Here is a 110,030-nt window from a genome sequence, read left to right as displayed (position 1 = left end):
CGCCAGTTTAACTTATAGTATTAACAATAAAAGATGAGCAATCCTGTGATTCAATATTGATCTTTATACTAAAATAGTTATTACCACCATCTCTCACCATTATCTCCCGTTGTTTCCAATCACCTGATGTAAATGAGTTTATCAAACAATTCATAAAAATAATCTTTTCACCTTTAGGGTTATAGTGCCCAAAATATTGTCTGTAGTATTTGGAAGGGTGTTGAATCCTCCTTTGTTCTATCTCCATACCATCGCTCCCTATTCTTTTAACTTCTAAACAATGTCGAAAGATGCGTTCCGCGTTGAAGATTTCTTCAATAGTAGGCGTAAAGCCCGTTGAATCCCAACTCCTGGATTCATTAGCTGTGTATTTGAAAATCACGCCCGAGAAGTTCTTTGTCTCTAGAAAAACATGACCACTACCGTTTACTTCAGTGGCAGTATATTTCTGGCCATCAATTTTACTTGTAGGATGAGTATCACAACTGGTTAAAATTAAGGTCAGGAATAACATTGGTAATAGGAACCTACAGGTTGCGAAATTGATCATCAATTTGATTTTTATTGGATTCAAGAATCCAGGAGTTATACTTAGTATAAGGGGGCCTTAAAGTTTCAATATGACTTGACACCACATCTAAACCCCTGTCATCATACATATGGAAAATCAGCTGTTTATCATGATTAATAAAGAAAACTTCCTTACTTCCCAAAAAGCCACACTTATCCAGACCGGGTTCCCTTGAAAAGTCCTTATTGGCAATTGCTGTTAAGATGTTTTGATGATTAATTAAATTTCTCGTAACCTTTACTTGCGCAATATTTCTGATGTCTAATTTATCCAATGGTTCGTAGAGTCCTTTAACTTTTGAATAAGAAACATCTTCTTTTACCAAACCCCTGATCTGTTTAAAACAATAATTAGAAAATCTAATTTTGCGTTTCTTCCATTTATAGTCAATCAAGTAAAATGTAACCGTGTCATGCTGATCAAAAGTTTCTTCGAACAATTGTGTTGCCCGGTAAACCACCTCTTCGAAATATTCATCTGTGCCTGTTTCTCCTTGTTGTAAATTAAAACGCAAGCCATATGCTGCGTTGAAGAATAAATTAGCACGTAATTTTAGACCCCAAAAATAGACATTCAGAAATTCATAGGTTTCCTGTTTGAGTGACCCGATCACCATATCATTATATTCGTTACTGTGAATATATGATTTTCTAAGCTCCTTTCTTTATAAACACCTATTATGGTTTTAAAACAAAAAAAATCATGTTGAAATATGGGTACCCTATTCGGCTAATCCACATTCCAACATGATTTAATAAGCTTCTTTTTGTTAACTTATCTCTAAGCTAACAAAAAAGACAGCGCAATTTTAAACGGTTACATCTTTCTCAACTTCTTCGTCTTTAGTCACAACTTCCTTGTCTTTGAAGATCAGGGAAACAACGACAGACAGAATTAACACACCTGCTACTATCCCTAATGATACTGGAGACGATATATGAAACCAAGGTGATATAAGCATTTTGAAACCAATAAAAGTCAAAATGATGGCTAAACCATATGACAGTTTACTGAACATATGAATGAAATTCGCCAGTAAGAAATAAAGAGATCTCAATCCTAATATGGCGAAAATATTCGACGTATATAAAATGAACGGATCATTTGAAATCGCGAATATCGCAGGGATAGAATCTACGGCAAATAAAACATCTGTAAACTCAATTACGGCAACCACAACCAATAAAGGAGTAGCCATTTTTACGCCGTTTTTAACCGTAAAAAATTTGTCGCCGTCATAGTTATCACTTACTTTATAGAACTTTTTAACCAATTTAGCTCCCGCAGAATTACTGTAATCTTCATCACTGTCATCATTTCCAGGACCCCAGGATTTAATACCCGCATAGATCAGGAATATTCCAAATATGGCAAGCACAGCGTTAATTTCTACCAACTGACCGAAAATATTCATTTCTGGTAAAAAGGTAAGATTGATAATACCTACACCTGCAAAAATGAAAATTGCACGGAAAACAAGGGCGCCTAGAATTCCCCAGAACAATACTTTGTGGTGTAAATGTTTTGGAACTTTGAAATAACCAAAGACCAGGATAAACACAAATAAATTATCAACTGATAGTGCTTTTTCTATCCAGTAGGCTGCCTGGTATTGAGTGAATTTCTCGACAGCCACATCATGACCCCCTGCATCAGAATTAAATACCCAATACACAACGCCTGAAAATACCATTGACAATGAAATCCATACAATAGACCAGATGGTGGCCTCCTTGGAAGTAACTTCATGGCTCTTTTTGTTAAATACTCCCAGATCGAGTAATAACATGATAACGACTACGATTGCAAATCCCCACACTAATCCGGGATGTAAATCTAAAATACTTGTCTCCATTCTTATTATATTATTTGTTTTTATTTATTTATTTAATTTATTTATTTGCCATTGTAATTACGACCACCCTTCCGCCATCTTCCCTTGAAAGGAGGAGCTTTTTTCCATCCGTCAACTCGACCATTGTCCCAATGGGAATTTCCTTGTCATCGGTTAAATCTTTCAAAGATGTTAGTTTCTGATTCACCAGCACCCATTTATTTTGATGGAAAGTGAAATAACCCACAGGTACTTTCTCGGCTGCGCTCAGTTTTTCATTCCTGGTCACATTCCGGTTCACATGCCATTGAAACAGATACTGATCTTTATAAACCATCAGTCTGTGATTTTCCGGCTTCCAAACCGATTCTTTAAATTGATAGTAAAGGTCTAAAACCGGTAATGTTCCTTGATGAGCGGTGCCACAAAAAGGACATTTCGGTGTATTTGTATTATCGAAAACATACCATTTTTGATCACAGGCTGGATTGAAGCATTTCTGCATCAAATCAGTTGTTTTCAATAAAGCAATTTCCCATTCTTCTGCTGTAGGTCTTTGCATCGGATGATGCAGCCCGTCAATAAACACTTTATCAAAAAGTGCTTTCAGGTAGGGTCCGGTGATCGTATAGGGTAATTTGGTGATATCTGCCCATGGAAGATCCCATTTCGATACTTGATTAAGCTTCGGCCTGTTTGCTGCATCTGTTGGATGTTCTATAAACATGGCTTTTTCACCCATGGATAATAAATCATCCGTCTCCGTATCTAAGTCATGTACCTTACCACCTTTTAGGGGATGTCTATGCAATAAGAACATATAAATCAGCACCGGTAAAGCATGTAAGTCAGTCAACCTGCTTGGCAATTTCCTATTGGGATCGGTCTTACTCAAATGCTTTGTAGAAAGCACTTCAGGAGCAATGAACTCTGCAGTACCGATCACTTCAGCCTGAAACAATCCGGGTACAACCAAGCCATCCAAATCGATGATACAGGCCGATTTTTCAACAGGATCAACTAAAACATTGTTATAAGATAAATCTGAATGGGCTAGCCCCATTGCATGCATTTTTTTAACGCCACGTGTTAAATTAACACAGATTTGGAAATAACTTAACCAGTCGCTTATTTCAGAGCTGGCAAGACTTAACGGAAACTTTTTATTTCTAAATTTAGCACCGGCAAACCATTTACCATTTTTCTCTTTTCCTTTAATGAGGTCACTGCTTTCATAACCTTTCTTAAAGAAGAATTTACCATTGTATATAGGTACAATAACGCCAGTTAATCCATTATGTTCAACAACATCGGTGGGCCAACGATAAACCTCATTTAAGTAATAATCTCCCCCCTCCTTTGTTTGAATCTGAGGTAAATAATAATTGGTGATTTTTTGTAGTCTTTCCTTTTGATTAAAATCTAATCTATCTCTAAAAATCGCCACAACGTATTTTCTATCCGGACTAAAGAACACATCTTTTACGCCGCCACGCATCGGTTCGCCATTATCAATAAACTGATATGATTTTGAAGTATCGTTAATAGATCTTACTGTGATTGTCTTCATCATTTAATAAATTATGGCCAGCGTTCGGTCATCATGATTTCCTGGATTCCAAAAGTCCATCCACCTGGAAAGTTGATCAGCAACTTCAGCATTGCTGTGGCTTAAATCAACACCCACACCATCATCGTTTTTACCTTTTAAATCCTCAATAAATTCTTTCCAGTTTGCTATTTTCTCTAAGTTAGCTTCGACAACAAATTTTGCATCATAAATACCATCTGTCATTAACATGAGATAAGAAAAGTCATCGATCAGCTTAAAACCAAAACGTGTTGAGAACTTATCACTCTGAAATATTTCCGGCATCGTAATGAAACGAGTACCACCACCAAACTCGCCAACATCCAGCCAATTCATTAATTTAATCGATGCTAAATCTTTGCTCACTAATCCGATTGGACAGTCACCTACGCCAAAAGTTAGAATAGCATATCCGAATTCGTACTTTTTAACCAGTGCAAAGATTAATGTGGAATGAAAGTCTTTTAATGGTTTTTCTGCTTTCGTAGCAAAGGCAGCTAATTGTTTATGCACATGATATGCTGCTTTCGACAAATTATCATAGACAAAACGGCTAATCTTTTTCGAAGAATTCTCGTCTGTTTGCTGATGATGGCTTAATAAGACCTCATCAAAATCTTTTAAATGCGCTTCAGTGAAGTTTTCTTCAAAATAAGACACCACTAAATCACAAGCCAGTTGAGAACCTTTTCTGGATAGGGCTGCTGAACCCGCGCCATCAGAAACTGCCAAAACACTCCAGCCGGTCCTTTCTAAATTTTTAAAAGCAAAGTCGTCATCCCTGAATGAGCCAACATTAGCATGACTTCTTCCTCTCTTAGAGGAGATGACAATTTTTTTATCAATAAAATCGCTTACAGCATTTGTGTTGTCTTTTTTCCAATAAGGATCATTTACATCACTATCTATGTTTTTCCATAATGACTTTGGATCTGGATTGATGATGATGACTATTTCTTTTTCATTCAAAATAGAATCCTCCGTTTCTCCGTCAATGCGAAACAATAACTTGATTTTTATATCACCACTTATTTTGGGATTTCCTGTAATAAGTTCCTCGCTGCTATCATATACTAAACCAGAATCTTCCAAATCCTTGATTTCAGAATATATAATATCATCCCAGCCGAATTTTATAAAATCAACCTTGGCCCGATATTCTTTATTTACGGTGCCATTCGGTAAGTAGACCGCTTGCGTGATAATATCTTCAATTCGTGTTTTTAACTTCCAATTAGCCATAAGCTTTTTTTGATTTTCAAGAATAATCTGTACCGAATTGATATTAGCCTCGTTTGAAATAAAAGCATCAAGAGCCGATCGTTTATTGGTCGGAACGTCGAGTTTATATTTAGCTAATAAAGCCTCAATGTAGTTTTTTGTCTCTTCTGTCATTACCCCTGGGTTCTGTTGACATCAATACCACCATCTCCACTCGCATAAGTTCCTTCATTACCACACCATGGACATTTACTCACCTTTTCTTCACCTATGCAATGTATTTTGGCACAACCGCACACCGCAAAGGCGATTGGATTTCCACAACAAGGACAAGGAGGTGCACCCATCAATTCTTGTGTATTTACACTATTGTTAAATTTAGATTGATCAGCTAGTTCGAAATAGGATTGATCGACCTGGTAGGCACCAACGAGTCTATAGCTCTTGGTGGTTAATTCCATTCCTTTAATTGAAGCCGGATCGATTGACTTCCGGTATTTCATTAAATACGGCCGCTTTGTATTTTGACATTTACCATTCAGCACCACATAGTTATCATCAACCATTTGCCGTACTGGCGTTGGTTTGCTGAGGTCAATCTTCGACAATGTTTCGCCGGTGATCCTGGCCAATTCAAAACCTGATGAATTTTTTTCTACACTGATACTGCTCGTTTTGATAGAATCTGTTACCCACTTAAAAAACTCCTTGTAAGATTGGGCATTGGTATTCTTAAAACTCAATACGTTATCTGTCAGGTCTTTTAAAACATTGATATCTGTATCATCACCAAAAGAAACAGCGATTAAATTAGCCGCCTTTTGCCAGTTTTGCTTCCATTCACTAATTGACTTTTTACAATCGTCGGTCGGCACCCCATCGGTAAATAAAAACACGATAGGCTTCCAGTCGCCCTTTACCTCATAGGTAGTTTTAACAATATTTGCTTTCAACTCGGCCATCAAATGCCCAAGTCCTTTACTCAAAGATGTTCCGCTACCAATAGGAAATTTAGGGGGATAAAAAGAGACGATCTCCTGCAATGGGACCAATGTTTTAGCCTGACCAGCAAACACAAGAACAGACACAAATACGGTCTCTAACGCGTGCGGATCAGTTTTTAAAGCTTCTACAATTGTCGCTAAACCTTCTTCAACCTGCTGAATAGGTTCGCCTACCATCGATTCTGAAACGTCAATTAAAAAATAAATGGGAAGTCTTCTCATTTAAAAAGAGTTTACAAGCAATAGAAAAATGACCAATAATATCAATTGACTCATATCCACGTAAATACCAGTTCCAACTTGAAAAGGCTGCATACGTTTCTTTAAGAACCCGAAAATCGGGGAGAAAATTTTATTAGACAGTTCGAAAACCTTTTTGTATTTCGGGCTTAATTTATCCTGATAAGGAAGTAATTTTGAATATAAAAACAAGCCTATAATTAAAAAGCTGACGAGAATCGGGATTATCTTGATCATAAAACTACGGTAATTTCACTTGGTGGTGGTGGTAGGGTCAAACTTTCGCCAGTTCCCTGGCTTTTATTTCCTTGTTCAATGGTGTCTGACACCCATTTAAAAAACTGTTTCAAAGTAGAACTATCCGCTGAGTCTAAATGAACAACATTATCTGTTAATTCTTTAAGAATGGCATCATCAGCCATCCGCCCGGCAGCACAGCCAACTATGGCACCAAAATTCAGCGCTTGAATTTCGGGTATTTTACTTCTGTACAACTGGATATCAGAGGGCTTTCCATCGGTAAAAACGAAAAGCAAGGGCTTCCAGTCTCCTTTTTGTGTTGATGAACCTTTTATAATATCGTTCTTTACTTTTTCAATGACGAAATCTAAACCGGCACCTGTATTTGTAGGGCCACTTTGAGGACAAGTAATTTCGGGCAGTTGAAAACTCACTAATTCCGTTAACGGAACGATCTCTTTAACTGCCCGATCATACGTGATGATACTGATCCATAGAGAATCCAATGCTTGCGGATCAGAACGAAGGGTATTGATCATTCCACTTAAAGCATTGTTCAAGGCTTGAATTGGTTCTCCAAACATTGACCCAGAGGTGTCTAATAAAAAATATACTGGTAATCTTCTCATATGATTTCTTATCTCAATAGCATTTACTTGATTTTGATGTGTACATCGATATATTATACAACTATATTAAGTTCTGAAGGCGGCGGCGGCAATTCATTTAAGCCGGTAATTTCTTTACCTGAATCTTCCACTTTTGTAGAGCTTACACCAATTGATGCAGTTACCCACTGAAAGAACTTACCGATACTTGCACTATCTGCAGTATCTAAACTCACCACATTGTCAGTGATCTGTTTTAGTATATTTGTATCAGCTCCACTACCCGCAGCACAAGCAACTGTAAAAGCCACTTTTCTTTTTTTGAATTCCACTAAGCCGCTTTGCCAGTCATCGGTTGGAATACCGTCAGTCATGATAAACACCAATGGCTTCCAGTCTCCCTTTTGTTCTGTAGTCGTTTTTGCAACTTCAGAATCGATTTTACTGCTCACTAATTTCAACGCATCACCTAAAGCAGTTACACCAGTAGCTCTTATGTCAACCATTTGAAACGAGGCCAGATCAGTCAAAGGAATTATTTGTTCCGCTTTACTATCAAATGTAATTACACTTAAAAAAGCGGTTTCAATAGCCTGTGGATTTTGACGCAAGGAACTTATCATTATTTGAACGCCGTTTTTCACGGCTTCAATTGGCTCTCCCGACATGGAGCCAGAAGTATCTAACAATAAATATACTGGTAATCTTCTCATGCTATAAGTACTTGTTTGTTACAGTTTTGATCGTTTCTTCCAATTTTTTATCTGTTGTCGGCTCTCCAACAGCGCTAAATTTCCATTCTCCATTTCTCTTGTAGAACACGCCCATTACCATGGAAACATGACCTTTAAAGTTAGATCCATTTGCGATATCAAAAGTTGCGAACACTTCATTTACCTGTTTAGCATTTCCTTCATAGATACGGATCGATGCGAACGGGATTGTACCGAAATCATGACCCTGGAAACTATTCAGCACAAACGCCACATGGTGAACCGAAGGATTTAATCTTGAAAAATCAACGGTGATCACTTCATTATCTAATCCATCATCGCCACCCATGTCACCGGTTCTGTCATCGCCACTGTGCTTAATAGAGCCATCCTTTGAAGTCAGACTTCCGAAATAGATCACATCTATGGCATTTTTCTTTTCGTCGTAAAGTGCACAGGAGGCATCTAAATCAACGGCTTCTTTTTTAGAGCTGCCTAACCAGTTTTTTTTCTCAATTGCACCCCAGTTAATTCCAACACAAATGTTTTGGAGCTTACTGCCATTACTTTTTTCAAGATTTATACGTTGTCCTTTTTGAAGATTTATTGCCATGTTTTTTCTTATTGATATTTGTTTAAATAATCCTGTAAGCCACCTTTCATGCCCATGCCTACAGCTTCAAATTTCCATTGTCCTTCTCTGTTGTATAACCTGCCAAATTCTATGGCTGTTTCTATAGAAAAGTCCTCATCTAATTCATATTTTACCAGTTCAGTTCCATTGGTGTCATCGATAATTCTCACAAAAGAATTTCTTATCTGGCCAAAATTCTGTCCACGACTCTCAGCCTGGTCAATGGTAACCACAATACAAAGTTCTTTTACAGATGGGGCAATTTTTGTCAGATCGATTTTAATTTGCTCATCATCACCGTCTCCGTCACCCGTTAAATTATCACCTGTATGTTCTACTGCTTCATCTGGTGATTTAAGGTTATTATAGAATACAAGATGACTATCTGACACCAATTTTTTATTCTCACCTAAAATGAAAACCGAAGCATCTAAATCAAACTGTGTTCCTGTAGAACTACTGTTTGTATCCCATCCTAAGCCAATCGTAAATTTAGGAGCGTTGATATTTTCACGCTGACCTTTCTGTAAATTAATTGCCATAATTAAGCTGTTTTAATTGTGTTTATATTGTTTTGATAGTCTGTAATTTGGTGGTAATTGTTACTTATCGCCAGATGGAATAGATCAATGCGTTTTTCAGCTGAAATATTCTCTAGCAGATAGTGAAATTGTTCCTCGTTAAAACTGAGGATATACTTTACGATTCGGGTGTTAAATTGGAAACTTTCCCTGTTGATGATTTTCGCGATATCGGTGACATCTTTAATTGCGTAATAATTGTAGAAATTTTCCACCTTAGGGTGAATTGATTTATTGATTAATTCAGCATAATAGATGAACACAAAATCTCCCTTAACCTGGTACTGATCCAGTATCTTGTTTACGGTATGTTCATGACTGCCCGTAATCTTTATATCATCTACAAAAATGCACAGTTTGCCATCGATAAAATTTCTGTCAATGTAGTACGTATCATTTGATATCAATTGTACTCTTTCTTCAAAATCAAGGTTACCATAATCAGTTACATAAGTTTGATTGCGGTAAATTTTAGATTCAGCACATGCCTTTTTGTTGTTATGGAACAAAAAGTTGTTCAATTTCATTTTAAAAAAATGGCACAGGAAATTTGAAGCGGTAGGTATTGATAAATAGGGACTTGGCAAAATAATGATATCCTGTCCGGATAATATTAAATCTTTATATTGCTCAATAAATCCGTCGAATAATTGTGTTGCAAATTTTTCAGCGTAAAATTTATCCCCGAATTTAAACCAGCTATACTCTTCTTTTTTAAAAGGGCTAACCTGTTCCTCTACTATTTTATGTAAGCTATAACTTCTATTCAACTTTAAATATTTAAAAGAATTGCATTAAAACCATAGGATTTGGCTCCATTATAATCGGCTATAATGTTGTCCCCTACGTGTACTACTTCTTTTTGTTCTAAATTTCTATCAATATTAATTTGATCCTCAACCAATTTAAAGATCTTAAAATTTGGTTTAGAAAACCCAACTTCATCTGAATAAATCTGGAAGTCAAAATGGTTTTCGAATCCGTAGTCAGTGATCAGTTTTCTCAACGTCTTTCCTTTGATAAATCCTGTATTACTTAGTATGTTCATCGTTTTATTCTCCGACTTTACTTCTTCGAATAGCCGATGAATATTAGGATACATCAAATGGGGTTTGTAGGCAAAAAACAATGATTCTGTTTCCTGATAAAATTTGTCTAACTGAGCAATGGTAACTTCCGAGATATCAACATTTAATTTATTTAAAATGAGGTAATAGATTTCGTAAGTATTGACATTAAGCCCGGTTTTCTCATTCATTTTATTACACAAAACATCATAATATCTGATCACCTGCGTAACGTCTTCAATGGAAGCATTTAATTGAAAAAAATCTTTAAACAATAAATTTCTTCTGTTTTTGAATTCTGGATTAGATTTTATTAATGTTAACCATAAATCAAAAGAGATATGGGTATATGGTTTATGATTTATCTTCAAGCTTATTATTTTAAAATTTAAACAAAATTACTTTCTTCCACCTCCTTCATTAGATGCAATTTACTTTCAATTTTTGTTAGCTGCTCAATATAAGTATTTTCAATTACGCTGAAGTTTCGTTGTTCTTTAATACCCTTTTAAACAGCCCAAAGAAATTAAATTTTACATTTATTTGTTAAAACTAGCCGTTAACCAGATTTAACAAAAATGTGGTAGGATGTGATTTATTTTCAACATTAATAAAATCTATAATGATTTTGGGTGAAATCCAAAGATAGGACCTTGACTCATTTACAGTTAGGATCGTAACACGATTGTAACAGAAAATAGCGGATCAAGGATATTTAGTGACTTTATATTGATAAAGCGAGGAGGTGGGGCAGTTCCACTACGATCATATATCCGAAGTTTCCCAGAACAGAAGTTGCACCCCATCCCTTTTGTATACTTTATTAACTATTAAGTTAAATCAGGGTCTGATATTTATTCACGATGATGGTGGGTGGTGGGGGGAGAAGGATTCGAACCTTCGAAGTCTTGCGACAACAGAGTTACAGTCTGTCCCATTTGGCCACTCTGGTATCCCCCCAATGCTATTGAAATTTAAAAGCCTTCCAAATTTCTCTGAAAGGCCTTTTTACGGAGTGGAGAATAGCGGAGTCGAACCGCTGACCTCTTGCCTGCCAGGCAAGCGCTCTAGCCAGCTGAGCTAATCCCCCGTAGTGGGGCAAAAGTAATTAAAAGATTTACTCCTGCAAATTTTATATGAAAATAGATAGCTATACTAACAAACGATAAAGTTAAACCAAGGTATTAAACTTCGATGTAATATGTTCTTTAGCCTCTTTTTGGAAACCTTCAGGTGTTTTCCCGGTTTGTTTTTTGAAGAAACGACTAAAATAAGGCCGGTCTGAAAAGCCTAAATTATAAGCAATCTCCTTAATAGTCAATTCACTGTGAATTATGCTCCGCTTTGCTTCTAATATAATCCGGTCATGGATGATTTGCATACCGGTTTTGTCTAGTTTTTCCTTTAATATTTGATTCAACCGCTTCGAACTTATACCCAGCTTTCCTGCATAGAAATCAGTATTCCTGATTTGCTGGTAGTTACTTTCCAGCAGCATAAGAAATTCATAAACTCTTTTCTGATGAATATCATGCACGGTAAACTGTTGCTCTTTTACCTGAATAAGTTTAAGCAGGAAGACTTTCAACAAAGCTTTAACGATGATAATTCCATTATTCTCACGACAGTATTCTTTTTCTAATAAGGCATAAATCCCCGCCAAATCTGCAGCTTCTTCTTCGCTCAAACGCAGACAGGAAAATTCTCCCTGAACATTAAAGATTTTGAACAGGTCCAATAGAAACTCTTTATCGTTATCTTCAAGAATCGCTCTTTTAAAAGAGATCAACTCGCCATTTTTACCAGCCTTATTTAATTGGTGCACACGATAAGGAGGGATTAAATAAATCCAGTCTCCTTTACGCTCGAAGTCTGTATCCTTTAACGCATGTAATGGATTTTCATCCTTTAACCAAACAACTTCGAAAAAATCCTTTCTTCCCGGATCATTCAAATAACTCGGAGGACAGTTTCCAAGGTTGCGAATATATATAAGTGACTTTTCCAGTACAGGCTCGGCGATGGCGTTTGACATATAGCAAAGTTAAATACAATTAATTAATGGTGTTGGACGATCAGCTGTTAATGGAGGACTATTCGGAAAAGACATCCTGAATATGGCTTTATTATGATTTTGGAATGATTCAATTAGCTGATTGTTCCATACAATAGGCTAATTGTCTAACTGCATTTTCCCCTACAAGCCATAGGTTTGCAGCAGTTCAAAATCCATTATCATTTATGCACATTATAAAAGAAGACATTAAGGCAAAAGATATTAGAGGAAACCTGGAGCTCATCCTGTTGGAAAACACCTGGTTGTTAAAACAGTTAAAGTTAGCACAGATTGATGCATTCATCAGCGAGATCAAAACGGCAAATGCTATTTTTATAATTGCAGCAGGGCGATCAGGATTCTCCATGCAATCTGCCGCTATGCGTTTAATGCATTTGGGTTTTACGGTATATTTTGTAGGCGAAACGACGACCCCGGCTATTAAGGCAGGCGATTTATTAATTGCCGCATCAGGATCTGGAACAACCAGCACTATTATTAGCGCAGCCGAAAAAGCCATCGCAGTTGGTGCAAAAGTTGTGGCCCTTTCCACACAGGAACAATCGCCCCTGGCAAAAATAGCCAGTCTGCTGGTTCATGTGGCTGCAGCAGAAAAACAAGATCATAACAGTACGCGATCCGCACAATATGCAGGAAGTTTATTCGAACAGTTCCTGTTGTTGCTTACAGATGCGATTTTTCAAACATTATGGCAATCAAAAAATGAATCCGCAGAAGAGATGTGGGAACGCCACGCAAATCTCGAATAACTTTTCTCACAATAAGAATATATATATAAAAATTATGGCAAAATTACAAGTAGCAATAGATTTACTGACAACTGAAGAAGCATTGGCCTTAGCGGCGAAAGTTGCACCCTATGTTGATATTATTGAATTAGGCACACCTTTGATTAAAAACATGGGATCAGCGGTGATCACAGCGATGAAAAATGCACACCCTGATAAATTGGTATTTGCGGATCTTAAAACGGCTGATGCCGGAGAATTGGAAGCTGACATCGCTTTTAAAGCAGGTGCAGATTTAGTGACCGTAATGGGTGCTGCAGGTGACGCCACCATTATTGGTGCAGTAAAAGCAGCCAAAGCTCATGGTAAAGGGATTGTGGTTGATACCATTGGCTATCCTGATCGTGTTAAGCGCGCGCAGGAAGTTACAAAACTGGGCGTTTCCTTCGTAGAATTACACGCTGGTTTAGATGAGCAGTGGACAACTGAATATTCCATTCAAGTATTAATTGATGAAGCTGCCAGAGTTGGTGTTCCTGTCTCTATAGCCGGCGGTGTTAATATTGACAATGTTACTGCAGTGGTTAAGGCTGGTGTACAGGTTGTGGTTGCTGGTGCAGCAATTTATGGCGCAGCAGATCCTGCTTTAGCAGCGAAAGCATTACGTGAAGCAATTGATGCAGCAGCATAAATTGTTAATCGTTTCGACTAATTAAATAATCCGCCTTGTCAAATGATAAGGCGGATTATTTTTTTAACAGGCTATTGTTCAGGTAGCATTACCGTGCTTCGCCGATAAACAAGGTTCAGCATAGTCGATTGTACCCTTCTCACTTAACTCAATTAACTTTGCTCGTATTGGACCATAATCTAAATCAAACGGCACATTCATCACAAAGTAACCTTCCTTGAACTTTTCGGTTTCGCATCCCAAATCTTGAAAGGTTTCTCTTATATCGTTGGTTAATGATATTTTATCAAGTATAGCAACCTGAATTGTAGAATTCCCCGAGTACGATATGGTTTCCTTGTAAGTCAGCATTTCTTCCTGATCGTTGTAAACGGCTGAAATGAGATCTCCTGACGCCAAATCCGGAGCATAAAACGGTATGTTATTTAGCTCATAAGTTCCTGCATTCTGATCAATTACCTCAGCCCACATAGTTTCAACGGTCTGCTCTTCTGATCCAATACTGTAAAAGCTAAAATGAATCTTCACATAGTTTTCGTTAGTTTCCATCAAATCTGTCATTCATGTGGGTGATAATCTAATTAAAGTGTATTGTTATCGATCGAATTTACGGTTTAGTAAGACATTTGCCAAAACTTAGACTTAAGGTATGGCTACAAATTTTCATCACAACCGTTTTGCAACTTAGCCATCAAAACACTTCCCTTAAACAGCGTAAGTATTTACCCAGTTAACCCACATCCGGGGAATTCATACCCCAGTTAATTTTTCCAACAATGTTCATAGAGTCTACATAAAGGGTTTTCATAACCAGGTACCAATATTGCATAATGATTAATTAAATTAACCATAACCATGAGAAAATTATCCATTATTGCAGTAGTATTTGTTACAGGCTTAACTGCAAACACAGCATCAGCACAACTATCAGGAGCAACCACGCTGAATGTAACATTAGCTGCCACACAAAGCATCACAGTAAATAATCCGACAGTAGCCTTAAACTTCGGTTCTTCGGCAAATTATCTAAGTGGTGTAAACGCTGAGCAAGCGGATCATCTTACGTTTGCTTCTACTTCTGGATTTACCATCAGCGCTTCGGCATCAGGAGACTTGACTGGTGGAACTGGAGGCGCTATTCCTATTAGCACTGTAAAGATCACCCCTACACCCGGCTCACTAGATGAGTCACTTGGAGGAACAGCAACCGCAATTGATTTATCAACTGCAGTCGTTCCAATTTATACTTCTGGCACAAAAACAACAGGTGGAACTACACAGGCTAGCCTCGATGTGGATTATAGAGCATCAGGAGGAACAAACTACCTAAACAGAACAGGAACATTTAATTCCACAATTACTTACACCATAGCTCCCTTATAAACAACTATTTACAGCATAGATGCCAGCACAAGATCATCTTATTATCAAATGATCTTGTGCTGCTATTATTTAAACACCCCCCTAATAACAGCAAATGAAGGCCACCCTCCTTTCCTTCGTCTTTTCTTTGACCTTCTTTACTTACACTTTCCTTACTCACACTACGGTTTTCGCACAAGCAGGCATCACTGCCAGCCCGGCGAAGTTATATTACCAGCTGCCACCGGGCACAGCAGGCACAGAGAAAATCACCGTCATAAACCCCAACTCCATGAACCTCGAAGTTGGCGTTTCTATGGGCGACTGGGAGTATGATGAAAAAGGAGAAAACCGGCTCTTAGATCCTGGCACTTTAAAAACTTCCTGTGCAGCATGGATTAAAATTCTGCCTGGTTCTTTTTTCACCTTAGTCCCCAACGAGCGTAAAGAACTGTTGGTGGATCTTGCCATTCCCGAAAATGCAGACACCAGTATTCCGGTGCGTACAGCGATGATCTATTTAACCCAGCTCAATCCTGGCGACATGAAAACCCAAAATGGCGCTTCTTTGAAGGTGAGTGTCCGGATGGGAATAAAAGTGTACCACAGCTTGTCACAAAGTAACGAGCGCGATGTGGAGGTGATCAATTTCACCGATAAAAAGGAAATACAAAAAGACAGTAAAACTGGCAAAAGTACCGAACTCAGCTTATTGGAAATCAATATGGAGAATACCGGTAAAATATGGCTTGAAGGAAAAGTGAACTGGGAATTGCTTAACCAGGGTACAGGGAAAAAAACGAAACTTCCGGACCTTAGTTTCCTTTCCCTCCCAGGTGATAAACGGATCATGCAGCAGGTGCTTCCCTTTGATCTCAAAAAGGGGAAATATTTTGCTACTGCCATGATTAACTATGGCGACAAGGAAGAACTCAAAATTGTTGAACTCGAATTTGCACATTAAGTACTGAAATGAACCAAGATTACTGAAAATGAACCAAAAGGATAAGTTGTCCAACAGCATAAAAACTAGAGCACTGCTCCTGTTTTTGATCATTACAGGTTTTGCAACGCAGGTAAAGAGCCAGATCATTATGAGCTCTTATTTTGGCAAGGAAGCTGCTGTGGACAATTATGAGGAGGCCCAAGCTGGAGTGACCACCAACAGCTACCTTACGGTTCAATATAATATGATTGCCGGTGCAAATTATGCACCCGGCTGGACGGTAAAAGTTAGGGCAAATGGCAACTTTACCAATGGCACCCACTCCATCCCATCACAATATGTGTCTTTAAAATTCAGGGACTCCAAACAGGGCCTTCCCGGAGTAACGGGAACGGAAGTGCCATTAACTACTACGGACGCAAATTTGATTACGACCACTCAACCTTTAAATACGCCGCCCACATATTACATGGCACAAGACTATGACCTTATGATCCAGGGTGGCAATCATTTAATGTTGCCACAAACCGGTATCTACAGCTCCACGGTAACCCTTTCGTTTTATACGAATGCCGGCCAGCTTATCGCTACAACCATTGTTCCTATTTCGTTTTCGGTAAATTTCAGCACTGGATGCTCGGGAATGGTAATCACGGCATCGAGCAATATCAATTACAATTTCGACACCTATGCTAAATTGTTATCAGGAGGCACGGCTACCAACGCTTTAAATGTACAATATAACCCCAACGGCGCCAATTGCACTGGCTGGACCCTTAAAATAAGAGCCAATGGAAATTTCACCAATGGCAGCAGCGCGATCTCCCCCGAGCACGTAGCAATCAGGTTTAACAATGTTAGTCAGGGCAAACCTACGGCAGCAGCTATTGGGGTAACCAATAACCTGGTGCCACTGAGTGCTAGCGATGTCATCCTGATCAACCCTTCCAACGCGGCATTCAATAACTACACTTCCCATGCGTTTGACATGGTGATTCAAGGTGGAAATTACCTGCTGCTTGGAAATAGTGGCACCTACTCCTGTCCCGTCACTTTATCTTTATATAACCAGGCCGGACAATTGGTGTCTTCAAGTAACACGAAATTATCCTTTCAAATTACTTTTGCCAACAACAGCAATTACACAATTTCCCTATTGAATCCGGATGTATCCATGCTTTACCAAACGCCAGCAGATTATCTCACTGGAAAAACGGTCACCAAAATTAAAGGACTCAAGGTGGTAGGCACCAAGGCTTACCAGGTGATCGTAAAAACACTCCATCCTCATTTGATTTCGGGCAGCAGTACGATACCAGTGGAGGTGGTGAGGCTAGAAAACACACCGCCTGCCGGCAAAAGCGGCATTACTTCTTTCCCCATTAATTTAAGTAGTACAGATCAGCTCATCATTAAAAATATGATGAGCGATAATACTTACCGAACCATAGAATACGACCTGAAGTATTCTATTTCAGGCAGCAACACCACCATTTCATCTGCTGCATCCGGATCATATACCACTCAGGTCATCTTTGTGGTTTTACCTTTATAGCAATGTGGTACAGGGTAATGCTTTTCATCGGCCTCTTTCACTGTTCTAGTCCGGAAAACTGTTTCAGTCAGGAGAAGGCAAATGCTCAGGCATTAAACCCGAAGTCCATCACCTTGTCCTTGTCGGAAAACGAGTTGCTGTTAGAGGACAGAACCATCCAAACATTGACCTTGAAAATAGTTAATACGGGCGATCAGGTTTTTAAGGGTATGCTGAATATTTCAAACACGGAGTTTATTGAACTGCTCTCCCGCAGCGAATACCCGATGGAACTAAAGGCAGGCGAAAGTAAATTTATCCCCATCAGGTTGTTACCGGGAAAGAATATGGCGGTGGCAGAACCATATCACCTTCGGGCGACTTTAAATAAAGGAACGGAAGTTTATGCTACTACGGTTTGTGAGATCAAAATGACTGCTAAAAAAAGTGTGGCGTTAATTTCGATGACCTCCAGCCTTATTTTAAGTGCCATAGGTGATTCTATCAAAATCCCTGTGAAAATCGCCAATACTGGCAACACAGCTCAACAGATCAACCTCGTTTGTCAGCTTCCCCAGGACATGCAGAACCGGGGGTTTCATACTACTTTAAAATTCAGCATCAAGCCTTATACCGACACCCTGATTTACATCAACAAAAGCGTTACCCGGGAGATGTTAAGGATGGATTCCTTCACCATTAATTTATTTGGCATCTATGAAAACGGCGATATCTTCGGCCAAAATTATATCCAGGTACAAACCTTAAAAAACCGGCGTATTAATGATAGCAACCTGCCCGACTACCATTACCAGGATAACCTGGAGAATAGTTTTACCATGATGACGCAAAACATAGGTCATGATTATGCTTCTTATCAATTGTATGGGGGAGGATCGGTAGAAACGCCTTATGGCAGATTGGGCATTAATGCGGATGCAACGCTGTGGAAAAACGCCGCCACACCTTATTTAAGAAATAGCTATGTGAGCTACGAAGGTTACCATATGGGATTTACCGCGGGGAATATGAGTAGAAATCTGGAAGCTAATGTGAATGGCAGGGGTTTCAGTGCATTTTATGTCGATACAGCAACCAAGCATAATTATGAAATTGGGATGGTCGACCGCTCTTCGAATCTCATAGATCCTTTTAACTTTTTTGGCAGCTCTGGTAAAGCCATGTGGGCAAGATTTAAGCGCCATCAAAAAAAGCTGGTTTATATGAGCACCTTTTTGTATGAAGCTGACGCTTACACAAGGGCAAATAACCTAATTTCTGCAAATGAGTTCAGCCTCTTGAATAGGAAGAACATCAGGATCTTCGCTGAACTGAATGCGGGACATACCAGGGATCAGAAAGATGCTACAAACCAGAAAATAGGCTACCTGGGTACATTCAATACCGATGGTAAACTCGGCCGTTTCACTTTCAACAGCAACAACACCTTCAGCTCTTCTTATTATCCTGGCTTACGCAGGGGTTTGCTTACTTTCAATGAACGGATAAATTATACCAGTGGAATATTTGGCCTTTGGGGCAGCTACAACTATTTTAAAAATAAACCGGAATACCTAAGCAGCCTCAATTTCTCTAATGAATTTGGGACCACCCGCGCAGAAATAGGGGCTTCAACGGCTTTTAATAAATTATTTGTCTCCCTTTCACCCTTGTATCATGCGGAAAACAGTAGTTATTCCTTTTTCCAAAACGGCAGGCAGGAAGGATCTTTGCGCTCCTTACGCATTTCTTCCAATTTAAACTATGCCAATTCCCTCGCTAATCTGTATTTGTTTTTTAATGTGGAGAGCGGTGCATCTTCCAGTTCTTTTACCGGTGGCTATCAAAAACAACTGAAAGTAAGCGGGAATTTAAAATGGGGAATGTTCAGAATCAACGGTAGTTACCAGGATGGATTGTTTTACGTATCTGAAGCCTTCAACAACCAATTGACCCATCAAAAGAAGAACAAAGTCACCAACTTGTCCGCCACCCTGACCAGGCGTTTCTTTAACAATAAAGCCGAAATTGAAGCAGGGGCTTCTTACCTTGATCATAGTAATACCGGCAATAGCCTGATGCTTACCGGAAGTGCAGCGTACCAGTTAAACAAGCGGACGAAATTTTTCAGTTCACTTTTCAGAACTGAATATAAATACATGAATTACAGCTTTAACAATTTACAGCTAGGGTTGACAAGAGATTTTTCCGCAGCGAAACTTGGTTCTAAAAACAAGACCTTAACCGTAGCCATTTATAAAGACAATAACCAAAACGGGATCTATGACGAAGGTGATCTTCCTGCGACAGATCAAATTGTATATATAGATCATGTTGCTTTTTTAACAACGAAGGAAGGTAAGATCACCTATAAAAACCTGCAGCCGGGAAATTATAGCATCAGCATGTCCGGTAACCATAACTGGTATGCCCCCGCTCAGTCAGTGGTCATGACTCAGGCAGATTTAAAGCTGGAAATTCCATTGAGGAAGATTGGTATGATAGCGGGTAAAATTGAGTATAGTTTTAACCAATACAGCTATGATGTGGCTAAAGTGAAAATGGGTTTAAAAGTGATGGCGACTGATGAACATGGAAAAACAACTATCACCAAAACCAATGAGCTTGGTGGATTTTCATTTTACCTACCTGATGGTCAATACACCATCACCATGGAAGACCTTCCTCAACAAGTGGTCTGCACGAATACAAACACGAAAGTATGGGTGACAAATAAAATAGTTCAACCACTAGTGATGACATTAAAAATTAAGGAACGAAGAACGGAAGTCAAGAAATTTATTTCACCGAATTTAAATCGTTAATAAGGTTTTTAAGAAAGAATCCCTCATCTTTATCCTTTCAAACCTCATTATATTGCTTATCAACGACATACTTTTTTACTTTAGCCTATTCCTTCTCTTAGTTACCATCATACCAATGATCAGGCATGATTTCTGGATTTTCCGGGTTTTCGAATACCCGAGGCTTCAAAAACTGGTCTTGACTTCAATTACAGTACTATTCACACTGATCTATTACCCCGAAAACCGCTCCGGACAGATTATCCTGGTTTTGCTTGTCGTTAACCTGGTTTATCTATTGTACCTCGTGCTTCCCTTTACCAGGTTAGCGAATAAACAAATTATTAAAAGCCGATATCCGGCTGGAAAAGATAATGTAAAACTCCTTGTAGCCAATGTTTATCAGGATAACAGGAGAAGTGCTGATTACCATGCTTTAATCCAGTCCTGTGATCCTGACCTTATTTTAATGGTAGAGACTAATCAATGGTGGGCAGAACAAATGTCGTCACTTTCGGGGCGCTATCCACACCAGGTTAAAGTTCCTTTGGAAAACACCTATGGAATGATGTTGTTTTCGAAGTTCGAACTTATAGGTGCTGAGGTTAATTATTTGATAAAAGCAGATATTCCATCGATCGCCGTAAAAGTGAAGCTGCTGTCCGGACAGCTTGTCAAACTTTATTGCCTGCACCCTGAACCGCCAGTACCACAGGAAAATCCACGGTCAACAGAAAGGGATAAAGAAATCTTGCTGGTTGCAAAAAAAGCGAAAGCCAGTAAGATCCCCGTTTTAGTGGCTGGTGATTTGAATGATGTAGCCTGGAGTTACACCACAGCGCTGTTTATGAAAATAAGTGGCCTCTTGGATCCGAGAAAAGGCCGGGGATTTTTCAATAGTTTTCATGCAAAGTATTTCTTTCTGCGCTTTCCACTAGATCATATCTTCTGTTCCTCTGATTTCACGCTAACCAGCCTGAAGCGAATGAAGAATTGTGGCTCTGATCATTTCCCCATTTGGGTAGAATTCCAATATGACCCACCAGCAGCTGGGGTGAATGAGGAGGAAGTAGCCACCGAAGAGGACAAGGAGTTAGCAGAAGAAAAAATCGCAAAAACGTAACAATCGATAAGGCAATAGCATGAATATTTTAGAAGGACTTTTATATAGCATATTGTGGGCATCCGCAGCAGTGGCTACAAAATTCGCCATGAATTCCGTAGATCCCTTTTTACTAACCTGCTTACGTTTTTTGTTGGTAGGCATCATCCTCATGGCTTTCACCTATATATTCAGCAAGAATAACCGCCTCCCTACTAAGCAAGAATTAAAACAACTGGTGGTCCTCGGTTTACTAAACGTCACTGTATACATGGCGGGTTACATCATTGCCATTAAGACGGTTTCTGCAGGTTTGATCAGCCTTTTTACGGCAACGCATCCACTTATTCTCATTTTACTTTCCGCCCTCATCCTCAAGCGCCACATCACAAAAAATGAATACATCGGTATTGCGATAGCCTTAACCGGTTTAATCCTGGCAGCCATCCCCAATCTTCAAAAGGGCAACGACGCCAGTTTAATCGGCCTCCTTGCTTTAATTGCCGGCTTCATTGCCTTATCGCTGGGAAGTATCTATTTCTCTAAAAAGAAACTGGCCCTTAGCCGGATGACCATCAATACCTGGCAGATTGCTTTCGGGGGAATCTTCTTTATACCCATTGTTTTTCTAAATGAGCCCAATAATTTCATTATTCCCGACCTTAATTTCTTCCTTTCCTTTATGTGGCTTGTTATAGCAGTAACCATAATAGCTTATGCATTATGGTTGAAATTGCTGCAGGACGACCCGGTTAGAGCAGGTTTATGGTTGTTTTTGACACCTGCCCTGGGTTATTTCATGGCTGTTGTTATTTTGAATGAGCCGCTTACCCCATACGGCATATTTGGAGCCTTATTGGTCGCCACAGGCTTAATCTATTCAAGGAAAAAGGCAAGAAAAAGTGCAATGTAAGGTAGCCTCCGTTCCTGTTATTTTACCAGTAAATTCGGATAATCAGTAATAATACCATCCACTTTCATTGCTTTCAGGCTTTCAATATCTTCCTTGGTATTTGCTGTCCAGGGAATGATCTTGATTTGCTCGTCATGGCATTTCTGAACCAGTTCTGGTGTAACTAATTTATAATGTGGACTATAGATAAAAGGCTTATAGCCTAATGAAGCGATGTTCTGCTCAAAAGTTTCCTTATTGCTCACCAAGTAGGATGTTCTTACCTGTGGATACTTTTCGTGGATCAACTGAATGGTCCTGATATCAAAAGACTGTATCACAACATAAGGCATAATCTTCTTTTCCTCAAGTACATTCATTAATAACTTAACAAATTCTGCTGGTTCAGGGTTATGGATATTATCGTCTTTAGCGCTCGATTTGGTTTCAATATTATAGAAAACCTGTTTTTTATGATTTACCTTGATATAGTTTTGTACAGAATCAATTAAATCTGCCAGCCTTGGAATATATGTATTCACCTTTTTTTGATCGGGATAAGCTGCATAGAACTTTGAACCCACATCAAATTTACGCAGTTCCTCATAGGTCATTTTGTAAATCACATAGTTCTTCTGTTCCTCTTTTGTAAACTCAGTACCAGCAGGCGTCTTTACAAAATTAGCGTTCAGGTAAGCATCATGTGACACAATCACTTCCTTATCTCCAGTGATGTGTGTATCCATTTCGAGTGTGGTCACCCCCCGATCGATGGCATCGTACATGGCAATAATGGTATTTTCCGGCATCAAACCCCGCCCGCCACGGTGAGCTTCTGTACTGAAATCCGGGAAGGATGGACTGTCAACAGTGATTCCTTGTTGACTTTTGCAGGAAAATAAACTCATTAAGGCGATTCCACCAGCTAAACACATGATTGTCTTCATTAAACAAAAATACAATCTATCCCATTAAATTGCCGTCATTAACACTTTGTTAATGCAACTTTAACATTACCTTTCTTGAGGCTATCCTTTGTTCCAGACCTCGGCATATTCTTCAGGGTGCCTTTTAAATTGCCCATGAACATAAGTGCAACGGGGAATAACCTTCATGCCGTTTTCCCTGGAGAAATCTACCATGGCATCAAGAAGCTTTTTGGCAAAGCCCTTCCCCTCTGCCTTGGGCGATACTTCTGTATGGTAAACGGTCAGGTTATCACCTGAAATGCTGATCACCATTTCTCCCAGTTGCTCCTCCCCGTCTAAAATGTAAAACGCACCCTGTCCCTCTTCGTTCATTTTCAACTTTACCATATTCCTCTTTATTAATATACTGGTTAAAGGTTTACCGCCTGCTGTTTATTGCCGACAGTTTATTGCTTATCAGAGAGATGATCATGAAAGATTATTGTGTACTGGTGATTTTTGTAAAATAAGCCGCACCATCCTGCGCAAAATCTTTCAACAAGTACTGCTGCACCAAAAGATTAAATTCTGCCAGCTGTGCAGTAGCCCAGGATTCACTTTTATGTAACTCCTGCACCATCAATGCTGCTACCGGCGGGGCAAGTTTTGCAGCAGCTGCTGCATTTAAAAATAAAACCCTGCTCCTGCGGGCCAGAACATCCTCTATTGTTCTTGCCATTTCATTTCTGATCATCCATGCCACTTCAGCTTTCACCATTTGAAAATCAGGATGCAGTGCCCCGGCCAGCTCGGGCTCGTTTTTCATCAGTTTTCTGATCTGGGAAGCATCAGCCCCGTAATTAGCAAAATGGCCGGTATCTCCAGCCCCTTCTGCACCATGGATCTTCACTTGCGCTGTGATACATTTAGCACTGAACTGCTGCCCTAAAGCAATAGCCTTGTCAATCGTATCTTCTGCCATCTTTCTATAGGTGGTCCATTTCCCTCCCGTGATGGTGATTAATCCGGAATCACTGACGATCAGCTTATGGCTTCTTGAAATTTCTTTGGTGCTATGTGTATGTTTACCGGGTGCAGCTAAAGGACGAAGACCGGCAAAGGCGGACAAAATATCTGCGTGTACCGGTTTTTTGACCAGGTATTTCCCCGCAGTGTTTAAAATAAAATCAATCTCTTCAGCAAGCGGCCGAGGTTCCAGGGTAGAGGTATCAAGGGGGGTGTCTGTAGTGCCTACTAATACTTTACCATGCCAAGGCACAGCAAACAATACCCTGCCATCAGCTGTTTTGGGAATCATTAATGCCACATTGCCCCGGAGAAATAATTTGTCCAGCACAATATGCGCTCCCTGGCTGGGCCTCACCAAAGTTTTGCCGCCGGGCTTGTCCATTTTTAAGATCGCATCAACAAATACCCCGGTAGCGTTAACAATTGTTTTCGCATAAAGCTGATAAGTTAAACCCGTTTCCAGGTCTTTAGCCGTTACACCGGTCACTGCCCCCTGACTGTTTTTGCTGAGCGCATTCACCTGCATGTAATTGATCAGTACACCACTATATTGAGCAGCAGTTTGTGCAAGATTGATAGCCAGTCTTGAATCATCAAACTGTCCGTCGCTATAACTTATACCTCCGATCAGGTTGTCTGCAGACAAGCCAGGGATAGCTTTTAGAACCTGCTGGATAGTTAAAAAGGAAGATTTTTTGAAACCACTGTTGCCTGCCAGCAAGTCGTAAAACTTAAGGCCGAACTGGTACTTAAATTTCGAAAGCCAATTATAACATGGGATAATAAATTGTTGATCATGCACCAGGTGTGGTGCATTTTTCAATAATAAACCACGTTCATGTAAAGCTTCATAAACCAGGGAAACATCTCCCTGTGCCAGGTACCGTACCCCACCATGCACCAATTTAGTACTCCTGCTGGATGTTCCCTTGGCAAAATCATGCTGCTCCAGCAGCAAAGTGCGATAGCCCCTGCTGGCTGCATCAAGGGCAGTACCAAGTCCGGTTGCGCCGCCACCAATAATGATGACGTCCCAATTTTTCTGCAGGTCAATTTGTTTAATGAATGTGGCTCTGTTGAATTCCATCACCTTTTGAGATATAACTAGTTTCAATTGTTTTTTGAATATGAAACTCATAAACTAAACTAACGATAATATATGTAATCTTTGACAGGTTTTAATTAATAATTTTTAACAAGTTTTACTTCCCCGAGCAGCAAAAACACTCCGCTTTTTTTGTCAATTGTTTAAGCACAAATGATGATCGATATTGCAAAATGATACCAGAGAGTGGCGTTTTCGCACAAAAAGGGATGTACTAAACAGCACATCCCTTTTTATTATTTATGATCAACAGATATTATATCATCCGAAGTTATTTATCCCACCAGACTTTTGTCATCACATCATCTCCGCCAATACGGTCGGCGGCTATCCGATAATTTTCCGGGTTAAAACGGCTAACATCAGTATGGTACATAAAACGGCTAGGCATGATGCCATTATGCAACATGTGAGGTGTAGTCGGCAATTTCGGGAAACCTGTACGACGGTATTCAAACCATTGCTGGTAATCATTGAAGAACAAGCCCAGGTACTTCTGATTCATAATTTGCTCTAATGTACCATTGAAGGCCGCTTTTTCGTTCTCAAAATAATTAACAGGCATTTCGCCGTTTTTCCAGTGTGTAATGGCTGCAGTAACGGCCTTTTCATAAGCTGTTTTTGCTGCTACCTGGTTGCCGGCCTGTAGAGCTACTTCCGCTTTAATAAATTCCACTTCTGCATAACTCATGATAATTTGGTGGATTTGTGTACCCACAGCATCAGGAAACATTAAATCACCATTAGGCGTACTCGGCGTAAAATCAAATTGTGAAGCATCTCCTGAATGGCCAGAAGTTATTCCTTTGAAACCGATATCGACAGGTTTCTTATCTACAATTCGGGTTGCCTTGGTCATGAACAATGCTCTTCTTGGATCTTCCAGGCCATTCAACATATCTACAAAAAATCCGCCCATAGCCTCCGCATTCACATAATCCTGACGGCGGCTCCAGGCATAGTCATAAGGTGCAACACCTGTGATTTTTACGATGGCTGCCTCTTCATTACTATTAAATACAGGGTATTTTCCTGGATCTGCAATCATTGCTTGTAAACGCGCATAGCTATTAAATTCAGGTCTATTGGAAGCTCTTAATAACATCCGCATCAACAAAGAATTATTAAACTTACGCCAATTCTCTTTTTTATTGTTGTAGAGAAAATCGTTACCGTTCATTGAGCCTTCACCAACATAAATGGTATTGGCCTCTTCCAATTGCTGAATTAGTGATGTATAAATTTCTTCCTGTGTATCAAATTTTGGCTGTTTTAGACCCTCTTCCGCTTTCAAAGCCTCTGAAAAAGGTACATCTCCAAAACTATCCGTTAGGATACCACCAATGTAAGCCTTTAAAGTAATAGCAACGGCCTTATAGACCGGCAGGTTATATTCAACTGCTGCAGCTTCCATTTCACGCACATTGCGCAGGTATTCGTAAGTGGTGTTCCAGGTACCATTACCTGCAGATTCTGATACATCATAGCGGTGTACCCCTAAAGCCACACTTGGATTAGGCAAACCCACTTGCATCAGCTGCCAGGTAAAATCATAACTTCTCACAGTAAAGTAATCGCTCATTCCATAAATGGTAGGGGTTACTAAACTACCCGGCGTTACTTTTTCACTTAAATTAGGGTTGGTATTCAATTCTTCAAAATCCTTGGTACATGATGACAGTACCACAAGGTTGATCAATGTAAAAACCGCTATTATCCTCTTCTTCATTTTTATGTTATTATGGCTGTTATAGCCCGTCTTCAAAATTTATTATAATTACAATTGTAATCTAAGGTTTAACCCAAAAGTTCTGGTGCTTGGCATCTGGCCCATTTCAACACCTGGCATGATACTGCCACCATTGAAAGCAGCAGTTTCCGGATCAAAAGCAGGGAAATCGGAGATCATGGCTAAATCTCTTCCGTAAACAGCTATACTTGCACCTGAAATTTTTAGCTTATCAATAAAGGTTTTTGGCAAACGGTACTCAAAACGCACTTCTCTTAATTTTAAATAAGAAGCATCAAAGCTGTTGGTTTCTACGTTAGCACGACGATAGTAGTCTGAATACCAAGTATTGACAGGAACCCTTTTTGTGTTTGGAGTAAAGGAACCATCTGTATTTTGCACTACACCCTCACCAATAACGCCACCTTCTTCTCTGCCTTTAAGGGTATGTTTTAATTTCCCTTGCTCGCTCATTTTATGGTGTGTTTGAGAATAAACAATACCACCATACTGTCCGTCAATTAACGCACTCAGCGTAAAGTTTTTATAACGGAACTCATTGTGGAAACCACCCTTCCAGTCTGCATGTGCATTACCGATTTTAACTTTTTCTTTCGGACGAACCGCTAAACCTGTTTTCCCATCAAACAATACCTGGCCGGCATCATTCCTTACTAAACCAAAACCCCAAAGATCTCCAGTTGAACCACCTTCTGTTCCGATAACAGAAACTGCACCGGCACCGCTGGAAGCAAGGATCTGTTGATACCCTTCAATATCTTCACTCAGTTCTAAAATGGTATTCTGGTTTTTCGACCAGGTTACCGTAGATGTCCAGTTGAAGTTTTCAGACACCACTGGTTTTGCACTCAACATCACCTCAACACCACGATTTCTGATGGTACCGCCATTGATCCATGCATTGCTGAATCCTGTAGTGATGTCTAGAGGCACATACAAAACCTGGTTTCTGGTTTTAGTGGAGTAAACATTAACATCTGCGTTGATACGGTTATTGAACAAGGAGAAGTTAACGCCACTTTCCCATGAGTCTGTCTTTTCAGGTTTAAGTGCAGCATTGTGCAATACACTTGGTGCTTCGGCAGAACCCGGGAAAAGTGAAGTTCCAAAATATTTACGGGTTTGGTAAGGATCTGTATCTGAACCAACTTGCGCCCATGACAACCTCAATTTTGCAAAAGAAATTACTTCAGGCAATTTAAACAGGTCACTCAATATATAACTGGTACTTACCGAAGGATAGAAATAAGAGTTATTTCCTGTTGGTAAGGTTGAAGCCCAATCATTACGACCGGTAATGTCAAGGAAAATTTTGTTATCCCATCCAAAATTCAGGAAACCATAAACACTGTTGACTTCCTTTTGCGTCAGGTCATTTTCTGCAACTGCAGTAGTTAATGCATTAGAGAGTTTATAAATACCCGGCGACAATAAACCCCTGGCAACCGAATTGTTAACTTTAACATTTCTTCTCATCAAATTCCCACCCAGGGAAGCTCTGAAATCAAGTTTAGGCACTAATTTATCGTTGAAATTCAACATCGCATCGGTGTTGGATTCAAAAAAACTTACATCTTGTTGTTTGTAATAACCAAGCGGGAAATTAGAAGTATCAAAGCTACGGCGTTGTTCTATGCGGTCCTGGCGACTGCTGATTCCTGAACGGAACATGATGTCCCACTTTTTATTGAAAGTATATACCCCTTGCATGTTTCCATCAATATTATTGCTATTGATGCTGTTGGTCATTTCATGAGCCATTAAAAACGGATTTTCAATGTATGAACTGAAAGGGTGGATTTGCTTTAACTGCTCCTGCCCTTTTTTCCAGATGGGTTCATACCACGCTAAATCAACGTTTGGATTTTGAAAAATCATGAAATAGGCCGTACTCTGGTTATTATAACCCGTACCTGGCAAGTTATCACTGGTTTTATTGGTGAAACTGAATTTTCCGTTAAGTTTCAATTTTTCAGACAATTGAAGGTTGGTGTTCAAGGAAGCGACTATCCTTTCAAAACCTGTATTGGGCATAATCCATTCATTTTTGGTATGCGATAAAGAGCCCCTAGCAGTAAATGTTTCGTTACCACCACCCAAAGACAAGCTATTTTGATAGGTACGGCCGGTACGCCAAAAATCTTTAATGTTATTTTTGTAAGGCACCCATGGCGTTCTGGTAAGACCTTGTGCTTCTGTTGCCGGATCATATTGGAAATAACTCTGCCCATCAAATTTTGGTCCGAAGGCACTTGAAGTACTTCCTGTATTCGGTCCATCCTCAGATGCGCCATAAGAATAATAGAGTTCGCCTGCTGCATTTTTGTTTAACGCACCCTGCCCATATTCATACTGGTAATCTGGCCAGCGTAAAATATCATTGAAGCTGGTATTAGAGTTAAAACTAACACCCAGTCCGTTTTTTCTTGCTTTACCTGATTTTGTGGTAATGATCAAGGCTCCATTATTTGCGCGGCTACCATAAAGTGCTGCAGCTGCGGCACCTTTTAAAACCGTTACCGACTCAATATCATCGGGATTGATATCTGACACACCATTACCAAAATCGATAGGCACATCATTATCCCCACCGTTTGAAACTGCTCCATAAGCATCACTCACGCCTGAAGTCACTGAACCCGAAGCCATCGGCGTACCGTCAATAACAATCAAGGCATCATTGCCATTTGGCTTTAACGAACGGTCGCCACGCAGGTTAATGCGGGTACTGTTAAAGGGACCTGAACTACCTTGTGTAAGGGTCATCCCCGGAACTTTTCCTTTTAAAGCATCCGACCAGTTGTTGGAGGGTGCATCTGAAATGCTTTTTCCTTCTACTGTGGTGATGCCATATCCTAAAGATTTCTCTTCGCGTTTTATTCCTAAGGCAGTTACGACTACCTCATTCAGTTGATTGCTTGAAGCGGTTAGCTGTACAGCCAGGGTTGCCTGGTTAGTATTTACTAACTTTTTTGAAGGATCATAGCCGATCATATTAAAGGAAAGCGTAGTTCCTTTAGCTACTTTTACGGTGAATAAACCATCGTTATCGGTTGCACCGAGTACCTTGCGGTTCTGGTCGCTAATGGTAACGCCAGGCATAGGTAAACCGTCCTGACCATCTTTAACGACACCTGTAACCGTAATAAATTCTTGTTGCTGGTAAACACCTGTAAGTTTGGCCGGAGCAGCATAGAGTAGCTGTGGACTATGTGTGTAGATTGCCAGAACTGAAAAAGCAAGGTAACCGACTGCTTTTTTCATCTGTTTTTGTTTAGTAAAACTTTTCTTCATTATGCTTATGCTAACCTGTTTTCGAAACGTTATACCGTTTCATTTAACTGGCACAAATATCCACCACGAACTGTTAAGCCAATGTTAAGGAACCGTTAATAAACAAAAACACAATATTTGGTTAACAATTAAACTGTAAAGAAAAAAACACATAATTGATTAGCGGAGAAGAACAGCCATTAAGAGATGCTATAAACAGGAATCGCCCGGATAATTGTAAAATCCGGGCGATTAAAGATAAGACGCGATTTAATATAAAGCAATATTTAAACCGTAAACATGGCTTTGCTAGGAAGCCAGTTAATTCTACGTTAAGTTTAATTTAATATCACATGAATATTCTTTACAAACAGCGCTAATGTTAAGAAACTGTGTTTACAGATTTGCCAAATTTCGTTTCTCCCGTTTCCAGGTAAAAGCGGTAAATACAATTGATAAAATACAGGCAGCCAGGATCACTTCAAAGCCACCGTCCCAACCCCAGACATCAACCACATAACCGATAGCAATATTGGCAAACAAAGCGCCGCCCATATAACCAAATAAACCTGTTAAACCCGCAGCAGTTCCTGCGGCTTTTTTAGGCACTAAGTCCAAAGCCTGCACACCGATTAACATCACTGGTCCGTAGATTAAAAATCCAATAGATATCAAAGCCAGGTTATCAATCCAGATATTTCCCGGCGGATTTTTCCAGTAAACGAACACAGCAATAGTCACCAGTACCATATAAATTATGGTTGCAGGTGCTCTTCTGCCTTTAAATACTTTATCACTCAGCACGCCGCAAAGTAGAGTTCCTGGAATACCGGCATATTCATAAAGGAAATATGCCCAGCCACTTTCATTTAAGGTAAAGCCTTTAGCTTCTTCTAAAAAGGTTGGCGCCCAGTCTAAAATGCCGTACCGCACCAGGTAAACGAAAGCGTTTGCAAAGGCGATGTACCAAAGCATCCTGTTGTTGAAAATATAGGTGAAAAAGATCTCCTTTGCCGTCAGTTCGTTTTCCAGGTCTTGAGAATAGTTTTTTGGATAATCATCTTTGTAAGCTTCTATCGGCGGCAAGCCACAGGATTGTGGCGTATCTCTTACCAGGAAATAGGCAATTGCTGCAAATACCAGCGCAATTAAACCGGGGAAATAAAACTTACTCTGCCAGTCCGTAAAAATTTCGACGGCTAAAATAGCGATCGGCCCTACCAGTCCGCCACCAACGTTATGTGCAACATTCCAGATCGACATCATGGTACCGCGCTCCTTAATGGAATACCAATGTACCACGACCCTGCCGCATGCCGGCCAGCCCATTCCCTGAAACCATCCATTGACAAATAATAGGGTGAACATGATCACAATGGATGAGGTGGCGAAAGGCACAAGGCCCATCAAAATCATCGTCATTGCCGAAAACACCAGGCCTACCGTTAAGAAAGTCCTTGCATTGCTCCGGTCTGAAACATTTCCCATCAAAAACTTACTGATACCATAGGCGATAGATACACCCGAAAGAGCCAGTCCCAGCTCAGTTTTGGAATAACCTTGCGCTATCAGATCTGGCATCGCCAGCGAGAAATTCTTACGCACCAGGTAATAGCCTGCATAGCCTATAAATATGCCCAAGAATACCTTGGTCCTGGTACTTTGATATACTTTGTTGATTTGCTCTTTTGCTAGTAGGGGTAGATGTGGAGGTGGTTGAAATAACTTAAAACTCATTTGTTGTGCTTATGTACTAATTGGGAATTGATAAATTGATATTAATTAAAAAACAAGTTTGGATAATCAGAGATGATCCCATCAACTTTTAGTGCTCGTAATGCCTGAATTTCAGCTTTTGTATTCACCGTCCAGGGGATAATCTTAATCTGCTGGTCATGGCATTTCTTCACCAATTCAGGCGTAACCAGTTTATACTCCGGGCTATAAATAAAGGGCTTGTACCCTAATTCAGCAATATGTTGCTCAAAGGTCTTTTTGTTACTCACCAGGTATGAAGTTCTCACCTGCGGGTATTTTTGATGAATGAGTTGTATAGTCCGTTTGTCAAAAGACTGGACCACCACATAGGGCGTGATTTTCTTGGCAATGATCACATCCATTAATAACTTCACAAAAGCAGCTGGCTCGGGATTATAAACGCCATCGCCTTTTGCACTGCACTTCGTCTCTATATTATAAAATACCTGTTTCTTATTGTTCACTTTGATGTAGGTTTGTACTGAATCAATTAACTGTGCCAAACGCGGAATATAGGTGTTTACTTTTTTCTGCTCAGGAAACTTGTCGTTGAATTTGCTGCCTACATCATATTGTCGCAGGTCTGCATAGTTCATTTTATAAATCACATAATCCTTCTCCTTGCTTTTAGGGATATCTTTACCATCCGGTGTCCTGTTAAACTGTGCGCTTAAATAATCATCATGAGTGACCACCACTTCGTTATCACCGGTAACATGCGTATCCATCTCTAAGGTGGTTACGCCAAGATCTATGGCCTTACGCATGGCCATAATTGTATTCTCGGGCATCAAGCCTCTGCCACCACGATGTGCTTCTGTACTGAATTCAGGAAATTCAACCGCCGCATTTACTTGGATTTCTTTATGACTTTTACAAGCAATTAAACTCATTAATGCTATTCCGCCTGCAATGTATGTGATTGTTTTCATTGGTCTATTATTTGTTTTTTAATGCACTCCTTAAGCTTCCATCTCTGCTGTATATTTTTGCCCAAAGCGGTCTATAGCTTCTACCCGTACTTTTTTAGCGGCAGGACTGAAATGTGCCATAAATAAATGTTCTGTCTTTCGGGGTTCAGCAAATTTACGCCTTTCTGGGAGATGGCTGCCTCTATACAGTGTAACCGCAGCAGGGTCATAACCTTTTAAATTCTCCATCGATCCCATTTCCTTACCATCAACAAAGTATGTCACTTTCCATTCAGGATCATAATTCCACACATTTGCCAGCAAACGCATCTGGCCAGTCAGCTTCTCCACAAAAACATTCACTTGTTTATCCTTAGGCTCACCTGTAGATTTATAATACCATTGCAGGTCTGTACCATTTACTTCATAAACACCATAACCCCGCGGCGTTCCGTCTTCGCAGATCGGGCCTGTCCACCAGGCACCGCATACAGTTCCATGATTATGTTCATAAATGCCATTCGTAATCACGTTTTTATTGTAATGGGTATGCCCCGACATGATGTGAACATGCTGATAACCTTTTAAGATGGCATATAAGGCTTCGTTATTTTTGACACCACTATGAACCGGAATATGCAGGTTGATGATGATAAGCTGGTCTTTTGCAACATACTGCAGGTCTTTTTTAAGCCAGCTCAGCTGTGCTTCACTGATATAGCCATCGTAATTTCTTTCTGTACCCAGGTAGCGTACATCGTCCAATACCACATAATGTGCCTGTCCGCGGTTAAAAGAATAATAACTTGGTCCGTAAAACTCTTTAAATGTCACATCAGCGGTTTCATCCCCGCCTTTTCTGTAATCCATGTCATGGTTACCCAAGGCCTGGAAAAATGGAATTCCCATTAGATCCACGGCGCGATTATAGTCAACAAACAAAGCATGGTTATCCCACACAATGTCACCTACACAAATGCCATGGATCAATGCGTCTTTCCCCATTGATTTCACCAATTGCTGCACATCAGGAACAGAAGTTTCCATCAACTGTGCCACATCCTTTTTATTCTTGATCTGGGGATCTGCCCAGATGATGAAATGATGTTTACCATCGTCACGGCTTAAGGGCTCAAGTTCAAAATCAAACTGATTTTGGCTCCCCAATTTTTCATATTGACGGGCAATCTGTGCTGTCGTTTTAAAGGCATAACCCGCAGGTGTGCTCATAAAAAGATTGGTGGCCAGGCCGTTGACTTCTATGCTGTAGTTCCCACGGGCATCAGTCAGTACAACCGCATAACCATCAGAAATAACTACATTAGCTATGCCTTTCTTCCCCGAACGCACATTTCCTTTAATAACCTTGTTCTGTATTAATCCATCGAAGGCATTAGTTTGTAAACTAATAAATGCAGCGCCGGTAATTAAACCAAATTTTTGTATAAACGACCTTCTGTTCATCTGTATGCAGGTATTTCAGCGTATTAGTTAAAAGTATTTTTTAGTTTTAGGTAGTAATCCTGGTAGTCTTTAAACATCGGATTGTTCTTCAGCAATAAAATCACCTCATTATTTGACCTTAATGCATTTGTAGTGAAATTATGTGTTCCAGTCACAATAACCTCGCTGTTTTGGCCATCAAACTTACCCTTTATCAGCATAAACTTTGTGTGAATGTTGATGGGCAGCACCAGTATTTTAACATAAGCACCTTTTGATCGCAGTAGCTCCAGGTCTTTCTGAACCAGCGCTCCCGCAGATGATTTTGCAATCACCTCTACTTTTACGCCTTTATCCAATAATTCGATTAGTTTTTTCACCGTTACAATACGACTGTCTACCCAGTCTGACATTCCTACCTGTACCGTTGCATTGCTGAAGTCGGAGATTTTGTCGAGGATTTCCAGTATAGTATCCCCGCCATCAAATACACCATTCGTTAAGCGTGGAAAAAAATAGGCATTGAGGTTTTTGTCTGCAGATTCAAACACCTGGTAGTTAAAGTTCTTCATGCCACTGGTGGCATATTTTTTAATCGTGTTCCAGTTGCTTAGAAATGCATTGTAATAGGCTTCATCGCTAATGATCACGGCATCCTGAATTTTCTTCATATCAGCCGCTGTCCAATTACTTGAACTAGCGAAAACTACATTTTTTGCTACACCTTCATTCTTGATATCAAGCGCAGAGAATAACACAAATTTATGGTGATTGATACTGCCGCTCGCGCCAGACGACACATCATTATTTACAATGGTTAAACTGGAATTGCCGGTAAGGATGGGCTGCAGGCGTTGAATGGCATCAACATTGGTTGCCATACTTTCATCACGACTGTGGTCAATGAGCACATGGATATTGACACCCCGTAAATGTGTACGGATAATGGCGGCAATAATTGGTGGGTAGTCAAAAAGATAAATACCCACATAAATGGTTGATCCTGTTGAGGAAGCATCAAAATAGGTAATCAACTGGTCTAATATTTCAGGAGAGTTTTGAACCCTCAGCTTCACCTTTTCAGGATCAGTAAACAGCACTTTATTTAAAGTTACGGCTACTTTTGGTTCTTTAATTTCTTCCTGACTTTCTTTGCTGCAGCCTGCAGAGCTAAAGATCAGCAGCAACAATAGCGCATAGACAGCTAGATTTGGTAAAGGTTTTGTGATCATGACAGGGCTGAATTAAAAAAAATCTGGATGGCTTTAAGCCATCCAGATCAGATTTAGTTGGAGTAAATGGCTATATCTTCGATACTTAATCTGCCATTATATACGTTCGGGATACTTGTGGCTCCCAAACCTAACTTGTTAATTCTGAATCTCACGTTTCCTTTAATATTTAACAGAAACGTTTCTTGTCTTGAACCGCCGCTTTGCGCTTTAACATCAGGACCAGCAGCTAACCAGGTCTTGCCGCCATCAACTGAATATTCAAGTCTGAACGTGCTGATCGCATCGGTATAATATGCGCCGTGCCATAAGGTCACTTTAGATGCACCATTAGCCAAATCAAAATTCATCTGCAACAGCGCAGAAACGGTTAGGTTTTGGTTGAACCTGATGGCCTGAAGCCCTGGTGCATTGAACCTGTCTCTTGCTGCCGTATTTCCAAAAATAGAATGCAACATCTTCCAGTTTCCAGTCTTCAATTGAACATTATTATCGGGTACCTCTGGTGTATTCATATTGTAAGAACCTTTGAAAGAAGCATCCGGCGACTCGAAGCTTTCTGGCCAGCCTGGATAAATCGGACCGCTGGAATTTGATACGTCAGCCTGCGTACGCAATCTTACCTGTTTGGTGGCACCGAAACTACCATCAGCATTTCCATAAACAGGAATCACGGTATACGTAGCACTTGCCGGCATACTATTACCAGCAAAAGTGGCATCAGCATGTGTATAAAGAGAGATTGTACTTCCTGATCCATCATCTAATGTTTTGTCACCGGCATAGGTATCACCAGCCACAGGAAGTGGTTTGGTGTCTGCAGTAATTTTTACCAGGGTATTTTCAAAGGCAGAAAAGTTTTCTGCCAGCGCACCCATAGATACTGATCGGGATACCATTGCTTTCCCTGAGGCGATCTTGGTAATATTACCTGCACTCAGTCCTTTGATCTGCAAAGACGCTCCGGTTTTAGATAATGTACCACCTACAACATCAACCACTACAGAGTCGCCCGGCTCAAAAGGAACTTCAGCTGCACCCAGGTCGATCAGCAAACCTGCCATCTGGCCCCTATCGAGACTCTGAATGATCAGGCTTCCTTTAGGGAAGTTCTTACCGCTCAGGTTAGAGATCACAATACCTCCTGTTTTACTGGCCCCTGTTAAGGATTCAGCAGTGATCTTAAAGTCTGTACCCTTGTAGAGCTTCTTCACAACGAAGATGGCCGCCACAGGATTCTCCTTTCCAAGAGAAGGATTGACATCCTTCTTACAGGCATTAAATACGATACCGCAAAGTATAAGGGCGGCTAGAATTGAATATATCTTTTTCATATCTGATTTCTTAATCTTGTTTATTCCACCAAACTTTGGTGTTCAAATCGTCTGCTCCAAATAAAGTCAGCGCACTGGTGTAATTCGCTGCATTAAGCGACTGTACATAAACTGGGTATTTTAACCTTGAAGGCATTAAACCCCCGTTTTGAAGGCCTTCACCTTTAGGAAGGTTAGGGTGCCCTGTTCTTCTGTATTCAAACCACTGTTGAAAATCAGTAAAGAACAACGTGTAGTACTTTTGCAAATGAATCTTGTCCATTTTTGCATCCATACTTTCTGCTTCACTCCACAAAATATCAGGATTTGCCAGGTGTCCCGCAGGAACCTGAGCACCCCAGAATGTAATGGCGTTATTTACACCATTCTCATAGTAGCTTCTCGCGTTTCCAGGAATATATCCCTTTAAGGCAGCTTCAGCCAGGATGAATTGTAATTCCGGGTAGTTCATGATACTTCCCAACAATGGATCATTCATTAAAGCGGTATTGTAAAGCGATCCACGTTCAGGAATTTTGCCCCTGGTGTAACCACTTGGAATCCCGGAATAGGTACCGCCAGCAACAGTTGCCCAGTTAGCACGACGTGGGTCATTCCATCCGTTTAGCGTGTTAACGAAAAACTCGCTTAATCCGTTATCACCGTTGAAGTCGTTGTTACGGAAAGTATTAAATGCAGACACATAAGGAGGTGTAGTGGTATAACGTACAACTGCTGACTCCTGGTTATTGCTGAATAGTGGATATTTTGCAGGATTCGTTACCACTTCCTGCATTTTGGCTACAGCGCCTGAGCTGTTTTTCCCCGAAGCACGCATTAACAAGCGCAGGTAGATGGAGTTACCAAACTTACGCCAGTTTGTAATCACCTGTGCAGAGCCAACCGCAACGGTTGTTCCTGATGGCAAATTTCTACCATAAACAGGATCGTAAGCTAATTGCTCCAGGGTCATTGGTGTGCCTTTCGACAGCAAGTCATTGGCCTCTTCCAATTTAGCGAACAGAGATTTGTAAATACTTTCCTGTGTATCGAATTTCGGCTGGTATAATCCCTCTTTGCCTTTGTTCGAATCACTGTAAGGTACATCGCCAAAGGTATCAGTAATCAGGGAACTCACATATACATCACAAATCAAGGCAATCCCCATAAAGGTATTGTTATTCAAATCTACTGCACCTGTATACATATCCCTGAAGTTGGTTAACTGCTGATACCAGTTATTCCACATGTAATCCGATTCACCTGGGCGCACCACATAGCGATGAATCTCATCACTGTCAATGGTCGTCACATGCACCTGCATTAACTCATTATTAATACGCAGTGCCCTGTTGTTATTTCTGGTCACTACATCCCACAATGCAGGTGTTAGCAATGCCTCTGGTAAGGCTGCAACACTCGCATTTGGGTTAGTGTTTAATTCTTTGAAATCCTTTTTACACGATGTTGTTAACATCATTCCCATTGTTAAAAACAGCAGGAAGGTTTTATATCTTATATTCATGATATGCTATCTAAATTTAAATGCCTAAGCTAATATTTACACCAAAAGTTCTGGTTGCAGGAAACTGACCTGATTCGAAACCAGCGGTAACATCACCTGTAGCGCCTATACTTCCCACCTCTGGATCAAAGGCTGGCCAGTTGGTAAACATTAATAAATTACGCCCGTAAACGCCAATAGTTGCGCGTTGTAAGCCTAAACGTTTCACCTGTTTAGCAGTAAATGAGTAGTCTAAACGTGCTTCACGGAACTTGATGTAGTCTGTACTGAAGATGTTGGATTCTACGTTATCACGAACAAAGTGTGCTTTGTAGTAAGCACCGATGTTACTAGCCACAACTGTATTCGGACTGTAAGTGCCATCAGGGTTTAATACTACCCCATCACCTACGATACCATTATAACGACCTGGCAATGTTTTCTTTAATTTACCTTCTTCAGCTAGAACCGAATGTGTTAAACTATAAGCTACACCACCAAACTGCGCATCAAACAATACATTTAATTTGAAACGGCCATAACCAAAGGCTGAACCTAAACTTGATTTATAAGGTGAAGTGGAGTTACCAAGGTTTTGCGTAGTTTCACCTAATACTGGATAACCTTTCTCATAAATGATCTGTCCATCAGGTGAACGACTGTAACCTAAACCATAAATATCTCCCATGGCACCACCAACACGAGCTTCGATCGTACCTCGGGGACCTGACGATAATACGAGTGAACCTATATCATCTGTAAGCTCAAGCACCTTATTCCTGTTTAAGGAGAATGTACCAAACATGTTCATCTTGAACCCTTTTTTACTTTTGAATACATCACCGTTTAGTTGAACCTCTAAGCCGCTGTTGGTTACTTTACCTACGTTAAGAATGACAGAGCCATATCCCGATGCATTATCGATCCTTGATGGAATAATCTGGTCTTTAGTATCGTTTTTGTAAACAGCAACATCGATGTTAAGTCTGCTCTTAAATAAACGTAAGTCTAAACCTAATTCATAACTCGTAGTCATTAATGGCCTTAAGTTTGGATTAGCAATAACGGAAGGATTTTCTAAACCGCCTGGAAATAAGGTAGGATTATAGAAGAACGATGTTTTGTATGCTCCAGTTGTACCACTTCCAGCCTGAGCTGCAGAACCGCGTACCTTCAGGAAGGAAATGGCTGAAGGTAGTTCGAATGCTTCAGATAAAACGGCACTCAGCCCTACTGAATAATAATCAAAAGAAACATTATCAGTAGAAGTTGGGGTAGCTAAAGTACTTACCCAGTCATTTCTATAGGTCAAGTCCATGTATAAGAACTTGTCATAACTTAAAGATCCCAAGCCGTAGAAACTGTTAAAGGAATAATTGTCGCGCCTCGGCAAAGTCACTACTTGATTTTTGGCATTCGCAAAGCTGAAGATACCCGGGTATAACAACTGATCTGCACGCAGTTCATCTCTGATGTATTTGTTCGTCATCTTACTACCACCACCCGTTACGCTATATTCAAATTTAGAACCGATGGTATTGTTATAACGAAGCAAGAAATCACTGTTAACTTCCTGGTTATAGATATTTTGGGTACGGTACATCCCTGTAGCAAACTTATTGGAGTTAAACGGACGTTGTTGAGATCTTTCTTCGTAAGATAAATCTACTGAAGTACGTAGCATTAAACTTAAATTGCTTAAAAAGTTATAAGTTGCACTCACATTTCCAACCACGTTATTACGGTTAGATTTGTTTAACATCTCATTAGCAATCAAATAAGGATTATCTAGTAAGCTACTGAATGGACGGTTCTGAGCTCGACCTTCTTGTCCTGGCAACCAGTAATCTTTGAACCATTCAAGATCCATATTCGGCGCAAGGCCCCTGACGAAATACATGATGGTTTGGTTGTTATAACCTGTGGAAGGCAAATTGTCAGAATACTTATTCGTGTAATTTACTTTACTGGCAATCTGTAATTTATCAGTCAGTTTATTGCTTAAAGACAATGCTACTGAATTACGTGTATACCCTGTATTGGGAATAATCCATTTGTTCTGTAAATTAGTTACTGATAAACGGGCAGAAGTTTTATCTGTTCCACCGTCTAAGGATACACTGTTGGTAAACGTAGTTCCTGTCTGGAAGAAATCCTTGTGGTTATTTTCGTAAGGCACCCAAGGCAAACGCGTTGCGCTGGTCGTGCGTGTAACCGGGTCATATTGAAAGTATGATTGACCATCAAATTTTGGTCCCCATGCAGAACTTGTACTTCTCGTACTTGCGCCGTCTACTGTTGCTAAATAGGAATAATACAAATCCTGACCAAGATCACCTTGTCCATATTCGTACTGATATTCTGGCCAGCTGCTTACGTTCTCAATGGCTGTGTTGGAGTTGATGCTTACACCAATTCCCTTTTGCCTAGTCTTACCCGATTTAGTCGTAATGATAACCGCACCATTTCCACCTCTGGAGCCATATAATGCTGTTGCTGCCGGGCCTTTAAGCACGGATACACTTTCAATGTCTTCAGGATTGATGTCAGCTAAACCATTACCAAAATCCGAAGGTGAATCACCTGAAAGGTAAGATCCGCTGCCACCACCTGTTGAACGACCACTACTGCCGCTGGTGATTACTCCGTCAATCACCACCAATGCGGCACTTTCTCCTGACAGAGAGTTTTCTCCACGTAAGATAATCTTGTTAGTTCCTGCAGGGCCACCACCTGATTTTACCAGATTTAAACCTGCCACTTTACCACTTAAGGCATCCGTCCAGTTATTGGATATGGCATTGGTCAACTCTTCATTTTTTATCGTAGACACCGAGTATCCTAAGGCTTTCTCCTCACGTTTGATACCCAAAGCCGTTACCACAACTTCATTTAAAGCACTTGAAGATTCTGTTAAACGAATAACCAAGTTTTCCTGGTTGGCGTTGATCAGTCTGCTCCCTGTGGTATAACCGATCATGCTAAAACTAAGGGTTGTTCCCTTTGGCACCCTCAGGTTAAAACCACCTGTGTTGTTGGTTGTGCCTAAAACCTTGCGGTTCCCATCCACGATGGTTACCCCAGGCATTGGTTGCCCATCTGCCTCGTCCACTATCGTTCCTTTTACCGTCAGGTTTTCCTGAATCTGTTGCTGCCACGCTACCGCATGGGGAAATGCTTGTGCACTTGACGGCCACTGAATTGCGAATGCAAACAGAGCCAACCCGGCCATACAACGGCCAGCTTTCAACCGCTGATTAAAATTCATGTTCATACTTGGTTATTTTGCTTGTTTGTTTGTTGTGTAAGTTTTTCAACCTTTCGGCTTATTTGTTTTTCTGCTGCCAGAATCTTTTTGTATTTATTTTTAAAATTGACAGGTCTTAAGAAGCCTTTGAAACTGCTGGTGTATATTTCAAAAGATACTGTTCCACCAATGTGCTGAAGTCCGCGACCTGTGCTGTTACCCACTGCTGATCTCTTCCGAGCTCTGCTGCCATCACCTCAGCGACTGCAGGTGCCAGTTTCCCTGCTTTTTCGGCGTCTAAAAACAGGATTCTGCTTCTGCGCGCCAAAACGTCTTCAACGGTTCTTGCCATTTCCTGCCGAATCATCCACAGTACCTCTGCTTTTACCATCGAATAATCAGCATGCAGTGGCTCAGCGGTTTCAGGATTAGTTTTCATGGTTTTTCTCAACCCGGCGGCATCTGTACCATAGACAGCAAAACTGCCTTTTTCGGCCTTTCCATGTCCACCATGAATGATCACATTTTCAGTAATGCATTTTGCAGGCTGCAGCTGTCCTAAAGCGATTGCCCGGTTAATAGTATCCTGGGCCATCTTTCTATAAGTGGTCCATTTACCGCCAGTAATGGTAATCAGGCCCGAATCACTGACGATCAGCTTGTGGCTTCTTGAGATTTCCTTGGTGCTGGCGGTGTTTTTACCCGGCGCTGCCAATGGTCTGAGGCCCGCAAATGCAGACAGGATATCTGCGTGAGTTGGTTTTTTAAGCAGGTAATTTCCTGCAGTTTTTAAGATAAACTCAATTTCTTCTGCTAAGGGCTTAGGTTCCATACTGTGCGAATCAAGCGGCGTATCCGTTGTGCCCACCAAAACTTTCCCATGCCATGGCACAGCGAAAAGTACCCGTCCATCATCCGTCTTTGGAATCATCAACGCGGTATCACCCTTTAAAAAGGAGCGGTCAAGTACAATATGGGCACCCTGGCTAGGGCGTACCAACGGCTTTCCCGAAGGCACATCCATCTTTAAAATATCATCAACAAAAACGCCTGTGGCGTTAATAACTGTTTTTCCTTTAATTTTATAGCTTTTCCCTGTTTCCAGGTCTTCAGCAACAATACCTTCGATGGCACCGTTCTCATTTTTGTTAAGTGCATTTACGCGAACATAGTTGAGCATTACCCCCCCAAATTCAGCAGCAGTCTGCGCAAGGTTAATCGCTAACCTTGAATCGTCAAACTGACCATCACTGTAACTCACTCCACCCATCAGGTTCTTTTTAGACAAGCCCGGGATGGCTTCAACAACTTTAGCTGCAGAAAGCCATGAAGATTTCCTGAAGCCGCTATTGCCTGCAAGCAAGTCATAAAACTTTAAACCCACCAAATACATTAACCTGGATTTCCAGTTATAGGTTGGAATAATAAATTCCTGATCATGAACCAGGTGTGCAGCATTTTTCAATAACAGTCCGCGCTCGTGTAAAGCCTCGTATACCAGGGCTACATCACCCTGCGCAAGGTATCGCACCCCGCCATGAACCAATTTCGTGCTCCTGCTGGAGGTACCTTTTGCAAAATCTGACTGCTCTACCAATATAGTGCGATAACCCCTGGTGGCCGCATCTACCGCCGCTCCCAAACCTGTGGCCCCGCCTCCTATAACGATTACATCCCATTCTTTTTCTGCTGCTAATTGTTCGATGGATGCGGTTCTGTTAAATATCATCTTTTCAAATTGTTTTATTTAAGATTCTTAAAAGTTTTAAACGAAACCTTTAATACCGAAACGAAAGTAATAACAATAACTTGATAATAGAAACGAAATTAAATGATTATTTCTTTTTTTGTTATTTTGATGTTAATTTGGTCTTCATTGGAGCTGGAAATGAAATCAACCCATCATATTTTCCTCACCTTTACAAAACAAGTTTTATGCAGATGAATATTATCGGTATATTATGCACCATTAATTACAACATATGATTAGTATCACAGAGAGACATCAGTACATCTTAAATAAGATTCAAAATGAAGGGCGTTTGGATGTCCAAAGTCTATGTAAGGAGCTCGACGTTTCCTCTGTAACAATCCGTAAGGATTTGAAACTCCTGGAGGATAAGAATTTATTATACAGAACACATGGTGGTGCGACATTAAAGAATCCTTATGCAGCAGATAGGCCGGTGAATGAAAAACAGCACCTGCAGTCGTCAGAGAAAGACAGAATTGGTATCGTGGCCGCATCGCTGATTGAAGAAAACGACAGCATTATCATCGCTTCGGGAACATCTGTACTGTCCTTCGCCCGAAATATAGTCCCTAAGGGTTCTTTAACAGTGATTACTTCTGCTTTAAATGTAGCACTTGAACTACTGAATCAACCGCAAACGGAAGTGATACAATTAGGCGGACTGCTCAGAAAGTCGTCTTCTTCGGTAACCGGCCCTTATTCTGAAAATATATTGCAGGATATTTTCTGCAGCAAATTATTCCTGGGTGTCGACGGGATAGACCTGGATGTGGGCCTAACGACGACCAGTGCGCTGGAAGCACATTTAAACCGTCAAATGATTGCAGCTTCTCAAAAAATCATCGTTCTGGCAGATTCTACAAAGTTTGGCAAACGTGGTTTCGGGAAGATCTGCGGCATCGAACAGGTGGATCATGTGATTACCGACAGCGGCATTTCTGAACAAACGGTGAAAGCATTAGAAACCTTGGGCATCAAAGTAACGATTACTTAAAAAAACCTGCCAGTAATAAAGCGATCTGCCAACACGAAAACTATCTTGCTTCCAACGAACGAATAATTAATTGCGCGGTTTTTTCTGAAGCGCCAGGCTTCCCCATTTTAACCGCCAGGGCTTCATATTCCTGTAATTGGAGGGCCCTGTGCTCACCTTTTAACAATGGAGAAAGGCAACTGTACACTTTGGCAGGATTACAATCTTCCTGTATAAGTTCTTCCACCACTTTTTTATCCATGATGAGATTAACCAGGGAAATGAACCGGATTTTCACCAGCATTCGGGCAATGGCGATGCTGATGCGGCCACCTTTGTAAACAACAACCTGCGGAACCTTAAAAAGCGCTGTTTCCAGGGTGGCTGTGCCTGAAGCTACGACCGCTGCAGTAGCACGATGGAGCAAATCGTAAGTCTGGTTAAATACCAAACTCACGTTCTTATCACCAATAAATTGCTGATAATAGGCCTCGTTAAAAGCTGGTGCGCCTGCAATGACGAAATGATAAGCTGGCAACTGCCCTGTTAAACTGAGCATGACCGGCAATAGCCTTTCAATTTCCTGCACACGGCTGCCGGGCAATAAAGCAATGATGGGCTGATCGGGAATCTGGTTCTCCGCAACAAACTGAGGGTCAGGATTAAACCGGGAAATCTCATCCAATAAAGGATTGCCGACATAATCCACTTCCATGCCCCAGCTTTTATAAAAATCAACTTCAAAGGGTAAAATACAAAACATTTTATCGACCACTTTCTTGATTTTCAACACCCGCTTTTGGTTCCAGGCCCATACTTTGGGCGAAATGTAATAATACACCAGGATTCCTTTTTCTTTGGCGAAATCAGCAATCTTAAGGTTGAAACCAGGGAAATCAATCAGGATCAGCACATCCGGCTGGTAAGCCAGGATATCCTGTTTACAGGTTTTCATGTTTCTTAAAATGGTACGCAGGTTCAATACCACTTCGGTAAAGCCCATAAAAGCCATATCCGAATAGTGTTTCACCAATTCCCCACCTTCCGCGAGCATTTTATCACCACCAAAGAACCGGAACGCCGCATCGGCATCGTTCTCCTTTAAAGCACGCATTAAATTAGCACCATGTAAATCTCCCGATGCCTCTCCTGCAACCAAATAATACCGCATTATTGACGAATTTTATAAATGAAAAAAGCCAGTCCCCAGATAAAGGTCGCACTTAAAACGCCCCTGCCTGTATTTTCTTTATTGATTTTGAAAAAGACTTTTAAAAGAATGGCATTGATGCCGATGCAGCCAATTAAAAGCAGGTCGGCTTTCGCCAGGTACGCTACCTGCTGCATAATGAACCAGGTGATACCAATCAAAACGCCGGGCACAAGCATGCCGATGCCAAAGCCTATCCAGACGGTGTCTTTAATTTTCTTAAACATCGAGATCCTTAATTTTCCTTAACATCAAAGTCCCATGTATTTAAAACCGGGATAGCATGGTGTGCGGTAAGGTCAAACTGAACAGGGACCACTGAACAATAACCATGGTCCAATGCCCATACATCCGTATCCTCTCCTTTGTCGTTATTCTGAAATACACCTGTCAACCAGTAATAAGGTCTTTCATGTGGATCTTTACGTTCATCAAACTCCTCCGCCCACTTGGCATTGGCCTGTCTGCATACTTTAATCCCTTTGATATGATCACCCTTGGGGAAATTAACGTTTAAAAGCGTTGCGGCTGGCAAACCATGCTCCAGTACCTGCTCACAAATGGTATGTACAAACTTTTTGCAGGGCTCAAAGTCAGCTTCCTGAGAAAAGTCATCTAATGAAAAACCGATAGAAGGAATAGATTCAATGGCCCCTTCTACTGCGGCAGACATAGTGCCTGAATAAATCACATTAATGGAGTTGTTTAAACCGTGGTTGATTCCCGAAACACAGAGATCAGGCTTTTTACCCTTAAATATAATGTTCACCGCTAGTTTTACACAGTCTACAGGTGTACCGGAACATTTATACATTTCTACGCCTTCATATAAATCTACTTTATCAAAGCGAAGTGGCTTACCGATGGTAATGGCGTGTCCCATTCCTGATTGTGGCCCGTCTGGCGCAACAACCACTACATTACCTAGCTTCTGTACTACTTCAATGAGGTTTTTAATGCCGGGAGCGGTAATTCCATCGTCGTTGATGACTAATATAGTAGGTCTTGCTTGCTGTTTCTTCATGCAGATATGGATGTGTTACTGGTATGTTTATAATTCTGAAAGAAACAAAAATACAAGATTTACATAGAATAAGTTGCAAATCAGTTAGTTTTCAGTGAGGGAACACTTGATGTTTACCAACAGCTAACACTGGGCTCACACCGTTATCGAACCGGGCTTTCATCGGTTTTCCGGTACCAGGTCGGTAGCAGGCCCCTATCAGACCGGTGTTCGTAAGGCCTTATTCTTTAGCTTTCGGTCATCGTTGGCTTAATGAACAGCAAAGATATCATACACGTAGATTAACGCTGGGGATCATCATGGCCGGGTGAATTAAACAAGAAAAGGCCCGGAATGATTCCGGGCCTTTTCAGTCAATGAGTTAATTCTGTATTGTTTTGCTAAGAATTAGTTAAGCTGCAATTTAAAATACCTTGGCCAAAACAGTGATTAACTTTTCTATCGAATTAGAGAGATCTTAACCAATCGACAACTTCTTCTCTTGTTTTTCCGGTTTTTTGTTGTAACCGTCCATACAATTCGTCGTCTTTGCCCTCTTCATATTTCAAATCATCATCGGTAAAATCACCATAAGCTTGCTTAACTTTACCCTTAAGTTCGTTCCATTGACCTTTCAATTCTAACTTATCCATGAGTCTATCTTTTAGTTATCAATTCTGTTGATTGATTTAATAACAGTTGACTTATGGAATTGTTTGCTTAAACTTTCTTTGCGCTGCCTATAATTTCATCTACCACAGCTGGATCCAGTAAGGTACTGATGTCACCCAGATTGGATACATCACCTTCGGCAATCTTTCTTAAAATTCTGCGCATGATTTTTCCTGAACGTGTTTTTGGCAGGCCAGTTACAAATAAAATTTTATCTGGCTTAGCAATCGCGCCAATCACACGGGTTACCGTTTGCAGGATGTCTTTTCGTGTCAGGTCCACATCGCCATGGGGATTGGGGTAAATTACAAAGGCATAAATCCCTTGTCCTTTTACTTCATGTGGATAGCCCACAACTGCACTTTCTACTACACCGGCGTGCATATTGATTGCGTTTTCCACCTCTGCCGTTCCAATTCTGTGACCGGAAACATTGATCACATCATCTACCCTGCCGGTAATCTTGTAATAACCGTCTTCATCCCGCATACAGCCGTCGCCAGTAAAATACAGGTTCTCATAGGTAGAGAAATAAGTTAGCTTACAGCGCTCGTGATCTTTATAAAGTGTACGCAGCATACCCGGCCATGGAAATTTGATACATAGATTACCATTCACGCCATTTCCTTCAATTTCCTTGCCCTGCTCATCAACCAATACAGGTTGTATCCCTGGCAAAGGTAAAGTTGCATAAGCGGGTTTTGTTGGGGTAACAAAAGCAATTGGAGAGATCATGATGCCACCGGTTTCTGTTTGCCACCAGGTATCCACAATCGGCGCTTTCTTCTTGCCGATGTTTTCATCAAACCAATGCCAGGCTTCCTCATTGATAGGTTCGCCTACGGAGCCTAAAACCCTAATAGAACTTAAGTCAGCCCCTTCCAGCGGTTCGTCGCCGAAGCTCATTAACGAACGGATAGCCGTTGGTGCCGTGTATAAAATATTGACTTTATGTTTTTCTACGACTTCCCATAGCCTTGATGGTGTAGGGTAAGTTGGGATTCCTTCGAACATCAGTGTGGTTGCCCCTTGTGAAAGCGGGCCATACACAATGTAGGAGTGACCTGTGATCCAGCCAATATCTGCTGTACAAAAGAACACCTCATCAGGCTGGTAATTAAATACGTTGGAAAAGGTATAACCGGTGTAAACCATGTAACCCCCTACGGTATGGGCAACACCTTTTGGCTTGCCTGTAGAACCGGAAGTGTATAAAATAAAGAGTAAATCTTCTGCGTCCATTTCCTCTGCAGGACAAAACGTATCGACCAGTTTAAGTTCATCTTCAAACCATACATCACGGCCTTTTAACATGGATACCGGTGTGCGGGTATGGGTAAGCACGATCACACGTTCTACGGTCGGACAACCGATTAAAGCATCATCAATAACTTCTTTTAACTGAATTTGTTTGTTACCTCTAAAAGAGCCATCAGCGGTAATCACCAGCTTACACTCCGCATCATTGATACGGTCAGCAATTGATTTAGCGGAGAAACCGCCAAACACAACAGAATGTACGGCGCCAATACGGGCACATGCTAAAACAGCAATAGCAAGTTCTGGCACCATTGGCATATAAACGCAGACACGGTCGCCTTTCTGGACGCCGTTTTTCTTCAATACATTGGCAAATCTGCAAACCTGCTCATGTAATATTTTATAGGTAAGGGTAACACTGCGCTTCTCAGGGTCGTTTGACTCCCAGATAATGGCAGGTTTATCGCCGCTTTTCTCCAGGTGGCGGTCAAGGCAATTTTCAGTGATATTTAATTTACCGCCTTCAAACCATTTGATATTGGGTTCACTGAAATTCCAGGTCAATACCTTATCCCATTTCTTTCTCCATAAAAAAGTGTCGGCTATTCCCGCCCAAAATTCCTCAGGCTGTTCAACGCTTAATTGGTACTGTTCTTTGTACTCATCCAAAGATGTAATTTGCATAATGTGGTTCAATTTTTATTAACTCAAGATTCAAATATAGGTTTATTTAAAAGCTATATGAAAGTAAATAGCCATAATATAAGTGTTTTTTCTAACTTTGTGACCAAGAAAGAAGGCTTGTGAGAAGGAGAAACACAATATTTTGAAAATTATTGAACACTGTCTTGGTGGTTACGATTATTATTTGGATATTTGCACACTCTTAAAAAAATAAGCGACTAATAATTAACAACATATATTTAAAGGCATGTCTAGAGTTTGTGATTTAACCGGAAAAATGGCGATGACAGGTTTTAATGTTTCTCACTCAAACGTTAAAACGAAGCGTAAGTTTTATCCCAACTTACAACTTCAGAAATTTTATATTCCTGAAGAAGATCGTTGGATAACACTGAAAGTATCTACTTCAGCTATCAAAACCATCAATAAAATTGGTATTACTGAAGCAATCAACCGCTTCGTGAAAAAAGGATTTTTGTAAAAACAATTGCAGGTAAATAACCTGTTAACAAGTATAATAAAATGGCAAAGAAAGGTAACAGAGTACAAGTTATTCTAGAGTGTACAGAGCATAAAACTAGCGGCATGCCTGGTATGTCTAGATATATCTCTACTAAAAACCGTAAAAACACTACTGAAAGATTAGAATTGAAAAAATTCAATCCAGTATTGAAAAAAGTAACCGTACACAAAGAAATTAAGTAATACGTTTAGTATTTCAACAATACAATCTATTAGATCATGGCAAAAAAAGTAGTTGCAACCCTTAAGACGGGTAATGGAAAAGAATATTCAAAAGTTATCACGATGACTAAATCACCTGTTACAGGTGCATATTCTTTCAAAGAAGTTATGGTTCACAACGAACACGTAAAAGAAGCTATTACTGCACCTCAGGGAGGCAAGTAATCTCAATATTTTATAATATTAGAGCCGTCCCTTCTAAATGGGAGGGCTTTTTTTGTTTTTCTAAACATTCGTATGGGTTTATTTGATTTTTTCAAGAAAAAGGAGTCCGCTCCGGAAGCCAGGGAAGCACTGGACAAGGGATTAGAGAAAACGAAGATTGGTTTTTTAAATAAAATCACTAAAGCTGTTGCCGGAAAATCAACAGTGGATGATGATGTGCTCGATAACCTGGAGGAGGTACTTGTGACCTCTGATGTGGGTGTTTCCACTACACTAAAAATTATTGACCGCATACAGGAACGTGTAGCGAAAGACAAATATTTATCTACCTCCGAGCTTCACCGCTTATTAAGAGAGGAAATTCAACTGCTGCTGGCAGAGAACAACAGTAACGATTTCCGTAAATTTGAATACGGTGATCACAAGCCTTATGTGATTATGGTGGTTGGCGTAAATGGTGTTGGTAAAACAACCACCATTGGAAAACTGGCACATAAACTTAAGGCAGAAAACCTGAAAGTAGTGCTTGGCGCTGCTGATACTTTTCGTGCTGCTGCTGTGGAGCAAATTAAACTTTGGGGCGAGCGTGTTGGTGTACGTGTTGTTGCTCAGGCCATGGGTTCTGATCCTGCTTCCGTTGCTTTCGATACTTTACAATCTGCCGTTGCCAATAAAGAAGATGTAGTGATCATCGATACTGCTGGTCGCCTTCACAATAAAATTGGATTGATGAACGAACTTGGAAAGATTAAAAATGTGATGCAAAAGGTAATCCCGAATGCACCCCATGAGATTCTCCTGGTTCTTGACGGATCTACCGGCCAGAATGCTTTTGAACAATGTAAACAATTTACCGAAGCTACTGACGTGAATGCCCTCGCCATTACCAAATTAGATGGTACGGCTAAGGGTGGTGTGGTGATTGGTATTTCTGACCAGTTTAAAATACCTGTAAAATATATTGGCGTGGGTGAAAGTGTGAACGATCTCCAGCTGTTTGATAAAAAAGCTTTCGTTGATAGCTTATTTGATTAATAGTCGTCATCCCGGACTCCGTTCCGGGACCTATTTAACGGATCCCGGAACGGAGTCCGGGATGACGATTCAAATACATTAAATACTTCCGGATTCCGGAATTTAAATACAAATCATGAATACTAAAGTCACCTCCAAAATAACACCTGTTAAAAAGCCTAAAATTAATGTCATTACCCTGGGCTGCTCAAAAAACATCTACGATTCGGAGGTTTTAATGGGTCAATTACGCGGAAATAATATGGACGTGGTTCATGAATCTGATAAAGTTGGAAAAGATGATATCATCGTTATCAACACCTGTGGCTTTATTGACAATGCCAAACAGGAATCAATTGACACTATATTACAGTATAGCGAACTAAAAGAAGCAGGTAAAGTTGGAAAAGTTATTGTAACAGGCTGCTTGTCTGAACGCTATAAACCTGAGCTTGAAGCTGAAATTACTAATGTTGATGCATATTTTGGGACCAACGATTTAAACAACATCCTCCACTCCCTTGGTGCTAATTACAAACATGAACTGATTGGTGAAAGGTTGTTAACAACACCTTCACATTTTGCTTATTTTAAAATTGCTGAAGGCTGTAACCGTCCTTGTTCTTTCTGTGCTATTCCGTTAATGCGTGGTAAACATGTTTCCCGCGATATGAACGAGCTGGTAAACGAAGCAAAGATCCTGGCGGCCAATGGTACCAAAGAATTGATTTTAATTGCACAGGACCTTACTTATTATGGTCTTGATATTTACGGCAAACGTAACCTTGATGAATTGTTAAGACGCCTTTCTGATGTCAATGGCATTGAATGGATCAGGTTGCAATATGCTTATCCTTCCGGTTTCCCTATGGAAATCCTGGATGCCATGAACGAGCGTGAAAACATCTGTAAATACCTGGATATGCCTTTACAGCACATCACAGATAATATGTTAAAATCGATGCGTCGTGGTATCACCAAACAGAAAACCATCGATATCGTTAACCAGATCAGGGATAAAGTTCCAGGAATAGCCATGCGTACCACCTTAATTTGTGGTTACCCTGGTGAAACTGAACAAGACTTTGAGGAAATGCTGAGTTGGGTGGAAGATACCCGTTTTGACCGTTTGGGTTGCTTCACTTATTCTCATGAAGAAAAAACACATGCTCACCAATTGGTAGATGATGTGCCTGCAGAGGTTAAACAAGAACGTGTAGATGCCATTATGGAATTGCAACAAGGTATATCTTTCGATATTAACCAGGAAAAAATCGGTAATACCTATAAAGTTTTAATCGACAGAAAAGAAGGTGATTACTTTATTGGTCGTACGGAATTTGACTCTCCTGAGGTTGATAATGAAGTTCTAATTGATGCAAGCACGGGTTATGCCGCAAATGGCAGCTTTGTGAAGGTGAAAATTGACCGTGCAGAAGATTTTGATCTGTATGGACAAATTGTAAAATAAAGATTGGGGGCTGTGAATTATAGTTTATTAACTTAAATTCGTACCGATGCTTGCCAAATACATATCTTACAAAGACACCAATTCCTTTTCCACTATTGTATTAGATTACTTAGACGGGAAAGACGTCCTCCAGCCTTTCTACCAATATCGCCCGGACATCACTGGCTTTAAGCAGGCCATTGCCCAGGAAAACAGGAATTTGAACAGGGAACTTCTTGTTGAAGTATTGCAAAAGCAATATGCAGGCATGACGATCACGGAGCAGGTAGCTGACCATATCCAGCTGCTGGGCGATAAAAAAACTTTCACCATTACGACTGGTCACCAGCTCAATATTTTCACCGGTCCTTTATATTTCATTTATAAAATCGTGACGGCCATTAATCTGGCCAGAGAATTAAAACAGCAATTTCCGGAATATAACTTTGTCCCACTTTACTGGATGGCTACCGAAGATCATGATTTCGAGGAAATCAACCATGTAAAGATTGAGGATAAAATGCTGAGGTGGGAAAAGCAAGCTGCAGGTGCAACCGGCAGATTAAATACCCAGGATATCCAGGATGTGCTTGGTACTTATAAAGGTTACCTCGGCATCAGCGAAAATGGTGAAAAATTAGCCGCTCTGGTAGAGAAAGCATATGGCGGTCATCAAACCCTGGTTGCCGCAACAAGGGAATTGGTCAATGGTTTATTTGGTGACCAAGGCCTGATTTGCCTGGATGCCGATGAACGCTGCTTAAAACAACAGTTTGCTCCTCTTGTGTTCCAGGACATCACCGAACAAAACAGTTTCAGAAATATCAGTGCGGCCAATGAAGCCCTGGAAGTGAGTGGCTATAAACCACAGGTGAACCCCAGAGAGATCAATTTCTTTTACATGACCGACCAGCTGAGGGAACGGATCATTGAAGTTGGTGGTGAATACCAGGTCAATAACACCTCCATTACCTTTACCAGGGATACCCTGAAACAAGAAATCAATAACTTTCCCGAACGCTTTAGTCCCAATGTGGTCATGCGGCCTTTGTATGAGGAACTCATTCTGCCCAACCTTGCCTATATTGGGGGTGGTGCCGAAGTAACCTATTGGCTGCAGCTTAAAAGTAATTTCGACTTTTATAAAATCCCATACCCTGTATTGCTCCTTCGCAATTCTGCCATGGTCATTGATACACAGAGTGCCCGCAAAATGCACATCCTCGGCATCAGTTACAAAGATCTTTTCCTGACGAACATAGAATTGAAAAACAATTGGATCAAAACTCATGTCAATTTAGAGTTGAGCCTGGAAGATGAGCGCAGGGCCATTACCACCCTGTTTGACCACATTAAACTGGATGCCTACAAAATTGACAAAACGCTTTCTCCATCTGCGGACAGTGCGAAAACTAAAGCCATAAAACTCATTTACAACCTCGAAAAGAAAATGCTCCGCGCTGAAAAACGCAAGCATGTGACTTCTCTGAACCAGATAGACGGTTTAAAAAACAGGCTTTTTCCTTCCGGTGTATTACAGGAAAGGGTAGTCAACATTGCACCTTTGTACATTATCTATGGAGACGATTTCCTCCAATCCCTCCTGGATGGATTTCAACCTTTGAAATTTCAATTTACAATTCTTTATGCTTAATACCGATTTATGATTTTCCATACTTTTACTGAAGAGCGATTACGGACATTTACAGAACGTGTATTTTTAACGATGGGCTGCAATGAGGCAGATGCTTCTCTTGCTGCTGATGTATTGTTAAAATCAGATTTACGGGGCATTGATTCTCACGGTGTTGCCCGCTTAACTGGCTATGTTCGCCTTTGGGAGAAGAAACGCATCAATGCCACACCAGATATTAAAATAGTACACGAAACGGCCACTACGGCAACGGTAGATGGAGATCGTGGCCTTGGCCTTGTCGTTGCCCCTTTTGCCATGAAAATCGCAATAGAGAAAGCAAGAACCTATGGCAGCGGCTGGGTGGCTGTAAAAAACTCCAACCATTTTGGCATTGCCGGTTACCATGCCTTGATGGCTGTGGAACAAGACATGATTGGGATCAGCATGACTAATGCCAGTCCTTTGGTTGCCCCTACCTATTCCAGTGAGCGCTTGTTGGGTACCAACCCCATGTGCTACGCCTTTCCTGCGGGGAAATACCCTCCGGTAATTGTAGATATGGCCACAGCGGCTGCAGCAAACGGCAAACTTGAAATTGCGGAAAGAGCGAATGAATCCATCCCCGGCGGATGGGTGCAGGATAAAAACGGCGATCCTTCTACAGATCCCAAAGAGCTGAAAAAAGGTGGCTCCTTGTTGCCATTAGGGAGTGATAAAGACCATGGTAGTCACAAAGGATACGGCTTAGGTGCTACGGTTGACATCTTATCAGCTGTACTTTCCGGTGCAAATTATGGCCCTTGGGTACCTCCTTTTGTTGCTTTTTTAGATCCACCGACAGATCCTGTCGGCGATGGGATAGGACATTTTGTTGGCGCCATGCGTGTTGATGGTTTCCGTCCTAAAGAAGACTTCAAAAACCACCTGGATAACTGGATAGAAAGATTTAAAAACTCAGGCACTATTGATGCCGATAAAAAAGTCATCATCCCCGGAGAACCGGAATTTGCGTTTGAAATAGAACGCAAAAAAAACGGCATCCCTTTAATTGATGCCGTTGTTAATGACTTGAATGCCATTGCTGAGAAAATGAATATTGAAAAGCTTTTAGTTTATCCCTGATAATAACCTGTTCCATCTGATTTTACCCAGGAAGGAACCATTGGTATCGTAACTCATCCAGATAAATAAGGCTTTACCTACGATATGGTCCTCAGGCACAAATCCCCAATAGCGGGAATCCAAAGAATTATGCCTGTTATCACCCATCATCCAGTAATAATCCATTTTAAAAGTATACTGATTGGTTTTTACACCATTGATTAAAATATCATTCCCAACTTTTTCCAGCTTGTTACCTTCGTAAACACTAATACTTCTTTCGTACAGTGGCAAATTCAGGCTATCTAAAGTAACGGTCATTCCTTTTTTCGGAATGGTAATGGGACCAAAATTATCCACGTTCCAGTTTTTGTTAGCATCGTAAGGAAAAACAGCTAAATCCTGCTGTCCGGCGGGGATAGTGTTTTCCTTCACACTTTTCACAAAGTTAAGCTTACGCACTTCATTCATCATGGTTTCAGTACCCGTAAACTCGTAAGTGTTTTCCGCCAGTCCTGTAATTTCCTGCTGAAGGTTGAAGCCCATATCCTCAAAAATAGAGAAGTTAACATCCGCTGTATTAAATTCAACAGCATAAGAAATCTGACCAGTCTTGATCAGTTTTTCAGGTTTACCATTTACAGAAACCACGCCATTGCTCATACTCACTACATCGCCACCAATACCTATACAACGTTTAATGTAATTCTCACGCTTGTCAACAGGCCTGCTGGTAATGGTATACTGACTGTGTATACTTTCTCTGCCCAGGGTCCTTACCATGTGATAATAATCCTGATCCTGTTGTTCCAGTGCAACCGTATCACCATGGGGAAAGTTAAAAACTACAACATCATTTCTTTTAATATCAGATAAGCCAGGTAACCTTCTGTATTTCCATTGAATACCATCATAATAAGCTTTGGTACCTGTGATGGGCATGGTATGATGAGCAAAAGGAAAAGCCACAGGCGTCATCGGGATCCGTGCACCATAATTGACTTTACTCACAAAAAGGAAGTCCCCAACCAGCAAAGATCGCTCCATTGATCCTGTAGGAATGGTGTAAGCCTCGATGAAAAACACCCTGATAATAGTAGCAGCAACAACGGCAAAAATGATGGCATCTGCCCATTCTCTGCCTTTTGATTTCTTCTTTTTTGGATTTTCATCCGTAATTATTGGATTGGCATCCTCACTTTTTTGCCCGAACTTCCAGTTCATATATAGTTATTTGTTAAAATTAAAGATGTCCGAAATGTTATAAAAGCCTTGTTTGTGCTCCAGCCATTCAGCAGCTATCACAGCACCTAATGCAAAGCCCGCACGACTGTGTGCTGTATGTCTTAATTCAATATCATCCACTTCAGAGCTGTAAATTACCGTATGCGTTCCCGGAACATTTTCAACCCTTTGCGAAGTAATTAATAACTGGTCGGGCTTCAGCACCTCCTCAAAAGGAGTCCCTTCCACCTCATTGATCCATTCCGTTTTCCTGTCCATGTTCTCAATAATCCCCTCAGCGATGGTCATGGCTGTACCACTTGGCGAATCGAGTTTCTCGGTATGGTGTATCTCTTCTACCTGAACGTCATAAGCCGGATAGCCATTCATTAATTTGGCCATGACCTCGTTCACGTGAAAGAACAGGTTTACCCCAATGCTAAAGTTTGATCCATAAAGCAAGGTGTTGTTACGGCTCAGACAATCATTTTTTACCTGCTGCAGTTCGCCATACCAGCCAGTAGTACCTACAACCACAGGAATATTAGCCTCAAAGCAAGTATAAATATTACTTAAAGCAGCATCAGGCGCACTGAAATCGATCGCCACATCTGCCTTACGTAAGTTTGAAACTGTTAAATCTTCCAGGTTGTCGATATTTACTTTTAAGACTACCTCATGGCCTCTTTCTAAAGCAAAACGCTCTATAATCTGGCCCATTTTACCATATCCTAGTAAAGCTATTTTCATTGGATTTATGTTGTTTTTTATAGGTGATGAAGCTATCATGAGCTTATGTCTGTTGCTTTTGTAAGCTGCAAGCTTATGATGGTTTCATTGGGTTTATATTTTTATTAGCTTCTTACAACCTCAAGGTAATTTTCAGACCCGGAGCAATCGCATGATAACCGTACATGGGATGAGCACCTGCATTGAAGCTCGGTGAAAACTTTAACGAAAGGTCGTCCCCTACGTCAAAATGTTTCAGTCGCGCATCCACATAGGCTTCAATAATATTTACGGCATATAAAGCACCATAAGAAAATATGATCACCCATTTATTACGGGCAAAAGTGTCTTTCGCAATGGTTAAGCGGTCGGTAGTGTAAGGAGTCAGGTCACTTCCCGGAGGACTCTCATTGTTATGTTCCACACGGTATTGCAACTCTGTTAAATAACGCTTGTATTGCTTGTCATTGTCAATATAAGAAAGAGTCAGTAAGGTAGCACCGGTATAAATCGCAGCCACTTTAGCAATACGGTATACGGTAACCCCATTACCAATCTGCCCCATACCAGGAAGAATAGCAGAACGGATGGCCGCACGACGACCGGCAATTTTACCCGGATTAACATAAACGGGCTTCAGGGTATCAATTTTGGCCGTTTTTGCAGCTGCACTGTCTTTTTTCAAGTCAATTGGATCCTGTGCATTCGCCGAAAAAACAGCAAAAAACAAAATAACCGAAACCCATATAATTTTAGACATTACCAATCTAATAACTCTAATATCCTGTTTAAATCATCATCAGAAACAAAGGGAATCTCAATAGCACCCTTTCCATTCTGTCCGACTTTCAACTTCACTTTTGAAGCAAACCTGGAAGCCAGGTCTTTCTGCAATTTCTGGTATTCAAAGGGGGCAGCCACAGCTTGTTTGCCAGTTTTAGGCTTTAGCTGCATACTGTTCAGGCTACGTACCAGCTCTTCCACTTTCCTTACCGAAAGTCCTTTATCAATAATTTCCTGGTGCAGAAACAACTGTTTGTCAACACCTTCCACATTAATTAATGCACGGGCATGACCCATAGAAATCTTCTGGTCACGGATGGAAACTTGAATTACCGGAGGTAATTTTAGCAGGCGCAAATAATTCGTCACGGTACTGCGATTCTTACCTACCCTTTCGCCCAATTGCTCCTGTTTAAGGTTACATTCTTCCATCATGCGCTGAAAGCTCAACGCCACCTCGATCGCATTTAAATTCTCACGCTGGATATTCTCAATCAGCGCCATTTCCAGCATTTGCTGATCATTGGCACTTCTAACGTAGGCAGCAATTTCGGTTAGCCCGGCAAGCTTGGAAGCCCTTAAACGGCGTTCACCGGAAATTAATTGATATTTATTTGTAGCAATCTTTCTTACTGTAATCGGCTGTATCAAGCCCTGGGCCTTTATAGATTCTGTAAGTTCATTTAAAGCAACCTGATCAAATTCAGTCCGTGGTTGATAAGGATTGGTTTCAATTGCAGAAATGCTGATTTCGCCTATACTGTTCTCCTGGCGTGGTGCCTGTGAAGCTTCATGGCCTTGACGGTTCAGCGGGCTTTTTTGCTGATGAACTGTATCGTTGTCATCTAAAAGCGCACTTAATCCTTTACCTAAACCTGTTTTTCGCTGAAAAGATGTCATTAAGTTTTATTTATATAGCAGTTTTCAAATTCTCAACCTGACCAACCAATCCATTTTTACGGACTATTTCTCTGGCAAGGTTCAGGTAATTTATCGCACCTTTACAATTGGCATCGTGCATGATCACCGAAATACCGTAACTCGGTGCTTCACTTAAACGTGTATTCCGCTGGATAATCGTATCAAAAACCAGGTCCTGGAAATGTGTTCTTACTTCTTCCACTACCTGATTAGAAAGGCGCAGGCGCACATCATACATGGTCAGTAGAATACCTTCGATTTCCAGCTCAGGGTTTAGCCTGGTTTGTACAATCTTGATGGTATTCAACAATTTACCAAGTCCTTCCAAAGCGAAATATTCGCATTGAACCGGAATAATTACCGAATCCGCCGCTGTTAGGGCATTGATGGTAATCAGACCTAAAGATGGGGAACAGTCGATGATAATGAAATCATACTGGTCTTTAATTTTCTCCAGTACTGCCTTCATTTTATATTCCCTGCTGGTTAAGTTGATCATTTCGATCTCCGCACCAACCAGGTCAATATGTGCAGGCAATAAATCTAAATTCGGTGTATCTGTTTTCTGTATGGCCTCCGAAGGCTCTACATCATTGATGATACACTCATAAATACTGTTCTTTATATTTCGGGGATCGAAACCAATACCTGAAGTGGAGTTGGCCTGGGGATCTGCGTCAACTAATAGGGTTTTATACTCTAATACAGCTAAACTAGCGGCTAAATTAATTGATGAGGTAGTTTTACCTACGCCACCCTTTTGATTTGCCAGTGCAATAATTTTACTCATTTATCTTCTTAAAAATTATAAATATCTACCTGAGGCTTAATTATTATTGGGTTTATTACATCAAATAATGCTATTTTTGTATATTTCAGGCACTTTTTAATGATTAGCTAAGATACAAACTTATTGCCATATATGCAGTTAATGCAATAAGTGTTTTAAACATCTTATTAACACTTTTTTAATGATTACGATTATATCCGGCACTAACAGACCTCAAAGCAATACGCTCAAATTAGCAAAATATTATCAAAAATCTCTCTTAGAACGCGGACAGCAAACAAAACTTTTCAGCCTTGAAGATTTACCAGATAACCTGATCAAAACTGATTTATATGGCAAACGCAGTCAGGCTTTTCAACCGATCCAGGAAATGGTTAGCAGCACGGAAAAGTTTCTCTTTATCATTCCCGAATACAATGGCAGCTTTCCCGGCGTCTTAAAAACCTTCATTGATGCCTGTGACTTTCCAGATAGTTTTCACAATAAAAAAGCATGTCTGGTCGGCTTATCCTCCGGTAAATATGGTAACATCCGTGGCATCGATCATTTTGCCGGCATCTGCAGTTACCTGCATTTAAATGTGATGCCACTGCGTTTACACCTTTCCTCCATCAAACTGGAGATGAACGACAGTCATGATTTATTTAAGGAAGATACCCTAAAATATACGGCAGAGCAGATGGATAAATTTATAGAATTTTAAACACTGAAGCTCACCCAGGATTTGCCTTCATTGCCGAAAACAAAATAACCGGGATATAGAATTTCAGCAAGGTCTTCCAGCACTTCGATTAAATAAGCAGGATTGGTTAAATCACCCTGCAATGGCTCCAGTAAATATAATCGGTTGTATTCCGCTGCAGGCCATTCATGCTGAATTAAGGAAGGCATAAGGCCCATCAGGTTCAGCATACTGCTTCCCGGCTCCAGGTAAATCGCCACCTTCGCCTGGATTGGATCATCCTGCAATTCTGCACCTGCAATGACCAGCAACTCATCCAACTCGTGGTTCACCTGGTTATCTGCATTCAGCACCACCACAGGAACCTTATCCATAAATTTTATCTTATGTCTTACAATATCAACCCGATCCTGAAGTTGTTCCTTCAAAAAATCATCTCCAACAGTATTTATAACGGCATTTAAAAAAGACATAGCGATTTATTTTATTACTTTGGTGCAAAATTAGTATTCCTGAACAGATGCACCGTATGATTAAAAATATTTTTTGGATTCTATCTTTGTTAATGATTGTTTCGTGTACCAACAGCGACTCGAACAGCGACAAAAAGGTTTTTAACTTTAACATCGACCAGGGCCTTACTTCCATGGATCCGGCTTTTGCCAGGAACCAGAATGCCATCTGGATGATTAACCAGATATTCAATGGTTTAGTGCAGGTAGACACCGGACTGAACACCATTCCTTCTATTGCCAAAACATGGCAGATTTCTGCCGACGGACTCGTTTACACCTTCAACCTGCGTGATGATGTTTATTTCCACGACCACCCTCAATTCGCGGGCGGAAAAGGCAGAAAAGTAATTGCAGATGACTTTGTATACAGCTTTAACCGGCTTATCGACCCTAAAGTAGGCTCTTCAGGAGGCTGGATCTTTAGTGATAAAGTGAAAGATGCCACGAGTTTCAGTGCTTTAAACGACAGCACCTTCCAGATCACTCTGGTAAAACCTTTCCCTGCTTTTATGAGCCTGCTTACGGCGCAATATTGTTCAGTGGTTCCTAAAGAAGTCGTGCAGCACTATGGCAAAGATTTCCGCAGTAACCCCGTAGGCACAGGACCTTTTAAATTTAAATACTGGAAGGAAGACGAGATTTTGGTGCTGCTTAAAAATGAAAAATACTGGGAGAAAGAAGGCAACACCCCACTACCCTATTTAGATGCAGTTAAAGTTACTTTTATCAACGATAAACAGAGTGCTTTCATGAACTTCATTAAAAAAGAACTTGACTTTTTTGATAAGGTTGATGGCAGTTACCGTGATGATATTTTAACGAAGAGCGGTAAAATGACCAGCAAGTACAAGGGCGAATTTCAAATCAGGAAAGGCCCTTACCTGTGTACCGAATACCTGGGTATATTAGTGGATACCAATAAAACGATTGTTAAAAACTCCCCGTTACGGAACAAGAAAGTACGACAGGCCATTAATTATGCGATCGACAAGAAGAAGCTGATTAAATACCTGCGCAACAGTATCGGATCTCCGGCTACTTCAGGTTTTGTGCCTGCCGGAATGCCTGGTTTTGACAGCACCGCCGTTAAAGGTTATGTTTACAATCCTAAAAAAGCCGCAGCGTTATTAGCTGAGGCTGGTTATCCCGATGGTAAAGGCATGCCTTTAGTGACCTTAAGTGCATCCACCACTTCCCGCGACCTCATTGAATTTATACAGGGCGAGTTAAGTGAAATCGGTATAAAGGTGAAGGTAGAAGTTAATCCCGCAGCCAGCCTGCGTGATATGATGTCAAAAAATGAGGTAACTTTCTTCAGGGGATCCTGGATTGCAGATTATCCCGATGCAGAAAATTACCTCAGTGTATTTTATTCTAAAAACCGTGTGCCTTTCGGACCAAATTACACGGGCTATTTTAATGATGATTTCGACAGGTTATTTGAGCAAAGCTATTATGAAGAAGATGCTCAAAAACGCTTTGCCTTATATCACCAGATGGATAACATGATTCTGGAACATGCTTCCATTGTGCCTATTTATTACGATCAGTCGGTGGTTATGCTTCAGAACAACATCTCGGGTTACCCCATGAATCCATTGAACCTGATGATCCTGAAGAGCGTAAAGAAATCATAACCTTATTGCCCTGTTCCGGCGCCGATGCCACCTTGTTGTTCACCTTGTTTCTGATCATCATTATTGATCTTCCTTTTCTTTGGCGTCGGGTTAAAGTTCATGCTTCCGAAACTGTAGCTAAAGTTTACACCAAACGAGCGTATCGGATAGTAAATATTGGTGCTCTGTAAGAATGAGGCAGATTGATTAACAGATTCTATATGCAGGTCCCTGGAGAAAATATTGAACACATTTAATCCTACAGTTCCTTTTTTCTTCAGGATTTCCTTTTTCACTGCACCGCCATAGAAAGCCATAGCGCCAGATTTACCCTGGAAAGTATACCTTGGGCCATTGAAAACACTAAATATTTCCGTATTCCATCCGCCTTTAACTGAAAGTGCCGAGCGCATAAAAGCACTGTAATTCCATTTCACACCTGTCGTCAAGCCAGTGGTTAAAGACTCCACTTCATAGGAATTGACGTTAAAATTCCCCATTAAAGTCCATTTTGGTTTAGGGCTATAAGATGCAAAAGCACTGGCACCATAAGATTTCCTTGTGCCAACGTTGAAATAGGAAGTTAGCTTTTGGGCTGGCGTAAACACGTTTTCGATCACATCACTTGTATTTCTGTAGAAAACCGATGCATTGATCACCGAACCTTTGATATAGGTTGAATAACCCAGCTCCATGTTATCGCTTAACTCCGGACTTAAACCAGGGTTCCCTTGTGTTTGATTTTCCGGGTCATTTTGATTCAGGAAAGGATTTAAATAGTATAAACTTGGACGGGACATCCTTCTGTTATAGCTCAGTTTCAAGGTTGAATTTCCTTTCAAAGTCTGAGAGATGATCGCACTTGGAAACAGGTTAAAATAATCATTGTCAAAGTTCAGCACTGAACCCGCCTGTCCGGCAATTTTGGTATATTCTGCACGCAGCCCACCTTTTAACGTTGTTTTCTTGGCCAGTTGAAAACTGATTACCCCATAGGCAGCGCCTACATTCTGGTCATAATCAAAATTTTGATCAGTATCCTGGTATTTGCTCTGAATATTTCTAAATATACCTTTTAAGCCTGTTTCCAGAACGGTTGTTTTACTAAAGGGATAAGTGTAATCCGATTGAACGGTATATTCATTGTTTTTACCTGTATTGTCACCGTTAATGTTGATATCACCATTCGGCATGCGGTCAATGGTGTTAAATTGATTTTCATTTCTTCCAAAAGAAGCTTGTGCGAGCAAAGCAAATTCCTCACCTTCTTTTTTGGTTGTTTTTCTGTAGTCGGCACTCCAGTCCATGTTTTTAAATACCATCGAATTATCTGAAAACCTGGAGAAATCGATGCTATTAGCCGCAGGATTGATATTGGAAACTCCCACAGAACCATTAGATCCATTTTCAAACCTGTTGAACTTGATATTGGTAGACAAGCTATTGTAATTATTGATATCATAATCCAAACCTGCGCTACCATTGTAGCCCCAGCGCTTTGCTTTTGTAAACCCATTCTGCAAAATGCTGTTGTTTGTGATGTAGTTATCGTTAAATAATACCACATTGGTTTCCTGAGGAATGGCATATTGTGTTCCCACATTACTGGTAAATCCCAGACGGCCCTTTTTTGCATTCAGGCTCACATTACCATTATTCTGCCGGGTACCTACAGAAGTATTTACCGAACCACTTACACCCTGGGCGGTTTTCTTCTTAGTGATGATGTTGATGATTCCACCAGAACCTTCTGCATCATATTTTGCGGAAGGACTTGTAATCACCTCTACCGTTTTTATTTCCTCAGCAGGGATCATTTTCAGCGCGTCGGCTACACTGTTGGCCATTGTGCCGGATGGCTTGCCATTGATCAATACTTTAACCGCAGACCCGCGTAAAGTCACATTGCCATCGATGTCTACAGAAAGCAGTGGTACTTTTCGCATTACATCACCTGCAGTACCACCAGCAAGGGTAACATCCTGGTCAGCATTATACACCATTCTGTCGATTTTATTCTCCACCATGGCTTTCTGACCAGAGATTTCCACCTCCTTTAAATTACTTGCAGTAGGCGTCAGCAAAATTGTACCTACGTTATTGTCGGGGCGTTCCGGGGTAGTTTTAACCGAAATTGACTTCGTTACATAACCCATAAAACCGATCGACAATTTATACTGATCAGGTGCAATATTCTGGATCACCACTTTTCCTTTATCATCCGTTAACCCACCGTTAACAGACTTGTTATCTTTAACTTTGATTAAAGAAACGGTTGCATAATCAACGGGTTTATTGGTTACCGAATCGATAATGATGGCAGTTATTCTACCTGTAACGGTAACTTTTGATGCGCCTCCGGCCGTGGGAAGCTGTGCTTTAGCACTTGAAATACCAATTAAGCCTATAAATAATGGTAAAAGTCTTTTCATATAATTAGCGTGTTTCCTCATTAGTCTACCGAATGTAGATTTTGTTACACGGCAATTAAACAGATTTTAACAAGCTATTCACCATCAGCGATATAATCACGACTATGGGCCTTATTAGTAGGTCAGTATACCTTAAAAGCGCTATTCAGGAAAATTATTGTGAATAAAAATTAAGATTTTGCAACGTAAAATTAAGGATACAATAAATATTGAACCCTCATTTTTTTATACTCGCTCAATCCCGGCTCCCATGTTTTCCTGATTTCCTCTTCAGTCAAGCCAGCGATAAGCTGCTGCTCAAAAAGGTCATTTCCAATTAGCCTTTCAATTCTGCCCATTGCTTTACTTTGTGTGGAGTCAAAAAACTTTGCCTTATCGGGATAAGCATTATAAAGGTCAATCATCCACTGCAGATTAATACGTTTTGAAGCATGTAAGGCCTTGAGGTCTTGAGTACTCAAGTCCAGCCCATAACACACTTTATCTTTATGCAAAGGCAATTCTGACATTCCCTGGATGCTTACCGGCTTAAATGAAAACTCGTATTTTCCTTTAAGTTCAGGTGCGCCAAGTACAGAAAAGGGCATATAAGTTCCCCGACCCTGACTAATGATTGTCCCTTCGAACAAACACAGGGAAGGGTAAAGGATAACCGATGCCTGTGAATTTAGGTTTGGAGATGGACTTACCGGCAATTCGTAATAAAGGTCATGTGAATAGTTCTTCACAGGAATCACCTTAATTTTACATTGCATTTTATTGGGAAGCCACCCTTGTCCGTTGATCATTTTTGCAAACTCCCCCATGGTCATGCCATGGGTGGCCGGAATTGGAAACATACCAATGCCAGATTTGAATTTCATATCCAGAACAGGGCCATCAACAAAAGCATTTGGATTTGGGCGGTCCAGGATAATCAGTTCTTTTCTGTTTTCTGCGCATGCTTCCATTACATCAGCTAGCGTATTGATATTCGTATAAAAGCGGCAACCCACATCCTGAACATCAAAGATCATGACATCTATCGCATCCATCTGTGCTTTGGTTGGCTTTTTCTTTTTGCCATATAATGAAATAATGGGGATACCGGTTGTTGGATCGACCTCATCGCCTACTTTTGCGCCATTACTGGCATTTGCGCGGAAACCATGTTCAGGACCAAAAATATATTTGATATTGACGCCTAAACTCCGCAGCGAATCTACGCTTAGTTTATTCCCAATGATTGAGGTTTGGTTGACCAACATTCCCACTTTTTTTCCTTTCAATAAAGGGAGGTAAGCTTCTACCTGATCAGCTCCTGTAATAACAGTTTTATCAACCGACGTTTTATGTTGTTGCGTTTTGCCTGGTTGAACTGCGAAAAACGGAGAAAACAAAAACAAAACAAGTGTGATGCATAGCTTGGGGATCATAACAGTCATATGATTATGGAGCTTTTAGGACAACAGATTAAGTTAATTAAATACTAATCTAATCATAAAATTGAAATAATTTTTCTTGATATGATCCTTAATTTCTTAACTTCAACCGTCACCAAAAAAAAATAATCGAACAGCGTATCCTAATCAACTAATTATGCTCTTAACATTTTTAAACCTCGGTATTACTGAGATCCTTATCATTTCAATAATATTATTACTGATTATAGCCGTGGGTAATTATGGTAAAAATACAGCATTGGGATATTGGGGATCAGTCTTGCTGTCAATTTTGAGCAGCCCTATTATAGCGTTTATCATCATATCGATTCTTAAAGTAAGGAAGTCATGAACTACTGAGTGATGTAACTATCCTATTTATATACACTGGTATATTCGAACAGAAAGCAAAAACCCGCGAATAAATTAAGACCTACTTAAGGTTTGCGAATAGTTGAAGTCAAAGGTGCACAATGACAATTCCACACTGGTCCACTATCGCTTTAGGAAGTAAAACTCCAACAGAATTACCTATTTTTCTTACCTTAACTCTCAAATATAAAGGTTTTTATTTTTTGGTGATGAAGCGATCAAAGGCTCTATTAATCGTTTCATACTCATAAAGTTATAATTAAGTTATAATTAAGTTATAATTAAGTTATAACAAAAACAATAAATTTGCCATATATAGTTCTAGGAATCATATCTTTCCACACTGCATCTATCCACATGAACAACTTCGAGGATTTATTAAAAGGCGGTAGTTTGCGTTCTCTCGGTCGGAGTAACCAGGTTGTTGAACTGATCGACAGTCAGGAGCAATTTGATGATTTATTCAGGTATCTGTTTCATCCAGACCGAACCGTGGTCATGAGAGCCGGGGATGTCATAGAAAAGGTCACCTTGAAACACCCGGAATATTTAAAATCACATGCAAAGGAACTCCTGGATTTATCCCGTAAAACGACTTTTATAGAATTGAAATGGCATTTAGCACAACTTTTAACGAGGCTTACCTTCTCAGAGGAGGAATTTGTAGCCGTATGGGATCTATTAACCAGCTGGGCATTGGATAAACAGGAAAGTAGAATTGTAAGGGTTAACGCTTTGCAGGGGCTTTTCGATTTACTGCCTCATCATCAGGATTTAATACAGGATTTCAACCTGACCATAGCGGAGATGGAGACGGAGCCTATTCCTTCTTTAAAGGCAAGAATCAGAATACTTAAATCAAAGCTTTCAAAAAAGATGTCACCTAATGAGCGTAAAGGACACGGTGTATAGCCACAGCCGGACGCCACATTCATGGAAAAGTTAACATTCAGAGGGCGTTGCCAGGGGGTTGGCAGGGCCTTGGTAGGGCCTTACCAGGGCTAAATACCCTATCAGCGCCCTACCAAAGCCCAATCAACCCTTTAGAAAAGCTTTGGATATCGTAAGTTTAAATTAACGAAACCACAAAAAAAAGGGCGGCGATATCAAATTTGACATCGCCGCCCTTTTTAATAAGACCATAAAAATGATGGATTACATTAAACCACCACGTTCACAATTCTTCCTTTTACCACAATAACCTTTTTAGGCGTTTTACCATCCAGGTATTTCTGTACCTGCTCATTGGCTAAAACAGTGGCTTCAATTTCTGCAGCTTCCATACCAGCGCTGATACTTAAGTTAAGCCTGGTTTTTCCGTTTACAGAAATCGGATAACTAAACTCATCTTCCAGCAAGAATGCCGGGTTAAATTGAGGATACGGTGTATACGATAAACTGCCTGCTTCATGGCCCAATAATGTCCACAGCTCTTCACAAATATGTGGCGCATAAGGTGACAGGACAACCGTAAGGTCAGATAAAATACCTTTATTGTTACATTTCAAGTCTGTAAGTTCATTCACAGCGATCATAAAGCTGGATACTGAGGTGTTGAAAGAGAAACGTTCCACATCATCCTGTACCTTTTTGATGATTTTGTGTAAAGCTTTCAATTCTGCTTTTGAGGGCTCAGCATCTACAACCGTAAACTGCCATTGTTCATTATGGAACAAACGCCAGAATTTACGAAGGAATTTGAATACTCCCTCGATGCCGTTGGTGTTCCATGGTTTGCTTTGTTCCAGCGGACCTAAGAACATCTCGTACATACGCAAGGTATCAGCACCATAATTAGCGATGAGTACATCAGGATTTACGACATTGAATTTGGACTTAGACATTTTTTCTACTTCCACACCGCAGATGTATTTTCCATTCTCCAGAATAAATTCTGCATTTTGGAATTCTGGTCTGAACAATTTAAACTTCTCTATGTTCAGGATCTCATTTTCTACAATATTGACGTCAACATGTAAAGCACTGGTTTTGTACTGGTTCTTTAAGCCATAAGATACCAGGGTATCCGTACCCCTGCCATCTTCATCAACCACACGATAAACAAAATTACTTCTGCCCTGTATCATGCCCTGGTTAATGAGTTTCTTGAATGGCTCTTCTTCCTGTACATGGCCAAGATCTTTTAAAAACTTGTTCCAGAAACGGCTGTACAATAAATGGCCTGTGGCATGCTCTGCACCACCGATGTATAAATCCACATCTTTCCAGTAACTGATTGCTTCCTTACTGGCAAAGGCATGTTTATTTTGGGCATCCATATAGCGGTACCAGTACCAGCTTGAACCTGCCCAACCCGGCATCGTGCTGAGTTCATATTCATAATGTTGCTCGTAACTCCAGTTGTCAGCCCTGCCCAATGGCGGCTCACCGGTTTCTGTAGGCAGGTATTTATCAATCTCAGGAAGCAATAACGGTAATTCTTCTTCCTTGATCAGGTAAGGCAATCCGTTTTTAAAGTAAACAGGAATCGGCTCTCCCCAATAGCGCTGGCGGCCAAAGATGGCATCACGCATGCGGTAATTGATTTTTGCCTTCCCTACTTTTTGTTCTTCCAGCCAGGCATTCAAGGTGTCGATGGCTTCATTATACTTCATGCCATTGATGAAACCAGAATTCACATATTTACCTTCCTTGGTAGGGTCAGCCTGGGTATCAAGGTCCAGCTGACTGTCGAGTATCTGTACAATAGGCAGCTTATAATAGGTAGCAAAATTCCAGTCGCGCTGATCGCCACTTGGCACACCCATTACTGCTCCAGTGCCATATCCTGCTAAAACATAATCAGCGATCCAAAGCGGCAACCTTTCGCCACTAACAGGGTTGATTACATAACTGCCAGTAAAAGCACCGGAAACTGTTTTTGTATCCGCCATGCGGTCCAGTTCAGACTTCTTACGGGTTTGTGCAATATAGGTTAATACCTCATCCTGCTGGGCTAGGGTAGTTAAAGAAGCCACCAACTCATGTTCGGGGGCTAATACCAAATAAGAAACACCAAATATAGTATCCACACGCGTGGTGAATACTTCTATGTAATCAGTAGCTAAAGCCGCCGTAACCGGCGTTTGTTCGATTTTAAACCTCACACTGGCACCAATGCTTTTGCCAATCCAGTTGCGCTGCATTTCCTTAACAGGCTCTGGCCAGTCGATGGTATCCAGGCCCTGTAGTAAACGCTCTGCATAGGCTGAAATACGCATGCTCCACTGCATCATTTTCTTTTGCTCAACGGGATGCCCGCCACGCTCAGAATAACCATCCTTTACCTCATCATTGGCTAACACGGTACCCAAAGCCGGGCACCAATTAACGGTACTTTCTTTTAAATAAGTAAGGCGATATTTAAGTAATTCTTCCTGTCTGGCTTCAAAAGACATGGTTGCCCAGTCGCTGGGTAAAAACGTAGCCACATCATCATCACAAACAGCTTTCACGCTTGCGCTGCCATCACTGCCAAAACTTTCTACAAGGGTGGTGATGTCTTCTGCCTGATCTGTTTCCAGGTTATACCAGGAATTAAAAAGCTGCATAAAGATCCACTGTGTCCATTTATAGTATTCTGGATCACTGGTGCGCACCTCACGCGACCAATCGAAAGAAAAACCGATCTGGTCAAGTTGTCTGCGGTAAGTGTTGATATTTGTTTCTGTGGTAATGGCGGGATGCTGCCCGGTCTGTATGGCATATTGCTCTGCCGGCAAGCCAAAAGAGTCATAGCCCATGGGGTGCAGCACGTTAAAACCTTTTAATCGTTTGTACCTTGAGAATATATCTGAAGCGATATAACCCAGGGGGTGGCCTACGTGTAAGCCAGCACCCGAGGGATAAGGGAACATGTCTAATATATAAAATTTAGGCTTTTCTTTATTCTTTTCTGCCTTAAAGGTTTGGTTTTTAGCCCAAAACTCCTGCCACTTCTTCTCTATTTCTTTAAATTGGTAATCCATTATAGCTATCCTTAATGTACCGCGAAATTAAGGAAATAATTCACCAATCGGCAATCCGTTTAATTCCTAACGTTGCAGGTAATAAGTTTCAGTCACTTTTGGATTAGATTGATCTACTGTACCGGTAAACTGAAAGGCAGTCTCGGTCAGGTTATCCGTATCACAATACAACAGTTTGTTGGATAGGCTAATGTTAAAACTCTGGCCAAATAATACCACATAATTACCGATTACGCGGTTTCCCGAGCCAAGATTGATTTCAAGTTCGTCATTCTCGTTGTTTTTGAAATCCATATAATCTGCAGTAGTATAGTCGACCGTTCTTGTCGAGGTAACGGTGGTGCCATTTGCAGCATAGGTTTTCGTTTCAATTTTGTTGATCTGCCATCTGCCGGCGATTTTTGACCTCAATGAGTCCGTATCTTCTTTCTTACAGGACGAGATAAATACAACGGTCAATAAAAGAGCTGCTACTGTAAATAATTTTGTTTTCATAAAAAGGTGTTGTTTTGTTAAATAGAACTTGAGTCATTTTAACGGGAAACAATCAAAAATATTACAATAAAAAAGGCATATTGTGTAGGAAAAAGCATATTTACACAGAGCAATTAATTACCTCGACAATTCCAAGCGCTGCAATTAACTTTTTAACTTACCAATCAAGTATTTTTTTTGCGCTCTACCAACACTGTTCCAATTTCTTTTGTTAAATCATCCAGTTCTTTGGAACAAACAGCAATATGGCGGTGTATTTCTTTGAGCTCCTCCAGCTTTGTAACATCTTTACTTAACTCTACTAAACTCAATATAGAAGCAACAGGCTTTCTGAAAGCATGTGAATTTGTCCAGGCCAGCTTTTTAAGGACCAAAGTTTGCTGCCTAATTTTGTCCTCACTGGCCTTTCTTTCGCTAATTACATTTTGCACAGCTATGTAACGGACAATCTCATTGTCGTCGTTATATATAGCAGAAATGGAAACTTCTACCCAATACTCCGCACCCGTTTTAGTATAGTTTAACACTTCAAATACATAGAACTGTTCCTGTTTTAAGGCTTCCTGTATTTTGTCCAGCGTTTGAAGATCAGTATCGGGTCCATGAAGAAAATCAATCGAATGGCCAACTACTTCCTCCAAACTGTAGCCGGTGAATTTAATAAAAGCCTGGTTTACCCATGTCACCTTATAGGAGGCATCAACAATGACGACCAGGTTATATATTCTTTCTACAACTTCAGCCATCCTTTGTTTTTCTTCAAGGGAGCGCTCCATGAGTAAAATGTTCGTTTCCAGCTCTTCCTTAAGTTCCTTTTCGGTGGAGTACATGAGCTTCAGGAGCCTATCCTGTTCAAGTTGGTTGGTCACGTCCTGGGCCATATCCACGACAGAATCCCTATTGTCAAAAATGATCTGATGAGAGTGAATAAGTGCAATGATGTCATCGCCATTTTTCTTCTGGTGCTGAAAATAGCCGGAATAATTGCGCTCATCCAGGGCCACATGAGTGCCGGAATTTATCAATTGATCTTTTCCTTTACTGATATCCAGAATACTCATCTTTTTGAATTCTTCCCTGGAATAGCCATAATTTTGGATAGCGGCCTCATTTACCTCCAGGAAGTTCAGGTTTACGCTGTCATAAATCCACATCGGGAGGGGATTTGAGTGGAATAAATCCCTGTATTGTTTTTCGGAAGTTAAAAGTTCCTGCTGCTGCTTTTTTAGGGCCATATATAAAAGCGCCGCAGTAACACCAACAAATAATACGCCTTTTAAAACCTCCAGCACTTCTCGTTCAGCACCTGTCACCGCCATCAGGCTATCCACCACGCTTACACCAAGTAATATCCAGCAGAGACTGAAAATTAAATAGAGCATAACGATCCGGATAGGTTTAACCAGTTTTACTTTCATCTCTCCATTTTAAAATTTCTATACAAAAGTATTCAAAATTGATAGTTTAACCCGTCTTTTCTCCAGGTTGTTTAAAGATCGTGACTTGTCTTACTGGTTTTACTCATGACGATCCATCCCAAAAGGAACAATTCAATCACAGCTTCCCTGAACTAAAGGATAATGATTTTTCATCGTTTACCTGATTTAGTATCTTATCGCTAGATAAATTTAGGCTAAAGTTCATATAATTATCAAAACGTCTGGATAGAAATAAATTTACCCTTATCTTTGGCCAGAATCAAGCCAACAATTACCGCGCTAATGACCAGCTTTAAAAACACGATATACCTTGCGTTATTTTTCGCCATTGCAATGAGTTTTTTCAATGCGGTATACTTTGACATCCGCTATGCCTTGTTATCATTTCCGCTATCATTCCTGGTTTTCGGCCTGCCTATTTATTTATTTTCAAGACCAAAAGCAACCAGCATTATGCAGGAAATAGACATTATTGGGCAACCGATCATATATTCGGGTCCGGCAACTCGCTATGTAAACAGCATAGGAATTGGTGGAACACTATACCTTACCCCAGATAAAATTGAATTTCTTTCTCATGTACTACCTGCTCAAGACCACAGGCAAGTACTGATGATCAACCAGATCAGCACGGTTAAAAGCTGTAAAATACTGGGTGTTGTGCCTCATGCGCTGCTGATTACTACAGATAGCGGCGAGCTGGAAAAATTTGCCGTTAGTAACAACAGGTACTGGAAGGAAGAAATCGAGAGTTTATTAAAACAACTGGATATAAACTAATTCACTAAAAGTTTCGTTGTACTTTTGAGATTAAAGCAGCTTAAAGGCAAGTAATTTATTTTAGTTGCTTTTATTTTTTTATTTTCGCAAAACATAAATACAAATACATGGAAGAATTTGAAGTTAGCGATGCTTCTAAGAAGACGAAGACCATTTATATATCCACCATCTTTAGTGTTACTTTAGTTCTATTAATGCTGGGCATGCTGGGTTTAATTTTGGTTCACGCCAAAAATCTTTCCAACTACGTAAAGGAGAATATAGTACTCAACATTATTGTAGATGAAAGCGCAAAGGAAGCTGAGATACTGCAATTTCAAAAGGAGCTCAATGCTAATGTTGCCATTAAGAACTCACAATACGTTAATAAAGAAATTGCTGCTAAAAACTTAACACAGGATCTTGGAGAAGACTTTGTAGATTTTCTTGGCTACAACCCTTTATTATCAACAATTGACGTTTACTTAAAGGCGGATTATGCAAATAACGAAAGTATTGAAACTTTAAAAGCACAAATCAGTAAAAAGCCTGTGGTTAAAGAAGTGATTTACCAGAGTTCTTTAATTGATATGGTAAACCAGAATATCAATGCCATCGGTTTGATTATTTTAACCTTCGCAGTGATTTTACTGGTTATTTCTATTGCACTGATCAATAACACCATCAAACTTGCCATTTACTCACAGCGGTTTTTAATTAAAAGCATGCAGCTTGTTGGTGCTACGAAGGGTTTTATCCGCAAGCCTTTTATTTTAATGGCTGCTTTACATGGGTTAATCGCTGCAATCATTGCCGTTATTAGTTTGCTGGGCATATTGTATTATGCACAGAAACAAATTCCTGAAATTGTGATCCTGAGAAACTATACAGAGTTCGGTATCGTGCTCTTGTTTTTGTTAGGTGTCGGCATTTTCATTACAGCAATAAGTACTGCCATGGCAGTAAACAGATATTTACGTTTAAAAATTTACGATCTTTATAGATAATGACAGAGAAAAAAACTGTACCTGTAAGTCAGGAAAGAAAAAGCGAACTGGTCTTTACAAAGAAAAATTACCAATTGCTCTTGATCAGCATTGCTATTGTAGTTGTGGGATTTGTATTGATGATTGGGGAAACTGATATCTATGATTTCAGAAAAACATTATTGGCACCGATGGTGGTACTCTTTGGGTTTGGATTTGGTGTTTACGCTATTTTAAAGAAGTAGGCGTTTCATGAATTATCTCCAAGCTTTAATCCTTGCTATAATAGAGGGGTTAACAGAATTTCTTCCCGTTTCATCCACTGGTCACATGGTTATTGCCAGTTCTTTGATGGGCATAGGTAAAGATGAATTTGTAAAGTTATTTGAAGTAGCCATACAGTTAGGTGCGATACTTGCCGTAGTGGTATTATACTGGAAAAAGTTTTTTGATTTCTCCAAGTGGCAGTTTTACATCAAGCTGGTTATCGCGGTGATTCCGGCCTTGTTCTTTGGTTATTTATTAAACGATTTTATTGACAATACCCTTGGTGACCCTATTTTTATTGCTGTTGTTTTATTGTTAGGCGGAATCGTATTGCTGTTTATAGACAAGTTTTTCAATAATCCTACCATACATCATGAAAAGGAGATCAGTAATTTAACAGCTTTTAAAATCGGCTGTTTCCAGGTGCTGGCTGTTGCCTTACCGGGCTTAAGCAGAAGTGCCGCCACCATTATAGGGGGTATGCAGCAGAAGCTAACCAGGCAGGCCGCTGCAGAGTTCTCCTTCTTTCTGGCTGTACCCACCATGTGTGCAGCTACAGGTTATAAACTCCTGCAAGGCGCTCATTTGCTGAATGAAGAAAATATAAAATTATTGCTTTTTGGTAACGTAGCGGCTTTTATCGTAGCTATTATTGCCATTAAATCATTTATAGGATTTTTGTCAAAACACGGTTTCCGTGTATTTGGCTGGTATAGAATAATTATTGGTGTGGTTATTTTGGCATTATATTTTGCTGATGTACCACTTACCGTTGGATAATGAGAGATAGAGAATTTAATTTTGTTGAAGGTGAGCTTTTGTTGATCAACAAGCCTTATAAATGGACTAGCTTTGATGTGGTGGGTAAGATTAGGAATTCTCTGAAACCACTTAAAATTAAGGTAGGTCATGCAGGTACGCTCGACCCACTGGCCACGGGCCTTTTAATTATATGTACCGGAAAGCTAACCAAGCAGATTGACACTTTCCAGGCGCAGGAAAAAGAATACACAGGAACCATGATTTTGGGGGCTACTACCCCATCTTTTGATATGGAAACCGTGATCGACCAGGAATACCCGCTGGTAGACCTGAGCGAAGAAAAGATTTATGCGGCTACAGCTCCTTTTACCGGTGAAATCCAGCAGTATCCTCCTGCACATTCAGCTGTTAAAGTAAATGGGGAGCGCTTATATGTAAAGGCCAGAAGAGGTGAAGAAACTGAATTGCGCCTGCGTTTTGTTTCAGTCCCGGTTTTTGAAATTACCCGGATTGATTTACCTGAAGTGGATTTCAGAATTGTTTGCAGCAAGGGAACTTATATCAGGTCCCTGATTTCAGATTTCGGCAAGGAACTAAATAATGGTGCCTATTTATCTAAACTAACCAGAACACGAAGCGGTGATTTTCGAATTGAAGATGCACTGGAGGTTGCCGATTTAGTCTCTTATTTGAAAAACAAAAAAGAAGAACTAGCGCAAACTGCTCCGGTTCTCTAAGTTAATTTTAAGATCTTGAAAATATATCATCACCTTTCCGAATTCAATAAATTAGACAATGCAGTGGTAACCATTGGAACTTTTGACGGGGTTCATTTCGGGCATCAAAAGATTGTTAAACGCTTATGTGAACTGGCCAAAACTACTGGTGGCGAAAGTGTGATCTTAACTTTTTTTCCTCATCCCAGGCTAATTCTGGATCCTGAGAACCAGGATTTAAAGATGATCAATACCATTAATCAAAAAGCAGAGATCCTCGCTGGCCTTGGTGTCGACCACCTGATCATCACTCCCTTTACCAGGGATTTCTCAAACTTAAGTGCAAAAGAATACATTGAAGGAGTTTTGGTGAATGCCCTGGGCACAAAGTATATCATTGTGGGTTATGATCACCGTTTTGGGAAGGACCGAAAAGGTGGTTTGCCTGAACTGGAGGAATATTCAAAATTGTATGGTTACCAAATTGAATTAATTCAGGAGCAGGACGTCAATGATGTAGCCGTGAGCTCCACAAAAATACGTCATGCTTTGCTTAAAGGCGATGTTGCATTGGCAGCAGAATACCTGGGCTATCATTTCTCTGTGGAGGGCCGGGTAGTTAAAGGGGATAAAATTGGCCGTACCATCGGCTACCCTACCGCAAACATTTTTGTAGAAGAAACTTACAAGCTTATTCCTTCTGATGGAATTTATGCCGTTACGGTCACAATGGCTCAGGAAACTTATAAAGGGATGGCCTATATAGGACAGCGTCCAACCATCAATGGGATGACACGGAATATTGAAGTGAATATTTTTGACTTCAACGAAGAAATTTACGGCCAGACGATTAAAATGACCTTCCTCGAGTTCCTAAGGCATGATGTAAAGTTTACAGGACTGGAGGCTTTGAAAGATCAGCTGCAGAAAGATAAGGAAAATACCCTCGATTACTTCAGAAACCTAGGCTAGAATACGGGCTTTTTTGTATATTTATCACGATGAGGTATAGTTAAATGCTATATAAATTCCTCTTCCACAAGATTATTTAAAGCAAATGGTACATATACCCGTTCTTATAACTGATTTAGGACTTATCCTTGCAGCTGCAGGAATTTTTACGCTGTTATTCAAGAAAATCAAGCAGCCAATCGTACTTGGCTATATATTGGCGGGCCTGCTCGTAGGTCCTCACGTCAATTTTATTCCAACGGTTACCGATCACCAAAGCATCACCATCTGGGCAGAAATTGGTGTTATCTTCTTGCTTTTTAGCTTAGGACTTGAATTCAGTTTTAAAAAACTCGTTAAAGTCGGGGGCTCTTCTTCTATTGCAGCTGGCTGCGAGGTCATATTCATGAGTATTATCGGCTTTTTTGCGGGAAAGCTGATGGGTTGGTCGAATATGGATAGCATCTTCCTGGGGGGTATACTTTCAGTTTCCTCCACCACGATTATCATCAAGGCCTTTGACGAACTGGGCCTGAAGCATAAAAAGTTTGCAGGACTGGTGTTCGGCGTACTCATCGTCGAAGATCTGGTAGCCATCTTGTTATTGGTACTCCTTTCTACCCTTGCAGTAAGTCAGCAGTTTGCAGGTACTGAAATGTTGATTTCTATTGTAAAATTAGCTTTCTTTCTCGTGCTCTGGTTTATCGGCGGTATATTTTTAATACCAACCTTCCTTAAAGCTACGCGGAAACTGATGAATGACGAAACGATGCTCATCGTATCTCTGGCTTTGTGTTTAATAATGGTTTTACTGGCCGTAAAGGTCGGTTTTTCGGCAGCGTTGGGGGCATTTATCATGGGCTCCATTTTGGCAGAAACCACCCAGGCAGAACGGATTGAACACCTGACCAAATCTGTTAAAGACCTCTTTGCAGCTATCTTCTTCGTTTCTGTGGGGATGATGATCGATCCTAGTGTATTGGTTGAATATGCCGGCCCGATCATCCTCATCACCATCGCTACCATATTCGGTAAATTCTTAAGCACGGGTTTAGGTGCACTCCTCTCTGGCCAGTCTTTAAAAACTTCTGTACAAGTGGGCTTAAGCCTTTCGCAAATAGGCGAATTCTCTTTTATCATTGCCACACTTGGCGTATCGCTAAAAGTAACCAGCGACTTTCTATATCCGATTGCTGTGGCTGTATCAGCGATCACCACTTTTACCACCCCCTACCTGATCAAAAATTCTGAATCATTCTCCAATTTCATCGAACGCAACCTGCCTAAGAAATGGGTGGATGGCATTAACAGGTATGGCACCAGTACCGCAGGAATTACAACCTTAAGTGACTGGAAGGTGTTTCTTAGGGCTTATACTTTTAACCTCATCATTCACTCGGTGATCTTGATTGCTCTTGTATTTTTAGGATCAAGGTTTTTACAGCCTTTTATTGAAGAAAACCTGATCAATGGCAACAGAGGGACCCTCATTAGTTTACTGTTGACTTTAAGTATCATGATGCCCTTTTTGTGGGCCCTGGCCATCAGACGGCTGGAAAAAAAAGCTTACAGTAACTTATGGCTTAATAAAAAATATACCCGTGGCCCGCTGGTCGCGTTAGAAAGTGTGCGCATCGGTCTGGCCATATTTTTTGTGGGCTTCCTGATCTTCCAGTTTACCAATACGCTAGTGTCACTGGCTATTGCAATCGTGCTGATCCTGTCGGTGTTGGTTATTTTTTCCCGCAGGCTTCAGGCATTCTATAACAGACTTGAGCATCGTTTTCTTTATAACCTTAATGCCCGGGAAGCAGAAAAGGCACAGCCGCAGATTTTACCCTGGGACACGCACCTTGCAGAGTTAACCGTTGCACCGGAATCTAAACTGATCGGACAATCATTGGTAGACCTTTCTATCAGAGAGAAGTTTGGTGTAAACATCGCCATGATTGAGCGTGGAAAAATCAGAATCCCTACACCAGGCAGGGATGAAAGGCTTTACCCTTATGATAAAATTTTAGTGATCGGTACCGACGAACAGTTGGCCGCGGTGGAGGACCTGTTCACAGGATCAGCCGAGGATCTTGAAGAATCAAATTTCCCCAAAAATGAAATGACACTCCAAAAGATAGTGATCAATAGCAAATCGCCGGTTTATGGCAACAGTATCCGCAACTCCGGGATACGGGAAATGACGCAGGGGCTGGTGGTTGGAATTGAACGCAAAGGAGAAAGGATATTAAATCCTGACTCTGATTTTGTTTTTGAAAATGAAGATATCGTCTGGATCGTAGGAAATACAAAGAAAATTCCGGAATTGCTGAAGAAAGTTCCCTCCTGAACACAGCTGACTTACCGTAGATCCAACCTCAATTTATAAACTGATGAAATTAGACCAGGAAAAAAGTGATTTTTTAGATGAAATGCTTAACCAATGGCAGGAGCAACACTTGCTAACGGAAGAACAGGTAAAAAAATTACAGGAAAGTTATGAAGCGAAAAGCTTTGACTGGCGCCGCTTAGCTCAATATTCTTTCTGGATTGCCATGGCTTGTGGCGTAATTTCCCTTGGTGCTTTACTGGTAGACAAGGATATCTTGATTTACCTGGAGAAAATATATGATACCCCCGACAGCCTGATCAGCTTGTTCTCCGCCATTGCTGCCGGTGTATTGTATTACACTGGCTTTAAAAGGAACAAGACGCACCAGATGCAGGTGTTTAGCAATGATGCCATTATATTTACCGCCGTGATGCTAACTGCTAATGCGATTGCTTATTTAGGCAAATCAATAGGCACAAAGGATGCTCACTTTTCACTGCTTATTTTAGCTTCTGTAGTCATCTACGGCATTTTAGCGTTTGTCTTTAAGTCACGATTGATCTGGGCCTTTGTTATTCTTTCCCTGGGCGTGTGGTTCGGCACAGAAACCGGTTACCTGTCCCGGTGGAACTGGTACTTCGTGGGCCTTAACTATCCGCTGCGCTTTGTGTTTTTCGGACTGGCACTCACCGCAATTGCCTTGCTTTTTAAGAACAAACCAAAGTTCAGCCTCTTTTATGGCACCACTTATATTGGCGGGATGGTTTATCTCTTTATCTCGCTCTGGCTGATTTCCATATTTGGTAACTACGGCACCATCGAAGAGTGGTATGGTGTAAAACAAACCAGCTTGTTTTACTGGGCATTGATTTCTGCCGGAGCTTGTGTGGCCAGCATTTTAGTGGGGTTGAAATACCGCGATGAAGTTGCCCGTGAGTTTGGAATTACCTTCCTCTTTTTGAATCTCTATACCCGTTACTTTGAATATTTTTGGGACAGCTGGCATAAGGCCTTATTCTTTTGCGTATTAGCGGCTTCATTCTGGATCATCGGTAAAAGGGCTGAAAAAATCTGGAACCTGGAGTTCTTAAAAAAATAGCCCGGCTTTAACCCGTTAGCCCCTGATAAAGTGTACATAAACCACCTTACAAATATGATAGGCTGATAAGGCGAAAAATAAGATGGCAATACTTTTATTGATGATATAGCTGCTTAAGGCAAACTTCTCCTTGATGTAACAGGCAAAACGTGCAAACCCATATAAAGCAAGTGCTGCACCAATGCCAGAACCTATGCTGAATATAGTGAGGGACAGGTAACCAATATCTATCCATTCATGCGATATCAGGTAAGTGCCCACAAAAAGCCAATAGGGTACCTGCATGGGGTTTAAGGCTCCCAGCAGCATGCCGTATTTGATACTGTCTGTATGGGAATAATCTTTCCGGGGCATTGCCTTACGGGATTTCCAGGTAACGGTGCCCAGAACCAGGAATAAAAATATCATCACCACATCAATGATATTATCCAGCTCTATGGTGAGTGCTAGCCATTGTACAAAACGCATCATCACCAGGGTAAAAAGGATTTCCACAAAGCCGAAAGCAACGATAAAGGAAAGTGCTTGTTTCAGGCCCCTGTTGATGGTGATCTGCACAACGGTGAGGTTAATATTACCCGGCGGAATGTAGCCTACTGCATTCAACAGGAGCCCCAATACGAAAGTTAAAAAAAGCATGCGCGAAGATACAATTTATTTCAAATGCGCTTTTAGATACCTCGCAGTATAGGAATTATCGGCAGAAGCAAGGTCCTCAGGAGTTCCTTCAAACACCAGTTGTCCGCCACCATCGCCACCTTCAGGACCTATATCAATAACCCAGTCAGCAGATTTTATCATGTCCATATTGTGTTCAATCACCAGTATGGTATTACCTTGTTCGATCAATGTATTCAGGGCAATCAGCAGTTTCTTGATATCGTGGAAATGGAGGCCTGTTGTCGGTTCATCAAAGATGAACATGGTTTTGTTGGCATTATTCCCTTTGATCAGGAAGGAAGCAAGTTTGATTCTTTGAGCCTCGCCACCAGATAAAGTGTTTGACGACTGGCCCAAATGCACATAGCCCAAACCTACATCAACCAGCGGCTGTAGCTTATTCAATATTTTGCTGTCATTTTTAAAGAATTCAACCGCATCTTCAATGGTAAGATCCAGGATTTCAGAAACATTTTTATCCTGGTAGGTTACGTCCAAAACCTGGGGTTTGAATCTTTTACCGTTGCAGGCTTCGCAAGGCAAATAGATGTCAGCCATAAACTGCATTTCTATTTTCACCTCACCTTCGCCCTGACACACATCACAACGGCCGCCCTCCACATTGAAGGAGAAGGCTGAAGGTTTAAGTCCTGACGCCTTAGAAGCAGGCAAAGCAGCAAACAGGGCACGGATGTCATCCCATGCCTTCACATAAGTTACCGGATTGGACCGTGAGGACCTGCCGATTGGGTTTTGATCCACCATTTCTACCTGGCTAACCAGGTCGAGGTTGCCAAAAATGCCATCATATGATCCTGTTTGTTCTCCGGCATAATTACCGATGGCTTTCTGCAAAGCCGGGAAAAGTATTTTTTTGACTAAACTGGTCTTCCCGGAACCCGAGACACCACTTACCACAGTAAAAACGCCAAGGGGAAACTTCACATCTATATTCTTCAGGTTGTTTTCCCTTGCTCCTTTTACAAGGATATGATCCTGCCAGGCCCTTCTGGAAGTCGGAATGGCAATGCTCTCCTCGCCGGATAAGTATTTTCCGGTAAGACTTTTTTTATCTTTCAGGATCTGGTTATAAGTTCCACTAAAAACCATATGTCCACCATGAGTTCCAGCTTCCGGCCCTATGTCAATGATATGATCAGCGGCTTTCATCATCTCCTCTTCATGTTCTACCACAATCACAGTATTGCCGACATTTCTCAGACTTTTCAAAACGCCGATTAAATTGTGTGTATCACGAGGGTGTAAGCCTATGCTAGGCTCATCAAGCACATAAATAGAGCCCACTAAACTACTGCCGAGGGAGGTAGCCAGGTTAATCCGCTGAGATTCCCCGCCAGACAGTGTATTTGATAAACGGTTTAAGGTTAAATAGCCCAGACCAACATTATTAAGGTATTCTACACGGTTATGAACTTCTGCAAGCAGACGTTTGGAGATCTTCTGATCGGTTTTAGAAAGGGTTAAGTTTTCAAAAAAACCTAGCATCGTCGAAAGCGGCATCAATACCGTATCAATAATGGATTTATCTGCAATCTTAACGTAAGAAGCATCTTTGCGCAGGCGCGAACCTTTACAATCCGGACATTTGGTTTTACCACGGTAACGGGAAAGCATTACACGGTATTGAATTTTATAAGTCTGCGTTTCAAGGTCTTTAAAAAAAGCATCTAACCCCGAGAAGTGCTTATTTCCAGTCCAGAGTAACCTTTGCTGTTCTTCACTAAGTTCATGGTAAGGCCGGTGAATAGGGAAATTAAATTTATCTGCAGTTTTGATGAGTTTATTCAGCCATTCACGCATCTTCTCGCCCCGCCAGGGTGCGATGGCGTTATCGTATACACTTTTACTTTTATCGGGAATAACCAGGTCTTCATCAATACCAATTACGTTGCCATAACCCTCGCACCTTTTGCAGGCACCATAGGGATTATTGAAACTGAAAAAATTAGGGGTAGGCTCTTCAAATTTAACCCCATCCAATTCAAAACGATCGCAAAAATGCTTGGTTTTACCCTCATTCTCTACATAACAATCGCCTTTACCCTCAAAAAATGCCGTTTGAACAGAATCTGCAATCCTGCTGAGGGTTTCTTCTTCCTCATTTAAAACTATGCGGTCAATTAAAATACTTACTGTATTTTCATTAGTTAATTCTACATCTTCGAAATCCTCATCTTCCAGGATGGCTTCAATTTTACTGATCTTGTCGTCATATAAAACCCTTAAAAAGCCTTTTTGCAGCAGCACGGCAAGTTCTTCTTTAATGGTCCTGTTGTTATGAGGAAACAGCGGACAATGGATGGTAACGGTACTGTCCTTGGTTAGTTTTGAAATATGATCTACTACTGTACTGACTGTATCTTTTTTTACAATTTGTCCTGAAACCGGTGAATAGGTTTTCCCAATTCTGGAGAACAGGAGTTTCAGATAATCATACACTTCTGTTGACGTACCGACGGTAGAACGAGGATTTGAGGTGATCACTTTTTGCTCAATGGCAATTGCGGGGGCAATACCTTTAATATAATCCACATCGGGTTTATTCATTCTGCCCATGAATTGCCTTGCGTAAGAAGATAAGCTCTCCACGTATCTGCGCTGACCTTCAGCATAAAGGGTGTCAAAAGCCAGAGATGATTTGCCAGATCCGGACATGCCCGTAATGACTACCAGCTTGTTTTTGGGAATAGCAACATCTATATTTTTAAGATTGTGTACTCTGGCACCTTTTATGATGATATTATTATGTGGATCTTTCTCTGTTTCCTTACTCATTATTATTGGATAGAATTGCAAATATACCACGAATTAAATAGACATGGCATTTTCCGGGAACGCAAAAATAAGGCTCTCAGAACACATTTATCATTTTTTAACACTTTTATTATTGAATTGTAATAAAAAAATGCTTCTTTTGAAAGATTAACCACAAGAATTGAACCATCACATTTTATATACATATACACATAGGAGAAACGCTATCGAATAAAAAACTACTAAATATTTTTAAGCAAACAGCAGGATTTAGTATTAATACTCCTATGAAAATACAATTAAATAGTGACCAGGAATTGGTGAGGCTATACCTTAATGGAGACGAATCTGTTTTGGAAGAACTTCTTCGAAGACATAAGTCTAAAATTTATACTTCCATTTATTTATTGGTCAAAGACCAGTATTTAGCGGAAGATATATTTCAGGAAGCCTTTATTAAAGTAATTAACACACTGAGATCTGGAAGATACAATGAAGAAGGTAAGTTTTTACCATGGGTAATGCGTATTGCACATAACCTGGTAATAGACTACTTCCGAAGGGAAAAGCGCGGACCGGTTATTACCAGTGCAGACGGGACAGATATTCTGAACATGCTTCAGGTATACGAAGAAAGTGCTGAAGATAAGTTACTCAAAGCTCAAACCCATGCAGATTTAAGGCAGATGATCCATCTGTTACCGGATGAGCAAAAAGAAGTGTTGATCATGCGCCATTATGCAGACCTGAGTTTCAAAGAAATTGCCGACCTTACAGATGTGAGTATCAATACAGCTTTAGGAAGAATGAGGTATGCCTTGAGCAATTTGAGGCGGATGATGAAAGTTAAAGAGGTTAGCTAGACGCCTCACGAAAATTGTTTTTTAAAAATTGTTGTCTAGGTTAAAATAAAAAGTAAAGTACTGCGTTTATTAAATAAAACAAATCAGTATCATGCTTATGGTAACAACCTCTACTTCAATCTACAACGACTTTCAATTTCAACCAAAATCTGAACAGCTTAATGCTGAGCTTTTTGAAGAAATTGACCCTTTCTTTTACGAGAATTTAAAAAAGGAGCTCGATTCACTTCTTAGAGACCCAAGCGATGAGGTCATTAACAAGATCTTAGCTTATGCTAAAACAAAGTAATTAAAATTAAGCTGCCCCGAACGGGGCAGCTTTTTTATTACCTGTATAGTATATTTGCACATGCTCAAAAAAGAACGTTACAGACAATTTGTTGCACATTTTTCTGCAAGGCAACCAGATGCTGAAACAGAATTACACTATAACAATCCTTTTCAATTATTGATTGCTGTGATTTTATCTGCACAATGCACAGATAAAAGAATTAATATGGTCACTCCTGCCCTGTTTCAAAGATTTCCAACACCTAAAGCGCTTGCAGAAGTAAGTTCGGATGAGGTTTTTGATTACATCAGATCCGTCAGTTATCCTAATAACAAAGCAAAACACCTTGTGGGGATGGCTAACATGCTCTTAAACGACTTCAATAGCGAAATACCTTCAGACATCAAAGATTTACAAAAACTACCTGGCGTAGGCAGAAAAACAGCAAATGTGATTGCTTCTGTTATCTATAATGCACCGGCAATGGCTGTGGATACTCATGTTTTCAGGGTTGCACGGCGTATCGGACTAACGAACGGCAAAACACCACTGGCAGTGGAGCTGGATCTCGTTAAGAATTTACCTCAACATACGATACATATTGCACACCACTGGTTAATTTTACATGGCAGGTATGTATGCGTGGCCCGGTCACCAAAATGCAGTATTTGCGAAATCACTTCTATTTGCCGGTATTATGAACGAACCTTTAAAACTAATAATATTAGTGAAACTTAAGATGGTAAATTTAATTATTATCGACTAGATTTTTTAGAACCAAATAAATGTCTATTTTTGCTAAAATAGTTAGCACCTATATTTACCAGGATAGTTATTATAAAGAATAAATATTTTATATTTACGAACAAAATTTAATAAGATGAACCCAAACGCAGACAAATTAAAGGCATTACAACTTACCCTCGATAAACTGGAAAAATCTTACGGTAAAGGCGCCGTAATGAAGTTAGGTGATAAACCAATTGAAGCAATTGAATCCATTTCAACGGGTTCGATAGGCTTAGATATCGCATTAGGCATTGGAGGTGTACCAAAAGGCCGTGTAATTGAAATATACGGACCAGAGTCGTCCGGTAAGACTACATTAGCTACCCACATTATTGCTGAAGCACAAAAGGCAGGTGGCGTTGCTGCATTTATTGATGCAGAACATGCTTTTGATAAATTCTACGCCAGGAAATTGGGTGTGGATATTGAAAACTTATTGATTTCACAGCCTGACAACGGTGAACAGGCATTGGAAATTGCTGATAACCTGATCCGTTCAGGAGCAATTGATGTAATTGTAATTGACTCTGTTGCTGCGCTAGTACCTAAAGCAGAGATAGAAGGTGAAATGGGAGAATCGAAAATGGGCTTGCAAGCAAGATTGATGTCTCAAGCCTTGCGTAAATTAACAGGTACAATTTCAAAAACAGGATGCTGCTGTATTTTCATCAACCAGTTGCGTGAGAAAATTGGAGTAATGTTTGGTAACCCGGAAACAACTACAGGTGGTAATGCATTGAAGTTTTATGCGTCTGTACGTTTAGATATCCGCAGGACCTCACAAATCAAAGATTCTGATGAAGTTTCTGGAAACAGGATCAAAGTCAAAATCGTCAAAAATAAAGTTGCCCCGCCTTTCCGGATTGCTGAGTTCGACATTATGTTTAACCAGGGCATTTCGAAAGTTGGAGAGATCATTGATATTGGTGTTGACTTTAACATCGTTAAAAAAGCAGGTTCATGGTTCTCTTACGGAGATACGAAACTAGGACAGGGAAGAGATGCGGTAAAACAATTATTGCTGGATAATCCTGAGTTGGCTGATGAAATCGAAGCAAAAATAAGAGCTGAGGTGTCCGGAGAAAAATTGGAAGAGAAGCTTTAATAGATATTTTAGATTTTTAAAAGGAGTCTGTATCATAGATAAAATGATGCAGACTCCTTTTTTTTTGGAACAAAAGAACTTTACTTTCCCTCCATGAATTTTGTATCCACATAAATGGCTACAAAAATAGCAGCCAGGATAGCAGCCATCAGGACTATTATTCCCAAATAGTTTTTCCTTTTATCCTGTCGCAACAACCAGATGATAAACCCGATAAAGGGCACCACTATTAATACTAAAAAAAATATGCTCATTGAGTAGTTCATATACGCCTTACAATTAGTTTTAAAAAATCATTCTTGCAGCAGGAGAAACATCCTGACCTACAAAGTCTCTATTTAAATATTTATGATAACCTGCGATAGCAATCATCGCTGCATTGTCTGTACAGTATTCAAATGCGGGTATAAAAACGTTCCAATTCATTTTATGAGCCAGGCTTTGCAGCCCCTCTCTCAATCCGGAATTCGCGGATACACCTCCAGCAATTGCAATATCCTTAATTCCATGTTCAATGGCAGCTTTTTTTAATTTATTTAACAGTATTTGAACAATACTGTACTGTACTGAGGCGCATATATCATCCAAATGCTTACTGATAAAATCAGGATCCAGCTTTTCCTGATCCCTGATAAAATAAAGGACGGCAGTTTTAAATCCACTAAAACTGAAGTTTAGACCTTTAATCTGTGGTTCAGGAAACTTATAAGCAAGGGGATTACCTTCCCTGGCATGTTTATCAATCAATGGCCCTCCGGGATAAGGCAACTGCAATATTTTAGCCGTTTTATCAAAGGCCTCACCTGCTGCATCATCCAGCGTTTCTCCAATAATTTCCATGGAAAAATAATCCTTTACAAGAACAATCTGGGTATGCCCACCGGAAACAGTTAAACACAGAAAAGGGAAAGCCGGTTTAGGGTCTTCAATAAAATGCGCCAGAATATGAGCATGCATATGATTTACGGCAATTAATGGCAAATCTAATGCTAATGCAAAAGACTTGGCAAACGAAACACCGACCAATAAGGAGCCCAATAAACCAGGTCCTTTTGTAAAAGCCACTGCATTAACTTCCTTTTTGTTAACTTTAGCATCCAATAACGCTTGATGAATAACAGGAACAATATTTTGCTGATGTACACGAGAGGCAAGCTCGGGAATTACACCACCATAATTTTCGTGAATAGTTTGGTTTGCAATAACATTGGCAGTAATTTTGCCGTTGTTACAGATAGCAACAGAAGTTTCATCACAAGAGGATTCGATAGCAAGTATTACAGACACGTTTATATTATTTAAGCTACAAAAATATCAAAAAACTATTAAAAATACTTCTTTGGTCTATTGCATCAATATTGTTGTTGCTATGTATACTCTTATTTGCGCTTCAATTTAAGCCAGTGCAAACTTTTGTGGCCAAAAAAGCCGCAACTTATTTATCGCAGGAGCTAAATACAACAGTGTCTTTAAGCGGTATTTACATCAAACCATTTAAATCTGTGGTCATTGAAGGCCTCCTGGTTTTGGATAAACAAAATGACACCCTGCTTAATACGCCGAAGTTGTTGGTAGACCTTAACCAGTTTTCACTGAAGAAACGTATTATCGACGTTAGTTCTATTCAGCTTAATGATGGCGCCTTTTTTCTCAAGTCTTATAAAAACGGTTCCACCAACCTTGATTTCATTCTCAACTACTTTAAATCTGGTGCAGAACCGTCGGTTAAAAAGAAGAAAAAACCCTTTGAGCTTACTTTTAACAGGATCATCATCAACAACCTGCGTTTTAAATATAAAAACCAGAAGATTGACACCGTAATAAAAGGAGTAAACTTTGATGATATTTACCTCAGCGGTTTTAATGGTATTTTTGAAGGGCTGAATACTTCTGAGCATATCCTGCAAACAAACATTAAGAATTTAACCTTCAAAGAGAAAAGTGGCTTTTTCCTTAAAAACTTAAGTGCTTTAACCACCGTTGACACCAACCAGATTGAATTAAAGAAACTATTGCTAATCACTAACCAAAGCAGGCTCACGGATTATTTCCAGATGAGCTTCGAAAAGTTTGGCGATTTTAAAGACTATTTCAATAAAGTGCGCATGAAAGCTAACTTTAAAGATAGTCGCCTGGCAGCAAAAGATATCGCTTATTTTACTTCAGCCCTTGAGGGAATGAACCTGAACATTGACATTGATGGCCAGATAAGCGGACTTGTTAATAACTTGCGCGCAAAACAACTATCAGTTAGGGCTGGTAAAGCGACTTACATCAAAGGTGACTTCAACGTAAGGGGCTTACCGAATTTGAAGGAAACCTTTATGGACCTCAAGATTGACATGGCTGGTTCCAACAAAAAAGACCTCGATGAGTTGTTAACCAGTACAACAGGAAAAAAAGCCAAAGGCATCCCCGAAATCATCAGCAAATTTGGCAACTTCAATTTCAATGGAACTTTCACGGGCTTTCAGAACGACTTCATCGCGTATGGCGAATTTAAAACAAAGTTGGGAAGGGTAGTTTCTGATGTCAACATGAAAATCGATAAAGCCGGCGTTCCATCTTATTCTGGTTATGTTAAGACCTATGACTTCAACATTGGTCAGTTGCTGAATGAAAAATCGCTGGGCAGGGTTACCTCTGCTGTTAATATTAAGGGACGTGGTACCGAAATAAACAATCTTACAGAAAACATTGATGGAGACATTCGATATATAGATTTTAATAACTACCGGTATCAAAATGTGAGCGTCAATGGTATTTTCGCCAAGAAACGATTTGATGGAAACTTAAAGATCAATGATAAAAACGTACAGCTGGTTTTCAGCGGCGGGGTTAACCTAAACCCTGATCTACCTGTCTTTAACTTCCATGCGACCATTAGAAATGCAAAGTTGAAGGCCTTGAAACTGACTCAGGACTCTATGAAGATAGATGCAGATTTCAATACCAATTTTTCAGGTGATAACCTGAATAATATTCAGGGTGATCTATATATCGGTAATATTCAGCTGAATAACGCTAAGGGAATTTATGACATTGATTCTGTTCAGTTAACTGCAAGAGGCATAGGTATAGACCGGGATTTGACCATTCAATCTGATGTTCTCGATGCCAGCATCAAAGGGCAATACGACTTAAATACGCTTCCTTCGTATTACAAGCACCTGGCAAAAACTTATATCCCTTCCTTAAAGACAGAAATTGTAAAGTACGGTACGCAAAATTTCCAGTTTAATCTCGTTATTAAAAAATTCGCTCCTATCTCTGAACTTTTAGTACCCGGATTGGAAATTGAAGACCAGGCGATATTAGTTGGTAATTTTGATTCTCGGAACAGGGTAGCAACGCTGAATGGTTTCGTTAAAAAATTAAGCTATCGGGGCTTAACCGTCAATAATATTATTATTGATGAAAACACAACGAATACACAACTTCATGCGATCATTACTTCCGACCGGGTCGATCTCAATGATAGTTTGCTCGTTAAAAATGTCAATATCTCTAATATTTTAAGAAATGACAGCCTGTTACTGAACATCAAACTTTCTGACGCAGATGATGTAAACCAGCTCGATTTAAATGGCCTGGTGGAGTTTGCCACCAACAATACAGCACGGATCAGTATATTACCGTCTCTGTTAACCATCAACAATGAAGAATGGGCCATTCAGGAAAAGGTACAGATCAATTTTAACCAGGGAAAAACGCAGATAGATAATTTTGACCTCAGCAATGGCAAGCAAAAACTGACCATCGATGGATTAATCTCAGATGACCCTGCTGACCTACTGCAGGTCGGTTTTGAAGACTTCCAGCTAAAGACGTTGAATCCTTTTATGAAGGGCTTTGGTGTGAAACTTGCCGGAAACCTAAATGGTAAAACAGGGATTTACAGTATCCTGAAATCGGTTAGGATAAAGGATGACATCAGAATAGATTCGTTGAACTTCAATGATACCTATATTGGCAGCCTGACAGATACTTCTTCTTTTGACAAACTTCACAACACCGCTAACATATATACCAGGATACTTGCCAATGATCAGGAAACACTAAGGCTTGACGGGGCACTGGACCTTAAAGAGAAACTGATTGATGTTACGGTAAGATTAGATGACAGTAAACTAGCCATCTTAGCACCCTTCGTAAAAAAGTTAGTAAGTAACCTGCAAGGAAGCATCAGCTCAGATTTACGCATCCATGGCCCTTTCGACAAACCACGAATCAATGGAACTTTAGCGCTGGATAAGGCGCAACTTACGGTCAACTATCTCCAAACCACTTACACCATTACTGATGAGGTTTCTGTGGATAACAGCGTGATCCATATTGAAGATTTGAAACTGCTGGATAAAGACGGAAATGTAGCAACTGGAAATGGAACGGTTGATTTAAATAACATCAGCTATCCTGACCTTAACGTTGTCGTAAATGCACTTGACTTTATGGCTTTGAATACCACGTCTAAAGACAATCCAATGTATTACGGCCAGGCCTATGCAACAGGTACTTTTATATTCAGAGGGCCGACGAACAAAATGTTCATTGGGATTGATGCGAAAACAGAAAAAGGAACGGTTTTTAATCTGCCATTAAACAGTTCAGAAACTGTGATGAGTAAAGATTTCATCACTTTTGTAAGTAAAGACACCACACAGTTTGTCAAAAAGCAAACCAGTTTCGACGGACTGACCATGAGCTTTAAACTTGGTGTTGATGCGAACAGTACCGCTAATATATTTACCACCTTAGGAAAGTTGAGTGGCAGAGGCGATGGCGACCTGAGCCTCGAAATTAACAGCTTCGGCGATTTCGAGATGACCGGCGATTATATCATTGAATCCGGAAGTTTTGATTTTACCGCACAGGAGGTGATCAATAAGAAATTTACGATCCGTCAGGGTGGCAGTATTCGGTGGACCGGCAACCCTTCTGCGGCACAGATTCAGTTAAAAGCTATTTACTCTTTAAGGGCCAACCTCGATGCTTTATATAAGGCAGCAAACAGATCTGAAACCAGTAACAATTCAATGGAGCGGGTATTGACCGAAGTAGAAATGGGACTTACGGGATTGTTGCTGAAACCAGATATTAAATTAGATATTTTCTTCCCCTCAAACCCTGCCATCAAGGACGAACTTCAGGCCTATTTCAATGATCCGAACAACTTAAACCTGCAGGCATTCAGTTTAATTATCCGCAGGAGCTTTGCACCAGGGAACGGTGAAGAAGACCTTGGTCAACAACTGACCTCTGGCGTGACCAGCACGGCCACAGAGCTGCTTTTTAACCAGTTTAACAATGTATTGTCTTCCCTTAACCTCGACTTTGTAGATATCAATATCAGGTCGTTCAGTGAAGCCAATGCTTCATTTAAATTCTTCAATGACCGGATTGTGTTAAATGCCGGTATTGTAGACCGTCAAAGTACCAATGACCTTTCTATTGGTTTTGGAAAAAGCAATGTGGGCGGAGAAGTTGAGTTGCTTGCCCTACTGAAGAAAGACGGTACACTGATTGGTAAATTAGCTAACAAACCCCCAACCCAGCAAAGTATTTTTATAAATTCAGGTATCAACCAGAATAACAATGTAACCTCTGTAGGTTTAATTTATTCACAGCAATTTGATAATTTCAGAGAGCTGCTGCAGAAAATCAGCGGCAAGTACAAACGAGACCAGCGGAAGAAACAGGCAGCGCTGGAAGCTAAAAGAAGGGAAGAGGAAGAGGCTGAAAAAGCAAAACAGCTTCGTGTGAATGAAGCTGTTTTAAGCGATAAAAGAAATAAGAAAAAGGATACTTAGACCTAGCCTTTCATAATATGATGGCCCATTTTATCTCTTTTTGTCTTTAAATAAGATTCGTTATGGACGTTACTTTCAATTTCGATAGCCACATTTTCCACAATTTCTAAACCATAGCCAATCAGGCCAGCTCTTTTGGTAGGATTATTAGACATCAGTTTCATTTTAGTAACACCCTGGGCCCTGAGGATTTGGGCACCTACGCCATAATCTCTTTCATCCCCTTTAAAGCCTAATTTAATATTAGCCTCTACGGTATCGAAACCAATATCCTGTAAATTATAAGAATGAAGTTTATTTACCAATCCAATACCTCTACCCTCCTGGTTCATATAAACAACGATACCTTTACCTTCTCTTTGAATCATTTCGAGCGCTTTGTGTAACTGCGGACCGCAATCACACCTGCAGGAACCAAATATATCACCTGTAACACAAGAACTGTGTACACGGACTAATACGGGTTCATCTTCAGCCCATTCCCCCTTACTGATGGCTAAATGCGTTGCCTGGGTATCCAATTGAGTATAGGCCGTCATTTTAAAATCACCCCATTGGGTTGGAAGATTAATAGTTACTTCTTCAGTGATTAAACTTTCATTGCTTAAACGATAAGCAATTAAATCTTTTATAGAAACGATTTTTAATTGATGCTGTGCGGCAATTTTAAAAAGATCCGGCAAACGTGCCATCTCCCCATCATCCTTCATGATTTCGACCAGCACACCTGCAGGCGCCAAACCAGCAAGGCGTGCTAAATCTACACTGGCTTCTGTATGACCTGAACGTCTGAGCACACCACCATGTTTAGCCCTTAAAGGAAAGATATGACCGGGTTTTCCTAATTCATCAGGATCAGTTTTAGGATTAACCAAGGCCTGGATAGTTTTGGACCTGTCAGTAGCAGATATACCTGTAGTACACCCATGACCCACTAAATCAACCGAAACTGTGAAATTGGTTTCATAAGCAGCCGTATTTTTACCGACCATTAACTCCAGTCCCAACTCATCACAACGCTCTTCAGTTAACGGAACACAAATAAGTCCTCTGCCGTAGGTAGCCATGAAATTTACTAGCTCGGGGGTTATACATTCAGCTGCAGCTACAAAATCACCCTCATTTTCCCGATCTTCATCATCAACTACAATAATCAGCTTACCAGCCTTTATGTCTACAATAGCTTCTTCTATTGTGTTTAATTTAATTTCCATTTTTAGAATTTTGCCCTTTAGCCTATGGTTATGTGAACTAAAGGGTGCTTTACAAAGTTACAATCTTCAGCGATAATTAAAGGCTTAAAATATCATTAATAGGTAATCATATTACCTGAAAAATTAAAAGACAAATAGTGAAGTTAAATACCTGCCGATTATTTCTGAATCGTTTTCTGATTAATTTTGAATCTTTTTCTTCTTAAAGAGCTTTGTGAAGAATGATTTGTAATAAGTGGTATCAAACAACGCGGAGTCCACTGTGGCCTTATAGGTTAAGAAGGCCCCTAAAGGACTTAACACAATAATGGCCATCCAGATACCCAAAGCCGGGGAAATACTACCCTGTATAGCTGATTTCTCAGACACTGTTGAGATAATGTGGTATATTAGAAAGAAAACAACCGCCATGACCACTGGCAACCCTAACCCGCCTTTCCTTATAATTGCGCCCAAAGGAGCCCCTATAAAAAACAGCAGCAAGCAGGAAGCCGACAAGGTAAACTTCCGTTGGTATTCAATTTCAATTTTTCTGATGTTCCTGATCAGGTCTTTGTGTTCTATCACTTTTCCCTGAACAGACTGCTGAATAGAATTAATCTGATCAAGGGCACCCTGCAATATGGTCAACTGCTGATCTTTAGGAAGTACTTTAAGGATGTCTCCCTTAATGGTTTTAACAGGTGCTTTAACTTTTGTATATCCCTTGGTAAAATTATTCTGTTTATAATAGCTGCCTATGCTGAGTTTGGCGAGTCGATTAACACTATCAACAACTTTTACCAAAGAGTCCTCTTTCTTTTCCAAACCTTTCAGGTTCAGCATCTGCGTATTTGACCTGAAGCTATTTTCGTCCGTCCGGTTCATTTTAAAGCTGGAGAAATCGAACTTTTGCTCGGTTTGACTGAATCGCATCCGATAGAGTTCCTGCCTTGGATTGTAATAAGAATTTTTACCAGCAGACTCTTCATACCTTACCCCATCATTTAATTTCAACATGAGGTATCTGTCATCGCTGGTTTTATACATTTTGCCATTCTTGGCCATGATAATTTTTGCGATGCTGCCGGTACCTGTATGGTCGTAGATCATAATCCCTTCGAGGGAAATGCCATCATCGCCTTTTTTATCGACCCTGATGGAATAGCCTGGGATACTGTTGTTGAAAACCCCCTCCTTTATCAGGAAAGACAACTTTTTATTACGCACGTCCCATAACAAGGAACCAAATTTAAGATTGGCCTTCGGTAACATGTAATCTGAAAACAAAAAGGAACTGAACGCAAGCAGCAATATAACGATAAAAAGCGGCCGCATCGCCTTTTGCAAGGAAATTCCGGCAGATTTGATGGCTACGAGTTCATAATTTTCACCCAGGCTGCCGAAAGTCATGATAGAAGACAAAAGTATGGAAAGCGGGAGCGCCATGGATACATTTGCCGCTGAAGCATAGAGCATCAATTCGAGAATGACATACCATTCGAATCCCTTCCCGATCAAATCATCCACATATTTAAACAGGAAGAACATCAGCAAAATAAACATCACAATAAAAAATGTGGCGATAAATGGCTTGATGAAGGCTTTGACCAGAAGTAAGTGAATCTTTTTCAATGTACAAAGGTAGTTATTACCCAGGAATAATTAGCCGCCAATTACACTCAGCAAATAGTTGATCTGGTTGTCCCAAATTGATCTTCGCTCCGCTACTGTTTCATCTGTAGCAAAGTCAGTGATGCTCAAGGCAACATCATTTGTTAATTCATCCTGTACAATTTCCATTTCAAAATAGCAATGAGGATCATCCTCCAACCATTTGAACTTCACCATTTTATTCTCTTTCTGACTTAATAATTTCGCTTTCTGCACTTCACCATCCCAGGTAAAAGTAAAAACCTGATCGCGGTAAACCACATCATCTGCAAACCATTGTGACAGTCCATTAGGCTCACTAATAAAGCTAAACAAAATACGCGGAGATGATTTTAATTCATATTCTAACGTAAACTTTTTCTTTTCTGACATCTGTAAATCCTTATATTTTGAATTTATTTGATAATATTTATCATTTGTTTCTAAAGAAAGGTAAATTTTTCTATATTTGCAACTCTTTAAAAATTAAGAGTTCCGGCGGGGTAGCTCAGATGGTTAGAGCGCAGGATTCATAACCCTGAGGTCGGCAGTTCGATCCTGCTCCCCGCTACTGGTAAAAGCCTTGAGAAATCAAGGCTTTTTTGCGTTTTAAGGGATTTTGACGAGATTAATCGATCAATAATTCAGGCACCGCGTAATTCGGCTAATTCTTCCCTTATAGGTGCATAAGTATTATAAGGACTCCGTATTTGGCTGAATAACTGAATTTTGAATTAGTAGATGATTAGCTTTAACTACATGAACGGCCAATAATGTCAAAGCGTACCCTAATTTCTATTATCCTTTCGCTAATCGCTTTCGCAGGAAATTCGATTGTTTGTCGTATGGCCTTAAAAAGCAACATGATAGACCCGGCGAGTTTTGTCATCGTCCGTCTGGGGTCTGCAAGTCTTATGCTGATTTTGCTTCAAGCCCTCTTTAAGAGCCCAAAGGGAATTGGTGGAAACTGGATATCTGCTATGTTCCTATTGCTGTACGCCATACCATTTACCTTTTCTTATGTTAACCTCTCTGCGGCTACAGGTGCGCTCATTTCATTCAGTGCCGTACAATTAACCATGATTCTTATGGGCATACGCAATGGAGAAGTGATCAACCGAATACAGGTTGCTGGTCTTATCATTGCCATGAGCGGATTAATAGTACTATTGTTGCCTGGTGCAACTGCCCCTTCAATCTTCGATGCCCTTTTGATGACAACCGCAGGCATCGCATGGGGATTTTACTCATTGCGTGGCAAAGTGAGCGCCAATCCTTTGTACGATACAGCAGGTAATTTTATTCGGGCACTTGCCATCGGTCTTGTGGTATGTATTCCATTTCTGAAGAAAGTTCATATGAGTGCTGAGGGTTTGCTATTGGCTACCATTTCAGGTGCCATTACATCAGCCTTAGGTTACGTGTTGTGGTATCAAGCATTGAAACACATCAAGGCTACCCAGGCCTCAATTATACAATTATCAGTACCGGTCATTACAAGTTTGTTTGGTGTGCTCTTATTAGGAGAAATACTGAATGTCCGTATCGTCACCGCCTCAACAGTGATCTTAATTGGTATTGCACTAGTGATTTTTCGACCTAAGAAAAACAAAGTGTAAGCTGAGCTGTGCTTTTACTGGTATGGTGTAATGGTCACAGGTCCGATCAAACCAGAAGGCATAACTGACCAGTTTGAAGCATCAAAGGGTTTATAATTAATGTTTACAAAGTTGATTTCATGATAGTTCCTCCATTGGATTTTTCTCTGGTCCATATAACGGATGCGGTTAGCCATCAGATTTACCACTTCCACCTTAATGGTATTATTGCCGGCTTTTAAATACTTCCCTATACGGGCCTGGAATGGAACGCTCCACAAAACCCCTACTTCCTGTCCATTGATCCAAACCCTGGCGCTTTCACTTACCTGGTTTAATTGAAGTAAATATTCCTTCGCAGTTTTAGTATCAAGCGTAAAATTGCTAGTATACACACCTGTACCAGAAAAATTCTGGAGTTTGGGATCAGCTAAACTTGTCCAGGATACGAGTTTATTCAGCTGTTGTGTAGCCGGGATTAATGGTCCGCCCGCAGTAAATTTTAAAGACCAGGCATTGTTCAGTTCAATTTGTTGAGCTGGTTGGTTTAGATAAGTCCATGGCGAAGCTCCGGCAATTGCTTTATCGGTAATTTTCAAAATCATGGCCTCCCCGGAACCCATTTGCAATCTTACTTTCACCTGTCCGTTGTCAACACTTGTTGTGGCAAGTCCAGATGCTCCACTTTGCGGATCCATCATCAATACACTACCACTCGCGTTTATTGGCACTGCCCCATCAATGGCCGCTGCAGTATGGTTGACTATATAATAATATTTACCCCCGGTAAAGCTGCGGCGGATAAATTGCAAGCCAGTGTCAGCCAACGTTTCGCGTTTTATTTCACAGTGTACCAATGCCTTCTGGACATCCGCTGCAAGCAAGACCTGGCCTTTTCCGGTTTTAAATTGCTTCACATTGTTTCCTGCATCAGAAAAATTCAGTTTTGCTAGACCGGCTTTTAATTGTGCCCTGCGTGCTTCCAACTTGTGTAAACCAGGAACGTCTTTTGGAAATTGCTGAAAGACGATTGTTGCTCCATCATGAGCCAGTTGAATTACCTTGTTGAGCGTTTCCAGGTTAATGATGGTACTCTCAGGAAAGATCAGGACTTTATAAGGGGAAGCATTGACTGAAGTATGGATCAAACCGTTCCGTACAGTTGTCTGCGCCAATAACCTATCCGAGGCAAAATCAAAAGCGTAGCCGGATTTAGCCATCTCTTTTGACAGCCTATAAAAAGCTGTAGGTTGCAGCCAGTCGTCAATATTGTGTACTGTGATAGCCATATCGAGCCCTTTTTCACGACTCCAAACATCGTAGACAGGCCAGTAGATGAGAAGTTCATTGTCTGCCTTGCCTGCTTGAAGCACCGATTGGCACCTGGTCAGATAGCTGTTCATTCCATTAATTTGAGGCCACAGACTGTTATTAGGATTAAGTTCTACCGAAGCATAGAACAACCAGCCTGGCCATGCTGCCTGTTCGGGGGAATTAGTAGTGCCATGAAAAAAAATGTGGTTTACACCTGCAAGAAACAACTGCTCTGCCTCCGGCTTACATTGGGAAAATGAAGTTTTAAAATGTTCAGTCAGCCAGGTAAATGTTTCGGAAGACACCAGGTTCTTGCCCCCTGTATGAGCCGCTGATGATGCGAATTTGGACATCATCGGATCCGGGTCTACATTGCGGACGTCAGCACTGTCGCGGCGAATACCAGGAATTTGGAATTGGCTGGAACCAAAAGTTTCCGTTTCGGGAATACCAACAGCTCCATAAAGATCCAGCAGGTTGCCCGGCGAGCCATGGGATTGGTTCTTGGTGACCGAGCCGTATTTATGGGCCCATGCTGTCCAGTTATTTGTAAAATTATCCAACAGCACGTCGCTCATTGTTTCCCTGTAATCTGATTTCAACCGTCCTATGTGCTCACCAACGGAATCTTTGCTTATCAATTCCTGCAAATGCATTTTTAAATCATACCCCCTTCTTTTCTGAAACTCCTCAAAAAAAGTGGGCGTCCAGTTTGCGCCATAGACCTCGTAACTGTCATTAAAAAATGCCCTCAGTCCCAGCGGTTTATTGCCGAAGGCCTTATCAAAACGACTCAAGTAATTCGTTACGGCATTTTTGTCTAAATGATCAAGTGTAAACCCCTGCCCTCCCGGAGCGGCTCGTTTCACCTCCTGACGGGTTTTACCTGCAAAAGCAGCGTATATATGCCAGTTTCCATTTCCAGCCTTCCAATTCAATTGCCCATCAGCACCAACTTTACTCAACAAATCGAGTACCTCGCCGTTATCCCCATAGGCTGTAACAGCCTGTAACTTAGCAACGTTCTGCCTGGCTTCCATTACTTTGATGGCTTCAACTAGTTTCTGGCCAGACTTCAGTTTGTATTGCTGTACAATCAGCTTCGTTGCGGCATGCTCGGGTTTTACATGGGGACCGCCAAATGGCCAGCCTGTTCCCGTATTCATGTCTACCCCTATGCCCAGCGCATTTGATTTTTGGATGGTATATTGAAGCATCTCCATCCATTTAGGGGAAAGAAAGTCAATATAATTTGACTCAAAACCTGCTGCTCCATATATAGGGGTAATTTCAACACCACCTATTCCTGCCTGATGATACTGGCTGAGGACTTTACTGATATTGACCTTGTCTACAGCGTTGCCCATCCACCACCATCGCGTCCATGGCTTCATCTGTTTTTCCACTGCCGGCCATGGCCCCACAGGTTTTACTTTATTTTGCGCAGTTGCAGGGCCTAGTAAAAACGCAACAATACCCGCCGTTATGATTAATCTCTTCATCCTTTAATCCAAATGAAATACCTGTTCAAGTTTTATGCTAACCGGAGAATTATCTGGATTAGTTTCCATAATATCGGCCATATACGCCCACCATTTGTGCACAATCTTGGTACTTCCAAGTTCTTGAGAAGAGGTGCCATCTTGCTGCTGCACCGCAAATAAGGTATTGGTTTCCTCGTCCAAAAAAATTGAATAATCACTTATCCCGGTTTGCTTTAATAATATGACCAGCTCGGGCCATATTTCCTCATGTCTTTTGCGATATTCAGTTTTAGCCCCGGTCTTCAGCTTCATTTTAAATGCGATTTTAGCCATGTTTCAGTTAATTTGGAATGAAATATAGGTTGAAAACTACTATCTGATCTGATAAGAACGCTCCAAAACGAGGTTGCCTGAGAGTTTAATATCAGCAGCTGATGACCCTACAGCGATCTTAAAACTCCCTTCCTCTGCAATGTTTCTATAATTAGCATCAAATAGCGAAAAATCCTCCGCATTAAGCTGGAGGGTAATCTTCTTTTGCGCCCCCTTCTTTAGGTGGAACCGTTTAAAGGCCTTGAGTTGTTTGTTGGGGACTACGACCGAACTCACCTGATCACTAATATATAACTGTGCAACCTCATCCCCATCCATTTCTCCGGTATTGCGCACTGTGAAACTCACATCAACAGTCAGGCTGTCACCAACACTGGATTTCGAGACCTGAAGGTCAGCATAGGAAAAATTTGTATAACTCAGTCCGAAACCAAAACCGTAAAGTGGTGTTGAAGGGCCTTCCACATAGTCATGGCGCGAAGCGTTTTGGTAACTGTAATACACCGGCAATTGACCTACAGACCGTGGGATAGACACGGGCAGGCGACCCGCCGGATTGTAATCGCCAAAAATAACATCAGCAACGGCATGGCCACCCTGCTGACCGGGGTACCACATATTTAATATGGCGGGGATATGGGCCGCTGCCCAGTTGATGTTCAGTGGACGTCCCTGAATCATCACCAGAACCACTGGCTTTCTGGTTTTAGAGAGCGCCTGTAAAAGCTCAAGTTGTTTACCAAGTAAGTCCAGCGAGGAGCGGTCAAACCCTTCTCCGCTTTCCATATCGCTGATTGCGCCATGATTTATATTCGCTGCACCCGTTTCAAGATATTCCGTTTTAAAGTCCCTTGCGCTTGACCCACCAAGCACCACAACGGTAACATCCGAGGCTTCAGCAGCATGAACAGCCGCTTCAATTTGTTTCGTTGAGGTATCCCGGATGGCACAACCCTTTACATAGCGAATAATTGTTTTGTTGGAAAGTTTATTCCTGATACCATCGAGAACGGTAACTACGTCGTTCGGATGCTGAGGAGCGGTATAGTCGCCTAATTGATTATAGATATTGTCGGCATTTGGACCAATAATGGCAATGCTGCCTATGGTTTTGCTCAGCGGCAGCAACTGCCCCTCGTTTTTCAACAGGACTGCCGAAGCCCGGGCAATGCTTCTATTAAGGTCAATAGCCTGTTGATCGCGAACGCCTTTTTTCGCCAGTTCAGGTTTAGTGTAAGGATTCTCAAAGAGGCCCATCTCAAATTTCTTTGTCAGGATTCTGCCAACTGCCTCATCCAGCCTGGCCATCGTTACTTTTCCACTTTTTACAGCCTCCAACAGGGGGAAAGAATAAACTGAGCCACCCAGATCACTGTCCAGACCGGCGTTAATCGCCTGAGCTGCCGCATCAGTACTTCCTGCTGCAACGTGGTCATTACCAGTCAGGCCGCCTATGCTGTGCAGGTCAGAAATGGTAAAGCCTTTGAAACCCCACTGCTCACGAAGTACCGTTTTCAACAGGAAGGGATTGGCACTGCAGGGGATTCCATCGATCGAATTGTATGCCGTCATTACCGATCCAGCCCCTGCCTTTACAGCCGCTTTGAAGGGGGGAAGGTAATCTTGTAGCAGTGCACGTGGCCCCAGGTTAACGAAGCCTCCATTATGACCTCCCTCGGGAATCCCATACGCTGCAAAATGCTTAAGGGTGGAAATAATGTTCCTTCCACGCTGAAAATCATTTCCCTGGAATCCTTTCACCATCGCAACGCCCATGGCCCCGGTTAAGTAAGGATCTTCACCATAAGTTTCCTCAACCCTTGACCACCTCAATTCTCTGGCAAGATCTAAAACAGGACCATAGCCAATATGAGCACCCTGGAGTCGGGCTTCCTTCGCGATCACTTCAGCCATTTCCTGGATAAGATCAGGAGCCCAGGTGCTGGCCTGACCTATAGCCGTAGGAAAAACAGTGGTACCAATGGCCATATGTCCATGTGGACATTCTTCAGCAATAAAAATAGGAATCTGAAGCCTCGAATGTTCAATGTTCCATTTCTGAATGGCATTTGTGGCCTGAGAAGCCAGAAAAGGATCCAGACCATTAATAAGGGTTTTCTTTGTCCAGGGATCGGCACGTAGCGTCGCCCATAACATTCCAATATACTGGTCTTTAACAGCAGATTTAAATTTTTCTGAAACAGAGACACCCTTGTTTTTTTCATACATTTCCCAGCCCAGGAGAACGCTGAGCTGCCCGGCTTTTTCTTCAACTGTCATCCTGGCGAGCAAATCACCGACCCTTTCTGCCACTGGAAGATCCGGGTTCTTGTAGGGCATTTTCTTTTGGGCCGAAAGGCTTAAGGTATTAGAAAACACTAATAAAATAATAGTAATCATGTTCCTCCGAGATGTTTTCATCATTTTATTTTTGTCTTTAGGTGATGAAGCTTAGCTAATGTAATAGTTTTCATACAATAGGATTTAATTAAAATTTAATATTTATCATTACTTTCGTAAAAATAGTTCGTTTATGAAGCTATTATGAAATGATAGTTATTAAGAGCATACAAATAGCAATAAAAAGCTTAAGAAAGCTTCATCATCATTAAACAACAAACTAGATACGGATGAAAATAAAAGTAGGATTACTAGGTTTTGGAAAAACGGGCAAAGCGGTTGCTGCTGTTATTTTGCAACATAAAGAGTTCTCTCTTGAATGGGTATTAAAGCGGACAACCACACTGGAAAACAGATCTGTATCAGAATTCCTAGGCATTGAAAGCGATGAAGCAGGCTTAATTTATTCCAAGGAACACACACCTATAAATGAACTTTTAGATGAACATCCGGTAGACGTCATCGTTGACTTTTCTTCCAGTGATGGAATTTATGGTTACGGTGAAGCGGCTGCAGAAAGACAAATTAAAATCATTTCTGCAATTTCACATTACCAGGAAGAGGAGTTAAACCTACTCGCCATTTTGGGTAAAAAGACAACGGTATTCTGGTCGCCCAACATTACGTTAGGCGTAAATTACCTCATGTTCTCAGCAAAATTCCTGCAAAAAATAGCGCCGGGAGTAGACATCGAAATTATTGAAGAGCATTTTAAACAAAAAGAAGGCGTGTCTGGAACAGCAATAAAGATTGCACATGCACTTGATCTGGATGTAGCCAATATTAACTCGGTGAGGGCGGGCGGAATAGTAGGCAAACATGAATTGATATTCGGTTTTCCTTATCAAACTGTCCGATTGATCCATGAATCTATATCTCGCGAAGCTTTTGGTAACGGAGTCATATTCGTTGCTCAAAATTTAACCAATTTACCCAAAGGCGTTTATAATTTCGAGGACATTCTGAGGCCATATTTCATCTTAGAACCTCAATTGGCTACAAGCGAGATTTAATATGATATACCTAGCCAGTACACCTGGTGTCACTGGCGCCTAACTCCTTTCTGACCCCGATTTCCTTTTTTCTGCAGTAAAGTAGCCAGCCCCAAAAAGCCCAGGCAGGGAATTACAATGGCCAACTATAAAAGGAAACGACTTTACCCCTCTTTTTTTGTGTTTTTACCCCCTTTCATTCTCATCAACCAGTTGTAAATTACAAATACATTCATCAACGAAATGTATGCAGTTCAGTTACAAAACAGGAGCAACTCTTTAATTATTGACAGATATAACTTAATTAACTAAACCATTTACCTTAAACCAAAAAATCATGAAGATGCTAAACCTCCTGATGGGCTGCTCCAGCCTCCTATTGTTTTCTTGCTCGAAAGCTCAACAATTTAGTCCGGAACTGGCAGAAAATGAAAAGCAAATGAAATCGGCTGTTGCAAATACATCATCCCTTAATGTCCTTGCATCAAGCTGGAACCTTGTTTTTTCTGATGAATTCAACACCGTGGGGAATTTTGACACCAGTAAGTGGACTTATAGTCCAAGGTTGTCTCCAGCATGGGCGAAATACCTAACCTCTTCTCCGACTTACGCGGCTCAAAATGGAAACGACATGGTATTGAGAATGGATAATGCGGTGATCGCCGGAGATCCCGTGCCCTATCATTCCGGAGGCATACAGACCTCTACAAAATTCAACTTTCTGTATGGAAAGGTGGAAGTGAGAGCCAAATTTAAACAAGGACAAGGTTCATGGCCTGCCATTTGGATGATGCCGGAAGTTCCTGTATCCTATGGAGGATGGCCAAATAGTGGTGAAATAGACATCATGGAGCATGTAAATTACGAGAATGTCGTGCATCAAACCATTCACAATGGTAGTGTAACGAATGCCAACGGTGGAAGTTCGGCAACAAAAACTACTACTTACAATACGGCGGATTATAATACTTATGGAATAGTGTGGAGCCCCGGCGCTATTCAGTTTTATGTAAATAATGTACTCCAGTATACCTATACAAAAGCGGCGAATGCAAGTTCTGCGCAGTGGCCCTTTGATAAGCCCTTCTACCTCATTTTAAATCAGTCTGGCGGAGCAGGATGGCCTGGCGCTATTAACAATGCAGACCTTCCTTTCCATATGAATGTAGATTGGATAAGGGTCTATAAAGAAATACCCGTATTAGGGAACCCAGGCTTCGAAGCTGCTTCATTAGCTCCCTGGCTTACATGGAACCCAGCGGGCAATACTGCAGTGGTGACAACTCATTTCAGATCTGGCACAAAAGCTATCCGGCAACAAGGGGGCGAAACCTCACTTGAACAAGTTATTACCGGTTTGATCCCAAATACGACTTATGTGTTTGGTGGATATGGAAAAGTAGGTACCACAGGACAATCCGTGTTATTTGGGGCTAAGAATTATGGAGGGGCAGCAAAAGATGCACAGGTTACCAGTACAGCTTATCAAAATGCTTCCGTTACTTTCACAACGGGTCCCAGCAATTCATCAGTCACGGTATACATGTATAAGCCGAATACTGGAACCGCTTACGGAGATGATTTTTACCTCAATCAACAATAGTTTCTGCCAATAAATTAAAACGCATGGATTAACTTCCCTGCGTTTTTAATTTACATCTCAGAAAAATCTTTGTCATGTTTTGTCCACACCAGCGCATCAATATCATAACCAAGAGATTTTGCCTGTTGAAGGTAAGCTGATTTAACCGATTCAGGAATTGTCGTTTCTCTTGATAGTATCCACATGTAATCGAGGTTATTGCCTACTACCAAGGCATATCGATAATCCTTATCGAGCGCAATGACGTTATATCCGGAATAAAAGGGACCGAAAAAGGAAACCTTTAATCTTGCCACATCAGGGCCTTTAACCAATTTGGCCTTTCCGACGCTTTGTTTCCACTCCTTTTTGACATAATTATAACCACGGTTATCCACACTGATGTCGCCATTTTCCTTTTTGGAATAGGTGGCTGTTACATTATCAAGATCCTTTTCATATTTAAAATCCAGCCTTGCAATTTCGTACCATTTACCAAGATATTTATCCACGTCGAAGGGAGATACCGCGGTAGCACCTTTGGGAATAGAAACTGAACTGCAGGAAACTAATACAGACACCACGAGCCCGGCGCCTATAGTCAGCAAGGTTAATTTTTTATTAGCTTTCATACCCTATTAACCACAAGCGAGGTTAAATGTTTATTTTCATTAGTATATATTTATTTTAAAAGGTAATGAAGCGATCATCAGCTTGTTTCGTTTACATCATACCACAGTTGTACCAACCCGGAGGGGTAAGAGATGCTCCGTTTGTACGATAAATATTGTTCAGGTCTGCCATTTTTAAAAAGGCGAATCCCATCACCAAGCAGGTGTGGAATAACAGATACGATCACCCGGTTGACCAATTGATGCTTAAAAAGAAAATCCACTAACTCACTGCCGCCATCACAATAGATATCCTTTCCTTCCTGCTTCCGCAAATCGTTGATCAGTTCTAGTGGATTATCTTTGTAAACAGCGTGACCTTCAGTTCCGGTTCTGCTCTTGGAAATAACAAATACAGCTTTATTCTGATGTAGAATGCCGTTACCCATCGCCAGTACGATGTCGAAAGTCCTACGCCCCCATATTACCGTATCAATGGTTTCTAAAAACTCACCATAGCCAAAGTCTTCATTTGGTCGATCTACAATTTTTAAAAAGTCGAAATTATCGTCCTTTTTTGCAATGTAACCATCCAGGCTCATTGCAATGTAGAGTATCACTTTTCTTCCCACGAGATCAAATTTAATTTAAACCAATACACTAAGCGTTATATTATCAGGTATAAAACTGATGTCCTACTTATAAGTTTCGGCTACTTTTAACGCATTGTAAAGGTTTGCGACACCAGCACTGTTACATAATTCAGAGAATGGGACCTTTATAGACGTCCCGAATTCGTCTCTTAACTTAACTTTGTGATCAACTTTAACAACCGATTTAATGATGATGTCACGAACCTGGTGAGCCTTTAACTCCGGATAATAACTTAGAATAACAGCGGCCATACCTGATACAACCGGAGCAGCCATACTTGTTCCATCAAATTCTTCATATTTAGATTTTGGAACCGCAGATTTAATCATGAAACCAGGCGCAAAAACATCAACATTATATTTGCCATAATTAGAAAAGGAAGCCTTCAAATCTGCATCGCTTCTATAAGCACTTGCACCAACTTCTATCCAGTTTTTGGCGTGTGGCAGGTTAAATTTAGCAGTATCCACCTCTATCTTTTTAATGGTTTTTGCCACATTGGCTCCGTCATAAGGCCTGCGAACGGTAGGCTTTGGTGCTTCATTGATGATGTTCTTAACCTTGCTGCGGTGTTTTTTCTGGTAAGCAAGGGCCTCTGGACTTTCAAAATATTTACTAGGATAATTCTCTTCTTTATCTATATTCTGATTATCGTTTCCTGCTGCATGAACCAGCAATACATCCTTTGACTCCGCGTATTTTACGGCTTCATCCACCACCTTTTTATCCCATTTAAAGCTCTTACCAAAACTCATGTTGATGATTCTGGCGCCATTATCAACGGCATACCTGATACCATTGGCCACATCTTTGTCGCGTTCATCACCTTCAGGAACTACCCTGATGGCCATAATGCTCACCTGGTCTGCGATTCCGTTGATACCAATGTTGTTATTTCTTTTGGCGCCTATGATGCCCGAAACGTGTGTACCGTGATCGGCATTAGGCCCCATCACATCACTATTACCATAATTTCGTTCATTGGAATTCTCATAATCATCACCCACCAATTCTGCTCTTTGATCATATTTAGGATTCAGGTTATACCTTAACATGATATCATATTGCCGATAGGCATCTTTGACTTCCTTATAAAACTTATCAAAACCTTTGCTCCGTCTACTCCCGGTACGGATGATCTTTTTCACCTGCTCCTCCATCTCGTCATTTGCGGTGTAATTTTCAATATCGACAAGCGTTGGAACGATTTTTTTGTTAGCGGTGGCTACAGAATCTAAAACTTTATTAATGGCACTTAATACCCTGAAATTCTGATCAGCATCATCATATTTTTTCCCAAACTCAGACGTAACCTTATTGTACAGTGCAAACTCATCTTCGGCAACACTATCTAATTTGGTTGATTTAATTGTTGATCTGTATTTTGGATTCAATTTTCTATAAATCCGAATTAACTCCAAATTATCGTATGCCAGGTTTCCTTTTTTTGAACCGATAAAATTCCAGCCATTGATGTCATCGATATAACCATTACCATCATCATCAATGCCATTATCAGGAATCTCTTTCTGGTTTACCCACATGACCCCTTTTAAATCTTCATGATTTGGTTCCACACCACCATCAATTACTGCGACAATAATTTTACTTTTCGGGATTTTGCCTTTTAATATTTCCTGATAGGCTTTTTCTGTACTGATGCCAAAATAACCATCTTTTGCAAGGTCTAAATTATACCAGTTTTCAGGAAGAACGACATCCTTGCTTTGCGCAAAAGAGGTAAGCTGGAATGAGATAAACAGTAAGAGTAATGTTAAGGTTCTCAGTTTCATAAAACGAATCATTTAGCGTTACAGATAACAACAATAATACGCTTTTATTATTTACGCATAATTTTTTTAAGGTTTTTTAACATTCTGACTTAGGATCAAGTCATAAACCTGTATATAGGATACACACTAAAAGCTTTAGACTGTATAAAATTGTAATAAACCCATACAGCATAAGGGGTTATTTTTTAAGCATGGGAAACAGTCTGCGTATCTCTGATTCTGAAGGCTGACTACCATATTCGGTTATCTCAAAAGATTCAGCATATTTTACATTGGATGCTTTAGCTTTACCATACCATTTCTCAAGGGTTTTTCTTTGCTCATCCACGATCGCTAAATTAATTCGCTGCGTTCTTAACCATTCTTTCCTGGCTAAAGTATCTTTAGGAACGATACTCATGTCACCATGATTGCTTATCCATGGCAACCATTCATAGTATTGAGAAACATGTTTATCTAAGCCATTTAACTTCTTCTCTATCACTGGGTCTATAGCCACAACGATATCATGAGTGAAGGGATTGGGCTTTTTAAATTTATCCTGCATATAAAGAAATACAGGATTTTTCTTTAACGCCGGCACATCAGAAGCAATATTTGGAACAGCAACCATATAAGAAGCGTCCTCCACTAACTTTCCAGCATTTCTATGATCCGGATGATAATCATTAGGGCGAAGACCGATAACCACATCTGCATTCCATTTTCTTATTTCTCTGATCACCTGCAATCGCACATTGAGATCGGGTAGCAATTCACCGTCATGGTTATCCAGCACCACATATTCATCAATACCGTATTGCTCGGCGGCGAGTTTGGCTTCCAGCCTTCTACGTGTCGCTAATATACCACCACCTTGTTCATGATGCCCAGCATTGCCATTGGTCAACGACAAAAACTTTACGGCTACACCACTTTCCGCTAACAAAGCAGCGGTACCGGCCATTTTTGAATCTGCATCATCCGGATGAGCGAATATAGCGATCACCCTTATCTTTTCCGGGGATGAGGTCTGTGCCCATACCGTAGGAGCAACCAGGTTTACAATAAGTAATAAAAATAAATGTTTGAAAAATTGAATCATTGAACAAGTATTAAAATTCATGCGTTATTCGGTAATAGTGACAGTAATAGATTTATTCACTTCATTCATTCCATCTGCATTGGCATTTTAGCTACGAAATGAACAGTATAAACACCTGGCTCATTATAAATGCCTCGTTATTTAAAGATATAAGAAATTTCTGTAAGTAGTCCGCTTGTTTGATTTTCAGATTTTTACGTGTGGTTTAGAATACTATTGATCGGGGTTGATCAAAACA

The 110,030-nt window shown here is 40.6% G+C and carries 92 protein-coding genes and 3 tRNA genes; 36 read left to right on the top strand and 59 right to left on the bottom strand.

Features of this window, described 5'->3' with window-relative positions; all coding sequences use genetic code 11:
- Positions 1-7 precede the first annotated feature (7 nt).
- The 15 genes from WG905_RS18885 to WG905_RS18815 all read right to left on the bottom strand — a co-directional run bounded on the left by WG905_RS18885 (position 8) and on the right by WG905_RS18815 (position 12,339).
- Positions 8-514, bottom strand: a complete 507-nt coding sequence (locus WG905_RS18885) for a hypothetical protein (RefSeq protein ID WP_339593321.1) — start codon at positions 512-514, stop codon at positions 8-10.
- Positions 515-527: 13 nt separating this feature from the next.
- Positions 528-1,187, bottom strand: a complete 660-nt coding sequence (locus WG905_RS18880) for a DUF3885 domain-containing protein (protein WP_339593320.1) — start codon at positions 1,185-1,187, stop codon at positions 528-530.
- 192 nt (positions 1,188-1,379) lie between these two features.
- Positions 1,380-2,426, bottom strand: coding sequence for a TerC family protein (locus WG905_RS18875; protein ID WP_339593319.1), 1,047 nt, complete (start codon positions 2,424-2,426; stop codon positions 1,380-1,382).
- Between the two features lie 37 nt (positions 2,427-2,463).
- Complete coding sequence (locus WG905_RS18870) at positions 2,464-3,978, bottom strand: helix-hairpin-helix domain-containing protein (protein ID WP_339593318.1); 1,515 nt, start codon at positions 3,976-3,978, stop codon at positions 2,464-2,466.
- Positions 3,979-5,391: a PP2C family serine/threonine-protein phosphatase gene (locus tag WG905_RS18865; RefSeq protein WP_339593317.1), complete on the bottom strand. Its 1,413-nt coding sequence runs from the start codon at positions 5,389-5,391 to the stop codon at positions 3,979-3,981.
- On the bottom strand, positions 5,391-6,443 hold the full coding sequence (locus WG905_RS18860) for a TerY-C metal binding domain-containing protein (protein WP_339593316.1): 1,053 nt from the start codon (positions 6,441-6,443) through the stop codon (positions 5,391-5,393). The genes WG905_RS18865 and WG905_RS18860 overlap by 1 nt, the downstream gene beginning before the upstream one ends.
- A 251-nt stretch (positions 6,444-6,694) precedes the next feature.
- A complete protein-coding gene (locus WG905_RS18855) occupies positions 6,695-7,330 on the bottom strand; it encodes a vWA domain-containing protein (protein ID WP_339593315.1) in 636 nt (211 codons plus the stop codon).
- Between the two features lie 53 nt (positions 7,331-7,383).
- On the bottom strand, positions 7,384-8,022 hold the full coding sequence (locus WG905_RS18850; protein ID WP_339593314.1) for a vWA domain-containing protein: 639 nt from the start codon (positions 8,020-8,022) through the stop codon (positions 7,384-7,386).
- A 1-nt stretch (position 8,023) separates the two neighbouring features.
- Positions 8,024-8,635, bottom strand: coding sequence for a TerD family protein (locus WG905_RS18845; protein WP_339593313.1), 612 nt, complete (start codon positions 8,633-8,635; stop codon positions 8,024-8,026).
- Between the two features lie 8 nt (positions 8,636-8,643).
- Positions 8,644-9,198 (bottom strand): TerD family protein, encoded by a 555-nt coding sequence (locus WG905_RS18840; RefSeq protein ID WP_339593312.1) that lies wholly within the window; start codon positions 9,196-9,198, stop codon positions 8,644-8,646.
- Positions 9,199-9,200: 2 nt separating this feature from the next.
- Complete coding sequence (locus WG905_RS18835) at positions 9,201-10,007, bottom strand: phosphoribosyltransferase family protein (RefSeq protein WP_339593311.1); 807 nt, start codon at positions 10,005-10,007, stop codon at positions 9,201-9,203.
- A gap of 2 nt (positions 10,008-10,009) precedes the next feature.
- Positions 10,010-10,675: an HAD family hydrolase gene (locus WG905_RS18830; protein WP_339593310.1), complete on the bottom strand. Its 666-nt coding sequence runs from the start codon at positions 10,673-10,675 to the stop codon at positions 10,010-10,012.
- A 503-nt stretch (positions 10,676-11,178) separates the two neighbouring features.
- Positions 11,179-11,264, bottom strand: a tRNA-Tyr gene (locus WG905_RS18825).
- A gap of 56 nt (positions 11,265-11,320) precedes the next feature.
- Positions 11,321-11,394: transfer RNA gene (locus tag WG905_RS18820), tRNA-Ala, on the bottom strand.
- A gap of 81 nt (positions 11,395-11,475) precedes the next feature.
- Complete coding sequence (locus tag WG905_RS18815; RefSeq protein WP_339593309.1) at positions 11,476-12,339, bottom strand: helix-turn-helix domain-containing protein; 864 nt, start codon at positions 12,337-12,339, stop codon at positions 11,476-11,478.
- Between the two features lie 206 nt (positions 12,340-12,545).
- On the opposite strand from WG905_RS18815, the gene hxlB reads away from it, so the two are divergent.
- Positions 12,546-13,130, top strand: a complete 585-nt coding sequence (gene hxlB / locus WG905_RS18810) for a 6-phospho-3-hexuloisomerase (protein WP_339593308.1) — start codon at positions 12,546-12,548, stop codon at positions 13,128-13,130.
- Between the two features lie 34 nt (positions 13,131-13,164).
- Positions 13,165-13,800, top strand: coding sequence for a 3-hexulose-6-phosphate synthase (hxlA, locus tag WG905_RS18805; RefSeq protein WP_339593307.1), 636 nt, complete (start codon positions 13,165-13,167; stop codon positions 13,798-13,800).
- A 78-nt stretch (positions 13,801-13,878) separates the two neighbouring features.
- On the opposite strand, the gene WG905_RS18800 is transcribed toward hxlA, so the two are convergent.
- A complete protein-coding gene (locus WG905_RS18800) occupies positions 13,879-14,349 on the bottom strand; it encodes a DUF4265 domain-containing protein (protein ID WP_339593306.1) in 471 nt (156 codons plus the stop codon).
- A gap of 306 nt (positions 14,350-14,655) precedes the next feature.
- On the opposite strand from WG905_RS18800, the gene WG905_RS18795 reads away from it, so the two are divergent.
- From WG905_RS18795 to WG905_RS18770, 6 genes are all read left to right on the top strand, one after another.
- The gene (locus WG905_RS18795; RefSeq protein ID WP_339593305.1) at positions 14,656-15,183 is read left to right on the top strand and encodes a hypothetical protein; all 528 of its coding nucleotides are present in this window, start codon (positions 14,656-14,658) and stop codon (positions 15,181-15,183) included.
- 94 nt (positions 15,184-15,277) lie between these two features.
- On the top strand, positions 15,278-16,126 hold the full coding sequence (locus WG905_RS18790; RefSeq protein WP_339593304.1) for a hypothetical protein: 849 nt from the start codon (positions 15,278-15,280) through the stop codon (positions 16,124-16,126).
- A 28-nt stretch (positions 16,127-16,154) separates the two neighbouring features.
- Positions 16,155-17,663: a hypothetical protein gene (locus WG905_RS18785; protein WP_339593303.1), complete on the top strand. Its 1,509-nt coding sequence runs from the start codon at positions 16,155-16,157 to the stop codon at positions 17,661-17,663.
- Between the two features lie 2 nt (positions 17,664-17,665).
- Positions 17,666-20,467: a hypothetical protein gene (locus tag WG905_RS18780; protein WP_339593302.1), complete on the top strand. Its 2,802-nt coding sequence runs from the start codon at positions 17,666-17,668 to the stop codon at positions 20,465-20,467.
- Positions 20,468-20,582: 115 nt separating this feature from the next.
- A complete protein-coding gene (locus WG905_RS18775; RefSeq protein WP_339593301.1) occupies positions 20,583-21,569 on the top strand; it encodes an endonuclease/exonuclease/phosphatase family protein in 987 nt (328 codons plus the stop codon).
- 19 nt (positions 21,570-21,588) lie between these two features.
- The gene (locus tag WG905_RS18770) at positions 21,589-22,461 is read left to right on the top strand and encodes a DMT family transporter (protein WP_339593300.1); all 873 of its coding nucleotides are present in this window, start codon (positions 21,589-21,591) and stop codon (positions 22,459-22,461) included.
- Between the two features lie 17 nt (positions 22,462-22,478).
- Here WG905_RS18770 and WG905_RS18765 read toward each other — a convergent pair whose 3' ends face one another.
- The 13 genes from WG905_RS18765 to WG905_RS18705 form a co-directional block, all read right to left on the bottom strand.
- On the bottom strand, positions 22,479-23,387 hold the full coding sequence (locus WG905_RS18765; RefSeq protein WP_339593299.1) for a glycerophosphodiester phosphodiesterase family protein: 909 nt from the start codon (positions 23,385-23,387) through the stop codon (positions 22,479-22,481).
- An 81-nt stretch (positions 23,388-23,468) separates the two neighbouring features.
- Complete coding sequence (locus WG905_RS18760; protein WP_339593298.1) at positions 23,469-23,756, bottom strand: GNAT family N-acetyltransferase; 288 nt, start codon at positions 23,754-23,756, stop codon at positions 23,469-23,471.
- 91 nt (positions 23,757-23,847) lie between these two features.
- Positions 23,848-25,464, bottom strand: a complete 1,617-nt coding sequence (locus WG905_RS18755) for a glycerol-3-phosphate dehydrogenase/oxidase (RefSeq protein WP_339593297.1) — start codon at positions 25,462-25,464, stop codon at positions 23,848-23,850.
- A 289-nt stretch (positions 25,465-25,753) separates the two neighbouring features.
- Positions 25,754-27,211 carry a SusD/RagB family nutrient-binding outer membrane lipoprotein gene (locus WG905_RS18750; protein ID WP_339593296.1) on the bottom strand — a complete coding sequence of 486 codons (1,458 nt, stop codon included), beginning with the start codon at positions 27,209-27,211 and terminating at the stop codon, positions 25,754-25,756.
- A gap of 48 nt (positions 27,212-27,259) precedes the next feature.
- Positions 27,260-30,496 carry a SusC/RagA family TonB-linked outer membrane protein gene (locus tag WG905_RS18745; protein ID WP_339593295.1) on the bottom strand — a complete coding sequence of 1,079 codons (3,237 nt, stop codon included), beginning with the start codon at positions 30,494-30,496 and terminating at the stop codon, positions 27,260-27,262.
- Positions 30,497-30,901: 405 nt separating this feature from the next.
- Complete coding sequence (gene glpT, locus WG905_RS18740; RefSeq protein WP_339593294.1) at positions 30,902-32,242, bottom strand: glycerol-3-phosphate transporter; 1,341 nt, start codon at positions 32,240-32,242, stop codon at positions 30,902-30,904.
- Between the two features lie 41 nt (positions 32,243-32,283).
- Positions 32,284-33,195, bottom strand: a complete 912-nt coding sequence (locus WG905_RS18735; protein ID WP_339593293.1) for a glycerophosphodiester phosphodiesterase family protein — start codon at positions 33,193-33,195, stop codon at positions 32,284-32,286.
- Positions 33,196-33,225: 30 nt separating this feature from the next.
- Positions 33,226-34,638 carry a calcineurin-like phosphoesterase C-terminal domain-containing protein gene (locus tag WG905_RS18730; RefSeq protein ID WP_339593292.1) on the bottom strand — a complete coding sequence of 471 codons (1,413 nt, stop codon included), beginning with the start codon at positions 34,636-34,638 and terminating at the stop codon, positions 33,226-33,228.
- Between the two features lie 23 nt (positions 34,639-34,661).
- Positions 34,662-35,849: a phospholipase D-like domain-containing protein gene (locus WG905_RS18725; protein ID WP_339593291.1), complete on the bottom strand. Its 1,188-nt coding sequence runs from the start codon at positions 35,847-35,849 to the stop codon at positions 34,662-34,664.
- A gap of 53 nt (positions 35,850-35,902) precedes the next feature.
- Complete coding sequence (locus WG905_RS18720; RefSeq protein WP_339593290.1) at positions 35,903-37,183, bottom strand: DUF5689 domain-containing protein; 1,281 nt, start codon at positions 37,181-37,183, stop codon at positions 35,903-35,905.
- Between the two features lie 10 nt (positions 37,184-37,193).
- A complete protein-coding gene (locus WG905_RS18715; protein ID WP_339593289.1) occupies positions 37,194-38,687 on the bottom strand; it encodes a SusD/RagB family nutrient-binding outer membrane lipoprotein in 1,494 nt (497 codons plus the stop codon).
- 16 nt (positions 38,688-38,703) lie between these two features.
- On the bottom strand, positions 38,704-41,940 hold the full coding sequence (locus WG905_RS18710; RefSeq protein WP_339593288.1) for a SusC/RagA family TonB-linked outer membrane protein: 3,237 nt from the start codon (positions 41,938-41,940) through the stop codon (positions 38,704-38,706).
- A 109-nt stretch (positions 41,941-42,049) separates the two neighbouring features.
- Positions 42,050-43,642: a glycerol-3-phosphate dehydrogenase/oxidase gene (locus WG905_RS18705; protein ID WP_339593287.1), complete on the bottom strand. Its 1,593-nt coding sequence runs from the start codon at positions 43,640-43,642 to the stop codon at positions 42,050-42,052.
- Positions 43,643-43,895: 253 nt separating this feature from the next.
- Here WG905_RS18705 and WG905_RS18700 point away from each other — a divergent pair, with 253 nt between their 5' ends.
- The gene (locus WG905_RS18700; protein ID WP_339593286.1) at positions 43,896-44,660 is read left to right on the top strand and encodes a DeoR/GlpR family DNA-binding transcription regulator; all 765 of its coding nucleotides are present in this window, start codon (positions 43,896-43,898) and stop codon (positions 44,658-44,660) included.
- A gap of 40 nt (positions 44,661-44,700) precedes the next feature.
- Here WG905_RS18700 and lpxB read toward each other — a convergent pair whose 3' ends face one another.
- From lpxB to acs, 5 genes are all read right to left on the bottom strand, one after another.
- A complete protein-coding gene (gene lpxB / locus WG905_RS18695; protein WP_339593285.1) occupies positions 44,701-45,810 on the bottom strand; it encodes a lipid-A-disaccharide synthase in 1,110 nt (369 codons plus the stop codon).
- Positions 45,810-46,076, bottom strand: a complete 267-nt coding sequence (locus WG905_RS18690; protein WP_339593284.1) for a stationary phase survival protein SurE — start codon at positions 46,074-46,076, stop codon at positions 45,810-45,812. Before WG905_RS18690 ends, lpxB begins: the two co-directional genes overlap by 1 nt.
- 8 nt (positions 46,077-46,084) lie before the next feature.
- Entirely contained in the window at positions 46,085-46,873 is a 789-nt protein-coding gene (gene surE, locus WG905_RS18685; RefSeq protein ID WP_339593283.1) for a 5'/3'-nucleotidase SurE, read from the bottom strand.
- A 446-nt stretch (positions 46,874-47,319) separates the two neighbouring features.
- A complete protein-coding gene (locus WG905_RS18680; RefSeq protein ID WP_339593282.1) occupies positions 47,320-47,505 on the bottom strand; it encodes a CsbD family protein in 186 nt (61 codons plus the stop codon).
- Positions 47,506-47,572: 67 nt separating this feature from the next.
- A complete protein-coding gene (gene acs / locus WG905_RS18675) occupies positions 47,573-49,468 on the bottom strand; it encodes an acetate--CoA ligase (protein ID WP_339593281.1) in 1,896 nt (631 codons plus the stop codon).
- A 247-nt stretch (positions 49,469-49,715) separates the two neighbouring features.
- Between acs and rpmB the strand changes: the two genes are divergently transcribed.
- From rpmB to WG905_RS18640, 7 genes are all read left to right on the top strand, one after another.
- Entirely contained in the window at positions 49,716-49,949 is a 234-nt protein-coding gene (rpmB, locus tag WG905_RS18670; protein WP_108554931.1) for a 50S ribosomal protein L28, read from the top strand.
- A 41-nt stretch (positions 49,950-49,990) separates the two neighbouring features.
- Positions 49,991-50,173, top strand: a complete 183-nt coding sequence (gene rpmG / locus WG905_RS18665; RefSeq protein WP_008242799.1) for a 50S ribosomal protein L33 — start codon at positions 49,991-49,993, stop codon at positions 50,171-50,173.
- A 36-nt stretch (positions 50,174-50,209) separates the two neighbouring features.
- A complete protein-coding gene (locus WG905_RS18660) occupies positions 50,210-50,377 on the top strand; it encodes a DUF4295 domain-containing protein (RefSeq protein WP_339593280.1) in 168 nt (55 codons plus the stop codon).
- Between the two features lie 72 nt (positions 50,378-50,449).
- On the top strand, positions 50,450-51,412 hold the full coding sequence (ftsY, locus tag WG905_RS18655; protein ID WP_339593279.1) for a signal recognition particle-docking protein FtsY: 963 nt from the start codon (positions 50,450-50,452) through the stop codon (positions 51,410-51,412).
- A 115-nt stretch (positions 51,413-51,527) separates the two neighbouring features.
- Entirely contained in the window at positions 51,528-52,862 is a 1,335-nt protein-coding gene (rimO, locus tag WG905_RS18650; protein WP_339593278.1) for a 30S ribosomal protein S12 methylthiotransferase RimO, read from the top strand.
- 46 nt (positions 52,863-52,908) lie between these two features.
- A complete protein-coding gene (gene bshC, locus WG905_RS18645) occupies positions 52,909-54,495 on the top strand; it encodes a bacillithiol biosynthesis cysteine-adding enzyme BshC (RefSeq protein ID WP_339593277.1) in 1,587 nt (528 codons plus the stop codon).
- 9 nt (positions 54,496-54,504) lie between these two features.
- Complete coding sequence (locus WG905_RS18640) at positions 54,505-55,599, top strand: Ldh family oxidoreductase (protein ID WP_339593276.1); 1,095 nt, start codon at positions 54,505-54,507, stop codon at positions 55,597-55,599.
- On the opposite strand, the gene lepB is transcribed toward WG905_RS18640, so the two are convergent.
- The 5 genes from lepB to WG905_RS18615 form a co-directional block, all read right to left on the bottom strand.
- Entirely contained in the window at positions 55,585-56,802 is a 1,218-nt protein-coding gene (gene lepB, locus WG905_RS18635; RefSeq protein ID WP_339593275.1) for a signal peptidase I, read from the bottom strand. The two genes, WG905_RS18640 and lepB, sit on opposite strands and share 15 nt — an antisense overlap.
- Positions 56,803-56,808: 6 nt before the next feature.
- Positions 56,809-57,552, bottom strand: coding sequence for a 4-hydroxy-tetrahydrodipicolinate reductase (gene dapB, locus WG905_RS18630; protein ID WP_339593274.1), 744 nt, complete (start codon positions 57,550-57,552; stop codon positions 56,809-56,811).
- Positions 57,553-57,664: 112 nt separating this feature from the next.
- The gene (locus tag WG905_RS18625) at positions 57,665-58,291 is read right to left on the bottom strand and encodes a DUF5683 domain-containing protein (protein ID WP_339593273.1); all 627 of its coding nucleotides are present in this window, start codon (positions 58,289-58,291) and stop codon (positions 57,665-57,667) included.
- On the bottom strand, positions 58,291-59,214 hold the full coding sequence (locus WG905_RS18620) for a ParB/RepB/Spo0J family partition protein (RefSeq protein ID WP_339593272.1): 924 nt from the start codon (positions 59,212-59,214) through the stop codon (positions 58,291-58,293). The genes WG905_RS18625 and WG905_RS18620 overlap by 1 nt, the downstream gene beginning before the upstream one ends.
- A 10-nt stretch (positions 59,215-59,224) precedes the next feature.
- Positions 59,225-60,025 carry a ParA family protein gene (locus tag WG905_RS18615; protein WP_339593271.1) on the bottom strand — a complete coding sequence of 267 codons (801 nt, stop codon included), beginning with the start codon at positions 60,023-60,025 and terminating at the stop codon, positions 59,225-59,227.
- Positions 60,026-60,206: 181 nt separating this feature from the next.
- Here WG905_RS18615 and WG905_RS18610 point away from each other — a divergent pair, with 181 nt between their 5' ends.
- Complete coding sequence (locus WG905_RS18610) at positions 60,207-60,728, top strand: NADPH-dependent FMN reductase (RefSeq protein WP_339593270.1); 522 nt, start codon at positions 60,207-60,209, stop codon at positions 60,726-60,728.
- Here the strand turns inward: WG905_RS18610 and WG905_RS18605 are convergent.
- Positions 60,725-61,180, bottom strand: a complete 456-nt coding sequence (locus WG905_RS18605) for a hypothetical protein (protein ID WP_339593269.1) — start codon at positions 61,178-61,180, stop codon at positions 60,725-60,727. The genes WG905_RS18610 and WG905_RS18605 overlap by 4 nt on opposite strands.
- Positions 61,181-61,272: 92 nt before the next feature.
- Here WG905_RS18605 and WG905_RS18600 point away from each other — a divergent pair, with 92 nt between their 5' ends.
- Entirely contained in the window at positions 61,273-62,859 is a 1,587-nt protein-coding gene (locus tag WG905_RS18600) for an ABC transporter substrate-binding protein (RefSeq protein ID WP_339593268.1), read from the top strand.
- A gap of 2 nt (positions 62,860-62,861) precedes the next feature.
- Here the strand turns inward: WG905_RS18600 and WG905_RS18595 are convergent, their stop codons facing one another.
- Positions 62,862-65,270: a TonB-dependent receptor domain-containing protein gene (locus WG905_RS18595; protein ID WP_339593267.1), complete on the bottom strand. Its 2,409-nt coding sequence runs from the start codon at positions 65,268-65,270 to the stop codon at positions 62,862-62,864.
- Positions 65,271-65,461: 191 nt separating this feature from the next.
- Entirely contained in the window at positions 65,462-66,685 is a 1,224-nt protein-coding gene (locus WG905_RS18590) for an exo-beta-N-acetylmuramidase NamZ family protein (protein WP_431844528.1), read from the bottom strand.
- 735 nt (positions 66,686-67,420) lie between these two features.
- Between WG905_RS18590 and WG905_RS18585 the strand changes: the two genes are divergently transcribed.
- A complete protein-coding gene (locus WG905_RS18585; protein WP_339593265.1) occupies positions 67,421-67,975 on the top strand; it encodes a HEAT-like fold family protein in 555 nt (184 codons plus the stop codon).
- A 248-nt stretch (positions 67,976-68,223) separates the two neighbouring features.
- On the opposite strand, the gene leuS is transcribed toward WG905_RS18585, so the two are convergent.
- From leuS to WG905_RS18570, 3 genes are all read right to left on the bottom strand, one after another.
- Positions 68,224-71,031 carry a leucine--tRNA ligase gene (gene leuS, locus WG905_RS18580; RefSeq protein ID WP_339593264.1) on the bottom strand — a complete coding sequence of 936 codons (2,808 nt, stop codon included), beginning with the start codon at positions 71,029-71,031 and terminating at the stop codon, positions 68,224-68,226.
- A gap of 66 nt (positions 71,032-71,097) precedes the next feature.
- On the bottom strand, positions 71,098-71,526 hold the full coding sequence (locus WG905_RS18575; RefSeq protein ID WP_339593263.1) for a hypothetical protein: 429 nt from the start codon (positions 71,524-71,526) through the stop codon (positions 71,098-71,100).
- A gap of 164 nt (positions 71,527-71,690) precedes the next feature.
- A complete protein-coding gene (locus tag WG905_RS18570; protein WP_339593262.1) occupies positions 71,691-72,944 on the bottom strand; it encodes a PAS domain S-box protein in 1,254 nt (417 codons plus the stop codon).
- Positions 72,945-73,214: 270 nt separating this feature from the next.
- On the opposite strand from WG905_RS18570, the gene WG905_RS18565 reads away from it, so the two are divergent.
- The 8 genes from WG905_RS18565 to WG905_RS18530 all read left to right on the top strand — a co-directional run bounded on the left by WG905_RS18565 (position 73,215) and on the right by WG905_RS18530 (position 80,828).
- The gene (locus tag WG905_RS18565; RefSeq protein ID WP_339593261.1) at positions 73,215-73,745 is read left to right on the top strand and encodes a hypothetical protein; all 531 of its coding nucleotides are present in this window, start codon (positions 73,215-73,217) and stop codon (positions 73,743-73,745) included.
- A gap of 107 nt (positions 73,746-73,852) precedes the next feature.
- Entirely contained in the window at positions 73,853-74,731 is an 879-nt protein-coding gene (locus tag WG905_RS18560; RefSeq protein WP_339593260.1) for a cell division protein FtsX, read from the top strand.
- Entirely contained in the window at positions 74,731-74,955 is a 225-nt protein-coding gene (locus tag WG905_RS18555; protein ID WP_339593259.1) for a DUF3098 domain-containing protein, read from the top strand. The genes WG905_RS18560 and WG905_RS18555 overlap by 1 nt, the downstream gene beginning before the upstream one ends.
- 7 nt (positions 74,956-74,962) lie before the next feature.
- Positions 74,963-75,757: an undecaprenyl-diphosphate phosphatase gene (locus tag WG905_RS18550; RefSeq protein WP_339593258.1), complete on the top strand. Its 795-nt coding sequence runs from the start codon at positions 74,963-74,965 to the stop codon at positions 75,755-75,757.
- A complete protein-coding gene (gene truB / locus WG905_RS18545; RefSeq protein ID WP_339593257.1) occupies positions 75,757-76,476 on the top strand; it encodes a tRNA pseudouridine(55) synthase TruB in 720 nt (239 codons plus the stop codon). The genes WG905_RS18550 and truB overlap by 1 nt, the downstream gene beginning before the upstream one ends.
- A gap of 15 nt (positions 76,477-76,491) precedes the next feature.
- The gene (locus WG905_RS18540; RefSeq protein ID WP_339593256.1) at positions 76,492-77,427 is read left to right on the top strand and encodes a bifunctional riboflavin kinase/FAD synthetase; all 936 of its coding nucleotides are present in this window, start codon (positions 76,492-76,494) and stop codon (positions 77,425-77,427) included.
- A gap of 85 nt (positions 77,428-77,512) precedes the next feature.
- Complete coding sequence (locus tag WG905_RS18535; RefSeq protein ID WP_339593255.1) at positions 77,513-79,747, top strand: monovalent cation:proton antiporter family protein; 2,235 nt, start codon at positions 77,513-77,515, stop codon at positions 79,745-79,747.
- A 43-nt stretch (positions 79,748-79,790) separates the two neighbouring features.
- Positions 79,791-80,828: a DUF2157 domain-containing protein gene (locus WG905_RS18530; RefSeq protein ID WP_339593254.1), complete on the top strand. Its 1,038-nt coding sequence runs from the start codon at positions 79,791-79,793 to the stop codon at positions 80,826-80,828.
- Positions 80,829-80,843: 15 nt separating this feature from the next.
- Here the strand turns inward: WG905_RS18530 and WG905_RS18525 are convergent, their stop codons facing one another.
- Together WG905_RS18525 and uvrA are read right to left on the bottom strand one after the other, a co-directional pair.
- Positions 80,844-81,467 carry a LysE family transporter gene (locus tag WG905_RS18525; protein WP_339593253.1) on the bottom strand — a complete coding sequence of 208 codons (624 nt, stop codon included), beginning with the start codon at positions 81,465-81,467 and terminating at the stop codon, positions 80,844-80,846.
- Between the two features lie 15 nt (positions 81,468-81,482).
- Entirely contained in the window at positions 81,483-84,284 is a 2,802-nt protein-coding gene (gene uvrA, locus WG905_RS18520) for an excinuclease ABC subunit UvrA (RefSeq protein ID WP_339593252.1), read from the bottom strand.
- Positions 84,285-84,550: 266 nt separating this feature from the next.
- On the opposite strand from uvrA, the gene WG905_RS18515 reads away from it, so the two are divergent.
- The 4 genes from WG905_RS18515 (at position 84,551) to recA (ending at position 87,291) form a co-directional block, all read left to right on the top strand.
- On the top strand, positions 84,551-85,126 hold the full coding sequence (locus tag WG905_RS18515) for an RNA polymerase sigma factor (RefSeq protein WP_339593251.1): 576 nt from the start codon (positions 84,551-84,553) through the stop codon (positions 85,124-85,126).
- 91 nt (positions 85,127-85,217) lie between these two features.
- Entirely contained in the window at positions 85,218-85,415 is a 198-nt protein-coding gene (locus WG905_RS18510) for a hypothetical protein (RefSeq protein WP_339593250.1), read from the top strand.
- A gap of 60 nt (positions 85,416-85,475) precedes the next feature.
- Complete coding sequence (gene nth, locus WG905_RS18505; protein WP_339593249.1) at positions 85,476-86,135, top strand: endonuclease III; 660 nt, start codon at positions 85,476-85,478, stop codon at positions 86,133-86,135.
- Positions 86,136-86,277: 142 nt separating this feature from the next.
- Complete coding sequence (gene recA, locus WG905_RS18500; protein WP_339593248.1) at positions 86,278-87,291, top strand: recombinase RecA; 1,014 nt, start codon at positions 86,278-86,280, stop codon at positions 87,289-87,291.
- 80 nt (positions 87,292-87,371) lie between these two features.
- Here recA and WG905_RS18495 read toward each other — a convergent pair whose 3' ends face one another.
- Both WG905_RS18495 and tsaD read right to left on the bottom strand, forming a co-directional pair.
- Entirely contained in the window at positions 87,372-87,545 is a 174-nt protein-coding gene (locus WG905_RS18495) for a hypothetical protein (protein WP_339593247.1), read from the bottom strand.
- Positions 87,546-87,576: 31 nt separating this feature from the next.
- Positions 87,577-88,578 (bottom strand): tRNA (adenosine(37)-N6)-threonylcarbamoyltransferase complex transferase subunit TsaD, encoded by a 1,002-nt coding sequence (gene tsaD, locus WG905_RS18490; protein WP_339593246.1) that lies wholly within the window; start codon positions 88,576-88,578, stop codon positions 87,577-87,579.
- 26 nt (positions 88,579-88,604) lie between these two features.
- Between tsaD and WG905_RS18485 the strand changes: the two genes are divergently transcribed.
- A complete protein-coding gene (locus WG905_RS18485) occupies positions 88,605-93,101 on the top strand; it encodes a translocation/assembly module TamB domain-containing protein (protein WP_489737906.1) in 4,497 nt (1,498 codons plus the stop codon).
- A 2-nt stretch (positions 93,102-93,103) separates the two neighbouring features.
- On the opposite strand, the gene WG905_RS18480 is transcribed toward WG905_RS18485, so the two are convergent.
- The 3 genes from WG905_RS18480 to WG905_RS18470 all read right to left on the bottom strand — a co-directional run bounded on the left by WG905_RS18480 (position 93,104) and on the right by WG905_RS18470 (position 96,340).
- A complete protein-coding gene (locus WG905_RS18480) occupies positions 93,104-94,315 on the bottom strand; it encodes a bifunctional 3,4-dihydroxy-2-butanone-4-phosphate synthase/GTP cyclohydrolase II (protein WP_339593244.1) in 1,212 nt (403 codons plus the stop codon).
- A gap of 180 nt (positions 94,316-94,495) precedes the next feature.
- Positions 94,496-95,929 carry an LptF/LptG family permease gene (locus tag WG905_RS18475; protein WP_339593243.1) on the bottom strand — a complete coding sequence of 478 codons (1,434 nt, stop codon included), beginning with the start codon at positions 95,927-95,929 and terminating at the stop codon, positions 94,496-94,498.
- A gap of 30 nt (positions 95,930-95,959) precedes the next feature.
- Entirely contained in the window at positions 95,960-96,340 is a 381-nt protein-coding gene (locus tag WG905_RS18470; RefSeq protein WP_339593242.1) for an START-like domain-containing protein, read from the bottom strand.
- Between the two features lie 104 nt (positions 96,341-96,444).
- On the opposite strand from WG905_RS18470, the gene WG905_RS18465 reads away from it, so the two are divergent.
- Positions 96,445-96,518 (top strand) — tRNA-Met (locus WG905_RS18465).
- A gap of 202 nt (positions 96,519-96,720) precedes the next feature.
- Entirely contained in the window at positions 96,721-97,566 is an 846-nt protein-coding gene (locus tag WG905_RS18460) for a DMT family transporter (protein ID WP_339593241.1), read from the top strand.
- 14 nt (positions 97,567-97,580) lie between these two features.
- Here the strand turns inward: WG905_RS18460 and WG905_RS18455 are convergent, their stop codons facing one another.
- From WG905_RS18455 to WG905_RS18445, 3 genes are read right to left on the bottom strand one after another with little or no spacing between them, the layout of a single operon-like run.
- Complete coding sequence (locus WG905_RS18455; RefSeq protein ID WP_339593240.1) at positions 97,581-100,361, bottom strand: glycosyl hydrolase; 2,781 nt, start codon at positions 100,359-100,361, stop codon at positions 97,581-97,583.
- A 3-nt stretch (positions 100,362-100,364) separates the two neighbouring features.
- Entirely contained in the window at positions 100,365-100,676 is a 312-nt protein-coding gene (gene rhaM / locus WG905_RS18450) for an L-rhamnose mutarotase (RefSeq protein ID WP_339593239.1), read from the bottom strand.
- A gap of 39 nt (positions 100,677-100,715) precedes the next feature.
- Positions 100,716-103,100: a glycoside hydrolase family 3 N-terminal domain-containing protein gene (locus WG905_RS18445; RefSeq protein ID WP_339593238.1), complete on the bottom strand. Its 2,385-nt coding sequence runs from the start codon at positions 103,098-103,100 to the stop codon at positions 100,716-100,718.
- A 206-nt stretch (positions 103,101-103,306) separates the two neighbouring features.
- On the opposite strand from WG905_RS18445, the gene WG905_RS18440 reads away from it, so the two are divergent.
- Both WG905_RS18440 and WG905_RS18435 read left to right on the top strand, forming a co-directional pair.
- Positions 103,307-104,089, top strand: a complete 783-nt coding sequence (locus tag WG905_RS18440) for a 4-hydroxy-tetrahydrodipicolinate reductase (protein WP_339593237.1) — start codon at positions 103,307-103,309, stop codon at positions 104,087-104,089.
- Between the two features lie 316 nt (positions 104,090-104,405).
- Complete coding sequence (locus WG905_RS18435) at positions 104,406-105,671, top strand: family 16 glycosylhydrolase (RefSeq protein WP_339593236.1); 1,266 nt, start codon at positions 104,406-104,408, stop codon at positions 105,669-105,671.
- Between the two features lie 50 nt (positions 105,672-105,721).
- Here the strand turns inward: WG905_RS18435 and WG905_RS18430 are convergent, their stop codons facing one another.
- The 4 genes from WG905_RS18430 to WG905_RS18415 all read right to left on the bottom strand — a co-directional run bounded on the left by WG905_RS18430 (position 105,722) and on the right by WG905_RS18415 (position 109,792).
- Positions 105,722-106,282 (bottom strand): lipocalin family protein, encoded by a 561-nt coding sequence (locus WG905_RS18430; RefSeq protein ID WP_339593235.1) that lies wholly within the window; start codon positions 106,280-106,282, stop codon positions 105,722-105,724.
- Positions 106,283-106,359: 77 nt separating this feature from the next.
- Positions 106,360-106,893, bottom strand: coding sequence for a dihydrofolate reductase family protein (locus tag WG905_RS18425; protein WP_339593234.1), 534 nt, complete (start codon positions 106,891-106,893; stop codon positions 106,360-106,362).
- Between the two features lie 63 nt (positions 106,894-106,956).
- Positions 106,957-108,708 carry a S8 family serine peptidase gene (locus WG905_RS18420; protein ID WP_339593233.1) on the bottom strand — a complete coding sequence of 584 codons (1,752 nt, stop codon included), beginning with the start codon at positions 108,706-108,708 and terminating at the stop codon, positions 106,957-106,959.
- A gap of 178 nt (positions 108,709-108,886) precedes the next feature.
- On the bottom strand, positions 108,887-109,792 hold the full coding sequence (locus tag WG905_RS18415; protein WP_339593232.1) for a PIG-L deacetylase family protein: 906 nt from the start codon (positions 109,790-109,792) through the stop codon (positions 108,887-108,889).
- Positions 109,793-110,030 lie beyond the last annotated feature (238 nt).

The organism is Pedobacter immunditicola (assembly GCF_037482985.1).
Taxonomy (GTDB): Bacteria; Bacteroidota; Bacteroidia; order Sphingobacteriales; family Sphingobacteriaceae; genus Pedobacter; species Pedobacter immunditicola.
Note: the sequence above shows the minus strand (reverse complement) of the source record. Positions and strands in the feature narration are given on the sequence as shown.

Coding starts and splice junctions, on each gene's coding strand:
- WG905_RS18570 (WP_339593262.1), bottom strand. CDS start 72,944: ATGAAAGTAAAACTGGTTAAACCTATCCGGATCGTTATGCTCTATTTA.
- WG905_RS18625 (WP_339593273.1), bottom strand. CDS start 58,291: ATGTCTAAAATTATATGGGTTTCGGTTATTTTGTTTTTTGCTGTTTTT.
- WG905_RS18750 (WP_339593296.1), bottom strand. CDS start 27,211: ATGAAGAAGAGGATAATAGCGGTTTTTACATTGATCAACCTTGTGGTA.
- glpT (WP_339593294.1), bottom strand. CDS start 32,242: ATGAGTTTTAAGTTATTTCAACCACCTCCACATCTACCCCTACTAGCA.
- uvrA (WP_339593252.1), bottom strand. CDS start 84,284: ATGAGTAAGGAAACAGAGAAAGATCCACATAATAATATCATCATAAAA.
- WG905_RS18780 (WP_339593302.1), top strand. CDS start 17,666: ATGTGGTACAGGGTAATGCTTTTCATCGGCCTCTTTCACTGTTCTAGT.
- WG905_RS18840 (WP_339593312.1), bottom strand. CDS start 9,198: ATGGCAATTAATTTACAGAAAGGTCAGCGTGAAAATATCAACGCTCCT.
- WG905_RS18730 (WP_339593292.1), bottom strand. CDS start 34,638: ATGAACAGAAGGTCGTTTATACAAAAATTTGGTTTAATTACCGGCGCT.
- WG905_RS18600 (WP_339593268.1), top strand. CDS start 61,273: ATGATTGTTTCGTGTACCAACAGCGACTCGAACAGCGACAAAAAGGTT.
- WG905_RS18460 (WP_339593241.1), top strand. CDS start 96,721: ATGTCAAAGCGTACCCTAATTTCTATTATCCTTTCGCTAATCGCTTTC.
- WG905_RS18785 (WP_339593303.1), top strand. CDS start 16,155: ATGAACCAAAAGGATAAGTTGTCCAACAGCATAAAAACTAGAGCACTG.
- WG905_RS18875 (WP_339593319.1), bottom strand. CDS start 2,426: ATGGAGACAAGTATTTTAGATTTACATCCCGGATTAGTGTGGGGATTT.
- WG905_RS18445 (WP_339593238.1), bottom strand. CDS start 103,100: ATGATGAAAACATCTCGGAGGAACATGATTACTATTATTTTATTAGTG.
- WG905_RS18515 (WP_339593251.1), top strand. CDS start 84,551: ATGAAAATACAATTAAATAGTGACCAGGAATTGGTGAGGCTATACCTT.
- WG905_RS18415 (WP_339593232.1), bottom strand. CDS start 109,792: ATGATTCAATTTTTCAAACATTTATTTTTATTACTTATTGTAAACCTG.
- WG905_RS18530 (WP_339593254.1), top strand. CDS start 79,791: ATGAAATTAGACCAGGAAAAAAGTGATTTTTTAGATGAAATGCTTAAC.
- WG905_RS18855 (WP_339593315.1), bottom strand. CDS start 7,330: ATGAGAAGATTACCAGTATATTTTTTATTAGACACCTCTGGGTCAATG.
- WG905_RS18660 (WP_339593280.1), top strand. CDS start 50,210: ATGGCAAAAAAAGTAGTTGCAACCCTTAAGACGGGTAATGGAAAAGAA.
- WG905_RS18440 (WP_339593237.1), top strand. CDS start 103,307: ATGAAAATAAAAGTAGGATTACTAGGTTTTGGAAAAACGGGCAAAGCG.
- WG905_RS18430 (WP_339593235.1), bottom strand. CDS start 106,282: ATGAAAGCTAATAAAAAATTAACCTTGCTGACTATAGGCGCCGGGCTC.
- lpxB (WP_339593285.1), bottom strand. CDS start 45,810: ATGCGGTATTATTTGGTTGCAGGAGAGGCATCGGGAGATTTACATGGT.
- hxlA (WP_339593307.1), top strand. CDS start 13,165: ATGGCAAAATTACAAGTAGCAATAGATTTACTGACAACTGAAGAAGCA.
- WG905_RS18590 (WP_431844528.1), bottom strand. CDS start 66,685: ATGATCCCCAAGCTATGCATCACACTTGTTTTGTTTTTGTTTTCTCCG.
- ftsY (WP_339593279.1), top strand. CDS start 50,450: ATGGGTTTATTTGATTTTTTCAAGAAAAAGGAGTCCGCTCCGGAAGCC.
- WG905_RS18690 (WP_339593284.1), bottom strand. CDS start 46,076: ATGTTTAAGAAAATTAAAGACACCGTCTGGATAGGCTTTGGCATCGGC.
- hxlB (WP_339593308.1), top strand. CDS start 12,546: ATGCACATTATAAAAGAAGACATTAAGGCAAAAGATATTAGAGGAAAC.
- WG905_RS18700 (WP_339593286.1), top strand. CDS start 43,896: ATGATTAGTATCACAGAGAGACATCAGTACATCTTAAATAAGATTCAA.
- WG905_RS18555 (WP_339593259.1), top strand. CDS start 74,731: ATGACAGAGAAAAAAACTGTACCTGTAAGTCAGGAAAGAAAAAGCGAA.
- WG905_RS18705 (WP_339593287.1), bottom strand. CDS start 43,642: ATGATATTTAACAGAACCGCATCCATCGAACAATTAGCAGCAGAAAAA.
- WG905_RS18575 (WP_339593263.1), bottom strand. CDS start 71,526: ATGAAAACAAAATTATTTACAGTAGCAGCTCTTTTATTGACCGTTGTA.
- surE (WP_339593283.1), bottom strand. CDS start 46,873: ATGAAGAAACAGCAAGCAAGACCTACTATATTAGTCATCAACGACGAT.
- WG905_RS18715 (WP_339593289.1), bottom strand. CDS start 38,687: ATGAATATAAGATATAAAACCTTCCTGCTGTTTTTAACAATGGGAATG.
- WG905_RS18525 (WP_339593253.1), bottom strand. CDS start 81,467: ATGCTTTTTTTAACTTTCGTATTGGGGCTCCTGTTGAATGCAGTAGGC.
- WG905_RS18870 (WP_339593318.1), bottom strand. CDS start 3,978: ATGATGAAGACAATCACAGTAAGATCTATTAACGATACTTCAAAATCA.
- bshC (WP_339593277.1), top strand. CDS start 52,909: ATGCTTGCCAAATACATATCTTACAAAGACACCAATTCCTTTTCCACT.
- WG905_RS18775 (WP_339593301.1), top strand. CDS start 20,583: ATGATCAGGCATGATTTCTGGATTTTCCGGGTTTTCGAATACCCGAGG.
- leuS (WP_339593264.1), bottom strand. CDS start 71,031: ATGGATTACCAATTTAAAGAAATAGAGAAGAAGTGGCAGGAGTTTTGG.
- WG905_RS18795 (WP_339593305.1), top strand. CDS start 14,656: ATGAGAAAATTATCCATTATTGCAGTAGTATTTGTTACAGGCTTAACT.
- WG905_RS18735 (WP_339593293.1), bottom strand. CDS start 33,195: ATGAAAACAATCACATACATTGCAGGCGGAATAGCATTAATGAGTTTA.
- WG905_RS18560 (WP_339593260.1), top strand. CDS start 73,853: ATGGAAGAATTTGAAGTTAGCGATGCTTCTAAGAAGACGAAGACCATT.
- WG905_RS18725 (WP_339593291.1), bottom strand. CDS start 35,849: ATGATCACAAAACCTTTACCAAATCTAGCTGTCTATGCGCTATTGTTG.
- WG905_RS18605 (WP_339593269.1), bottom strand. CDS start 61,180: ATGTCTTTTTTAAATGCCGTTATAAATACTGTTGGAGATGATTTTTTG.
- rhaM (WP_339593239.1), bottom strand. CDS start 100,676: ATGGCTAAAATCGCATTTAAAATGAAGCTGAAGACCGGGGCTAAAACT.
- WG905_RS18595 (WP_339593267.1), bottom strand. CDS start 65,270: ATGAAAAGACTTTTACCATTATTTATAGGCTTAATTGGTATTTCAAGT.
- WG905_RS18510 (WP_339593250.1), top strand. CDS start 85,218: ATGCTTATGGTAACAACCTCTACTTCAATCTACAACGACTTTCAATTT.
- WG905_RS18680 (WP_339593282.1), bottom strand. CDS start 47,505: ATGGATAAGTTAGAATTGAAAGGTCAATGGAACGAACTTAAGGGTAAA.
- WG905_RS18850 (WP_339593314.1), bottom strand. CDS start 8,022: ATGAGAAGATTACCAGTATATTTATTGTTAGATACTTCTGGCTCCATG.
- WG905_RS18615 (WP_339593271.1), bottom strand. CDS start 60,025: ATGAGTAAAATTATTGCACTGGCAAATCAAAAGGGTGGCGTAGGTAAA.
- dapB (WP_339593274.1), bottom strand. CDS start 57,552: ATGAAAATAGCTTTACTAGGATATGGTAAAATGGGCCAGATTATAGAG.
- rpmG (WP_008242799.1), top strand. CDS start 49,991: ATGGCAAAGAAAGGTAACAGAGTACAAGTTATTCTAGAGTGTACAGAG.
- WG905_RS18880 (WP_339593320.1), bottom strand. CDS start 1,187: ATGGTGATCGGGTCACTCAAACAGGAAACCTATGAATTTCTGAATGTC.
- WG905_RS18710 (WP_339593288.1), bottom strand. CDS start 41,940: ATGAACATGAATTTTAATCAGCGGTTGAAAGCTGGCCGTTGTATGGCC.
- acs (WP_339593281.1), bottom strand. CDS start 49,468: ATGCAAATTACATCTTTGGATGAGTACAAAGAACAGTACCAATTAAGC.
- rimO (WP_339593278.1), top strand. CDS start 51,528: ATGAATACTAAAGTCACCTCCAAAATAACACCTGTTAAAAAGCCTAAA.
- nth (WP_339593249.1), top strand. CDS start 85,476: ATGCTCAAAAAAGAACGTTACAGACAATTTGTTGCACATTTTTCTGCA.
- WG905_RS18790 (WP_339593304.1), top strand. CDS start 15,278: ATGAAGGCCACCCTCCTTTCCTTCGTCTTTTCTTTGACCTTCTTTACT.
- WG905_RS18550 (WP_339593258.1), top strand. CDS start 74,963: ATGAATTATCTCCAAGCTTTAATCCTTGCTATAATAGAGGGGTTAACA.
- WG905_RS18845 (WP_339593313.1), bottom strand. CDS start 8,635: ATGGCAATAAATCTTCAAAAAGGACAACGTATAAATCTTGAAAAAAGT.
- WG905_RS18620 (WP_339593272.1), bottom strand. CDS start 59,214: ATGACATCTTTTCAGCGAAAAACAGGTTTAGGTAAAGGATTAAGTGCG.
- rpmB (WP_108554931.1), top strand. CDS start 49,716: ATGTCTAGAGTTTGTGATTTAACCGGAAAAATGGCGATGACAGGTTTT.
- WG905_RS18535 (WP_339593255.1), top strand. CDS start 77,513: ATGGTACATATACCCGTTCTTATAACTGATTTAGGACTTATCCTTGCA.
- WG905_RS18720 (WP_339593290.1), bottom strand. CDS start 37,183: ATGAAAAAGATATATTCAATTCTAGCCGCCCTTATACTTTGCGGTATC.
- WG905_RS18770 (WP_339593300.1), top strand. CDS start 21,589: ATGAATATTTTAGAAGGACTTTTATATAGCATATTGTGGGCATCCGCA.
- WG905_RS18420 (WP_339593233.1), bottom strand. CDS start 108,708: ATGAAACTGAGAACCTTAACATTACTCTTACTGTTTATCTCATTCCAG.
- WG905_RS18745 (WP_339593295.1), bottom strand. CDS start 30,496: ATGAAAAAAGCAGTCGGTTACCTTGCTTTTTCAGTTCTGGCAATCTAC.
- WG905_RS18765 (WP_339593299.1), bottom strand. CDS start 23,387: ATGAAGACAATCATGTGTTTAGCTGGTGGAATCGCCTTAATGAGTTTA.
- WG905_RS18435 (WP_339593236.1), top strand. CDS start 104,406: ATGAAGATGCTAAACCTCCTGATGGGCTGCTCCAGCCTCCTATTGTTT.
- WG905_RS18760 (WP_339593298.1), bottom strand. CDS start 23,756: ATGGTAAAGTTGAAAATGAACGAAGAGGGACAGGGTGCGTTTTACATT.
- WG905_RS18585 (WP_339593265.1), top strand. CDS start 67,421: ATGAACAACTTCGAGGATTTATTAAAAGGCGGTAGTTTGCGTTCTCTC.
- WG905_RS18455 (WP_339593240.1), bottom strand. CDS start 100,361: ATGAAGAGATTAATCATAACGGCGGGTATTGTTGCGTTTTTACTAGGC.
- WG905_RS18480 (WP_339593244.1), bottom strand. CDS start 94,315: ATGGAAATTAAATTAAACACAATAGAAGAAGCTATTGTAGACATAAAG.
- WG905_RS18865 (WP_339593317.1), bottom strand. CDS start 5,391: ATGACAGAAGAGACAAAAAACTACATTGAGGCTTTATTAGCTAAATAT.
- WG905_RS18860 (WP_339593316.1), bottom strand. CDS start 6,443: ATGAGAAGACTTCCCATTTATTTTTTAATTGACGTTTCAGAATCGATG.
- WG905_RS18755 (WP_339593297.1), bottom strand. CDS start 25,464: ATGGAATTCAACAGAGCCACATTCATTAAACAAATTGACCTGCAGAAA.
- WG905_RS18815 (WP_339593309.1), bottom strand. CDS start 12,339: ATGTCAAACGCCATCGCCGAGCCTGTACTGGAAAAGTCACTTATATAT.
- WG905_RS18885 (WP_339593321.1), bottom strand. CDS start 514: ATGTTATTCCTGACCTTAATTTTAACCAGTTGTGATACTCATCCTACA.
- WG905_RS18470 (WP_339593242.1), bottom strand. CDS start 96,340: ATGTCAGAAAAGAAAAAGTTTACGTTAGAATATGAATTAAAATCATCT.
- WG905_RS18640 (WP_339593276.1), top strand. CDS start 54,505: ATGATTTTCCATACTTTTACTGAAGAGCGATTACGGACATTTACAGAA.
- truB (WP_339593257.1), top strand. CDS start 75,757: ATGAGAGATAGAGAATTTAATTTTGTTGAAGGTGAGCTTTTGTTGATC.
- lepB (WP_339593275.1), bottom strand. CDS start 56,802: ATGAACTGGAAGTTCGGGCAAAAAAGTGAGGATGCCAATCCAATAATT.
- WG905_RS18610 (WP_339593270.1), top strand. CDS start 60,207: ATGATTACGATTATATCCGGCACTAACAGACCTCAAAGCAATACGCTC.
- recA (WP_339593248.1), top strand. CDS start 86,278: ATGAACCCAAACGCAGACAAATTAAAGGCATTACAACTTACCCTCGAT.
- WG905_RS18495 (WP_339593247.1), bottom strand. CDS start 87,545: ATGAGCATATTTTTTTTAGTATTAATAGTGGTGCCCTTTATCGGGTTT.
- WG905_RS18800 (WP_339593306.1), bottom strand. CDS start 14,349: ATGGAAACTAACGAAAACTATGTGAAGATTCATTTTAGCTTTTACAGT.